This is a genomic window from Sulfitobacter sp. 1A13496, assembly GCF_043557225.1.
GTDB classification, from domain to species: Bacteria; Pseudomonadota; Alphaproteobacteria; order Rhodobacterales; family Rhodobacteraceae; genus Sulfitobacter; species Sulfitobacter faviae.
Map to the genome: position 1 here is coordinate 55,870 of NZ_JBIFFP010000007.1, position 114,636 is coordinate 170,505.

Consider the following 114,636-nt stretch of genomic DNA (forward strand, 5'->3'; position numbering starts at 1 on the left):
ACCTCAAGCGCAAGAAACAGCTCAACATGGGCAAGCCACCGGTCTATGACCGCGCCGCGCTGAACCTGTCGGACGAAGAGAAAGCCGCCCTGCGGGCCGAACGCGGCGATGGGGTCTGGCGCTTCAAGCTGGATCACGCGCGGATCGAATGGGATGATGGCATCCTCGGCGATATCTCCATCGACGCGGCCTCGGTCAGTGACCCGGTGCTCATCCGCGGCGACGGGCAGATCCTTTATACATTGGCGAGCGTTGTGGATGACACCGAGATGGGCGTGACCCATGTGGTGCGCGGCTCGGACCATGTGACCAACACCGCCACGCAAATCCAGATCATGGAGGCGCTTGGGCAGGGTGCTGTCCCCTCCTTCGCGCATCACTCGCTGTTGACCGGCCCGCAGGGCGAGGCGTTGAGCAAGCGTTTGGGCACGTTGGCGCTGCGCGATCTGCGCGAGCAGGGGGTGCAGCCCTTCGCGCTTCTGAGCCTGATGGCACGGCTCGGGTCCTCCGATCCGGTGGAACTGCGCACGGATATGGCAGAGCTGATCGACGGCTTTGACATCAACCGCTTCGGCTCCGCCCCGACGAAATTCGACGTGGCTGACCTCTTCCCGCTGACTGGGCGCTACTTGCAGCAATTGCCGCTGGAGGCCGTGAAAGACGACATCACAGCGCTTGGCGTGCCGGAAGGCAAGGCCGCGCAGTTCTGGGCCGTGACGCGCGAGAATGTCTCGACCTTGAAAGACCTCGGCCCCTGGTGGGCCATGTTCCGCGACGGGGCGGAGCCGGTGATTGCCGAGGAAGACCGCGAATTCGTGGCGCAGGCCATGCTGCTGCTGCCCGAAATGCCCTTCGATGAGACCACTTGGTCCAGCTGGACCGCAGCGGTCAAGGAAGCCACGGGCCGCAAGGGGCGCGGGCTGTTCCGGCCATTGCGTCTGGCGCTGACGGGGCAGGAGCATGGGCCGGAGATGGCGCAGGTGATGCCGCTGTTGCAGGTGGTGAAGGCGCGCGGCTGATTGGCGGGCTTGGGGGCTTGAGGCAGCCTTCCGGGGGCGCTGCCCCCGGACCCCCGAGGGTATTTGAGAAAGGATGAAGGAAGTTTTGGGGGGCGTGTTTTGGCCCTTAGAAGTTCCTTGCGGCGAAGGTTGTTTCGGCGCGTTCTTTGATCTGCACTGATAGGCGTTCCATGTGGTGGTCGACCACGGCGGTTTCCGCCTCTGTCAGCGTTTGGTGGCGCGGGTAGAGGGGGGCTGCGCGGTCGTCGAGGATGGGCGTGTCCCAGCCGTCGGTCGTGTCGAAAAAGCGTGCCGCGCCCTCGGTGCCGAATTCGCGCAGGAAGCCTTGGACCACCACATCGAGATAGCTGAGCAGGATGACGTGATCGCCGTGGGTCACCGCGATGTCGGCGGGGATGGCGTAATGGGCGATGTCGGGGGCGGGGGTCAGGTCATGCACCACTGCACCGCCTGAAGCATGGCGTTCGTAGCTGTATTCGCGTTTGTCCAGCGCTGCCCAATCCGCGCCCGGCACGGCGGCGATCAGCCCGTCGATCCGGGTGGCGGGGTGCTGCACCACGGAAAGATAGACGATATCGCGGCCTTCGGTGCGGACCCATTGGCGGCGCCAACCGTCGAGCTGCGCCGGGCGGGCGTCGGGGTAGCTATGGGTGTTGCGGTTCACGAGGCTGCCGTAGCCAAAGAAATAGGGGGTCATGCGGGGTGCTTTCCATCTGCCGTGTTGCCGGTAAGAAAACATGTGTCGCATCCGCTCACAAGCATGCTTGACGCAGAGGTATGCCCCAGCATACGAAAGGCCCAATCGTCACGGGAGAATCGGTTAACACCGATGCCGAAGGAGCAACCGCCCCGGAAACTCTCAGGCCCCAGGACCGTGATGTGACCAAGACTCTGGAGAGGGGCGCGGATGCGCACGCCGAAGGGATAACGATCTCAGGCGGAAGGACAGAGGGGGCATCAGGCGCAGCATTTGCGGCGCCGAGGTGCCGGCATGGTCAAAAGGTCATCCGGAAGCGACAGGAAAGGCGAACCGGATGAGCGATCTCAAGCAGACGGCATTGCATGATTTGCATGTGGAACTGGGGGCCAAGATGGTGCCCTTCGCGGGCTATTCCATGCCCGTGCAATACCCCCTTGGCGTGATGAAAGAGCACCTGCACACCCGCGCCGCCGCCGGGTTGTTTGATGTGGGCCACATGGGGCAGGTCGTCGTTCGGGCGAAGTCTGGCAGCTATGAGGATGCGGCTTTGGCGATGGAGCGGCTCGTGCCGGTTGATGTGCTGGGCCTTGGGGAGATGCGCCAGCGCTATGCCATGTTTACTGATCCCAATGGCGGTATTCTGGATGACCTGATGTTGGCCAATCTGGGCGACCATCTGTTTGTCGTGGTGAATGCCGGGTGCAAGGATGATGACATCGCCTTGATGCGCGAGGCCCTGTCGGACAGTTGCGAGATCGAGGTGCCGGAGGACCGCGCGCTGCTGGCGTTGCAGGGGCCGCAGGCCGAGGCCGCCTTGGCGCGGTTGCAGCCCTCGGTCGCGGATATGAGATTCATGGATGTGGCGCGGGACGTCGATCTTGATGGGATCACCGTCACCCTGTCGCGCTCGGGCTACACCGGGGAGGATGGCTACGAGATTTCCGTCGCCAATGGTGACGCGATGGCGCTGGCGCAGAAGCTTTTGGCGATGGAGGAGGTCGAACCGATCGGCCTTGGCGCGCGGGACAGTCTGCGGCTGGAAGGCGGGCTTTGCCTTTATGGCCACGACATCGACACCACCACCACGCCGGTTGAGGCGGCGCTGAACTGGGCGATCCAGAAGGTGCGGCGCGAGGACGGCGACCGCGCGGGCGGTTTCCCGGGCGCGGGGGTGATCTTGCAACAACTGGCCGACGGCGCGCCGCGCAAGCGCGTGGGTTTGCTGCCCGAGGGGCGCGCGCCGATGCGCGAGGGGGTCGCCATTTATGATGCCGCCGAGGGTGGCAATGAGGTTGGCCGCGTGACCTCGGGCGGCTTTGGTCCGACGGTTGGCGGCCCGGTTGCCATGGGATATGTCAGCGCCGAGCATGCGAAGGTCGACACTGCGCTTTGGGGCGAGGTGCGCGGCAAGCGCTTGCCACTGACTGTCACGAAAATGCCGTTCGTCGCGGCGAACTTCAAACGCTGAATCTACACAGGGAACTCCATTATGAAATTTACCGAAGAGCATGAATGGCTGCGCGTCGAGGGTGACGAAGTGGTCGTGGGCATCACCACGCACGCCGCGGAGCAGCTGGGCGATGTCGTATTCGTGGAACTGCCCGACGAAGGCACCACCGTCAGCAAGGATGACGAGGTCGTGGTCATCGAATCCGTGAAGGCGGCGTCGGACATCCTTGCCCCCATCGACGGTGAAATCACGGAAGTGAACGGCGCGCTGACCGACAACCCCAGCATGGTCAACGACGACCCGCAGGGCGAGGCGTGGTTCTTCAAGATGAAGGTCTCTGACGCCAGCCAGATGGACGACTTCATGGACGAAGCCGCCTATCAGAAATTCATCGGCTAAAACCGCCGCGCGCGCCGGGGGACCGGCGATGCTGATCACCTGCGTCGCCCCATGGGCGGCGCGCCACAAACAGGGGGCGCCCTGCCGCGCCGTGACGAGGAACCCGACATGAGCTTCAAGCCCACCGATTATCTGCCCTATGATTTCGCCAACCGGCGTCACATTGGCCCGTCCCCTTCCGAGATGTCTCAGATGCTCGACACCGTGGGCGCTGAGAGCCTTGATGCGCTGATCGACGACACGTTGCCGAAAGCAATCCGCGCGAAAGAGCCGCTCGACTTCGGCAAGGCGATGAGCGAGCGCGAAGTGCTTGAGCACATGCGCCGCGTCGCGGGCAAGAACAAGGTGCTCACCAGCCTGATCGGCCAAGGCTACCACGGCACCGTCACGCCCCCGGCGATCCAGCGCAACATCCTCGAGAACCCGGCGTGGTACACCGCCTATACGCCCTACCAGCCCGAGATTTCGCAGGGCCGCCTCGAAGCGCTGCTGAACTTCCAGACCATGGTGAGCGACCTCACCGGGCTGGAGATCGCCAACGCCTCGCTGCTCGACGAGGCCACGGCCTGCGCCGAGGCGATGACCATGGCGCAGCGCAGTTCGAAATCGAAGGCCAAGGGTTTCTTCATCGACGCCAACTGCCACCCGCAGAACATCGCGGTGATGAAGACCCGCGCTGAGCCTCTGGGCATCGAGGTCATCATTGGTGAACCCGAGGAGATGGAGGCCGAGAAGGTCTTTGGCGCGATCTTCCAGTACCCCGGCACCTATGGCCATATGCGCGACTTCACCGATCACTTGGCCGCGCTGCACGAGGTCAAGGCCGTGGGCATCGTCACCGCCGACCCACTGTCGCTGACCTTGCTGAAAGAGCCGGGCGCGATGGGCGCGGATATCGCTGTGGGCAGCACGCAGCGCTTTGGCGTGCCCGAGGGTTATGGCGGCCCGCATGCCGCATACATGGCCTGCAAGGATTCCATGAAGCGTGCCATGCCGGGCCGGATCGTCGGGGTTTCCATCGACGCCCATGGCAACCGCGCTTACCGCCTCTCGCTGCAAACCCGCGAGCAGCATATCCGGCGTGAGAAGGCGACGTCCAACGTCTGCACCGCGCAGGCGCTGCTGGCTGTGATGGCCTCGATGTATGCCGTGTTCCACGGGCCGGAAGGCTTGAAAGCCATCGCGCAGCGCATCCACCGCAAGACAGTGCGTCTGGCCAAGGGGCTGGAGGCCGCGGGCTTCGAGGTGCAGCCGGATGCCTATTTCGACACGATCACCGTCGAGGTCGGCCCGCTGCAGGCCGCGGTGATGAAATCCGCCGTGGACGAGGGCATTAACCTGCGCCGCGTGGGCGAGACCCGCGTCGGCATTACGCTCGACGAGCGCACCCGCCCTGACACGATCGAGGCGGTCTGGCGCGCCTTCGGCATCCGTCAGGCGGATGATGATTTCACGCCCGAGTACCGTCTGCCCGAGGGGCTGCTGCGCACGAGCGATTACCTCACGCACCCGATCTTCCACATGAACCGGGCCGAGACCGAGATGATGCGCTACATGCGTCGCCTCGCGGACCGCGACCTCGCGCTCGACCGGGCGATGATCCCCTTGGGCTCCTGCACGATGAAGCTGAACTCCGCGGCCGAGATGATGCCGGTGACATGGCGCGAGTTCTCGCTCATTCACCCCTTCGTGCCCGCCGATCAGGCGCTTGGCTATCAGGAAATGATCGACGATCTCTCGGAGAAGCTCTGCGAGATCACCGGCTATGACGCGATTTCCATGCAGCCGAACTCCGGCGCGCAGGGCGAATACGCGGGCCTTCTGACCATTGCCGCCTATCACCGCGCCAAGGGCGAGGGGCACCGCAACATCTGCCTCATCCCGATGAGCGCCCACGGCACCAACCCAGCCTCGGCCCAGATGGTGGGCTGGAAGGTCGTGGTGATCAAGACCGCCTCCAACGGCGACATCGACCTTGAGGATTTCCGCGCCAAGGCCGAGCAGCACAGCGAGAACCTCGCCGGCTGCATGATCACCTATCCCTCGACCCACGGCGTTTTCGAGGAGACCGTGCACGAGGTGACCAAGATCACCCATGACCACGGCGGGCAGGTCTATATCGACGGGGCCAACATGAACGCCATGGTGGGCCTGTCCCGCCCCGGCGATCTGGGCGGCGACGTGAGCCACCTGAACCTGCACAAGACCTTCTGCATCCCGCATGGCGGCGGCGGCCCCGGCATGGGCCCCATCGGCGTGAAATCGCACCTGATCGCGCATCTGCCGGGCCACCCGAACGAGGAAGGTGCCGCTGTTTCCGCCGCGCCCTACGGCTCGCCCTCACTGCTGCCGATCTCTTGGTCTTACTGCCTGATGATGGGCGGGGACGGGCTGACGCAGGCGACCCGGGCGGCGATCCTCAACGCCAACTACATCGCCAAGCGGCTCGAAGGGGCTTACGACGTGCTCTACAAAGGCCCCTCTGGCCGGGTGGCGCATGAATGTATCATTGACGTGCGCCCCTATGAAGAGACGGCGGGGATCACCAACGAGGATGTCGCCAAGCGTCTGGTCGACTGCGGCTTCCACGCGCCGACCATGTCTTGGCCGGTGGCGGGCACGCTGATGGTGGAGCCGACCGAGTCCGAGACCAAGGCCGAGCTGGACCGTTTCTGCGATGCCATGCTGGCGATCCGCGAAGAGATCCGCGAGATCGAGGAAGGCCGCATGGACCGCGCCAACAACCCGCTTAAGAACGCGCCGCATACGGTGGAAGATCTGGTGGTGGAATGGGGCGACCGGCCCTACAGCCGCGAGCAGGGCTGCTTCCCGCCCGGTGCCTTCCGCGTCGACAAATACTGGCCCCCGGTCAACCGCGTCGACAACGTGCATGGCGACCGGAACCTGATCTGCACCTGCCCGCCGCTGGAGGATTACGCCGAAGCGGCGGAGTAAGGCTCAGACCCAGAAACCACCTAAGGGCGCGGGATCATTCCTGCGCCCTTAGCATATCCGCGGGCCGCGCGTTCAGTGCCTTCAGCGCAAAGCCCAGACCGGCCAGCACCGTGGCCAAGACGCCGCCCGCGATGATCAGAAGCGCATTGGGCCAGACCACGGCGAAATCAGTCTCCATAACAAAATGGCTCACGGCCCAGCCACCGGTGATCCCGGCCAGCAGCGCCACCGCCCCGGCAAAGAGACCGAGCAGCGCGGCGCGCAGCACAAAGCTGGTGGCGATGGCGCGGCGCGAGGCGCCCATGGTTTTCAGCAGCGCCGCCTCATAGCTGCGCGCGCCGGTGCCTGCGGCGGCGGCCCCGATCAGCACCATGAACCCCGTCGCCAGCGTGGCCAAGGCGCCAAAGGAAATGGCAGAGGCGAGCCCGGCCAGCACGGCCGCGACGCGGTCGATCGCATCGCGCACGCGGATGGCTGTGATGTTCGGGTATTCGCTGGCAAGATCGCGCAGGATCGCGGCCTCCGCCTTGGGTTCGGCATAGACGGCCGAGATGAAACTATGCGGCGCGCCTGCAAGGGCGGCGGGGTTCATCGTCAGCACGAAACCGATCCCGGCGGTCGAGAAATCGACCTCGCGAAAGCTGGTGATCGTGCCGGTGATGTCGCGGCCAAGGATGTTGACGCTGAGCGTATCGCCCAGTTCCAGCCCGATCTCTGCGGCCTCTTCGGCGGCAAAGCTGATTTGCGGATCGCCGCTGTAATCCTGCGCCCACCATTCCCCCGCCGTGATGCGCGTGTCTTCGCCCGGCTGCGCGGCATAGGTCACCCCGCGGTCGCCGCGCACGACCCAGTGATCGCCCGCGACCTCACGCGCGGGACGTCCGTTGATCTGGGTGATCACGCCGCGCAGCATCGGGGCGCTTTCGATGCGCGACACGGCCGGATCGCCCTCAAGCCGCGCGGTATAGCCGGGCATCTGGTCTTTCTGGATGTCGACGAAAAAGTAGGAGGGTGCCACGTCGGGCAGGTTGCCCGAGATTGCCCGGCGCAGGTTGCCGTCGATCTGCCCCACGGCAGCCAGTACCGAGAGGCCAAGGCCAAGCGCCAACACCACCGCCGTCGCCCCTTCGCCGGGGCCGCCGATGGCCGCCAGGGCCCACCGCAGGCGCGGATGGCCCCGCGCCCGGCGGGCCGCAGCACGGGCCAGCAGACGCAAGAGTGCCGCCGCCAGCGCCAGCACCACCAGCGTCAGGGCCAAGCCGCCCAGTGTCCAAAGCGTGAGCGACCACGAGCCGTTAAACCAACCCGCCAGCGCAAGCAGAGCGGCCAGCAGCAGCGCCATCGCGACGAGGTAGGGCGCGGCGGGCCAAGGCGATTGCCGTTGCCAATCGTCGCGGAACAGGGTCGCGGCGCGAACATCGGCGCTGCGCGCGAGCGGCCAGAGGGTGAAGAGTGCAGCGGTCAGCAGCCCGTAGAGTGCGGCCTCAATCAATGGGGCGGGGTAGATGGTGAAACGCGCGGGCAGGGGCAGGCTTGCCTCAATCAGCGGCGAGAGCAGCAAGGGCAGCCCCGCCCCGATCAGCAGGCCAAGGGCGACCCCGACCATGGCCAGAATGCCGACTTGGATGAAATAGGTCTGAAAGATCGTTGCGCGGGATGTCCCCATGGCGCGGAAGGTGGCGATGACGGCGGTTTTGCGTTGCAGATAGGCCCGCACCGCTGCTGCCACGCCGACCCCGCCGACGGCAAGGCCCGAGAGCCCGACGAGCACCAGAAAGGCGCTCAGCCGTTCGACGAAACGCGCCACGCCCGGCGCGCCGTTGCGCGCGTCGGTCCAGCGCATCCCGGCATCGGCAAAACGCGCCTTGGCCTCGGCTTCGAGCGGGGCGAGGGCGGTGCCCTGGGGCAATTCGAGACGGTATTTGCTGTTGAAGAGCGTGCCGGGGGCAAGCAGGCCGGAGCCTTCGAGTGCCGCGCGTTTGACCAGTGTGCGGGGCCCAAGGGAAAATCCGCTGGCGGCGGAATCCGGTTCGCGTGTGATCAGCGCGGTCAGGGTGAACTCCGCCTCGCCAAGGGCGAAAGTGTCACCGGGGGAGAGGGCCAGCCGATCCGCCAGTGCCCGTTCCATCACCGCGCCGGGCAGGGCGGTGGCGGGCGCGAGGGCTTCTTCCAACGGCAGGGCGGGGTCCAGAACCATCTCGCCGATCAGCGGATAGAGGTCATCGACCGCCTTGACCTGCGTGAGCGCGCGTTCTGAGGTCTCGCCCGCGCCGGTGACGGCCATGGAGCGGAACTCGACGATCTCGGAGACGCGCGTGGCGCGTTCGGCCATCCAGTCGCGCTCTTCGGGGGTGGCGAAACGGTAGGTGAAATCAAGCTCGGCATCTCCGCCCAGAAGGGCCGCGCCCTCGGCCTCCAACCCGGCTTCGATCGCTGCGCGGACGGTCCCGACAGCGGCCAGCGCGGCCACGCCGAGCGCAAGACAGGCCAGTAGCAGGCGAAAGCCGCGCAGGCCGCCGCGCATTTCCCGGCGGGCGAAACGGGCGGCAAGGCGCAGGCTCATGCGAGGCGCCCGTCGCGAAGTTCCACCACCCGGTCGCAGCGCTGCGCCAGATCATCGGCATGGGTAACCAGCACCAGCGTCGCGCCATGGCGGTCGCGCAGTTCAAACAGCAGGTCCATGATCGCGGCCCCGTTGCGGCTGTCGAGACTGCCTGTCGGCTCATCCGCCAAAAGGATCGCGGGGCGGGGTGCTGCGGCGCGCGCGAGTGCCACGCGCTGTTGCTCGCCGCCCGACATCTGCGCGGGATATTGGTTGATCCGGTGGCCCAGTCCGACGGCCTCAAGCTCGGCCCGGGCGCGGTCAAAGGCGTCATCGGCACCGGAAAGCTCCAGCGGGGTGGCGACATTCTCAAGCGCGGTCATGGTGGGGATGAGGTGGAAAGACTGAAAGACGATCCCCATGCGCCCCTGCCGGAACCGGGCCAACCCGTCTTCGCGCAGCGCGCTCAGGTCGTGACCGAGGGCGGTGACCTTGCCGCCCGTGGCGCGCTCCAGCCCGCCCATGACCATCAGAAGCGAGGATTTCCCCGACCCGGAGGCGCCGGTCAGCGCGATGCTCTCGCCCTGCTGGACCTGCAGCGAAATGCGGCGCAGAATATCGAGGGGGCCGGCATTGCCCTTGAGGCTCAGCGTGACATCTTGAAGGTCATAGACAGGGTCGCTCATCGGGCCGCCTTTGTTCTGGGTATCAGTTGGATATGGAGGTCCGCGAAGGATGCGCAAGGTATTGATCTGTTTTGCCTTTGTTTTAGGCAGCGCGGCGCAGGCCGAGGAGGTGGTGATCGCAGCCCTCGGCGACAGCCTGACCCAAGGCTACGGGCTGCCCGCCGAGGAAGGGTTCGTGCCGCAATTGCAAGACTGGCTGGATGCCGAGGGGGTCGAGGCCAAGATCCTCAACGCGGGCGTGTCGGGCGATACCACCGCTGGCGGGCTGGCGCGGGTCGACTGGACGCTGACGCCCGAAGTGGACGCGATGATCGTGACGCTGGGCGGCAACGACATGCTGCGTGGGTTGGACCCGGCGCAGGCGCGCGGCAACATCGACGGCATCCTCGCGGCGGCGGAGAAGACGGATGTGGAGGTGCTTTTGGTCGGCATGTCGGCACCCGGCAACTACGGGGCGGGGTATAAGGCGGATTTCGAAGCGCTCTACCCCGATCTGGCCGAGGCTTACGGCACGCTGTTTTACCCGGACTTTTTTACCGGCCTGCTGGCCGAGGAAAAGAATGCCGCCGGCGCGCGGAGCGAGACGGTGCAGCGCTATTTCCAAGGCGACGGCATCCACCCCAATGCCGAAGGCGTGGCGCTAATTGTGGAAGACATCGGCCCGGCGGTGGCAGAGCTTGCCGCCCGCGCCGCCGAGCGCCGCTAACAAAAACGGACGCCGCAGCGTCCGTTTCGATCATCATCATGTGGCCCGTTCAGGCCAGTGCGATGTTGCTCGCGCTTTCGCGGCCATCGCGGCCCGCTTCGACGTCAAAAGTGACCTTTTGGTTGTCGGCCAGGCCGGTCAGGCCCGCGCGTTCCACTGCGGAAATGTGGACAAAGATGTCCTTGCCGCCCGCATCCGGTGCGATGAAGCCGTAGCCTTTTGTCGTGTTGAACCATTTTACGGTGCCAGTAGCCATGCCCCGTGTCTCCCTTTCTCTGATCTGCCCGCAACATGCGGCAGCGCGGCTCGGTCGAATTCGTGATCGCTGGAGCCTTAGGGCAGCCGGGTCGAAAAGTCTTCGCGTCGCAGTTGTGATATTGGAATCTCTATTTTTAAAATCAAGGATTTTTACGGGGCGAGGGGCCGCAAGCAAGGAAGCGCCCATGAAATATAACCTGCCTGTTACAAAACTGGCAGGCATCTCGGGATTTTTCGGAAGGCGCGTCTTTAAAAAATTTACCAGTTGATAAAAAAATGATTCCGTGAGAGCGTTTTCAAAACACCAAGAAAACGACAGGGATTTTGATATGGCACGAGATGTGTTTGAGCCGGGGATCGTTCCGGGGCGGTTAGAACCGCAGAGCTATGCCGAGGGGTTTTCGGATCTTCATCCGCCCTTGGATGAACATGAGGCGCTGGTCGCGGCGGACCGCTGTTACTTTTGCCACGACGCGCCCTGCATGACGGCCTGCCCGACCGACATCGACATTCCACTGTTCATCCGGCAGATCGCCACCGGCACGCCCGATGCGGCGGCCAAGACGATCCTGAGCCAGAACATCCTTGGCGGCATGTGCGCCCGGGTCTGCCCGACAGAGACGCTCTGCGAAGAGGTCTGCGTGCGCGAGGTGGCCGAGGGCAAGCCGGTGTTGATCGGCCAGTTGCAGCGATATGCGACGGATCATTTGATGGCGCAGGGCGTGCATCCCTTCGAGCGGGCCGCAGCCACGGGCAAGCGCATCGCAGTGGTGGGCGCGGGGCCTGCGGGTCTGTCCTGCGCGCACCGTCTGGCGATGCTGGGCCATGATGTCGAGATCATCGATGCGCGGCCCAAGCCGGGTGGGCTCAACGAATACGGCATCGCGGCCTACAAGACCCCCAATGGCTTCGCGCAGGCCGAGGTCGATTGGCTGATGCAGATCGGTGGGATCACCTTCCGGCACGAGGTTGCCGTGGGCCGGGATGTCACGCTCGAAGAGCTGAAGGCCGACTACGATGCGGTGTTCCTCGGCATGGGGCTGGTGGGCGTCAATGCCCTCGGGGCCGAGGGCGAGGATAAGGCCGGGGTTGCCAATGCGGTCGATTTCATCGCCGAACTGCGGCAGGCCAGCGATATCTCCGGCGTGCCGATTGGCCGCGATGTGGTGGTGATCGGCGGCGGGATGACGGCGGTGGACGCGGCGGTGCAGGCGAAACTGCTGGGCGCGCTCAATGTGACGCTGGTCTATCGCCGCGGGCGCGACCGGATGAACGCAAGTGTGTTTGAGCAAGACCTCGCCGCCTCCAAGGGCGTGCGGATCGTGACCCATGCGGTGCCGATTGCCGTCCATGGCAACGGGTCGGTGCGCGAGATCGAGTTTGAATATGTCGATGAGGCGATGAAGGGCACCGGCCAAACCCTGCGCCTGCAAGCGGATCAGGTGTTCAAGGCCATTGGCCAGACGCTGTTGGGCGATGGGCTACCCGACCTCGACGGGCGCAAGATCAAGGTGGACGGCACCGGGCGCACCAGCCTCGACGGGGTCTGGGCCGGGGGCGACTGCGCCAGCGGCGGCGATGACCTGACGGTGACCGCCGTGGCCGAGGGCCGCGACGCGGCGATGGACATTCACACCACATTGATGGGGGCGGCGGGCTGAGGCCGCGCCGAGAGGGAGACATAACATGGCTGATCTGAGAAGCGATTTCATCGGGATCAAATCCCCCAACCCGTTCTGGCTGGCCTCCGCCCCGCCGACGGACAAGGAATACAACGTGCGCCGCGCCTATGAGGCCGGCTGGGGCGGGGTGGTCTGGAAGACCCTTGGCTCCGAAGGGCCGCCGGTGGTCAACGTCAATGGCCCACGCTACGGCGCGATCTGGGGCGCGGATCGGCGGCTGCTGGGCCTCAACAACATCGAGCTCATCACCGACCGCCCGCTGGAAGTGAACCTGCGCGAGATGAAGGCGGTGAAACGTGACTATCCCGACCGCGCGCTCATCGCCTCGATCATGGTGCCTTGTGAGGAGGAGGCGTGGAAAGCGATCCTGCCGCATGTGGAGGAGACCGGCGCCGACGGGATCGAGCTGAACTTCGGTTGCCCGCATGGCATGGCTGAGCGCGGCATGGGCTCTGCCGTGGGGCAGGTGCCGGAATATATCGAAATGGTCACCCGCTGGTGCAAGATGTATACCCGCATGCCGGTGATCGTGAAGCTGACGCCGAACATCACAAACGTGATTTATCCCGCCGAGGCCGCCAAGCGCGGCGGCGCGGATGCGGTGAGCCTGATCAACACGATCAACTCGATCACCTCGGTCGATCTCGACCTCTTCGCGCCCGAGCCCACGATCGACGGCAAGGGCACCCACGGCGGCTATTGCGGCCCGGCGGTCAAGCCCATCGCGCTCAACATGGTGGCCGAGATCGCCCGCAACCCCGAGACCCACGGTCTGCCGATCAGCGGCATCGGCGGCGTCACCACATGGCGCGACGCGGCGGAGTTCCTTGCCCTTGGCGCGGGCAATGTGCAGGTCTGCACGGCGGCAATGACCTATGGCTTTAAGGTGGTGCAAGAGATGATCTCGGGCCTGTCGGAATATATGGACGAGAAGGGGCTGACCTCGGTCGACCAACTGGTGGGCCGCGCGGTGCCGAACGTGACCGACTGGAACCAGTTGAACCTGAACTACGTCGCCAAGGCGAAAATCGACCAAGACCTGTGCATCTCTTGTGGCCGCTGCTTTGCCGCTTGCGAGGATACCAGCCACCAAGCCATCGCCATGTCCGAAGACCGCACCTTTACGGTGATCGAAGAGGAATGCGTGGCCTGCAACCTCTGCGTCAATGTCTGCCCGGTCGAAGACTGCATCTCGATGGAGGAACTGGCGGCGGGTGCCACCGACCTGCGCACGGGCAAGACGGTGACGCCGGACTATGCCAACTGGACGACGCACCCCAATAACCCCTCCGTCCACGCGGTCGAACCGGCAGAGTAAGACAAGAGCCACCGCGCCCCGCGTTCAGGACTTTCTGCGGGACGGGGTGGCGGTATCGGCAGCGGGGGGCGGTATCTCTGCCACCTCCCGCCGCGCCACAATCAGCGCCATTGCCGCATCCCGGGCCATCTCTTCGCGGGTGACGGGCGGTGCGCCCGCTGGTTCATCGGACGCTGCCGGATTTGCGCACTTCGCATCCCGCGCAGCCCCTGCGCCCTTTATATCGCCTACATTCATCACTGCCCCTTTACCTTGGAAGGAGCCCGCACCCGCCAGTCAGACTGGCGGGCATGTGTTAACGGGGGATTAAACGCAGGGCGCCACTGGCCGCTATGGTTAACCGTTTGGCGCTGGCGCGGGCTGGTCCAAAAGCGCGCCGAACATCGCCTGAAGATGGGCCTGCGCGCGGGGGCGGGGGTCGGTCTCGGGACCGAGCAGGATTTGCGCCTGCGCCTCGAAATCCGCGTAGTGCTGGGTCGTCGCCCAGATCGAGAATATCAGGTGCTGCGGGTCCAGCGCGGGCAGTTTGCCAGCCGCCACCCAGCCCGCGATCACGGCGCATTTCTCATCAAACAGGGGTTTGAGATGGCTGTGCAATTCCGGCTCGATCCGCGGGGCACCTTGCAGGATTTCATTGGCGAAAAGACGGCTTTCGCGCGGCAGTTCGCGCGACATGGTCAGCTTGCGTTCGACATAGTCCAAAATCTCGCGCCGGGGGTCGCCTTCGGGGTCCAGTTCCACCAGCGGGTCGAGCCATGTTTCCATCAGCTGCGACAGCAAAGTGACGTGAATGTCTTCTTTGCCATTGAAGTAATAGAGAATATTCGGTTTGCTCAGCCCAGCTTCGGCGGCGATCTGATCCAGCGTGGCACCCCGGTAGCCGTGTTTGGAAAAGACTTCGAGCGCGGCATCCAGAATCACCCGGCGGTTGCGTCGTTGGATGCGGCTGGGTTTCTTGGCGGTGCTTTCGGGCAAGGCAATGATCCTTGGTGCTGCTAAAAAAGGCGTTTGCCGGATCGGCGGCGGGTTGTTTCAAACCAGTTCTTGACAGAGCCTAACCTAATCGCAATCGTGGATTTACCAAATGGTAAAAAAACAACACGGCCCAAGCCGATGACAGAGGAGTGACCTATGCCCGCGCCCGGAGAGAACCTCAAGATTGATCCCGACCGTCTGTGGGATTCCTTGATGGAAATGGCCAAGATCGGCCCCGGCGTGGCGGGGGGCAACAACCGCCAGACGCTGACGGACGAAGACGCGGAAGGCCGTGCCTTGTTCCAAAAGTGGTGCGAAGCGGCGGGCTGCACCATGGGGCTCGACCAGATGGGCAATATGTTCGCCCAGCGGGAGGGCACCGACCCCGATGCGCTGCCGGTCTATGTAGGCAGCCACCTCGACACCCAGCCGACGGGCGGGAAATACGATGGCATCCTTGGCGTGCTCGGCGGGTTGGAGATCATCCGCACGATGAACGATCTGGGGATCAAGACCAAACACCCGATCGTCGTGACCAACTTCACCAACGAAGAAGGCACCCGTTACGCCCCCGCGATGCTGTCGTCGGGGGTTTTTGCTGGCATCCACACGCAAGACTGGGCTTATGCGCGTACCGATGCCGAGGGCAAAAGCTTTGGTGACGAGTTGCAGCGCATCGGCTGGCGCGGCGAGGAGGAAGTCGGCGCGCGCAAGATGCATGCCTTCTTTGAGTTGCACATTGAACAGGGCCCGATTCTGGAGGCCGAGGGCAAGGATATTGGCGTTGTCACCCACGGGCAGGGCCTGAGCTGGACGCAGGTGACGATCACCGGCAAGGACAGCCACACCGGCTCCACCCCCATGCCGATGCGCCGCGATGCGGGGCTGGGCATGGCGCGGGTGTTGGAGAAGGTGAACGAGATCGCGCTCAGCCATGCGCCTCATGCGGTCGGCGCGGCGGGCCATATCGAGGTCTATCCCAATTCGCGCAATGTGATCCCCGGCAAGACGGTCTTTACCGTCGATTTCCGGTCGCCCGAACTGTCGGTCATCGAGGATATGGAGGCCCGTCTGCGCGAAGAGGGCCAAAAGATCGCCGACGATATGGATGTGAAGATCGAATTTGAAAAGGTCGGCGGCTTTGATCCCGTGGCCTTTGACGAGGGTTGCGTGACGGCTGTGCGCAACGCTGCCGAACGGCTGGGCTACAGCCATATGAACCTGATCTCTGGCGCGGGCCACGATGCCTGCTGGATCAACCGCGTGGCCCCCACGGCGATGGTGATGTGCCCCTGTGTCGATGGTCTAAGCCATAACGAGGCCGAAGAGATCACCAAGGATTGGGCCAAGGCGGGGGCGGATGTGCTGCTCCATGCGGTGCTGGAGACAGCGGAAATAGAAGGCTGAACACTCGGGCGGAGGTCGGGGGTGCTGCCCCGGCCCCCCGATGTGAACAGCCAGAAAGATGGGGAGAGAAAGATGAGCAAGGTAATCAAGGGTGGTATGGTCTGCACGGCGGACCGGACGTGGAAGGCCGACGTGCTGATCGAGGGAGAGAAGATCAAGCGCATCGGCGAAGACCTCACGGGTGACGAATACATCGACGCGGAGGGCGCCTATGTAATCCCCGGCGGGATCGACCCGCATACGCATTTGGAGATGCCCTTCATGGGCACCACGGCGGCTGAGACTTTTGAGTCCGGCACATGGGCCGCGGCGGTGGGTGGCACCACGATGGTGGTCGACTTCTGCCTGCCCGGCGCGGACGGCAGCATCAAGAACGCGATCAACGAATGGCACCGCAAGTCAGCGCCGCAGATTTGCAGCGACATCGGCTATCACATGGCCGTCACCGGCTGGGACGAAAACGTCTTTAACGAGATGAAAGACGCGGTCGACATGGGGGTGAACAGCTTCAAGCACTTCATGGCCTACAAGGGGGCCTTGATGATCGAGGATGACGAGATGTTCGCCTCCTTCAAGCGCTGTGCCGAGCTGGGTGCGTTGCCGATGGTCCATGCCGAGAACGGCGATCTGGTGGCCGAGTTGCAGCAGAAGTATTTCGATCAGGGCATCACCGGGCCGGAGGGCCACGCCTATTCCCGCCCGCCCGAGCTTGAGGGCGAGGCCGCGAACCGCGCCATCACCATCGCCGACACGGCGGGTGTGCCGCTTTATATCGTGCATGTGTCTTGCGAGCAGACCCATGAGGCGATCCGGCGCGCACGGCAGAAGGGGATGCGGGTTTATGGCGAGCCGCTGATCCAGTTCTTGACGCTGGACGAGTCTGAGTATTTCAACACCGATTGGGACCATGCCGCGCGCCGCGTCATGTCGCCGCCGTTCCGCTCGAAAGACCATCAGGACAGCCTCTGGGCCGGTTTGCAATCGGGCAGCCTGCAGGTGGTGGCGACCGACCATGCGGCCTTCTCGACCGAGCAGAAACGCGCGGGCCGCGATGATTTCCGGATCATTCCCAACGGCTCGAACGGGCTGGAGGAGCGTCTGGCGGTGCTCTGGACCGAAGGGGTGGAGACGGGCCGCCTGACACCGAATGAGTTCGTCGCCGCGACATCGACCAATATCGCCAAGATCCTCAACATCTATCCGCAGAAGGGTGCCATCGTCGAAGGGGCGGATGCCGATATCGTGGTTTGGGATCCGAAGATCACCAAGACGATCAGCCCCGCGAACCATCATTCGGTGCTGGATTACAACGTCTTCGAAGGCTTCGAAGTCAAGGCGCAGAGCCGCTATACCCTGAGCCGTGGCGAGGTGATCTGGGCTTGGGGGCAGAACAGCCAGCCGCAGCCCGGCCGGGGCCGTTTCGTGCCGCGCCCGGCCTTCCCGAGCGCCAACGTCGCCCTCAGCAAATGGAAGGAACTCAACAGCCCCAAGATGATCAAGCGCGACCCGCTGAACATCCCGGCGGGGATCTGAGCCATGTAGAACCGCCACGACAACCGGGTAAAGTGCCGCGCTAAAAGCGGCCGACCAACAGGGAAGTAAAATACGTGAATGACAGCCAGAGCGTGATCAGCGCCAGCAATCTTGACCTGACCTTTCAAACCAATGACGGGCCGGTCCATGCGTTGAAAGACGTGAACCTCGAGATCCACAAAGGGGATTTCGTCAGCTTCATCGGCCCCTCGGGCTGCGGTAAGACGACCTTTCTGAGGGTCATGGCCGACCTTGAGCAACCCACGGGCGGCAGCGTGACCATCAACGGCGTCTCGCCCGAGGAGGCGCGTAAATCGCGGGCCTATGGCTATGTTTTCCAAGCGGCAGGCCTCTATCCATGGCGCACCATCGGCGGCAACATCCGCTTGCCGCTGGAGATCATGGGCGTGCCCCGGGCCGAGCAGGACCAGCGGGTGAAACGGGTGCTCGACCTCGTGGAGCTTTCGGGGTTTGAGAAGAAGTTTCCTTGGCAGCTTTCGGGCGGGATGCAGCAGCGCGCCTCGATCGCGCGGGCGCTGTCTTTCGACGCCGACATCCTGCTGATGGACGAGCCTTTCGGCGCGCTGGACGAGATCGTGCGCGACCACCTCAACGAGCAGCTATTGAAGCTCTGGGCGCGGACCGAAAAGACCATCGCCTTCGTCACCCATTCGATCCCCGAAGCGGTGTATCTTTCCACCAAGATCGTGGTGATGAGCCCGCGCCCGGGCCGGATCGCCGATGTGATCGAAAGCCCGTTGCCGCGCGAACGCCCGCTGGAGATCCGTGAGACGCCCGAGTTTCTGGAAATCGCGCACCGCGTGCGCGAGGGGCTGCGCGCCGGGCATGGGGACGATTGATGCGTAACATTATCCCCGTTCTCACGGTCGTGGGTCTGTTGATCGTCGTCTGGTATGGCGCGGCTGTCGCGCTCAACGCGCAATGGGCGCGGGATGTGGCGGCACGGGCCGACAAAACGCTGACATTCTCGGAATTGGTGGCCGACACATGGTCGCAGGAGAAACCGAAACTTCCCGCGCCGCATCAGGTTGGCGCGGAACTGTGGAAGACCACGGTGGAGAAGAAGGTCACCTCGAAACGCTCGCTGATCTATCACACATGGGTCACCTTCAGTGCGACCTTTCTGGGCTTCGTCATGGGCACCGCGCTCGGCACGCTTTTGGCGGTGGGGATCGTCTTCAACCGCACGATGGACATGAGCGTGATGCCTTGGGTGATCGCCAGCCAGACGATTCCGATCCTCGCCATCGCACCGATGATCATCGTGGTCTTGAATGCGGTGGGCCTGTCGGGCCTGCTGCCCAAAGCGATCATCAGCATGTATCTGTCGTTCTTCCCGGTGGTCGTGGGCATGGTGAAGGGGCTGCGCAGCCCCGACCAGATGCAGCTTGATCAGATGCGCACATGGAACGCGAGCGGCTGGCAGACCTTCTGGAAACTGCGGCTGCCGTCCTCGATGCCTTATTTCTTTACTTCGCTGAAGGTCGGTGTCGCGGCCTCTCTCGTCGGGGCCATCGTGGGTGAGATGCCGACGGGTGCCGTGGCGGGCCTCGGCGCGCGGCTGCTCGCGGGCAGCTACTACGGCCAGACCGTGCAGATCTGGAGCGCGCTTCTCATGGCGGCGGCGCTTGCGGCGGCCATGGTGGGGCTTATCGGGCTGGTGCAGCGGCTGACCTTGAAACGGATGGGGATGGCATGATGGGCTGGGTTCTTTTTGCCATCGTCGCATGGGTCGCCGGCCTGTCGCTCAACGTTTGGCTGGCGCGGCAGCGGCCCTCGCGCGGCGCGTCGCTGGCGGCACCGCTGGTCTTTGGCATCACGCTGATCGCCGTCTGGGAGGGCGTGGTGCGCGGGTTCGAGATCAACCAAGTGCTGCTGCCTGCGCCCTCGGTGATCGCAGCGCGCATGGCTTCTTCGCTCGATATCCTGTGGATTGACTTCGTGCAGACCGTCATCAAGGGGGCGCTGAGCGGCTACATCATCGGCTGCGGCGCGGCCTTCTTGACGGCGCTGGCGATTGACCGCTTTCCCTTCCTGCAGCGCGGGCTTTTGCCGGTGGGCAACTTCGTCGCGGCGCTGCCCATTATCGGCATGGCGCCGATCATGGTGATGTGGTTCGGCTTTGGCTGGCAGTCAAAGGCGGCGATTGTCGTGGTCATGGTGTTCTTCCCGATGCTGGTGAACACGGTGCAGGGGCTGCAGGCCAGCGACGCGATGCAGCGCGACCTGATGCGCACCTATGCGGCGGGATACTGGCGCACGCTTCTGAAGCTGCGGCTGCCCGCGGCGATGCCCTTTGTCTTCAACGGGTTGAAGATCGGCACGACCCTTGCCCTCATTGGCGCCATCGTTGCTGAATTCTTCGGCTCTCCGGTGCTGGGGATGGGCTTTCGCATCTCCACCTCGGTGGGTCAGCTTGCGCTTGATCTGGTCTGGGCCGAGATTGTTGTCGCGGCAATAGCCGGATCGGCGTTCTATGGTATCATGGCCCTTATCGAAGGACGGGTGACCTTCTGGCACCCCAGCCAAAGGAACTAGAGACGACCAACCAACAGGGAGATAAAAATGAAAACCATCACGAAGATCGCTGCCGGGGCGGCCTTGGGCCTCTGGGGGGGCGTGGCGCAGGCCGCCGACGACCTGACGCTACAGCTCAAATGGGTCACGCAGGCGCAGTTCGCGGGCTATTACGTGGCCAAGGACAAGGGGTTCTACGAAGAAGAGGGGCTGGACGTCACGATCAAGCCCGGCGGCCCGGACATCGCGCCGGTGCAGGTGCTCTTGGGCGGCGGGGCCGACGTGATGGTGGACTGGCTGCCCTCGGCGCTGGCCGCGCGGGAGAAGGGCGCGCCGATCGTGAACATCGCACAGCCTTTCGCGAAGTCGGGCTTGATGCTGACCTGCCTCAAGGAACATGGCATCGAAAGCCCCGAGGACTTCCCCGGCAACACGCTGGGCACTTGGTTCTTTGGCAATGAAATTCCGCTGATGAGCTGGATGGGCAAGCTGGGCTATCCGACCGATGGCTCCGAGGGCGGCGTGACGATCCAGAAGATCAACTTCAACGTCGATCCCCTGCTGCAAAAGCAGGTCGAATGCGCCACCACCATGACCTACAACGAATATTGGCAGGTAATCGACGCAGGGCTGACGCCCGAGGATCTGGTGGTTTTCAAATATGAGGACGAGGGCATCTCCACGCTGGAGGACGGTCTTTATACCACCGAAGAGAACCTCGAAGACCCCGAGATGGTCGACAAACTGGCGCGCTTCGTCCGGGCCTCCATGAAAGGCTGGAAATACGCCGAGGAGAATGTCGAGGAAGCCGCCGACATCGTGCTGGAAAATGACCAGACCGGCGCGCAGACCGAAAAGCACCAGACCCGCATGATGGGCGAGATCGCCAAGCTGACCGAGGGCAGCGATGGACGGCTGGACGAGGCGGCTTTTGATCGGAGTGCGGAGATCACCATGGAAGGTGGTATGATCACCAAGGCGCCTGAGGGCGCTTGGACACATGACGTGACGGATAAGGCGCTTCAGTAAGCTTTGGCGTCTATGATGAGGGGAGGGGCCGGCGCTGCGCTGGCCCTTTTTCTTGGTGGGAAGGGCCAGCGCCTGCACGCGGGTCGGCGATCCGACGGAGCCTCGTGCCGCTTTATGGCTTAGCCGTGACGCGCCTTTGCAAGGTCGCACCCAGCCTCACCAAATCGCCTACCCGTCCGGGCGGGCAGGCGATGGCCCGGCGCCTGCGGCTTGATTCCGGGCCGGGTGTTGTCGAAAGGGGCCTTAGAGTACCGTAACCTTCGTCCCAATCGGCACCCGCTGGTACAGGTCGATCACATGCTCGTTCAGCATCCGGATACAGCCGTTCGACACGGACCGCCCGATGGAGTTCGGCTGTGTGGTGCCGTGAATGCGGAAATAAGTGTCCCGCCCGTTTTGGAACAGATAGAGCGCCCGCGCGCCCAAGGGGTTGCCGGGGCCGCCGGGCTGGGCGTCGGTGTTGCCGATGAAACGTTTGTAGGCCTGCGGGTCGCGTTCGATCATCTCATTGGTTGGCCGCCATGTGGGCCATTCCTTTTTCACGTCGATGGTCGCGGTGCCGGTGAACTCCAGCCCCGCTTTGCCGACGCCCACGCCATAGCGCATCGCTTGGCCCGGCGACGTCACGAAATAGAGGTAATGGCTCCGCGGCAGGATCAGCAGTTGCCCGGGCGCATATTGCGCCTTGACCGGGACCATCTGCGGGGCGGGGTCATAGGCGGCGGTGCGCGCCTGCGCCAACAGGGGTAGGGCGGCTGCGGCCACGGTGCTGGTCAAAAAGGTACGGCGGCGCATGGCAGGCTCCATCAAAATAATGCGTTTCGCCCGCATTTTGCCATGGGAGGCCATTTTAGCAAGGCCGGACATAAAAAAACCGACCTGCCGGTGTCAGCAGGTCGGTTCGAATTCTTGCATCAGGGCCGAAGCCCCCGGGCCTTAGGCCAGCGCGAGGTTGGTCGCGGATTCACGGCCGTCACGGCCAGCTTCGATGTCGAAGGTCACTTTCTGGTTGTCGGCCAGGCCGGTCAGGCCAGCGCGCTCAACAGCGGAAATGTGCACGAAAACGTCTTTGCTGCCGCCGTCGGGTGCGATGAAGCCGAAGCCTTTAGTTGTGTTGAACCATTTTACGGTGCCAGTGGCCATATCCGTATTCTCCATATTGATGCCATCCGCGTTGGTGCGATGGCCCGGCGTGGTTGGTCTGGATCGATAGACTGAGCGCCGTATGAGGGAGACAGTGGGTCGAAAAAGATAACGTCTGCACGGTCTATATTGCACTCGGGGGGGATTCGTTCAAGGGGCATCGCATTTTGGCGGGTTTCGGCGGGTCCGGGAGCGCGGATTTCGGCAAATTCCCGCCACGAAGTTTCGCGATCCCCATATTTTGCGGGAAACACGCCAAATTGCACCGTCCCGAGTTTGCCGCAAACCGGTCTCATTACTGCCCGGCGTAGGTGGTTTTTTGCCAGAAAGCCCCAAGTGCGCCTGCCAGCGCCCCCCATGTGGAGTAACGAGACATGATGCGTATCCTTGCCGTAGACGATGACCCGGTCATCCTTGATCTGCTCACAGGTTGCCTGACCGAGAATGACAATTACGAGCTGACCTGCTGCGAAAGCTCGGAAGAAGCGCTGGAGATCATGCAGGAGTCGAACCGGCCCTTCGATTCCTTCCTGCTTGATATCATGATGCCGGGCATCAACGGGATCAGCCTGTGTGAGATGATCCGCGATGTGCCCTTTTACCGCGCCGTGCCGATCATCATGATCACCGCAAGCAAAGAGCCTGCGATGATGCAGCGGGCCTTTGACGCGGGTGCCACCGATTTCCTTTGCAAACCGTTGGATGGTGTCGAACTCAGCGCGCGGATCAATGCCGCCAGCATGCTGAACGCCTCATTGCTGCGCGAGCGCGAGGCGCAGCATACGCTGGCCGAGTTGACGCAGATGATGCAGATCCGCTTTGACGAGGATTTCGACCTCGATGTGTCGGCCTGTAGCAATGTCTCCGCGCTTGAGAATTACCTGCTGCGCCTGCCGAGCGGCTGTTTCTCGATGAGCCTGTTTTCGATCTCGGTCGAGGGGGCACGCGGCATCTATCGCGCGGTCAAGGCGCCGGCGTTCCGCCGCCAGATGGAGCAGGTGGCCCGCGCTTCGGTACATTCGCTGGAGGGCATGCGGTTTCATCTGGCCTATGCGGGCAGCGGGCGTTTCATCGGCGTGGTGATGAGCCGCGCGCGGTTGAACACGGCCTCTATGGCCGAGCGGATGCGCGAGCATCTGGAGAAGAACTGGGACGGCAAGGGCATGAATGGCGGGCTGCCCCCGTCCTTGCAGGTGCATTCGGTGACCGAACAGCGCCTCTGGTCGGGTCTGTCGGCCAGCAATAAGCTGCGCGAATATCTGCAAAGCTGGGATCCGCTGCACGGTCTGGTGCGGCATGATGAGGATAACCTCTTTGCGCAGCTGGAAACGGCGATCGACGACGAACGCTAAGGGCAGGAGCCTTTGAAGGGATAGACCCGTCCGCATTGCGGGCGGGTTTTTGCGTTGGAGATAAGCGGTAAGGGCATCGCCCTCCCTGGGGGGCGATCCGCTACCGCGCTGTTTGGCAGGGCGCTGCAAGATGTGGAGGTCTGGCAAGCTGTTGCAGCGTTGCAAAATCGCCCTCCGGGGGGAGGGAGGGCGATGCCCGGTGTGCCACCGGGCGGGGCTGTTGCGGCGTTGCGCAAAAGAAAAAGGGCGCCGGAAATCCGACGCCCTTTAGATCGCTAAGTCGCAATCCTTACCGCGCGAACTTCTTGTGCTTCAGGCGCTTGGGCTCCAGCGCATCGGCACCCAGACGGCGCTTCTTGTCTTCTTCGTAGTCTTCGAAGTTGCCCTCGAACCACTCGACATGCGCTTCGCCCTCGAAGGCGAGGATGTGGGTACAAATCCGGTCGAGGAAGAAACGGTCGTGCGAGATGACCACGGCGCAGCCGGCGAAATCCACCAGCGCATCTTCGAGCGCGCGGAGTGTTTCGACGTCCAGATCGTTGGTCGGCTCATCGAGCAGCAGCACGTTGCCGCCCTCTTTCAGCAGCCGCGCCATGTGCACGCGGTTGCGCTCACCGCCCGACAGGAGGCCCACTTTCTTCTGTTGGTCGCCGCCCTTGAAGTTGAAGGACGAGCAATAGGCGCGGGAGTTCACCTCGGCATCGCCGAGCTTGATCAGTTCCGCCCCGCCTGAGATCGCCTGCCAGACGGTGTCCTCTGGGTTCAGGTCGTCGCGGCTCTGGTCAACGTAGGACAGCTCAACCGTGTCGCCGTATTCGATGCTGCCCTCGTCGGGTTTCTCGTGCCCGGTCAGCATCTTGAAGAGCGTCGATTTACCCGCGCCGTTGGGGCCGATCACACCAACGATGCCACCCGGCGGCAGCGAGAAGTCGAGCCCGTCGATCAACTGCTTATCGCCCATGTGCTTCTTCAGACCTTCGACCTCGATCACCTTGTTGCCGAGGCGCGGACCGTTGGGGATGACGATCTGGGCGCGGGAAAGCTTTTCGCGCTCAGATTGTTCTGCCATCTCGTTATAGGCCGCGATACGGGCCTTGGATTTCGCCTGACGCGCCTTGGCGCCTTGGCGCATCCACTCGAGTTCGCGCTCCAGCGTCTTTTGCTTGGATTTGTCTTCGCGGGCTTCCTGCGCCAGCCGCTTGGCCTTCTGCTCCAGCCAGTCTGAGTAGTTGCCCTCGTAAGGAATGCCGCGGCCACGGTCGAGTTCGAGGATCCAGCCGGTGATGTCGTCGAGGAAGTAACGGTCGTGGGTGACGCAGAGGATGGTGCCCTTGTAGTCGATCAGGTGCTGCTGCAGCCAGGCGATGGTCTCGGCGTCGAGGTGGTTGGTCGGCTCATCGAGCAGCAGCATGTCGGGCGCTTCCAGCAGCAGCTTGCAGAGCGCCACCCGGCGCGCCTCACCGCCCGAGAGGTTTTCCGGCATCGCGTCGTCTGGCGGGCAGCGCAGCGCTTCCATCGAGACGTCGATCTGGCTGTCGAGGTCCCAGAGGTTCTGCGCGTCGATGTCGTCTTGCAGCTTGGCCATCTCCTCGGCGGTCTCATCCGAGTAGTTCATCGCCAATTCGTTGTAGCGGTCGAGGATGGCCTTCTTCTCGGCCACGCCTTCCATGACGTTTTCGCGCACGGTTTTTTCGGGGTCGAGTTTCGGCTCCTGCGGCAGGTAGCCGACTTTCGCGCCCTCGGCGGCCCATGCCTCGCCCGAGAAATCCTTGTCGAGCCCGGCCATGATCTTGAGCAGGGTGGATTTACCCGCGCCGTTGACGCCGACGACACCGATCTTCACGCCGGGGAGGAAGTTCAGGTGGATGTTTTCGAATGTCTTCTTGCCCCCGGGGTAGGTCTTGGAGACGCCGGACATGTGATAGACGTATTGATAGGCGGCCATTGGAGAATCCTTGCAACGCGTTTTGGGGTTTGCAGTGCAATATCGCCCGGGCGGGGCAATATCAAACACTCTGTACCGCACAGGCACCTTGCCCGGCGGCGGTTTGCGTGGCGCGCCCGTGGCGCGCGCAGGCGGCATGGCTGGGCAGGCTATTGGATGGTTTTGCAAGGGTTTGACAGGCGATCCGCGCAGTCGATCAGTGAAATTCGGTCGACTTTTCTGCCGTTTTCGCGCTAGATTTATTCAATCTGCGGTTGGACGGTAAAAACCGCCTACCGCAGAGTAGGGAGGTTGAAGGCGGTTCTCACCGTTCGCGGTGCGCCGGTTTCAGCGCAACAACAGGGAAATACTCATGACAAAATCCACCATCGTTGTGGGTCTGGACGGGTCGGAGGCCGGCGCGCGAGCCTTGGCGTTTGCCCAGTCACAGGCCAAACAGATCGGGGATTGTTCGATCACCGTTTGCTTTGTGATCGAATGGTCGCCTTTCACCTTTCAGACCAAGGAAGAGAACGAGCAGCGCCACAAGCGGCGCGAGCAGGAGTTGCAGCGCGCCCATGACGTGGTGCTCGACCCTGCCGTGGCCGAGGCCAAGGCCGCCGGTGTCGAGGTCGAGGGAATCGTGCGGCATGGCGATGTGGCCGATATCCTCGAAGCGGTGGCCAAAAAGCGCGGCGCGGTTCAGATCGTCGTCGGGCGGGTTGGTGAACGGGGCCTCAAGCGGCTCTTTGGTGGGGTGACGGGCCGGTTGGTCGCAGGCTCCAGCGTGCCGGTCACGATCATTCCCTGAAAGGAAACGCCATGAATAAGTTACTGACCTTTGCGATGGCAGCCTTTGCGTCATTGCTGCCGGGCCTTGCCGCCGCGCAAGAGGCTGCGGGCATCGACCAACGTATCAACCAGATCTTTGCCGATTACACCGGCTGGTATGTGTCATTCATCTTTGCCCCGCTGCCGGGCACGAATTTCTCTTGGATCGCGCTTTGGCTCGTTGTGGGCGCCGTGGTATTTACCGTCTATTTCGGGGCCATCCAGCTAAAAGGGTTCTGGCATTCGATCCAGCTTGTGAAGGGGGATTACTCCGATCCCGACGACGCGGGCGAGGTGAGCCACTTTCAGGCGCTGGCGACGGCGCTGTCGGGCACCGTGGGTCTGGGCAACATCGCGGGCGTCGCGGTGGCGGTCAGCATCGGCGGGCCGGGGGCGACCTTTTGGATGGTGATCGCGGGCCTGTTCGGCATGGCGACCAAGTTCACCGAATGTACGCTCGGGGTGAAATACCGCAATGAATTCCCCGACGGCCATGTCTCGGGCGGGCCGATGTATTACATCGTCAAAGGCTTCTCCGAGCGGGGCCTGCCGCTGGGTGGCTTCATGGCGGTGCTCTTTTCGATCTTCACCATCCTCGGCGCGCTTGGCGGCGGCAATATGTTTCAAGCCAACCAAGCCCATGCCCAGCTTGCGGGTGTCTTGGGGGACTATCCGGGCTGGATCACTGGGGTTGTTCTTGCGGGCGTGACCTTTGCGGTGATCGCGGGCGGTTTGAAATCCATCGCGCGGGTGACTGAAAAGATCGTGCCTTTCATGGGCATCTTCTATGTGCTGGTCTCGATCCTGATCCTGATCATTAACTGGGATATGATCGGCTGGGCCTTTGGCCAAATCTTCATGGGCGCCTTCACCGGCCTTGGCGTGGTCGGCGGGTTTACCGGCGCGTTGATCCAAGGCTTCCGCCGTGCGGCGTTTTCCAACGAAGCGGGCATCGGTTCGGCGGCCATCGCCCACTCGGCGGTGCGCACCAAGGAGCCGGTGACCGAAGGCTATGTCGCCCTTTTGGAGCCCTTCATCGACACGGTGGTGATCTGCACCATGACCGCGCTGGTCATCGTGATCAGCGGCGTGCTCAACCAAGACCCGGAAACCGGTCTCTACATCTGGAACGCCGAGGCGGGCCGGATCGCGACCGAGGGCGACGTGAGCGGCGTGGCGCTGACCTCGGCGGCCTATGCGCGGGCCTTCTCGTGGTTCCCGGTGCTCTTGATGGTGGCGGTGGTGCTCTTTGCCTTCTCGACCATGATCAGCTGGTCCTACTACGGGCTCAAGGCATGGACCTATCTCTTTGGCGAGGGGGCGGCGAAGGAGCTGACCTTCAAGGTGATCTTCTGCCTCTTCATCGTGATCGGCGCGGCGGCGAGCCTTGGGCCGGTGATCGACTTCAGCGATGCGATGCTCTTTTCCATGGCGATCGTGAACATCATCGCGCTCTATTTCCTGATGCCGATCGTGAAGCGCGAGTTGAACAGCTATGTCGCGCGGCTGCGTTCGGGCGAGATCGTGAAGCACAAGTAAGGGCTTCGCATTGACAAAGGGCTGCAATGCCCCTCCTTTGGCCCCTGATTTCGGATCGGGGGCCATTTTCTTGCGCAATACCATGCCATTCGCCACCAAAGGGCAGGTCGTGGGCCTGTTGGGCGGGTCCTTTGACCCGGCGCATGAGGGGCATGCGCATATCACCCGCGAGGCGTTGAAACGGTTCGGGCTGGATCGGGTCTGGTGGCTGCTGAGCCCCGGCAACCCGTTGAAAGAGCATGGCCCGGCGCCCAAGGCGCAGCGGATGGCGCGGGCGCAGTCGGTGATGGATCACCCGCGGGTTGAGATTACGGGGATCGAAGCACAGTTGGGCACCCGTTACACGGCTGAGACGCTGGCCGCGCTGCGGCGGCATTATCCCGGCGTTCGGTTCGTCTGGCTGATGGGGGCCGACAACCTTGCGCAGTTCCATCTGTGGCAAGACTGGCGGCAGATCATGGAGACGGTGCCGGTGGGCGTGCTGGCCCGGCCCGGGCAGCGTATCTCGGCCCGGATGAGCCGGGCGGCGGCGCTTTATGCGCCCTACCGGATCGCAGGGCGGAACAGCCAGTTGCTGGGCCGCGCCACGGCGCCGGCGTGGTGTTTCGTCAATGTGCCGATGGTCGATGTCTCTTCCACCGCATTGCGCGCGGCGGGGGGCTGGCGCTCAGCGTAGCCGGGCCGAGGTGATGCCCGCGGTGATGATCACCGCAAGCCCCGCCCAAGTCAGCGCATCGGGCAGGGTGCTGAACAGGAACAACCCCAGCAGCACCGCGGCGATCAGTTGGAAATAGACCAACGGCGCCAGCCGCGTGGCGGGGGCACGGCGGTAGGCATAGAGCAGCAGCAGATTGCCCAGCATCGAAAACAGCGCGCTCGCGGTGGCCAGCCCCGCGACGGGCAGGGTGGCTGCGGGTAGGTTCATCAGACCCAGTGGCAGCAGCATCACCGCGCTCATCGCCAGTTGGGTGAAAGTCAGCGCAAGGGGCGGGGCGAGGTCAGACAGCCAGCGCGACATGGTGAGAAAGACGCCGTAGAACAGCCCCGCCGCCACGGCAAAGAGCAGCCCCGGCCCGCCCGTGCCGCCACCCAGCCCCGGGCGCACCACCAGCAGCACGCCGCAAAAACCCAGCAGGATCAACGCGCTGCGCAGCAGGCTAATGCGTTCGCGCAGAAAGATCGCGGCCAGCAGGTAGCTGATCATCGGCCCGATAAAGAAGGCGGCGAAGACATTGGCAATCGCCTCGGTCCTGAGCGCGGTTTGAATGCAGGTGATCCCCAAGGCCAAGGTGCCCGCCCGCAGCCAGAGCCGCCAATCGCGCATCAGCCCCCATGTGCCCTGGGGCAGGAACGGCAGCACCATCAGCGCCCCGATGGCAAAGCGCGACCATGCCACGAAGACCGGCGCCACCCCCATGCCTGAGGTCAGGATTTTACCCGCGCTGTCCCCTGCGGGGATCAGTGACATGGCGATGAACATGATCGGAATAGCGCGTTGCATGACGTTGGGTTAGCAGGTCGGCGGTTTTGTGCAACCGCGAAAGCTCCACCCTTGTCAGACCGGTTGTGGCCGAACGCCGCTTGGGGTTTATATCAAGCCCATGAGCCAGAGTTTTTCACGACGTTTCACACGCCGCATTTTCCTTGGGACGGCTGCCGCTGCACTGGCGGCGGCCTCTGCTTGGGCCGAGCCGCCGACCACTTCGTTGCGCCCCGTGGGGCGCGATGCCGACCTGTATAAACAGGCCATTCCCAATGTGTCCGAGATCATCGCCGACAGCGGGATCACCGGCACGGTGGCCTTTGCCGTGGTCGATGTTGACACCGGTATCTGGCTGGAGGCGTCCAACGCCACCGATGGCATCCCGCCCGCCAGCAGCATCAAGGCGATCACCGCGCTTTATGCGCTGGATCAACTGGGGCCGGATCATGTGTTCGAGACGCGCCTTTTGGCGACCGGCGGTGTCGTCGATGGTGAGGTGCAGGGCGATCTGATCCTCGTCGGTGGGGGGGATCCGACCCTCGACAGTGACAATCTGGGACAGATGGCCGAAGACCTGAAAGAGGCGGGCATTATCGGCGTCAAAGGCGGTTTCAAGGTCTATGAAGGCGCCTTGCCTGCGACCTTAGCGATTGACCCCGAACAGCCCGACCATGTCGGCTATAACCCCGGGGTTTCGGGGATCGCGCTGAACTACAATCGGGTGCATTTTGAATGGAAGCGCACGGGCAACGGCTATGACGTGACCATGGAAGGCCGCGCGGCGCGCTATGCGCCCGCTGTGCGCGTGGCCACGATGGAGGTCGTGGACCGTAGCGGGCCGGTCTATACCTACGAAAACCGGCCTGAGCGCGATGTTTGGACGGTCGCGAAAGGGGCCCTGGGCTCGGGCGGTGCGCGTTGGCTGCCGATCCGGCGGCCCGGTGTCTATGCGGGCGATATCTTTGCCACCATCGCCCGGAGCCATGGCATCAAACTGGGCGATGCGGAGCTGATCGAGACGCTGCCAGAGGGCGAGACCCTCGTTACCCACCACAGCACCAAGCTGCGGCCCATCCTCAAGGACATGCTGAAATACTCCACCAACCTCACCGCCGAGATGGTCGGCATGGCTGCCAGCGCCAAACGGTTGGGTGCGGTGCCGAGTCTGCGGGCCTCTGCCGCCGAGATGAACAAATGGGCGATTGAGGAACTGGGCATGGAAAACCCGGCGATGATTGACCATTCGGGTCTTGGCGACGACAGCAAGATGACCGTGCATGACATGGCCGGGGGGCTGGCGCGCATTCACGGCACGGGGCTGCGGCCGATCTTGAAACCGGTCTATCTGCGCGATGATCGGGGCCGCCCCGAGCGCGACAATCCGATTGAGATCGACGCGAAGACCGGCACGCTGAACTTCGTCTCGGCGCTGGCCGGGTTCCTGACCACGCCCGAGGACCGGGTGCTGGCCTTTGCGATCCTGACCGCGAATATCGAGGAACGGGCCAAGATCAGCCGGGCCGAGCGAGAGCGTCCGCCGGGGGCGCGGGCTTGGAACGCGCGGGCCAAACGTGTGCAACGTGGGCTGCTGGAGCGGTGGGGCCTATTGTATAACGTCGCCGTGAAGCCCGAGCCGGAGGGCGAAGCCGCGCCTAAGACGCCAGCGGCGCCCGACCCTGATGCCGAAGCCGAGGTCGGGGCCGAGCCGGAAGTCGCGCTGGAAGAGTCCTAACCCGCGCTCAGGTCAGGTGCCGCGCCCGCGCGCCGCGTTCGATCGCGGCGGCGTGGAGCCGGTCGATGTTAAGCTCATAGCGGATTTCTTCGAGCAGCCGCAGCTCGGCCTCGTCCAGCGTGCCATCGGCGGCGGCCACGTCGCAGGCCAGCGCATAGGCCGTTTCATGCAAACGCTCCGGCAGGGCCTCGCGGATCAGGCCAAAGAGGGCATCCAACCCGTCCTCCTGTTCGAACAGGTCAAAGACCGTTTTGCCAATCGTCGAGACGCGGTCATTGTCATAGCCCGAGAAGACCGGCAGCAGGTTCAGCGCCGATTCGATTTTGACCAGTTCGGCGGTGCGGATGTCCTCATCCGAGGCCGAGACCGCGATCATCAGCGCGACAAGACTGTCTTGGGCGCTGAGTGAGAGGGAAGATGTGTCGGGCATCGCGGTATCCTTTGCACAGGTATGTTGCGGTGCAGAATATTGACCCTCAGGGAGTGAAGCAATAGGAACGGGCGACCCCGTGCGCATTGGGCGCAGGGACGCCAAAAGATGGATGATCTGACATGTCCGAGACCCGAGACGCGGCACTCAGCAGCAAAGCATGGCCCTTTGAAGAAGCGCGCCGGGTGCTCAAACGCTATGCCAAGAAGCCGCCAGAGAAGGGTTACGTCCTGTTCGAGACGGGCTATGGCCCCTCGGGCCTGCCGCATATCGGCACCTTTGGCGAGGTGCTGCGCACCACGATGATCAAGCGCGCCTTTGAAGAGATCAGCGACATCCCGACTAAGCTGGTGTGTTTCTCGGATGACCTCGATGGCATGCGCAAGGTGCCGGGCAACGTGCCCCAGCGGGAGATGCTGGAAGAGCATATGCACAAGCCGCTGACCTCCGTGCCAGACCCTTTCGGCACGCATGAGAGCTTTGGCCATCACAACAACGCCATGCTGCGCCGGTTCCTCGACACCTTCGGCTTCGAGTATGAGTTCTATTCCGCGCGCGAATTCTACCGCTCGGGCCAGTTCGATGAGGTGCTGCTGCGCGCTTGCGAGAAGTACGACGAGATCATGGCGGTGATGCTGAAGTCGCTGCGCGAAGAGCGCGCGCAGACCTATTCGATCTTCCTGCCGATCCACCCCGAAACGGGCCGCGTGATGTATGTGCCGATGAAGGAGGTCAACGCCAAGGACGGCACGATCACCTTCGACGACGAGGACGGCAACGAGATGACGCTGCCGGTCACCGGCGGCAACGTGAAGCTGCAGTGGAAGCCCGATTTCGGCGCCCGCTGGGCCGCGCTCGACGTGGATTTCGAGATGTATGGCAAGGAACACGCCACCAACACGGCGATCTACGACCGCATCTGCGAGATCCTCGGCGGCAAGAAGCCCGAGCATTTCAGCTATGAGCTGTTCCTCGACGAGAACGGGCAGAAGATCTCCAAGTCTTCCGGCAACGGCATCTCGATCGACCAGTGGCTGACCTATGCCAGCACCGAAAGCCTGTCGTATTTCATGTTCCTCAAGCCCAAGACGGCCAAGCGCATGTATTTCGACGTGATCCCCAAGGCGGTCGACGAATACCACCAGCAGCTCCGCGCCTATGAGACGCAGGACGTGAAGGCGCGGCTGAATAACCCCGTCTGGCACATCCATGGCGGTGATGTGCCGAAGTCGGACATGGTGGTGCCCTTCTCGATGCTCTTGAACCTCGCCTCCGTGTCGAGCGCCGAGGACAAGTCGCAGCTTTGGGGTTTCATCCAGCGCTACGCGCCCGAGGCCACGCCCGAGACCAACCCCGGCATGGATGCCGCGGCGGGCCACGCGGTGCGCTATTTCAACGACTTCGTGAAGCCCACGAAGGTGTTCCGCGCGCCCACCGAGTTGGAACGCGAGGCGCTGGAAGACCTGCGCGACCGGCTGAAGGTCTGGGACGGCGGGCTGGATGCCGAGGCGCTGCAGAGCATGGTCTTCGCCGTCGGCAAGGAGCGTTTCGACCCGCTGCGCGACTGGTTCAAGGCGCTGTACCAGGTGCTTCTGGGCGCCGATCAGGGGCCGCGGTTTGGTGGCTTCATCGCGCTTTACGGCGTGGAAGAGACCGTCGCGCTGATCGACGACGCGCTGGCGGGCAAGCTGACCGGCGCGTGAAACTTTTGCCTCTGCCCTTGCGTGACTTAGATCATTCAGCAAGGGCAAGGGGGAAAGACAATGCGCAAAGGGATGTTCACGTTTTTCGGAGGGCTGGTGCTATCAGCCCTCCTGAGCTTTGGCGCGATGGCGCAGCAGGCAGAGATCGAAGAGACGATCAACAGCCAGTTCGACGCTTTTCGCGCGGATGATTTCGCCGCCGCATTAGAATTCGCCACGCCGAATTTGCAGCGTTTTTTCCAAACCCCTGAGAATTTCCGCAGCATGGTGAGCAATGGCTACCCGATGGTGCAGAACCCGGCGGAGGTGCGGTTCCTTGACCGGCGCGCGGATGGGGCGCGTTTTTATCAGGTAGTGCAGGTGGTTGATCCTCAGGGGTTCACGCATCTGTTGGGCTATCTGATGGAACGGACGGAGGCGGGCTGGCGCATCGGCGCGGTGCAAATCCTCGACGCGCCGGGGGCCAATGTCTGACCATTGTTGCGCGGCTCCCGCGCGGCGGGGCAAATGCGGGTTAATACATCGTTGATACTTCCCTGACCTCGCGGTTCGGCCCTCGCCGAGCCTGAGCAGTTGAGCGGCGCGCCCCGGTGGGAGGTGCGGACCGGGGAAAGGAAAAGCGATGAACAAGGCGATTACCGATGGCGTGGTGTTGATGCCCACCCCCTTTGCGGCGGGGCTGGATGTCTGGTCGAGCGGCGATGGCACGCCGGGGTCGGACACCTATGAGAACGCGGCAAATGCCGCTTTTGTCCCCGCGGATCAGGACTTTGGCGGGGCGTTGGAACTGCTGAAGACGCAAGCCACGCAACGGCTGCGCTACATGGGGCAGATCCCGCTGCTGCCGGGCTGCTATCTGCGGGTCACGGCGCGGGTGAAGGCGGTGAGTGGCAACCTGCCGACGGTGCGGATCGCGGGCTATCCGGCGCAGGCGGGCGGGGGCCGGGTGAGCGGCGTGACGGAGGCCGGGCCGTCGGTCACGCTGACGGCCTATGGCGAGGTGGTCGAGGTCAGCGCGATCATCGGCAGCGGCGACCGCGGCGGGGTCGATATGGTCTGGGGCACCGGTGCGGTCTATGGGCATTTCGGGCTGGACCTGACCGGGCCGACGGGCGGCGTGGTGCGGATCGACGATATCGTGATCGAGGATGTCACCTCGGTCTTTCTGCGGGACATGCTGGCGCAGGTCGATGTGCGCGACTTTGGTGCGGTGGGCAACGGGGTGAGCGACGACACCGCCGCCTTCGAGGCTGCAAATGCCGCCGCGGCGGGGCGCACGGTGCTGGTGCCTGCGGGGAACTACCTGTTGAACGGGGATGTGACCTTTGACACGCCGGTCAAATTCGAGGGCCATGTGACCATGCCGGTGGGGGCGGTGCTGCTGCTGCGCCGCAATTTCGATCTGCCCAGCTATATCGAAGCCTTCGAGAACGAAGAGACCGCTTTTCTGAAAGCCTTTCAGGCGCTTCTGAACAACGCGGATCACGACTCGCTCGATATGGGGGGGCGCAAGGTGAATGTGACCGGGCCGCTCGACATGCAGGCGGCGGTGCCAGACAAGACCAGCTATGCCACCCGTCGGGTGATCCGCAACGGCCAGCTTGAGGCCGCGTCGAGCAGCGCTTGGGACACGGTGGTGGTGACGTCGCAGGCGCGCTACGCGGCCTCGGACGCGCGCAAGCTAACCAATGTGACCAATATCGCCAATGTGCCGGTGGGCGCGCTGGTCGAAGGGACCGGGGTGGGGCGCGAGATTTATGTGCGGTCCAAGAATGTCGCCACGCAGGAGATCACGCTCAACGCGCCGCTTTACGATGCGGAGGGGACGCAGAGTTTCACCTTCCGCAAGTTCCAGTACATAGTGGATTTCAGCGGCTTCGCCTCGCTGTCGAAATTCGTGCTCGATGATATCGAGTTCCAGTGCAACAACCGCTGCAGCGCGATCAACCTTGCGCCTTCGGGGCTGATCTTTCACCTGCGCGACTGTTTCGTCAGCCGCCCGAAAGACCGTGGTGTTACCTCGATCGGCGGGGGCTGTCAGGGCATGTTGATCGACCGCTGTCAGTTCCTGTCGGCAGAGGATGCGCTGACGGTGCCGAACCGGACCTCCATCGCGCTTAACACCAACGCCAACGACGTGAAGCTGCGCGACTGCCGCGCCACCAAGTTCCGTCATTTCGCGCTGCTGGCGGGGGGCAACAGCATCGTGACGGGCAATCACTTTTTTCAGGGGGATGCGGTCGACAACGGTGTGCGCTCGGCGGGGCTGATCCTTGCTTCGGCCCATACCAGCGCGGTGGTGACCGGGAATTACGTCGACAATTGCTTTATCGAATGGACGAATGAGCAGGACCCGACCCCGGCCTTCACCACGGGCTATTCGTTCAGCGCGCTCAGCATCAGCGACAATATCTTTCTGTCCGGGGAGGTGGCCCCGTGGTTCAGCTATATCGTGGTAAAACCTCATGGTGCGGGGCATTTCCTGAGCGGGGTGACCATCACCGGCAACCGGTTCCGCAGCCTTAACGGCAGCATCGACCGCGCCGAGCGGGTGGATACGACCTTTGCCGATCTTGACCTGTCGCGATGCAAGAACGTGGTGATGAAGGGCAATTCCTTCCATGCGGTGACCACGCAGGCCGAGAATATGGCCGAGATCGAGTTCACCCAGTCGACCCCGTCAGAGACTTGGGTGATTGATACCGCTGGGCATCTGCCTTTCGAGGGGCAAGCGCTCAATAGCGACGCGGTGGTGGCCCATGGGGCGATCCGCAACGGCAACAACGTGGCGCAGTTCGACATGCCTTATGTGAAACACGCCGAAGGGCCGGACCGGGATCAGCTGCATGTGGTTTGGCCGACGCCGGTGAAGGGCAAGGTCTCTGTCATGGTGCGGATGGACAACCGCTAACCGTGGCGCTGCGCTGAGCTGTGAAGTGGCCCTGCCGGAGATCGGCGGGGCCATTTGTCTTAGAACTCCCGCCAGAGGCTGAGAGTGAGGGCCGAATTCTCTGGCGCGTCGAAGGGGATTTCGCTGCCCAGTTGCAGGCGGTATTTGGTGAAGCTGGGCGACAGAACGATGGAGGGGGCGAATTTGGCATAGGTCTCACCCCCGGTGTAGGTGAGAAAGACCTGCGCCATTCCGGTGGTCACGGGGGTGAAGTCGAGCCCCACGGTGCTGTCGATCTTAATGACTTCTTGCGAAAAGCCGAACTCCCACCTTGCGGAGGCATCGACGGTCAGCCAGCCATTCCGTTCGCCCAAGGTGAAGCCGCGGCCCCAAGACAGCCCGGCCCTGAGGTGGGGGGAGATGAATTCCCCCGACCAGCTTGCCCCGGCGCCAATGTCATAGGCCCAGCGGCCCGTGTCACTCGGCTCTCCCAAGGGGAAGCGCAGGAAGACGGTGGCATGGCCGCTTTGCAGGCCAAAACGGCTTTGCGCGGTGTTGAGGTCGAAGCCGAGGGTGAGCCGCTCGCGCAGCCCGTATTCGATATAGGTGCTTTGGGAGAGGTCGTAGAAGTAAGTCGCCGAGAAGGAGCTTGAGATGAAGGTCGTGCCTTCCTCGCGCAGCCACGGCCCGGCGTGGGCGGCGGTGGGGCTGAACTGGCAGGCCAGTAGGGTAAGGCAAAGGGCAGATCGCATAGCAGGCTCCTGCTGCGATCTTGGTTAATGGCGGTTAACAAATCGTTGCTTGCCGGGAGGAAGGTGAAAACCCGGTGCCGAGGGCACCGGGTTTTGCAGTTGCAATGTCAGGGTCGCCCGACGTGGGCTCAGACGTGGGCCTTGTTGCCGCGGGGGCCTGCGATGAGCCAGACGATGAAGCCCAGCACCGGCAGGATGATAATGCCCAAGACCCATGCGATCTTGGCCGCGCCCGAGGCGTTGGAGGTGACGACCTGATAGATGGCGTAGATGTCGGCGATGAGGATGATGAGCCCTAAAAGTCCATATTCCATTGTTTGATCCCTCTTGAATGCGTGCGTGTCTATTGAGTGATCAACCCAAGGGCGCGCCCAATTGTTCCCGGACCACGCCGCGCCGGGGCTAAGCCGATCCCCGCCAGTCTGCCCGTATTGCGGGAACCGGCGCCGCCTGCCTTGGGTTCTGTTGGTACAGCAATCATGAGAGGAACAAGCCATGACTGACACGACAGCACCCGCATCGCTGGTTTCTTCGGACAACGTGAACGGCACCGCCGTTTTCGGCGCAGATGGGACCGAAATCGGCCATATCGACCACCTGATGATCGACAAGAAATCCGGCAAGGTCGCCTATGCCGTGATGGGCTTCGGCGGCTTTCTGGGGCTCGGGGAAGAGCATTACCCGGTGCCGTGGAACGCGCTGAACTATGACCCCTCGCGCGATGGTTTCATGACCAACATCGACGAGGCAACGGTCAAAGGCGCGCCGGAACGGACCGAGCAGTGGCACAGCGACCGCGCGTGGCAAGAGCGGACGTTCGATCACTATGGCGTGCCTTATTACTGGATTTGATAGGCGCTCTAGATGGTTAAGGGAGGCGATGACGCCTCCCTTTCGCTGTGGCGATAGTTTGCGCAGCCCATTGTTTTCGCACAGTGGATCGGGTCTGATGAGAGTGCGGCTGGTTTGGCCGTGATTGGAAAGGAACCCCGATGCGCCGAATGATCGCTCTCGGCCTGCTGCTGACCCTTGGGGCATGCGGCGTGCCATTCGTACCCTTCATTTGATTTAGGAGAACCCTTCGATGGAAGCCTTTCTTGATACTCTTGGCGCGGTGGCGTTGATCGCGCTCGTGGTGGTCGGGCTTGCCGCCGGGGCCATTGCCGGGGCCGTGGCGGGCCGGAACCGAGTTCTTTACCTTGTTCTGGGGGTTGTCGGCGCCGTGGCGCTGCCCTTCATCCTTGCCGCGCTGGGCGTGACGGTGGTGGCCGCGGGGGGCTTGCTTTTGCTACTGGTCGTTGCCGCAATCGGAGCGGCGCTGGTGTTGGCCTTGGTGGCGGCGCTGCGACGGTAGCTGCGGCGTTTTAGGGTTGGATTGTGGAAGGGCCACCCCGAGTGGGGTGGCCCTTTTTCTTTAGCGTTTACGGCGTTTTGCATTGCCGCCGCGCATTCCGCCGCGGCCTGAGGTGCTGCGGCCTGAGGCTTGCTGCGCGGCATCGACGGCGCGGTCGACTGCCTGCTGGCGCGCCATCGGATCATCGGCGACGGCAAGGTCCACGGCCTCCAGCCGTTTGACCTCGTCACGCAGGCGCGCGGCTTCCTCGAACTCGAGGTTCTCGGCGGCCTTGCGCATATCGGCGCGCAGCCCGTCGAGCACGGCTTGCAGGTTGCCGCCCGCCATCGGCTTGTCGACCTTGGCGGTGACGCGGTTCATGTCCACGTCGCCTTTGTAGAGTCCGGCGAGGATGTCCTCGACGTTCTTTTTCACCGTGGCGGGGGTGATGCCGTGTTCCTCGTTATAGGCGATCTGCTTGGCGCGGCGGCGCTCGGTCTCGCCCATTGCGCGCTCCATCGAGCCGGTGATGCGGTCGGCATACATGATCACCCGGCCTTCGGCGTTGCGCGCGGCGCGGCCGATGGTCTGGATGAGTGAGGTTTCCGAGCGCAGGAAGCCTTCCTTGTCGGCGTCGAGGATGGCGACCAACCCGCATTCGGGAATGTCGAGCCCCTCACGCAGGAGGTTGATCCCGATCAGCACGTCGAAGGCGCCGAGGCGCAGGTCGCGCAAGATCTCGATCCGCTCGATCGTGTCGATGTCGGAGTGCATGTAGCGCACGCGGATGCCCTGTTCGTGCATGTATTCGGTGAGGTCTTCGGCCATGCGCTTGGTCAGCACGGTGCAGAGCGTGCGGTAACCGTCGGCGGCCACCTTGCGCACCTCATCGAGCAGATCGTCGACCTGCATCTCCACGGGCCGGATCTCCACCTTGGGGTCCAAAAGGCCGGTGGGGCGGATGACCTGTTCGGTGAAGACACCGCCCGATTGCTCGATCTCCCATGCCGCCGGGGTGGCGGAGACAAAGACCGATTGCGGGCGCATGGCGTCCCATTCCTCGAACTTGAGGGGTCGGTTGTCCATGCAGGACGGCAGGCGGAAGCCGTGTTCCGCCAGCGTGAACTTGCGGCGGTAGTCGCCTTTGTACATGCCGCCGATCTGCGGGACCGAGACGTGGCTTTCATCGGCGAAGACGATGGCATTGTCGGGGATGAACTCGAAGAGGGTGGGGGGCGGCTCGCCCGGGGCGCGCCCCGTCAGATAGCGCGAGTAGTTCTCGATCCCGTTGCAGACGCCGGTGGCCTCCAACATCTCGATATCGAAATTGGTGCGCTGCTCCAGCCGCTGCGCCTCCAGCAGCTTGCCGTCGGCGACAAGCTGGTCGAGCCGGGTGCGCAACTCTTTCTTGATGCCCTGAATGGCCTGCTGCATCGTCGGCTTCGGCGTCACGTAGTGGCTGTTGGCATAGACGCGGATCTGGTCGAACGTGTCGGTCTTCTCACCTGTGAGCGGGTCGAACTCGGTGATGCTCTCCAACTCCTCGCCAAAGAAAGACAGCCGCCACGCGCGGTCATCAAGGTGGGCGGGGAAGATTTCAAGACTGTCGCCGCGCACTCGGAAAGAGCCGCGCTGAAAGGCCGCGTCGTTGCGCTTGTACTGCTGGGCCACCAGATCGGCGATGACCTTGCGCTGGTCGTACATGCTGCCCGCTTTCAGGTCTTGGGTCATCGCGCCATAGGTCTCGACGCTACCGATGCCGTAGATGCAGGAGACCGAGGCCACGATGATCACGTCGTCACGCTCCAAAAGCGCGCGGGTGGCGGAGTGGCGCATCCGGTCGATCTGCTCGTTGATCTGGCTCTCCTTCTCAATGAAGGTGTCGGAGCGCGCGACATAGGCCTCTGGCTGGTAGTAGTCGTAGTAGGAGACGAAATATTCCACCGCGTTGTCGGGGAAAAAGCCCTTGAACTCGCCGTAGAGCTGCGCGGCCAGCGTCTTGTTGGGGGCGAGGATGATGGCGGGGCGCTGCGTCTCTTCGATAACCTTGGCCATGGTGAAGGTCTTGCCCGTGCCGGTGGCGCCCAGAAGCACCTGATCGCGCTCGCCCGAGTTCACCCCTTCGGTCAGTTCCTTGATCGCCGTGGGCTGGTCGCCCGCCGGGTCGAATTCGGTGACCAGTTTGAACTTATGGCCGCCCTCCAGCTTGGGGCGGTTGCGCACGTCTGGGGCGGGGTTTGCCAGCATCGGCATCCCCTCGGTCTTGTCGGAATGGGCATAGGGCATCGCGGGTATCCTTCGTCAAGCTTCCCATAGGTGCCCTCTTTCACGCGGGGTTCAAGGGGCAGGGGGCCGCGAAGGGCGCTTTTGCCGCTACTTCATCAGCCGTTTGCGATTCTGTCGCACCTTGCGGGCCAGAGGGGCGAGCGAGGCGTCGATGATCTGATCGGGGCGTTTGCCCAGCATCATGGCCTGCGTCCCGGCGGTGAAGGCTTTGACCATGGCCGGGCCTTTCTCGGCCACCATGCGGTTGTTCTCGCCGGGGCGGGCGGGCAGCGCGCCTGCCATGCCCAAGAGGCGCAGCGACATCACGATCTGGGTTTCCACCGCGAGGGCGGCGATCTGGCTTTGCAGGGCGAAGAGGGCGAAGGGGGTCATATGGAACACTCCAATGGGGTGGTCTTGATGTAGTCTCTGCACCGCAGCATGGTAGGGTTTATTTGCGGGGGGCTGCATTCCCTTGCCCCTTGGCACGGAATATTAGATAAAGCCCGAGGTTATTGAAGCGAGAGTCCCGAAATGCGCGCACGTATCTACCAACCCGCCCGTACAGCGATGTCCTCCGGCACGGCCAAGACCCGTGTCTGGCTGCTTGAGTTTTCGCCCGCGGAAGCGCGCAGGGTCGATCCGCTGATGGGTTGGACTTCGTCAGATGATACGCAAAGCCAAGTGCGCTTGCAGTTCGACACCCGCGAAGCCGCCGAAGAATACGCACGCGATCATGGCATCGACGCGCAGGTGCAACTGCCCAACAAGCGCAAGCCCAACGTCCGCCCCGGCGGCTATGGCGAGAATTTCGCGACCGGCCGCCGTGGGGCGTGGACGCACTGAGGGTGTGAAGGTGGTCGCTTGCTTGCGCGGGCCATGCGCCCGCCCTTCGGCCTGCGCCACTATTCATCTGACCGCGTAGCAGGTAACACCCCATTTTCGCGCGGTGGCGTGTAGCCCCGCGACGATCGATACTGACGCCCGCCGGGCGTTTTCATTTCGGTTTAAAGCTTTCCCTTGTCTGCCGACGCGTTAGTTGTTGAACATGCAAACGAGGGGGACAAGAATATGACCGCAATCGTCGATTTCCTGAACACCGTCTTATGGGGCTACGTCCTCGTATATGGCCTGCTGGCTGTCGGGCTTTACTTCACCTGGCGCACTGGTTTCTTGCAATTCCGGCATTTCGCCGAGTTCTTTCGCGTGGTCAGATCCTCGCGTGACACTTCCGCCGCGGGCATTTCGCCATTTCAAGCGCTGACGATCTCTCTCGCCAGCCGGGTCGGTACGGGCAACCTCGCCGGGGTGGCCGTGGCGATCTATCTCGGCGGGCCGGGGGCTGTGTTCTGGATGTGGGTTGTGGCGCTCGTCGGCATGGCGACGGCCTATGCGGAATCGACCTTGGCGCAGCTTTACAAGGTTCGGAACGCGGATGGGCAATACCGTGGTGGGCCGGCCTTCTACATGTCCCGGGGCATCGGGTCGAACGCCATGGGCTATGTCTTTTCGGTCTGCCTTATCATCAGCTTCGGCCTGATCTTCTCGGCGGTGCAGGCAAACTCGATCTCCGTCGCGATGGAGGAAGCCTTTGCCATTCCCAAACTCGTCACCGGCCTTGTCGTCGGCGGTTTTGCGGGCATCGTCATCTTCGGCGGGATCAAATCCATCGCGCGGGTCGCGGAAAAGATCGTTCCTGCCATGGCCGGGCTCTATATCGTCGTGGCGTTGCTCGTCGTGGTTCTGAACATCGCCGATGTGCCCGCCATGCTGGCCTTGATCGTCAAATCGGCCTTTGGTTTCGAAGCGGCGGCAGGCGGCTTTACGGGGGGCTTCATGGTGGCCCTGCTTAACGGTGTGAAGCGCGGTCTGTTCTCGAATGAGGCGGGCATGGGCTCGGCCCCGAACATCGCCGCCGTCGCGGTGCCCGATCCGCACCATCCGTCCAGTCAAGGGCTGGTGCAGGGGCTTGGCGTCTTTATAGATACGCTGGTGATCTGCACGGCCACGGCGCTGATGATCCTGCTCTCGGGCGTGGTCGACTATTCCGAAGGTGCGGCGACCGGCATGGCGCTGACCCAGATCGCTTTGGAGCAGCATATCGGCGCATTCGGCCCGATCTTCATCGGGATCGCCATCCTGTTCTTCGCCTTTACCTCGATCATCGGGAATTATTCCTATGCCGAGAACGCGATGGAGTTCCTTGGGATGGGCAAGCGGATCCCGCTTCTCGTGCTGAAGGCGCTGGTGATCGCGATGGTGGTCTGGGGCTCGTTGCAGGCGGTCACGACCGTGTTCAACTTCGCCGATGCCTCCATGGCGCTGATGGCGACGGTCAACCTGATCGCCATCCTGATCCTGTCCAAGACCGTCGCCAAACTCACGCGGGACTATTTCGCGCAGCGTAAGGCGGGGAAAGAGCCGATGTTCAGGATCGCCGAATATGCCGAGCTTGGCGATGGCGTCGATCACACGATCTGGAACAGCAATGTTGCCCGTGAAACGGAAGGCGCCAAGCCCGAATAAACACGACAGAAGGCGAGGGGGTGGCCCTTCGCCTTTACTGTTCCGCGCGTGAATTTCGTTATTCTACGAGAAGATGCGACAGGTCGCAGCGGGCGAGGGCCGCATTCAGTTCTCCCGCAGCGGCGTTGAGTATGCTGCCTTCGTCCAGTGCCGTTTCGCGGTCTCTCATGCGGACTTCCCCATTTACGATGACCGTATGCACATCCGCTGCATTGGCGAATTGCGCGACCGTGGTCAGGGGCATCATCGGCGGGTAGAGATGCGGTTTGCGGCGGTCGAGCATGACGATATCCGCCTTCTTGCCCGGTTCGAGCGAGCCGAGGTCGGCTTCCATCCCAATCGCCTTGGCGGCGTCGATGGTGCACATTTCCAGCACATCACGCGGCATCATCACCTCCGGGTCGCGGAAGTGGCGGCGGTGGTAGTGCAGGCATTGGGCCATGTGGCGGAACATGTCATAGCCCCGGTCCGGCGCCGCGGCGTCCGAGCCGAGGGCCACGTTCACCCCCATCTCGCGCAGTTCGGGCGCGGGGCAGCGGCCCAGAACCGACATGATGGCCGAGGGGTTGTGAACGATCGACGCGCCGCTGCGTTTGGCCGCGTCCATATCCTCGGGGGTGAGGTCGACCGAATGGGACAGATAGGCCCATGGGCCGAGAATGTCGAGGTTTTCGGCCAGCGCGATGGAGCCGGACCGGTGCCCATCCTGAGTGAACAGTAGCCCATGTTTTTCGCGCAGGTCCATCGCGGCGCGGCACATCGCGCGGATGTCATCGGGGGCCTGCGCAAAGTCCTCGGGCGAATAGACCGGCATGATGAGGCAGACCCCCGTGCCATCGTTCAAGAAATCCCCGTTGGTTTGCGCGAGTTCAGCGCAGACCTCTAGCTGATCCTCGAAGGACAGGCTGACCTCCTGGTCAAGGTCCAGACTGCGGTAGGTCTTGGGGAAGGGGCGGCGGTTCAGGCCCGCGGCGAGCATCGTTCGGATGCCAATCTCGCGCGTGGCCTCGCAATGCAGATTGCCGGCTTCGACCGTATCGGTGCGGTAATGATCCGCCCCGCCGCCAAGCAGCATCGTGCAGGTGGTGATCCCCGCCTTTAGCCGCTCAAGCCCCGAAAGCCGGGCTTCGGCCTGCCAGAATGCGGGGGTGGAGCCGCGGGTGTAGATCGTCTCGCAGGCCTGAAACCACGCATCGCCATCGCCGCCGCCAAGGTTACGCGTCAGCCCGTGGCCCGCGTGGGCATGGCTGTCGATCAGCCCCGGCAGGGTGATCATATCGCGCCCGTCGATCACCTCGGCGGTCTCGGGGAGGGGCACATCGCCTGCAAGGCCGACGGCGGTGATACGGTCGTTTTCGAACAGGATCGTCGCATCGTCGATAACACGTCGCTCCGCGTCCATCGTGATCGCGGTGGTGTGGGTGATCGCATGGCTGGTCATTACAGGTCCTCGCTCAACGCGGCCCCGAGGACATCGTCCTGCGCCGCAGCGCCGTCTTGCGAGGCTTCGAGTTTCAAAGTGCGCTCCGCTTCCAGAAGGTGGGCCTCCATCTCTGTCATCGCGGTTTCGAAATCCCCGGCGGCGAGGGCCGCGACAATGGCGGCATGTTCGTCCGGGCCGCATTGCGTATCGCATTTCGGTTTGAACACAGCCGTGACCAAGGTGCTTTTTGAAACGAGGTCGCGCAGGATATCGGCCAAAAGGGGAGAGGCGGCGAGTTCGGCCAACAGCATATGAAAGGCGCCCGAGAGCCGGATGATACGCGCCGTGTCCCCTGCCGCCAGCGCTTCGCGTTCTTCGGCGATATGGGCTTCCAAGGCGGCCAGTTTTTCTTGCGCGCCGTGTTTCTTCAGCGCTTCGATCACGCCGCGTTCCACGACGCGGCGGGTGAAAAAGACATCGCGGGCTTCGTCGACCGATGGTGTGGTGACAAAGGCGCCGCGGTTCGGGATGTGGCTGACCAGCCCGTCATGGGTCAGTTGGTCCAACGCCCGGCGAATGCGCGGACGGCTGGCGCCAAAGATTTCGCACAGCCGTTCCTCTTTCAATCGCGTGCCGGGCGGCAAGCGACGTTCGGCGATGGATTTCCAGATCCGTTCATAGATCTGCTTCTCCGTGAGCTTTGCTCCTGTCACCTACCGGCCCCCCTCAAATCTTTATTTACTAAATTTGCCTCAATAGTCGTCGAAACGCCCGATAAAGTGCAAGCAATTAATGTCAGCACAGATTGTTAACAATAATTGTAGACAGAAAAATGGAATCGTGCCAGCCTAGCTTTAGTCGCTGTGATGCAGGTCCGCTGTGCTCGCAGGGCGGCACGAACAGGGAGATAACAATGACACCGCGCAAATTTCTATTCACCTCGGCTCTGGCGCTCAGCTGTGCCAGCATGGCGCAGGGCGAGACCTTCCGCCTTGGCACCAATGGCGACCTCTACGGTCTCGACCCGCATTCGATGACCGACAGTTTCACCGTCTCTTTCTTGAACCACGTCTATGAGGCGCTGGTCCGCTACGACGCCGATCTCAAGATCGAACCGGCGCTCGCCACCAGTTGGGAGCAGATCGACGAGACCACCGTGCGCTACAAACTGCGCGAGGGGATCAAGTTCCACGACGGGCAGGATTTCTCAGCCGAAGATGTGGTGGCCTCGGTCAAGCGGGCCGCACATGAAGATTCCCCCATTCGCGGCAATATCGCCGGTCTGGTCGATGCCAAGATGGTCGATGAGATGACCGTCGATCTCATGCTCGACGGCCCGAACCCCCTTTTGAATAACTTCCTGACCAATGTGCTGATCTTCGACAGCGGCTGGCTTGAGGAACATGATGCGCTTGACCCGATCGACGCGCAGAAGGGCGAGGAAGGCTACACCACCTCCAACGCCAATGGCACCGGCCCCTTCCGCTTTGAATCCCGTACCCCGGACGCGCAGACCGTGCTGACCGTGAACGAGGATTGGTGGGACGAGCCGCAGCACAACCTGACCCGGATCGAGTTAAACCCGATCAACTCCGATGCGACCCGCGTGGCGGCGATGCTCTCGGGCGAGCTGGACATGATCGTGCCCTCGCCCTTGCAAGACGCCAAGCGGATCGAGGCGACTGAGGGCATGCATGTGCTGGAGGCGCCGGGCCTGCGCGCGATCATGATGGGCATCAACATGTCCGACACGTCGAACAACCCCAACCAAGACGACAACCCGCTGCAAAAGGTCGAGGTCCGTCAGGCGCTGGTTCATGCCATCAGCTATGACCTGCTGCGCGACAAGATCATGCGCGGCAAATCCCGCAACCTCGGCGGTTTGCTGGCCCCCCAGGTGCCGGGCTTTGACGAAGGGGTCGATGAAATCCCCGCCTATGATCCCGAAAAGGCCAAGCAGATGCTGGCCGATGCCGGATACCCCGAAGGCTTCAGCCTGAACATGAACTGCCCCAATGACCGCTACGTCAACGACGCGGCGATCTGTCAGGCGCTGGCGGCGATGTTTGCCCGCGTCGGCGTCAAGGCAGACCTCACGGCAGAGACCAAGGCGATTCACTTCGAGCGCGCCCGCGCCAATGAGACCGACATGTTCATGCTGGGCTGGGCCACGCTGCCGATGCTCGACGGCTATTCGGTGCTCTCGGCGATGCTGCACACGCCCGAGGGGCAGATGGGCACATGGAACCCCGGCGGCTATTCCAACGCCGAGGTCGACCGTCTGACCAAGGCCGTGGCCACCGAGTTGGATGCCGAGAAGCGGATGGAGATGATGGTCGAAGCCTTCCGCATCGCCGATCAAGAGGTGGCATGGTTGCCGCTGCACGCCCAGCCCTTGTCGTGGGCCGCGCGTGATGCGGTGAAGATCCCCCAGACCGCGGATGACAAACCGCGCCTCTGGCTCGCCCGGATCGAGTAACCTGCCCCCGGGCGGGCGCCCCTCCCCACGCCCGCCCACCGATAACCTTGCCAGCCGGAGGCCAGCATGTTCGCCTTTCTTATCCGCCGCATCATACAGGCCGCGCTGGTGATGCTCGTCGTCGCCTCGATCGCCTTTCTGATGTTCCGCTTTCTGGGTGACCCGATTTCCAACCTTCTGCCCGAAGACGCCACCGTGCAGGACCGCGCCGAAATGCGCGAGAAGCTGGGGCTCAACGACCCCGTTCTGGTGCAATACGGGCGTTTCATCGCAGATGCGGCGCAGGGCGACTTTGGTCAGTCCTATCGCAACAACCGCCCCGTCTCGGACCTTCTGGCCGAACGCTTTCCCGCCACCGCCGAACTGGTGCTGGTCGCCGCCGGTCTGGCGCTGGCGCTTGGGGTGCCCTTGGGCATCTATACCGCCCTCAACCCGCGCGGCTGGCTGAGCCAAGGGTTGCAGGTGATCTCGCTCTTAGGGATCTCGGTGCCCACCTTCGTCACCGGCATTCTGCTGATCCTCGTCTTCTCGGTCTCGCTGGGATGGCTGCCAAGCTTCGGGCGCGGCAAGGTGGTCGATCTCGGCTGGTGGACCACGGGGTTCCTGACAGTATCCGGCCTTAAGGCGCTGATCCTGCCCGCGATCATGCTGGCGCTGTTCCAGATGACGCTGATCATGCGGCTGGTGCGGGCCGAGATGCTGGAGGTGCTGCGCGCGGATTACATCAAGTTCGCCAAGGCGCGCGGCATCCCGAACCGCATGCTGCATTTCAAATACGCGCTGAAGAACACGCTCATCCCGGTAATGACGATCTTTGGTCTGCAACTGGGCGGGCTTATCGCCTTTGCCATCATCACCGAGACGGTCTTTCAATGGCCGGGAATGGGCTTCCTGTTCATCCAAGCGGTGAACTTTACCGATGTGCCCGTGATGGCCGCCTATCTGGTGCTGGTGTCCTTCATCTTCGTCGTCATCAACACGCTGGTCGACCTTTTGTACAACGTCGCCGACCCGCGCCTGCGGGCCGAAAGAACGCCCGCGCGCGGCGTCTGAGGAGGTTTCCCTATGTCAAACTTCATGCCCATGCTCTATGCCTTCTGGGACAGCGATATCACCTACAGCTTCCGCAAGTCGCGCGTGGCGGTGATCTCGGCGCTGGTGCTGCTGGCGATGTTCCTCACGGCGATCTTCGCCCCGAGCCTTGCGCCGCAGGACCCGTTCAACATCGCCGAACTGGACCTTTTCGACAGTGAGTTGCCCCCGGCCTGGGCCGAGGGCGGTAGCGCCGCCTACCTGCTTGGCACCGACACCCAGGCCCGTGATGTTCTTTCGTCGATCATGTACGGGATGCGGATTTCCCTGCTGGTCGGTTTCGCCAGCGTGATCCTTGCCGCCGTGATGGGCGTGGCGCTTGGCCTTTTGGGCGGCTTTCTTGGCGGGATCGTCGATGCGGTGCTGATGCGGATCGCCGATGTGCTGCTAAGCTTTCCGCCGATCCTCGTGGCGCTTTTGATCAACGGCATTTTGCGCGGTGCGCTGCCCAGTTCGGCGCAGGCCGAGTCGGCGCTCATTGTGCTGATCCTGTCGATCGGGCTGACCAACTGGGTGCAATACGCCCGCACCGTGCGCGGCTCGACCATGGTGGAGCGGCGCAAGGAATATATTGAGGCGGCGCGCACCCTCGGCACCGGCAAGCTGGCGATCATGATCAAACATATCCTGCCCAATGTGCTGGGCCCCGTGCTGGTCATCGCGACGATCAACCTCGGCATGGCGGTGCTGACCGAGGCGACGTTGAGCTTTCTGGGTGTCGGCATGCCGCCCACCCAGCCGTCGCTCGGCACGCTGATCCAGATCGGCAACGAATTTCTGTTCTCGGGCATCTGGTGGGTCGTCGTCTTTCCCGCCGCGGCGCTGGCGATCCTTGTGCTGGCGGTCAACCTGCTGGGCGACTGGCTGCGCGATGCGCTCAACCCCAAACTGCGCTGAGGTAATCCCATGTCACTTCTTGAACTGGACAACATCGTTGTCGAATTCCCCACCCGGCGCGGTCCGCTGGAGGCCGTCAAGGGGCTGAGCCTCGACCTCGACGAAGGCGAAATCCTCGGGCTGGTCGGTGAATCCGGCGCTGGCAAGTCGATCACGGGGGCGGCGATCACCGGGCTGATCGAACCGCCCGGCCTGATCCGCTCGGGCGAGGTGCGGCTGCGCGGCACGCGGATCGACAACCTGCCCGCCGACAAGATGCGCCGCATCCGCGGCAAGGAGATCGGCGCGATCTTTCAAGACCCGCTGACCAGCCTCAACCCGGTCTATACCGTGGGCGAGCAACTCATCGACACGATGCGTGTGCATCTCGGGCTTGACCAGAAGACCGCCCGCCAGCGGGCCATCGACTGGCTGGCCGAAGTCGGCATCCCGGCCCCTGAGGCGCGGCTTGACCAATACCCGCACCAGTTCTCAGGCGGGATGCGGCAGCGGGTGGTGATCGCGCTGGCGCTCTGTGCCGAGCCCAAGCTCATCATCGCGGATGAGCCGACCACGGCGCTTGACGTCAGCGTGCAGGCGCAGATCCTTTCCCTGCTCAAGCGGCTCTGCCGCGAGAACGGCACGGCGGTGGTGCTGGTGACCCACGACATGGGCGTGATCGCCGAGACGGCGGACCGCGTCGCGGTGATGTATGCCGGGCGGCTGGTCGAGATCGGCGATGTGAAACAGGTCATCGAAGAACCGCTGCACCCCTATACCCGCGGCCTCATGGCCTCTATCCCGCAGATCGGCATTCGCGACCGGCGCCTCACGCAGATCGAAGGTGCCATGCCCGGGTTGCGCAACCCCGCGCCCGGCTGCGCCTTTGCACCGCGCTGCCCCCGGGCGATGGACCATTGCCACAGCATCCGCCCCGCGCCGCAGGACGCCGGCACCGGCCAAGTCGCCTGTCACCTTTACGGAGAGACGTCATGACCCCGCAGATCACCCCCGACGACATCCTCAGCGTGCAGAACATCTCGAAACGCTTCGACGTGTCCGAACCCTTCCTCAACCGGGTGCTGGAACGCCGCCCGCGCCGTATCCTCACGGCGGTGAACGACATCAGCTTCGACGTGCCGCGCGGCAAGACCTTTGCCGTGGTGGGCGAGTCGGGCTGCGGCAAGTCCACTGTGGCGCGGCTGTTGATGGGGCTGCACAGCCCGAGCGGCGGCACGATCCGCTTTGAGGGGGACGACATCACCCATATGCCTCCCGGCAAACCCGCCGCCCTGCGCCGCCGGATGCAGATGATCTTTCAAGACCCCTATGCCTCGCTCAACCCGCGCTGGCGGGTGCGCGACATCATCGGCGAGCCGCTCAAGAACTTCGGCATCTGCAAGACCCGGGCCGAGGTCACCCGCGAGGTCGAGAAACTGCTGAGCCAGGTCGGTCTGAACCCCGCCGATGCCAAGAAATTCCCGCATGAGTTCTCGGGCGGCCAACGCCAGCGCCTGTCCATCGCCCGCGCGCTCACGACACGCCCCGAACTGTTGATCTGCGACGAACCGACCTCGGCGCTGGATGTGAGTGTTCAAAGCCAGATCCTCAATCTGATGAAGGACCTGCAAGACGAGTTCAACATGAGCTACATCTTCATCAGCCACGATCTGGCGGTGGTCTGGTACATGGCCGATGTGCTGGCGGTGATGTATCTGGGCAAGATCGTCGAGGTCGGCCCGAAGGAGGAGATCTTCGGCAACCCGCAGCACCCCTATACGCGTCTGTTGATGGAAACGGTGCCGAAGCTGACCGTGGGCGGCGCCGAACGCGCGCCCGTGGCAGGAGAGGTGCCGAATCCGATCTCACCGCCGCCCGGTTGCGCCTTTCACCCGCGCTGCCCATTGGCGAACGACACCTGCCGGAGCGTGGCCCCCGCGCTCAACCTGCGCGAAGGCGGCCAGAAGTCGGCTTGCCACGCGGCGGATGAGGGGCGGCTGAAGCCGTGGCTTCGGCTGGCGGCGGAGTAGGGGGGATGGAGTTCGATTTCACCACCCTGCCAGAACGCGACCGCTACCGGCTGCTGTCGAGCTTCGTGGCACCGCGCCCCATCGCGCTGGTCACCACGTTGAGCGCCGATGGTGTGCCCAATGCCGCGCCGATGAGCTTTTTCAACGTCTTCTCGCAGGAGCCGCCGATCGTGATTCTCGGCATCCAGTGCCGTCCCGATGGCAGCATCAAAGACACGGTCACCAACATCGACCGGCGTCAGAGCTTCTGCGTCAATATGGTCGACATGGCGCTGGCCGAGGCGATGATTACCTGCGGGATCAGCTATGAGCCGGACGTGGATGAGATCGCGACCGCCGGGCTGACCATGACCCCCGCCAGCCAGATCGACGGTGGCTGGATCGCGGAAAGCCCCTGCGCAATGGAATGCGTGGTCGAAGAGACCATCCGCTATGCCCGGCGCGAGATCATTCTGGGCCGTGTCGTGCAGATGCATGTGCGCGACAACTGCCTTGACGAGGCGGGCCGCTATGTCCGGCCCGAAAATTATCAGCCCATCGCGCGGCTGCATGCCGACAATTACATCACCTCCGACCGGCAGTTCGAGCTCAAGGTTCCCGAGACGCCGCCGGTTGGCGTGACACAGAAAGCCAATTGATGAAAATTCACCTGATCAATCCAAACTCGACCGCGGGCATGACCGAGGCCATCGCCCGCACCGCCCGCGCCCAGGCCGGGCCGGGGGTCGAGGTCGTTGCCGCCACCGCGCGGGCGACACCGCCCAGCATCGAAGGCTATGCCGATGAGGCCCGCGCCGTGCCCGCCATGCTCGACGCCATTCTTGAGGCCGAAGCGGCGGGGGCCGCGGCCCATGTGATCGCCTGTTTCGACGATCCCGGTCTCGATGCCGCCCGGGCCGTGGCCAAGGGGCCGGTGATTGGTCTGTGCGAAGCCGCGCTCATTGCAGCCGGGCGGATCGCCAAACGCTTCTCGGTCGTGACCACCTTGCCCCGGGCCGTGCCGATCATCGAAGACCTTGGCGACCGTTACGGCTGTGGCCGTGCGCTTTGCGCCGTACATGCCGCCGACATCCCGGTGCTCGACCTCGAATATGCGCCGGTGCAGACCCTGCCGCTGATCGCCCGCAAGATCCGCCAGACGGTCGAGGAAGACCGGGCCGAGGCCGTGGTGCTGGGCTGCGCAGGCATGAGCGCGCATCTAGAGCAATTGGGCCGCGACGCGGGCGTGCCGGTGATCGACGGTGTGGGCTTTGCCATCCGCATGGCCGCTGGCCTCGCTGCGACCGGGCTGGTGACCGCCAAGACCGGCGCCTATGCCCTGCCGCGCCTCAAGCAATCCCCCGCACCGCAAGCGCGCATCGCCCCTCTGACACGATAGACAGGACAAGACATGACCAAGCCTTTGCTGCTCAACAACCTCCGCCTCATGGGGGCAGATGCCGCCGATGTGCTGATCGAGGGTGGGCGCATCGCGCAGATCGCGCCTGAGATCACGCCGACCGGGGAAGTCTCCGTCGAGGATTGCAGCGGCGCACTGGCGCTGCCGGGCCTCGTCGATGCGCACGCACATCTCGACAAGACGCTCTGGGGCATGCCCTGGCACCCGCATCAGCAGGGCAAAAGCCTGCAACAGATGATCGACACGGAGCGCAAGCTGCGTCACGAGTTGGACATGGACGCAGAGCGGCAATCGGCACGGCAGGTGGCGCTGGCGCTGTCCAAGGGCACCACGGCGATCCGCAGCCATGTCGATATCGACACCGAGCATGGGTTGAGCCTGCACCGGGGCGTGGCCGCCACCCGGGCGCGCTATGCGGATGTCATGCAGATCGAGACCGTCGCCTTTCCGCAATCGGGCCTGATGATCCGCCCCGGCACGCTGGAATTGATGGACGAAGCCCTGCACGAGGGCGCCGATATCGTCGGCGGGCTCGACCCCTGCGGCATCGACCGTGACCCCAAGGGGCAGCTCGACGCGGTCTTCGGGCTGGCAGAGAAACACGGCAAGCCGATCGACATTCACCTGCATGAGCCGGGGGAGATGGGGGCGTTTAGCCTTGAAATGATCCTCGACCGGACCGAGGCGCTGGCGATGCAGGGCAGGGTGACGGTCAGCCACGCCTTCTGCCTCGGCATGGGGGATCAGGCGCGGGTGGCGGAGCTGCTCGACCGGATCGGGGCGCTGGATGTCTCGCTGGCCACCACCGCGCCCGCTGCGCGTCCGGTGCCCTCAGTCGCCGCCTGCCGCGAGCGCGGCATCGCGATCTGCGCGGGCAACGACGGCATCCGAGACACTTGGACCCCTTACGGCAACGCCTGCATGTTGGAACGCGCGATGCTCGTCGGCCTGCGCAACAATTTTCGCGCGGATGTTGAGGTTGGCTGGGCGCTCGACACCTGCACCACCGAAGGCGCGAAGGTGATGGGGCTTGAGGGCTACGGCCTTGCCGAAGGCTGCCGCGCCGATCTGGTGTTGGTCGATGTCGAGGCCGTCTCGGAGGCCATCACCCAACGCCCGCCGCGTCGCTTGGTCCTGTCGGGCGGCCAGATCGTGGCCCGCAATGGCCAGACGGAGGCGACATGGCGGAGCGCTTGAAACGCAGCGCCCTGACCGCCGCTTGGGTCGTGGGGCATGAGGACGGGCAACATTGCCTTTACCGAAATGGCACCGTGGTCGTGGAAGGCGAAAAGGTGCTGCACGTCGGCCATGATTTCGCAGGCGATGTGGCCGAGACCATCGACTTTGGCGAGGCGCTGATCGGGCCGGGGTTCATCGACCTTGATGCGCTGGCCGATCTCGACACCACTGTACTTGGCTATGACAACCATCCGCCGGAGTTGAAGGGCCGCGTCTGGCCTGAGAGCTACATGGCCGCTGGCCCGCGCGAGATGTACACGCCCGAGGAACTGGCCTTTCAGAAACGCTATGCCTTCACCCGGCTGATCCGCAACGGCATCACCACGGCGCTGCCCATTGCCTCACTCTTCTACCGCGCTTGGGGCGAGACGGCAGAGGAATTCGACGCCGCGGCAGAGGCGGGGGCGGACCTCGGGCTGCGGGTCTACCTTGGCCCCGCCTATCGCAGCGGCAATCTGGTGGTGAATGAAGATCGACAAATCGGCTTTCACTATGATGAACCGCGCGGCTTTGCGGGTCTGACCGAGGCCGAAGCCTTTGTCGCGCGGCACGAGAATAGCCACGGCGGGTTGATCCGCACTATGCTGGCCCCCGACCGGATCGAGACTTGCACCCCCGAGCTTCTGCGCCGCAGCGGGGCGGCTGCCCGCGATCTGGGCGTGCCGATCCGCCTGCATTGCTGCCAGTCGCGGCTGGAATACGATCTCGTGCTACAACAGCATGGCAAGAGCCCGTTGGAACTGCTGCGTGATACCGAGTTTTTCGCCCCATCCACGATCCTGCCGCATGGGCTGTTCCTGTCGGGCCTCAACGGCATCACCCATGCCGCGCCTGATCTCGAAATCCTGACGGCCTCCGGTGCCGCCCTTGCCCATTGCCCGCTGGTGATGGCCCGTAGCGGCAAGATCATGCAGTCCTTCGCACGGTTCCGCGACCTCGGCGTCCCCATCGGTATGGGCACCGACACGCATCCCGCCGACATGATCCAGAACATGGCCTTGGGCGTGATGACCGCCCGTATCGCGGAGGGTGATCCGACCGCCGTCCGCGCCGCCGACTTCTATGATGCCGCCACCCTCGGCGGCGCAGCGGCGCTGAACCGTCCGGATCTGGGCCGGCTGGCCCCGGGAGCCGCTGCCGACCTGAACGTCATCCGGCTGGACAGCCCCGACATCGGGCAGCGCATCGACCCCATTCAGACGATCCTGCTTAACGGCTCAGGCCGCGACGTTTCGGATGTGATGATTGCAGGTCGGTTCGTCATGCGCGATGGTGTCATCCCCGGGGTCGACGGCATGGCCTATCACGCCAAAGCGCAGGCGCAGTTCGATCGGATGGTCGCGCAATATCCTGACAGGACGCTGTTTCATCCCCCGGTGGAGGAGATTTTCGCGGGCAGCTACGGGGTCAAAGACGCGTAGCCGCTGTGGACGACGCCCGCGTCCGCCTGAGTTATCTTTAGAAAATGGCCCGCCTCACAGTAGATGCGGGCCATCGGAGTCACACTTTGAGGCTAGCTCACGCCCCCCACAGTCGCGTGCAAACCGGGGCAATCTCACCTTCGATTGCCGTCATCGCGTCAACGATCAGGTCCTCGCGCCAGCGGCGGCCTGCGATTTGCACGCCGATGGGCTGCGGCCCTTGGGGCAGTTCCGCGATATGCGTGGGGATGTTGCCCGCGGGCAGGCCGGTGAAGTTTATGACGAAGGACCAAAGCCCCTTGCCCAAGACTTCGCGCACGCCTTCGGGGCCTTCGGTGTCGCGCCCGGCGGTGAAGAAGGGGGCGAACATGAAGGGGGTCAGCACGAGGGGATAGTCCTCAAGAAACAGCGACCATTCGCGCGCGTAATGGGTGCGTTTGGCCAGCATAGCAAGCTGTTCGGTGCCTTTGAAGGGCGGGTATTCGGCGTAGTAATCCTCAAAAATCGCCTTCAGATCGTCGGAACCATGGGTTCGGATGTCCTCGCCCATCAGCGCTTCGACTTCGCCCATCAGGGCGCGATAGCCGTTTTTGCCAGCTTCATAGGCAAGGGGCGGTTCCACCTCTTCGACGGCGTAGCCTGCGTTGGACAGGGCAGAGGCGGCTTTGTCGAGCGCGGTGGCAACATCCGGGTGCAGGCCAAAGCCGAAATCATCGCGGGTGAAGGCCACGCGGATCGGGCCTTCGATCGCTTCGCCGCGCCAGGGCAGAGGCACATGGAAAGGGTCGCGCGCATCTGCGGCGATCAGGCTTGGCATCGACAGATGGAGGTCCGCCGCCTTGCGCACGATCAGCCCCTGCACCGACATGGATTGCGCCAAGAGACCGCGCTCGGCCTTTTGGCTGGGGTTGTAGGCGGGCACGCGGCCCAACCCCGGCTTGACCGTCACCGCGCCATTGGCCGAGGCCGGGAAACGTAAGGAGCCGCCGATGTCGTTGCCATGGGCCAGCGCGCCGATCCCGGCCATGACAGCCGCCCCCGCCCCGCCGGACGAGCCGCCCGCCGAAAGATGCTGCCCCCAAGGGTTATGGGTGCGCCCGTAGAGCGGGTTGTCGGTATCGGCGCGAAAGGAAAACTCCGGCGTGTTGGTGCGCCCGATCACGATGGCACCCGCCTGTTTGAGGTTGCGCACCACCGGCGCATCCTCGGGCGCGATGATGTCTTTGAAGGCGGGCACGCCGTTGCTTGTGGCATGGCCCTTTTGGTCGACGTTGATCTTGATCGTGACCGGAACACCATGCAGCGGCCCTTTGGACGCGTCGCTTTTGTCTAGGGCGGCGGCCTCGGCGCGGGCCTCATCGGCGAGGGTCTCGACCACCGCGTTCAAAGCCGGATTGACCTCTTCCATGCGGGCGATCGCCGCCTCGGTCGCTTCAACCGCCGAGAGTTTTCCTGCGCGGGTCGCGCTTGCGATTTCCTGCGCGTCCCATTGCCAAAGCGGTTTACTGTCGGTCATTCCGGTTCCTTTCGTTCAGTCGTTTTCAAAGCCGCATCCGCGCCCTGATGTCGCGAACTTCGGAGAAAGAATTTAGCAACGCAAGTAAATTCGCGGCGAAACCCTTTGCCGAAGGCGGGGGTGGCTATATTCGAGGCTTTGGGCGGTCACCCGGCCATGATGGCGCTGGCGGCCTCTATGGCGAGGGGGGCAGCCTTGGCGACAAATTCCTCCGGCGTGTATTCTGAGAGGGAGCCTGCGAGATGTATCGCGCTGAGAGGCGCGCCGTTCCGGTCGGTGATGGCAACGCCCACCGCCACTTCGCCCAAGGCATATTCATCGCAGACCACGGCAAAGCGGTTTTCGCGGGCGATGCTAAGCTCGGCCATGATCGCTTCGGGATCGGTCTTGGTGCTGGCGGTGAAGGGGTGCAAGGGCGCGCGGGTAAGGATTTCGCGCGCCGCGTCATCGGAAAGCTGAGCCAGCGCGGCACGCCCGCCCGCGGTGCAAAAGGTCGGCACGCTATGGCCCACGAGGGTGGCGAAAAAGGTCTCGCGTTTGCTTTGCATGCGCAGGGCATAGATCAGGCGCGTCTCGTCATAGAGGCTGAGATCGACCCGTTCGCGCAGGGATTTGCGCAGTTCCAGCAGGACCGGCGTGGCTTTCTGCACCACGGGGTCGAGCCGCAGCAGATCAAGCGTGTGATCGAGCAGGCGGATCCCCGGCAGGTAGCCCCGGTCATCCCCGCTGCGCCGGATATAGCCGAGTTTGGTGAGCGTATGGACCAGCCGTTGCGCCGCGGATCGGTCGATGCCTGCGGTCTTGGCGATGTCGGAAAGGGTCATCGGCCCGGTCGCGTTGTGAAAGGCGCCCAGCACCTGCATTGCGCGATCTGCCGCCCGGACGAACAAACGGTCGTCCTCTGCCTGATTCTGCGCCGCCTGCGGGGCGTCTTCACGGAAAAATCTACTCATAAATGGCCTGTAGTTGACGAATCGTTAAAGCGCCGCTTACGCTTGCTGTGCACTATAGATGTATTGCAATGCGATACACAATGGGCGTGGTCCCGCGGATGACGGGGCCGAGAAGGCGAAGGAGACAGGTTTGGAAAGCGGTTCTGGAATGCGCGTGGCTGTTGCGGGCTTTCTGCACGAGACAAACACATTCGCCCCCAATCCGGCGGATATGCAGGCTTTCCAACTGGGCGGCGGCTATGTCCCCATGGTGCGCGGCGCGGCGGTGTTGCCCGCCTTCGAAGAGGTTAACCTTGGCATGGCGGGCGCGCTGCGGGTGGGCCAGGCGCAGGGTTGGGACATCGTGCCGATCCTCTGGGCGGGGGCGATCCCTTCGGCCCATGTCAGCCGCGACGCCTATGAGACTATTGCGGGTGAGATCATCGAAGGCATTCAGGACGCCGGGCCGCTCGACGGGGTCTTTCTGGACCTGCACGGCGCCATGGTGGCGGAGCATCTCGATGACGGGGAAGGGGAGCTTGTCCGCCGTCTGCGTGCGGTCGTGGGGCCGGAGGTGCCCATCGCCACGGCGCTGGATCTGCACGGCAATATCTCTGAAGATTTCGTTGCGAATGTCGATGTGCTTGTCGGTTTTCGCACCTATCCGCATGTGGACATGGCAGATACCGGCGCTGCCGCGGCCCGCCAGCTTGACCGGATCATGACCACCGGGCAGCGTCCGGCCAAAGCCTTTCGCCAGATGTCATATCTGGTGCCGATCCCGTTTCAATCGACCGAAATGTCGCCGGGGCGTGAACTTTATGAGGGGGTCGCCGCCTGCGAAGCCGCGGGGGCGCTCTCGGCCAGCCTGTTCATGGGCTTCCCGGCGGCGGATATTCCCGATTGCGGCCCCGTGGCCGTCGCCTATGGCGCGACGCAGACTGCAGCAGACGCCGCCGCCGACAGGCTTGCCGCAGCCTATGAGGCGGCAGCGCCCGCCTTTTTGGAAAATGAGGCCTATGATCCCGACAGGGCGGTGGCCGAAGCGCTGTCGCGTGCCGCAGGGCCGGGGCGCGGGCCTGTGGTCATCGCTGACACTCAAGACAACCCCGGCGCGGGCGGCGTATCGGCCACCACGGGCATGTTGCGCGCGCTCGTCAAGGCCGAGGCCCAGAACGCGGCCATCGGGTTGATCGTCGACCCCGCCGCCGCCGAAGCGGCGCATCAGGCCGGGGTCGGTGCCGAGGTTAACCTGCGCCTTGGCGGACATGCCGACATCACGGATGACGCGCCGTTTGAAACGGTGGCGACGGTTCAGCATCTTTGCGACGGAACCCTGCGCGCGACCGGCCCCTATTATGGCGGCACGGCGCTGAACCTCGGCCCTTCGGCCTGTCTGCGCATCGGCGGGGTCCATGTCGTCGTGACCAGCCGCATCGCCCAGATGGCCGACCGCGAGATGTTCCGCTTTGTCGGCATCCAACCTGAAGAGATGGATCTCTTGGTGGTCAAAAGCTCTACCCATTTCCGGGCAGACTTTGCCCCCATCGCGCGCGACATCCTTGTCGCCTGTGCGCCGGGGCCGATGCCCCTCAATCCAGCCGATTTGCCCTTCACGCGCCTGCGTGCGGGGCTTCGGCTGTCTCCGAATGGCCCCCGGTTCGGGGCCAAGGGTGCCCAAAGCGCACCACCTGACCAGGGCGGCAAGACCGCCGTGGCCCAATAAAAACCAAAAGATCACTCAACAAGGGAAAACCACATGATACCTCTACGATCGGCACTGAAACAGTCGCGCGGACTTGCCGCCGCCTTTGCCGCGACCACGGCGCTTTTGGCACCCGGCTCTCTGGCGGCGCAGGATGGCGAAACGACCATCACCGCGGTCATGCACTCGGGCCTGCGGGTTCTCGATCCGGTCATCACCACCGCGCATATCACCCGCAACCACGGTTATATGGTCTATGATGTGCTGACCGCCGTGGACGAAAACTTTGAGCCGCAGCCCCAGATGGCCAGCTGGGACGTCTCGGATGACGGGCTCGTCTATACTTTCACCCTGCGCGATGGGCTGATGTTCCATGACGGCGCGCCGGTGACTGGCGAAGATGTCGTGGCCTCGCTCAAACGCTGGGGCAAGCGTGACGGCGGCGGGCAGTTGATCTTTGACGTGACCGAGAGCCTTGAAGCCAGCGACGAGAAGACTGTCGTCTGGACCCTGACCGAGCCTTTCGGCCCGCTCTTGTCGGTGATCTCCAAACAATCCGCCGTGCCGCCTTTCATCATGCCCAAGCGTGTGGCCGAAACCTCGGCGGATGAGACGATCACGGAATATATCGGCTCCGGCCCCTTCGTCTTTAACCAAGATGAATACGAGCCTGGCGTGAACGTCACCTATGAGAAGTTCGACGACTACGTCCCGCGTGACGAGGAAGCCTCGTGGATGGCGGGTGGCAAGGTGGTCAATGTCGACCGTGTGGTCTGGACCACGATGCCCGACGCGCTCACTGCGATCAACGCGCTTTCGGCGGGGGAGATTGACTATCTTGAACAGGTGCAGATCGACCTGCTGCCGATCCTCGACGCCAGCCCCGAGGTCACGGTCGAGACCCGCGATGACCTTGGCTATGTCACCATCGGTCGGCCCAACCACCTGCACCCGCCCTTTGACAACAAGCTAGTCCGTCAGGCGGCGATGGCGGCGCTGGACCAAGAATCCATGCTGCAAACGATGCAGGGCGACCCCGCCTATTACAACGTCTGCGGCGCGATCTTTGGCTGTTCGACCCCTCTGGGCGACGAAGCGGATGCTGAGATCGTGACCGGCGGCGCGGATCCGGAAAAGGCGAAGGCCCTGCTCGAAGAGGCGGGCTATGATGGCACGCCCATCGTGCTGATGGCGCCGACGGATGTGATCAGCCTGATCAACCAGCCGGTGGTGGCCGCCCAAGCCCTGCGCGAAGCAGGTTTCGAAGTCGACATGCAGTCGATGGACTGGCAATCGGTCGTTCAGCGCCGCGCCCAGCAAAGCCCTGTCTCTGAGGGCGGCTGGAACATGTTCTTCACCAACTGGATGGTGCCCGAGATTTCGGACCCGCTGACCAATGTGATGGTCAGTGGCCGTGGCGATGAGGCGTGGTTCGGATGGCCCGACGACCCCAAGGTCGAAGAGCTGCGCGCGAAGTTCATGAAGGCCGAAGGGCCCGAGGCGCAAAAGGAAGTGGCCGTCGAGATCCAGAAACACGTCATGGATAACGTCAACTACATCATGATGGGTGAATATCTGATCCCGCAGGCGCGTCGCAACACGATCCAGAACATGCTGCCATCGCCCGTGCCGGTGTTTTGGAACATGACCAAAGAGGCGGAGTAATCCAGCCTTTCGGAGGGCGCGGCCGCCGCGCTCTCCACCGTCATCTCTGCCCGCAGGCAGCGCCCCCGCTTCCGGGTCTGCCTTCTTTCCGCCGAAAGGGACCTTCCGGAAAATGCTCGTCTATATCCTGAAGCGCGTCTTGGCCACGATCCCGGTCATGCTGATCGTCGCCATCTTCGTCTTCCTCCTGCTGCGTCTCACCCCCGGTGATCCGGCAGCCATTCTCGCCGGCGATGCCGCCACCCCTGCACAGCTTGAACGGATCCGTGACCGTCTGGGTCTGAACGATCCGCTGCTGACACAGTTCTTCACATGGATCGGGCAATTGCTGCGCGGCGATCTGGGCGTATCGCTTTTGTCGAACACCTCCGTGGCGGGCATGTTGGGCGACCGGCTGGGGCCGACCATCAACATCGCGCTGATGACCATCACCATCTCTGTCCTGCTGGCGGTGCCGATGGGCGTGATCGCCGCATGGCGTCACCGCACTTGGGTCGACTTTCTGGTAATGTCCTTCTCGGTGCTGGGCTTTTCGGTGCCGGTCTTCGTGATCGGCTATATCCTGATCCAAGTCTTCGCGATCGAACTGCGTTGGGTGCCGGTGCAGGGCTACAAGGCGCCCTCGGAGGGCATCGGGCCGTTCTTCTCGCGCGCCATTCTGCCCTCGCTCACGCTGGCCACCATCTATGTGGCGCTCATCGCGCGGATGACGCGGGCCTCCATGCTCGAAGTGCTGGGCGAAGATTACATCCGCACCGCGCGGGCCAAGGGCGTGCGCGAGAATGTCGTGCTGTTTCGCCATGCGCTGCGCAATGCCGCCGTGCCGATCTTGACGATCATCGGCACCGGTTTCGCGCTGCTGATCTCGGGCGTGGTGGTGACGGAAAGCGTCTTTAACATCCCCGGCATCGGGCGGCTTACGGTCGATGCAATCCTCGCGCGCGACTACCCCGTCATTCAGGCGATGATCCTGCTGACGGCGGGCATCTACGTCTTCGTGAACCTCTTGGTTGACGTCTCCTATTCATTCTTCGACCCAAGGATCCGGTACTGACATGATCGAGCAACCCCAATCCCGTCACAGCGCCTTTCAGGTGCTGACCGGACTGCTTTCCCTGCCTGCGGGCGCAAGGGTCGGTATCGGCCCGCTACTGGCGGCGCTTATCCTCGTGGCCATCGTGCTCGCGTCGATCTTGGCGCCGCTCTACGTGCCCTATGACCCGCTGGCGATGAACTCCGCCGCGCGGCTCAAGCCGCCTTCCGAAGAGTATCTTCTGGGCACCGATCCCTATGGCCGCGACACCTTCTCGCGGGTGATGACCGGCGGGCGCGTGTCGCTGCTGATCGGGGTCGGGGCGGCTTTGGTCAGCGTTGCTATCGGCTTGGCCATCGGCCTTGTGGCTGGCTTCTTTCGTATGGCCGACAGCATCATCATGCGGATCATGGACAGTCTCATGGCGATCCCCGCGATCCTGCTGGCGATTGCCTTGGTGGCGCTGAACGGGCCAAGCCTCGGCTCGGTCATCATCGCCATCACCGTGCCCGAGGTGCCGCGCGTGGTCAGGCTCGTGCGCTCGGTCGTGCTTTCGGCGCGAGAGGAGCCTTATGTCGAGGCCGCTATCGCGCTCGGCTCGTCCATGCCCAAAATCTTGATCCAGCACCTGATGCCCAACACCATGGCGCCGCTGATCGTGCAGGGCACTTATATCTGCGCCTCGGCAATCCTGATCGAGGCGATTCTGAGCTTTCTGGGCGCGGGCGTCAGCACCGAGATCCCCACGTGGGGCAACATCATGGCCGAGGGGCGGACCTATTTCCAGATCAAGCCGGGGCTGATCTTCTGGCCGGGGCTGCTGCTGTCGCTTTGCATCCTGTCGATCAACCTTTTGGGCGACACCGCGCGCGATCTGCTCGACCCGCGCATGAAGAAACGGGAGGGCTGAGAGATGCAGTTCAAGACCAAAGACTTCTCCGACGCGCGTGAGGTGCTCAAAGTGCGCGACCTGCGCATCGGGCTTGCCGGGCGGCCACAGGCGAAACCGGTGATCGACGGGATCGACCTCACCATCCGCGCGGGCGAGACGCATTGCTTGGTGGGTGAATCTGGCTCAGGCAAATCCGTGACCTCGCTGGCGGCTATGGGGCTGCTGCCGAAATCGGCGCTGGAGGTGCAAAGCGGCAGCATCACGTTGGACGATTTCGAGATCACCAGCGCCAGCCACGCGCAAATGCGCCAGCTGCGCGCGCGGCGGATCGCGATGATCTTCCAAGAGCCGATGACCGCGCTGAACCCCGTGCTGCGGGTGGGCGAGCAGATCATGGAAGTGCTCAACATGCATAGCGATCTGAGCCAATCCGAGGCCAAGAAACGCACGCTCGACATGATGGATCAGGTGCATCTGCCGGATGTGAACCGCATCTTCAGCGCCTTCCCGCACCAGCTTTCCGGCGGGCAGCGCCAGCGCATCATGATCGCCATGGCGCTGATCCTCGACCCCGATCTGCTGATCGCGGATGAGCCGACGACGGCGCTGGACGTGACCACGCAGTTGCAGATCCTCAAGCTCATCGCCGAGATGCAAGAGCGCCACGGCACCGCCGTGCTTTTCATCACCCATGACATGGGCGTGGTGGCCGAGATCGCGGATACCGTGACGGTGATGCAGCAGGGCAAGATCGTCGAACGCGCGCCGATTGAAAAGCTGCTGACCAAGCCGGAGAAGGAATATACCCGCACCCTGCTGACCGCTGTGCCCAACCTCACCCCGCGGCCCGCAAGGGCGGCGGCATCGCAAAGCGAAGTGGTGCGTGTGGCCGGGCTCGACATGACTTATGGCGGCGGCGGTTTCCTGCGCCGCAGCGAGGGTGTGAAAGCCGCGCAGGAGGTCAGCTTTACCATCAAACCGGGGCGGACGCTGGGCATCGTGGGGGAGTCCGGTTCGGGCAAATCCACCGTGGCGCGGGCCATCATGCGACTGATCGACCCGACAGCGGGGAGCGTGAATGTCGCGGGGACCGAGATCGCCAAACTCTCCCGCCGTCAGCTGCGCGACCACCGCAAACATCTGCAAATCGTGTTCCAAGACCCTTACCGTTCGCTCAACCCGCGTTGGACCGTGGCGCGCAGCCTTTGCGAAGGGCCGATCAACTTCGGCACCCCGCGCGAAGAGGCGATGCGCCATGCGGCTGAACTGATGGAATTGGTGGACCTGCCGCGCGATGCACTCGACCGCTATCCGCATCAATTCTCAGGCGGGCAGCGCCAGCGTATCGCCATCGCGCGGGCGGTGGCGATGAAGCCCGATCTGCTGGTCGCGGATGAGGCCGTCTCGGCCCTTGATGTGAGCGTGCAGGCGCAGGTGCTCGACCTTTTGGATGACATCCAAGAGAAGTTCGGCGTGGCCATGCTTTTCATCACCCATGACCTGCGGGTCGCCGCGCAGATTTGTGACGAGGTCTTGGTCATGCAGCGCGGGCAGGTCGTTGAATACGGCCCTGCGGGCGATGTGCTGGCCAACCCGCATCACGACTACACACGCAACCTGATCGAAGCGGCCCCGGGCCGCCATTGGGATTTTGCTAACTACCGCGCGCTCGGCAGCGCCACCATGACGACAGGAGCCACCGCATGACCGTCCTTCCCAAGATCGAAGCCTTTGCCGCCGATCTCACCGCCATCCGCCAAGATATCCACGCCCATCCCGAACTGGGGTTCGAAGAGGTCCGCACCGCGGGCATCGTGGCCGAAAAGCTGCGCGCCTATGGCGTGGACGAGGTGCATGAAGGGCTGGGCGGCACCGGGGTTGTCGGCATCATCAAGGGCGCGGGCGGTGGCAACCGCCGTGTCGGGCTACGCGCGGATATGGACGCGCTGCCGATTGTCGAAGATTCCGGCGTGCCCTATGCCTCGACCAACCCCGGGCGGATGCATGCCTGTGGCCATGACGGCCACACCACCATGCTCTTGGGCGCAGCGCGCTATCTGGCGGAAACCCGTGATTTCGACGGCACCGTGGTGCTGATCTTTCAACCTGCCGAGGAAGGCTTGGGCGGCGCGCGCCGGATGCTGGAGGAGGGGCTCTTCGAGAAATTCCCTTGCGACGAAATCTACGGCATGCACAACGATCCGAATGCAGAGCCGGGCGTGGTCAATGTCACCCCCGGTGCGGCGATGGCGGGGGCGGCCTTTTTCGATATCACAGTCAAAGGCACCGGCAGCCACGCCGCCATGCCGCATCAGTCGCGCGATCCCATCGTCATCGGCACGGCGCTGGTGCAGCAGTTGCAATCGGTCGTCAGCCGCAACACCCCGCCGACCAAGCCGATCGTGCTTTCGGTGACCAAATTCAACGCGGGCTCGGCCTATAACGTGGTGCCAGATACCGCCAGTATTGCGGGCACGATCCGGTACTTCCACCAAGACGTGATCGAGATGGCCGAGGCCCGGATGCGCGAACTCTGCGCCGGTATGGCCAGCGCCTATGGGATCGAGATCGAAGTCGACATCCGTAACGTCTTTGACGTGTTGATGAACGACCCTGAACTGACCACCGCCTATGTCGAAGCAGCGGCCAGCGTGGTGGGCGGCGAGAACGCCCATGTCTCGACCGAACAGGCCAGCGGGTCGGAGGATTTTGCCGATATGCTGAAGGTCGTGCCGGGGGCCTATTGCCGCGTGGGCCATGCGGGCAGCGTGCCTTTGCACAACCCCGGCTTCGTGCTGGACGACGCCATTTTGCCTGTCGGTGCCTCGATCTACGCGCGGATTGTCGAGACGCGCCTGCCAAAGGTCGGCGGCTAGGCCCTTGCGCCAATCATTTAATTTAAGCCAACCGCCCGCTGTCGCGCGGCGGAGGAAAGGATATTGAACATGACCAACCCGCTCGATCTGCCTTTTGATACCGAAGAGATGCTCACCGGGCTGCGCCCATGGATCGAAACTGAAAGCCCCACATTCGACGGGGCGGCGGTGAACCGGATGATGGATGTGGCGCAGCACGATCTGGCGGTCTTGGGCGCACGGACAGAGCGTATCCCAAGCCCCATGGGGCTGGGCGACAGCCTGCGCGCTGAAATGCCCCATCCCCGCGCGGGCGAGGGGGGCATCCTGCTTTTGGGTCATATGGACACGGTTCACCCGCTCGGCACCTTGGCGAGCCTGCCTTACAAACGCGAAGGCGATATCTGCTACGGCCCCGGTCTGATGGACATGAAGGGCGGCAACTACGTCTACCTCGATGCGCTGCGCAAGCTACAGGCCGCCGGGGTCGAGACGCCGCTGCCGGTGACGGTGCTTTTCACCCCGGATGAGGAGATCGGCACCCCCGCCACCCGCCGTCTGATCGAAGAAGAGGCGAAGCGCCATAAATACATCCTCGTCCCCGAACCTGCCCGCCCCGACGGCGGCGCGGTGATCGGGCGCTACGCCATCGCGCGATTCAACCTCCAGACCCGGGGGCGCCCCAGCCACGCGGGCTGGGCGCTCTCCGAAGGCCGCTCGGCCATCGCGGAGATGGCCAAGGCCGTGGGCACGATCGAAGGCATGACCACCGAGGATTGCACCTTCTCGCTTGGGGTCTTTCACGCGGGCCAATGGGTCAACTGCGTCTCCTCGGTCTGCGACGCCGAAGTGCTCACCATGGCAAAAACGCAAGAGCAGCTCGACGCAGGCGTGGAAAAGATGATGGCGCTGAACTCGGACGAAGGCGACGTGATCATGGAAATCCGCCGCGGCGTCACCCGCCCGGTTTGGGAACCCGACCAGCCCGGCACGATGGCGATGCTGAAGCTCGCGCAGGAGATTGGGGGCGAACTGGGGATCGAGATCACCGGAAGCTCTGCCGGGGGCGGATCGGACGGTAATTTCACCGGCTTTCTTGGCCTGCCGACGCTGGATTCCATCGGCGTGCGCGGCAAGGGGCTGCATACGTTGCAGGAGCATATCTATGTCGACAGCCTCACCGAACGTGCGAAACTGGCGGCGGGGCTGTTCTGTCGCTTGACGGCTTGAGGGGGGAGGGGCGGAGACCCCCTCTAAACCACCCCCGCCACTAGCTGCTGCGCGTCGCCCCATTCGCGGGGGGATTGGCCGTACATGCGTTTGAACTCTCGGCTGAATTGCGAGGCGCTGACATAGCCCACTGCCAATGCCGCTTCGCTGACCGTGGCGCCGCCTGCGATTTTCACGGCGGCATTGTTCAGGCGCATGGATTTGACGAATTGTATCGGCGACATCGTCGTTACCTGTTTGAACTTGCGGTGAAATACCGCGCGGCTCATGCCCGCGCGTTGGGCCATGGCATCGATAGAGATGGGCGCGTCGAGATGGGCCGCGACATGCGAGATGGCCCGCGCCACGGCATTGCCCGCCCCGAAGGCCCGCCGCGCAAAGAGCCCTGCCTCTCCTTTCAGGATGGCGTAGTACAGCTCCCGCAGGCGCGCTTCGGCCAGCACGGCGCGGTCGGTTTCGCTTTCGCTCAATTGCAGCAGGCGTAGCAGGGCGTCGGAGAAGGCCCCGTCCCATGCCGCGAGTTTGATCCCCTCGGCGCGCAGGTCGGCGGGGGCAGGGGGGAAGAGGCTCCCCGCGCTTTCCATTTCGAGCGAAAGCTCCGCCATCAGCCGCGCATCCAAAGCGATGTAGACGCCGAATAGCGGGGTCTGGGGCGAGGCGCTTGGCGTGCCCGCTTTGACCGGCATCGACATGGGGCAGCACATATAGCGGCTGTCGTCATAGACATAGCGCTGACCGTCAAGCACGGCCTCTTTCGCGCCGCTGACGATGGCGATGACAGAGGGTTCATAGACCGCAGGCGCGCAAGGGATCGCGCTGGTCGCCCGGAAATACTGCACGCCCTTGATGCCGGTCTCGGTCAGCCCGTCGGCATGGCTGTGCCGTTCGATGATATGGCGGATTTGGTCTTTGCTCATGCGTGGAGATTAGGACCGCATGAGCGTTTCATGCAATGGCTGTGAGAGGATCAGGCAAGTAATCGCGACAATCCGGTCTATTTCCGTAGGGGGCTGAGATTTATCTGCAGGGTCAACGGGGCGCGATGCCTCAGTAAAGCTAAGGAACGAGACCATGACAGATAAGACTTTCGGCGCGCACGGCTGGACCCCTGAGCAGATTGACGGGGTAGAGGGGAAGACCTTCGTGATCACCGGGGCCAATGCGGGGGCCGGATTTCAGGCAGCGCGGACCTTGCTGAGCAAAGGTGCCGCGGTGGTGATGCTGAACCGCAGCGCGGAACGGTCAGCAGAGGCGGTGGCCAAGCTGAATGACGAATTTGGCGCAGCGGCGCAGGTGCGTTTCGTGCAGATGGACCTTGCCGATTTGCCGTCGGTGCGCCGCGCGGCGGCAGAGGTTCTGCGCGACATTCCCCGCATTGATGCGCTGATCTGCAACGCCGCCATCGCGCAGGTGCCAAACCGCCAGTTGACCAAGGCGGGCCACGAAAGCCAGCTCGGCACCAATCACTACGGCCACTTCCTGCTCTGCGGCATGCTCTTCGACAGGATCGACGAAAGCAATGGCCGGATCGTGGTGGTGGCAAGCCTTGGTTACAAGATGGGCCTGCGCACCATCCAGTTCGACGACATGAACTGGGACAAGAATTACCGCGCCAACCCAGCCTATAGCCAAAGCAAGCTGGCGCAGATGATGTTTGCCTATGAGTTGCAGGACCGCGTCGCGCGGGCGGGGAGGAACGTGGCGGTCTATGTCTGTCACCCCGGTGCCTCGGCCACCTCTTTGATCAGCACCAGCGGCGGGCTGATGACCCGGTTCACTTGGTGGCTGATGTCGAAATTGCCGATCGTTCAAACGGCGGAGCGCGGCGCATATCCCGAGGTCATGTGCGCCACCGAGGATGGGCTGGAGCAGCGCGCGCTTTACGGCCCTACAGGCCGGATGGAGATGGTCGGCCCGGTCGGGCGCGGCAGGTTGGAGCCCTATGCCTATGACAAAGAGACGATGGTCAGGCTCTGGGAGCGGTCCGAGGCGGAAACCGGCTTTCGCTGGGCGGTTTGAGGGGCGGGCGGGGCCTGTCTCCGCCCTGCTCAGAACGCGCGATATCCGCAGGCCATCCGCGCCGAAGGAGAGTGTCGATTTTCGCAGCGTTTGCACAATAAAGTTGCACTTGAAGAGTCCCTTGCGGACTATTCTTGCCAAATGAGATCATTTGGTTAGTCTCTGATCTCGGGTCGCCCGACCAATAGCGTATTTCAAGTAAGCAAAGGGGCGGCCACTCTGGGAGGAGGAAACATGACTGAGACTAAAAAGTTCAATCGACGTTCGTTCCTGACGAAGTCCGCACTTGCTGGGGGGGCGGCGACGGGGAGCATGCTGGCCGCACCGGCGGTGCTGGCCCAAGCGCCGATCGTCATCAAGATGCAGACGTCGTGGAACGACGCGAACATCTGGCAAGACTTTGCCCGCGATTATGCGACGCGGGTCGAGGAAATGTCAGGCGGGCGTCTGAAGGTCGACGTGTTGCCCGCGGGCGCGGTCGTGGCGGCGTTTCAGGTGCTTGATGCGGTGAACGACGGTCTGATCGACGCGGCGCATTCGGTGCCCGTCTATTGGTACGGCAAGAACAAGGCCGCATCGCTCTTTGGCACCGGCCCGGTTTTCGGCGGCTCTGCCACCACGATGCTGTCGTGGTTCTATCAGGGCGGCGGTCAGGAACTCTATAACGAGCTGACGCAGGACATCATGGGCCTCGACGTTGTGGGCTACATGGGCTTCCCGATGTTCGCTCAGCCCTTCGGCTGGTTCAAGAATGAGGTCAATACCGTCGACGACCTGCAAGGCTTTAAATACCGCACCGTGGGTCTGGCGGCCGATCTGATGGCCAAGCTGGGCATGTCGGTGGCACAATTGCCGGGCGGTGAGATCGTGCCCGCGATGGAGCGTGGCGTGATCGACGCCTTTGAGTTCAACAACCCCTCGTCGGACAAGGACTTTGGCGCGCAGGACGTGGCTAAGAACTACTACCTGTCGTCCTATCACCAAGCCTCCGAGAGCTTTGAGTTCCTGTTCTCCAAGATGTTCCTCGAAGACCTCGACCCCGATCTTCAGGCAATCTTGAAATACGCGGTCGAGGCGGCCTCGACCGCGAACACGGCCAAGGCGATGGACCGCTATTCGGCGGACCTTCAGTTCCTGCAAAACGAGGCTGGCGTGACCGTGCGGCGCACGTCCAAGGAAATCTTGGATGCGCAGCTTAAAGCATGGGATGAACTGATCCCCGAGCTGGAATCCGATCCCTTCATGAAAAAGACCCTCGACAGCCAGCGCGAATGGGTCGACCGCGTGGCCTATTACGAGTTGATGAACTCGCCGGATTACGGGCTTGCTTATGAGCATTACTTCCCCGGCAAGATCAAAATGTGATCACGCATACCCGCAAGTAATGAGGCCCCCGACGCCACCATGCGCCGGGGGCTCTACGAGACATTGGGGACATCATGATATCTTTCATTCGGTTCGCCGATAACCTTTCCGCATGGTTCGGCAAGGCTTTCGCTTGGCTCATCTTGCTGATGTCCATCGGCACGGGCTACGAAGTTTTTGTGCGCTATGTGCTGAACAATCCCACGGCTTGGGCGCTGGACGTGTCCTTCATCATGTATGGCACGCTCTTTATGATGGGCGGGGCCTATACGCTTTCGCGGGGCGGCCATGTGCGGGGGGATTTCCTCTACCGGCTGTTCCAGCCGCGCACCCAAGGCATGATCGACCTCGTGCTCTATATCATCTTCTTTTTCCCCGGCGTCACCGCGCTGATCCTCGCAGGTTGGAAATATGCCGCTCGCTCGTGGTCATACGGCGAGGTGTCGGTCAACAGCCCGGCGGGGGTTCCGATCTATCAATTCAAGGCGATCATCGTGGCGGCGGGCATCCTGCTGTTCATCCAAGGCATCGCGCAGGTTTGCCGCTGTCTCATCGCCATACGTTCCAACTACTGGCTCGAAGCCGAGGAAGACGTCTTTGAGACCGAAGACCTCATGATGCGCGAAGCCAACAAGGCCGAAAAGGGCCATCTCACATGACCGATCCGCAAATCGCCCTGATGATGCTTGGGCTGTTCATCGTCTTTGTTTTCCTGGGCTTTCCGATTGCTTTCACGCTGATGGCGATGGGCATCGGCTTTGGCTACTACGCCTATTTCGACGCGCGCCGCATGTGGCGCAGTTTCGACCGGCTGGACGAGGGGGCCGGCCAATGGGAGCAATGGTCGACCTGGATAGATGGGTTCTTCAACAACCGAATATTCGACCTTTTCGTGAACCAGACCTTCACGGTCATGTCGAACGAAGTGCTCACGGCGGTGCCGCTGTTCCTCTTCATGGGCTATATCGTGGAGCGGTCGAATATCGTCGACCGGCTGTTCACCACGCTCAACATCGCCTCCAAAAACATCCCCGGCTCCATGGGCGTGGCCGCGCTGATCACCTGCGCGCTCTTCGCCACCGCCACCGGCATCGTCGGCGCGGTGGTGACGCTGATGGGGCTTCTGGCCCTGCCCGCGATGCTGAAGGCGCGCTACAACCCGTCCTTTGCCGCCGGCATCATCTGCGCGGGGGGCACGCTGGGCATCCTGATCCCGCCTTCGATCATGCTGATCGTCTATGCGGCGGCGACCAATGTTTCCATCGTGCGGCTTTATGCGGCCGCACTCCTGCCGGGGCTCACGCTCGTGGGTCTTTACCTGATCTACATCATCGGGCGCTCGCTGTTGCAGCCCTCCTCGGCCCCGCGCCCCACGGCGGATGAGGTGCCAGACATGCCGATGGGCAAGCTGTTGCTGATGATCGCCACCTCCTTCCTGCCGCTGGCCTTCCTCATTTTCGCGGTGCTCGGCTCGATCCTCTTCGGCCTCGCCACCCCGACAGAGGCGGCCTCGATCGGGGCGCTTGGCGGCATCTTCCTCGCCTTCCTTTACCGCGCGATGACATGGCAGCGGATGCGCGAAAGCGTGTATCTCACGGTGCGCACCACGGCGATGGTCTGCTGGCTCTTTGTCGGTTCCTACACTTTCTCGGCGGTATTCTCCTACCTCGGCGGGGAGCATGTGATCTCGGAGTTCGTGCAGTCGCTGAACCTGTCGCCGATCATGTTCCTGATCCTCGCGCAGCTCATCATCTTCCTGCTGGGCTGGCCGCTGGAATGGTCCGAGATTATCATCATCTTCGTGCCGATCTTCCTGCCGCTTCTGGCCGTCTTTGAGATCGACCCGCTGTTCTTCGGCATCCTCGTGGCGCTGAACTTGCAGACCTCGTTCCTAACGCCACCGATGGCCATGTCGGCCTATTACCTCAAGGGGATCGCCCCGCCCGAGTTGCGGCTGACGCAGATCTTCGCGGGCGTCATGCCCTTCCTGTTCTGCGTGATCCTGTCGATGGTGCTGATGTATGTCTTCCCTCAGATCGTCTTCTACCTACCGGAGGTGTTCTATGGGCGTTGAGGCACGGATGACCGCCCCGGCAGCCCTTGGCGTGGTCGAGCTGCGGGACCGTTTGGCGACCGGCGCATTGGATGCGCTGGCGCTGGTGGAAAGCTACATCGCGCGGATCGAAGCGCGCGAAGGGGTGGTGGGCGCTTGGGCGTGGTTCGATCCCGAGTTCGCCCGCGCGCAGGCTCGCACGCTCGACAGTTATCGCCGGGCGGGCAGGCCGCTCGGGCGCTTGCACGGGCTGCCGGTGGGGCTGAAAGACGTGATCGACACCCGCAGCATCCCGACTGAGAACGGCGCTGCGCAGGACAAGGCGCGCGTGCCGCTGCGTGATGCTTTCATCGTGGAGCGGCTTAAGTCCGAGGGCGCGATCATCATGGGCAAGACGGTCACGACCGAGCTTGCCTTCATGCACCCGAACAAGACCACCAATCCGCACAACCCTGACCATACCCCCGGCGGCTCGTCCCAAGGGTCGGCGGCGGCGGTGGCCGACGGGATGGTGCCCTTGGCCATCGGCACGCAGACCGGCGGGTCGGTGATCCGGCCTGCGTCCTTTTGCGGGGTTACCGGGTTCAAACCAACCTTCGGCGCGATCCCGCGCCGGGGGGTGCTGACGCAATCGCCCTCGCTCGACACCATTGGCGTCTTTGCCAGCGATCCCGCCGGGGCCGCGCTGATGGCCGAGGTGCTGTTCGGCCATGACCCCGAAGACCGCGCGACCGAGCTTGCCCCGGCCCCCGCGCTCTTGGCCGAGGCCACCAGCCCGCCGCCGATCCCGCCGGTCTTCGGTTTCGTCCGCCCGCCGGGATGGGAGGACGCCGATCCGCAGCTTCACGCCGCCTTCGAAGAATTGGTTGCGGCCCTTGGCGATCAGGCTTTCGAGATGCCCCTGCCGCCGGTCTTCAACGAGGCTGCCGAGGCGCGCAAACGCATCAACTTTGCCGAGATGGCCTATCACTACTACCCCTATCTGCGCGACGGGGCCGAGCTGCTCTCGCCCGTGGCGCGGGAGGCGATGGAGGCGGGCAACAAGGTGTTGGCTCGCGATTACCAATCGGCCCGTGACCTGCCCAAAGTGCTGACCGCCGCGCTGGAAGAGCTGCTGACCCGTTGCGATGTGCTGCTTTGTCCCGCGGCCACCGGCCCCGCGCCGCGCGGGTTAGAGACGACCGGCGATCCGATCTTCAACGGTCTCTGGACGCTCTGCGGTAGCCCCTGTGTGTCGCTGCCGTTGATGACCTCGGAAGAGGGGCTGCCGATGGGGGTGCAACTGGTCGGCGGTCACGGTCAAGACGGGCGTCTGATGCGCAGCGCCCAGTGGCTTTTCGACTGGGCCGATGGTGCAACTGAATGAGGATGAGACCATGAACCGCCTACTTGCCCTGCTCGCCTTTACCGCGATTGCGGTGTTTTTGCTGATCCTCGCCGTAGAGGTGCCCAGCATCGACCTGATCATCATCGTCGCGGTGACCTTGGCCTTTGTGGCCTATGACTTTTTCACCTCCAGCCGGAAAGATCGGGACTGAGCCATGAGCAAACCCGTCATCTGGATCACGCGGCAGCTCTCCGAGGCCACGCTCGACCGCGCGCGGCGGGATTACGAGGTGATCTGGGAACCCGCCGACAAGCCCGGCAGCGCCGAGGACATCATCGCGATGAGCGCGCGGGTCGATGGTATGATCCCCTGCCATTCCGAACATTTCAGCGCCGAGGTGGTGGCCCGACTTGCCCCCCGGCTCAAGATCATCGCGAACCATTCCGTGGGCGTCGATCACTGCGATCTGCCCAGCCTCAAGGCGCGGGGGATCGTGGTGACGAACACGCCCGGCGTTTTGTCGGATGCCACGGCGGAACTGGCGCTGATGTTGATGCTGGGGGCGGCCCGTCACGCGGTTGCCGGGGACCGGCTGGTGCGCAGCGGGAAGTGGCAGTCGTGGTCGCCTGCGATGCTGGTGGGAAAACAGCTTTCCGGCGCGCGGCTTGGCATCATCGGGATGGGCGGCGTGGGCCGGGCCTTTGCCCGCAAGGCGCGGGGGCTGGACATGGAAATACATTACCACAACCGCCGCCGTCTGGACCCGGAAGCGGAGGCGGGGGCCACCTATCACGCCGAATTGGACGATCTGCTGGCGGTCTCGGACTTCCTCTCGCTGCACTGCCCCGCCACGCATGAGACGGTGGGCCTGATGAACGCCGCGCGCTTAGCGCGACTGCCCAAAGGCTGTGTGATCGTCAACACCGCGCGGGGCAATCTGGTGGATGAGGCGGCGCTGCTCGACGCGCTCACCTCGGGCCATGTCGGGGCGGCGGGGTTGGATTGCTTCGTGACCGAGCCGGGCGGCAACCCGGCCTTTGCGGCCCATGACAACGTGATGATGATGCCCCATGTCGGCAGCGCCACCGTGGCCACCCGTGATGCGATGGGCTTCAAGGCGCTGGACAATCTCGACCATTTCTTCCGGGGCGAGACGCCGCCGGATCAGCTTTAGCGGCAGCGGCCCTTTAGGTGGCGCGTGGCGGCGGGGCAGGTGTGTGCCGCCGCAGCCGCCGCGGGGCGGGCAGGGTGATGATGGCCAAACAGCCGATCACCAGCGCCACGCCGACCCAACCCTGCGGGGGCAGGCGCTCGCCCACGATGACCACGGCCAGCACCGCCGCGACGACCGGCTCGAACAGTGTGATCACGGTGGCCGTGCTCGCCTCCACCCGGGCGAGGCCGTAGCCGAAGGCGATATAGCCCAGAAACATCGGTACAGCGGCCATGTAGAGCCCCACCGCGGCGTTAGTCCAAGAGGCCAGAAACGCCCCGCCCGAGACCGCCAGCACCGGCATCAGCAAGAGCCCGCCCAGCCCAAAGGTCGCCCCCATGGCCACGGCAGAGCCGGTGCCTTGCAACATCATCCGGCGCGCGCTCCATGAATAAAGTGCGTAGGTGAAGCCGCCGATCAGCCCCAGCAAAACGCCCAGAGGGACGGAAGGCGCGCTTACGGCGCTGTCATGGGCATCGCCCTCGGCCAAGCAGATCAGCCCCATGCCGATCAGCCCGACCGCCGCGCCGAAGGACCAGCGCAGGGTCAGGCGTCGGCCATCCAACAGGTATTCGATCAGCGCCGAGAGCAGCGGGGCGGAGCCGATGGTGATGACCGTGCCCACCGTTACCCCCGCCAGCCGCATCGCGCCGTAAAAGGCCAGCGGATAGACCGCCACGGCCAGCGCGCCGATGACTAGCAGGCGGCGCTGTTGCCAGAGCCGCCGCCGTTGGTTCAGGATGCCCCGCCCGGCCAAGAGGGCCTGTGCGATCCCGCCCAGCCCCATGGCAGCGGCACCGATGGCGGCGGCGCTGACCTCGGGGGCGAAGGTGGCGGCGGTGCCGGTCGTGCCCCAGACTACGGCGGCGAAAAGGATGGCGATCACGCCCCAGCGGTGGCCCTGCATCATGGAAACGTCCCTAGCATGTCATTGGTGCTGGCGCGCATCGCGCAGCAGCGTTTTGGCCAAATGCTGCGCAGCGGTCACCGCCTGCGCCCCGCGTAGCGGCCAAGTCTGTGTGAGCCCTTCGAGGATCAACAGCAACTCGGTCTCCGCCCCCGGCAGATCGGCGGCTGCGGCGGCCTTGGCCGCGACCTCGGCCTTATGGCGCGAGAGCAAGGCGTGTAGTTTTTCGCTGCCGGGGTCGGCGGCGACGGCGGCGTGGAACAGGCAGCCGTGAGAGGTTTCCGTTTCCATCCACTGCCCAACGCGCGCCAGAATTGTCTCCAGCGCCTCCGCAGGCGCATCGGGCAGATCGCCGAAGACCAGCGCGAGGTAGCGTTGTTGCCGGTTCTCTAGTGCCGCCAGCACCATTTCGGCGCGCGAGGGGGTGTATTTGTAGAGCGTGCGCAGGCTCACCCCGGCCGCATCGCGCAGGTCTTCGACGCTGGGTTCGGCAAAGCCGCGCGTGGCAAAGGCGCGTTCCAGCCCGGCGGCGATCTTGCTTTTGGTATCTATCATGCTTGACGATGTAGAGGGATCGCTCTACCTACGCAAGTAGAGCAATCATTCTACATTTGACAATCCTACCCTGAAGGAGCCCGCGCGATGACACTACCAGAGACCATGAAAGCCATGCTGCTGACCGGCCACGGCGGCTTGGACAAGCTAGAATGGCGCGAAGATGTCGCGGTGCTAAAGCCCGCCGCCGGAGAGGTTCTGGTCCGCGTCGGCGCGGCGGCGGTGAACAACACGGATGTGAACACGCGCACGGGCTGGTATTCCAAAGCGGTGCGCGGCGACACTGGTTCGGCGGCGAGCGAAGGCTACGATGGCGCGTCGGACGCCGATGGCGGCTGGTCTGGCGCTTTGAGCTTTCCGCGCATCCAAGGGGCCGATTGCTGCGGAGAGGTCGTGGCCGTGGGCGCGGGTGTCGATCAAGGCCGCATCGGCGAACGGGTTTTGATCCGGCCCATGTACAGCCCGGCGGGCGCGGGGCCGGATGATCTCGTCACCTTCGGATCGGAGCGGGACGGCGGTTTTGCGGAATATGCAACCGCCGAGGCTAGCATTGCGCTGCGGGTCGATAGCACCCTCACGGACGTTGAACTCGCCTCCTTTCCCTGCGCCTTTTCGACGGCCGAGGGGATGATACAGCGGGCCGCTTTGGGGGCTGAACGTGTGTTGATCACCGGCGCCTCGGGCGGGGTCGGCTCTGCGGCGGTGCAGCTGGCCAAACGGCGCGGCGCGCATGTGACGGCGGTGACCAGCCCCGGCAAGATGGAGGCGCTGAAGGCGCTTGGCGCGGATGAGACGTTCGACCGGGATGCGGCCCTGCCGGAGGACAGCTATGACGTGGTGCTCGACCTCGTGGGCGGGGCGGGTTGGCCCAAGCTGCTCGACGCGCTGGTGACGCGCGGTCGCTATGTGACCTCGGGCGCGATTGCCGGGCCGATCGTGGAGTTGGACCTGCGCACGCTTTACCTCAAGGACCTGACACTGTTGGGCAGCACCCGACAAGAGCCGAGCGTTTTTGCCGATCTGGTGGGCTATATCGAACGCGGGGAAATCCGGCCTGTTGTGGCGGAAACCTATGCGCTGCGCGATCTGAAGCAGGCGCAGGAGGCGTTCATCGAAAAGTCCCATATGGGGAAAATCGGGATCACTGTGGCGGATTAACCGCAAAAGCGGGCCGCTCGCTTTTGGGCGGTCGGCCCTTCATCGCGGAATAAGTCAATTGGATTGATTTAAGCGTTGACTCACTTGCTCCCATCTGGGATTTCTCCGGTGAAACGCCGCATGAACCGGGGGGAGGCCAGTTTGCAGCAGCTACAGACCGTCGCCGACCGCGCCGCGCGCGGCTCGAACCAGAGCGGGATGCGGGCCTATAACGAACGGCTCGTCCTGTCGCTCATCCGGCGCAGCGGGCCGACGTCCAAGGCCGAGATTGCCCGGCTCACGGGCCTGTCGGCGCAGACCGTCTCCGTCATCATGCGCGCCCTCGAAGCCGAGGGTCTGCTGAAGAAAGGCGCGCGGGTGCGGGGCCGGGTGGGGCAGCCATCGGTGCCGATCAGCCTGAACGCCGAGGGCGCGTTTTTTCTGGGGCTAAAGGTCGGGCGGCGCAGCGTCGAATTGATCCTGACCGATTTCGAAGGGCAGGTGACCCGCCACAGCAGCGAGACCTACGCCCATCCCACGCCCGAGGCGGTCATGGCCTTTGCCGCGCGCGCTTTGCGGGACGCGCTTGCCTCCCTCTCCGTCGAGCAGCAGGCGCGGGTGGCCGGGCTGGGCGTGGCCCTGCCGTTCGGCATGTGGGAATGGGAGGTCGCGGGCGGCGATCTGAGTGCGTGGCAGACCTTCGATATCGAAGCGGCTTTGGCGGAACTGGTCGATCTGCCGATCTATATCTGCAATGACACCTCTGCTGCCTGCGGCGCGGAACTGGTCTTTGGCGCGCAGGACAAGCCGCGCGATTTCCTCTATTTCTACATTGGCTATTTCGTCGGCGGCGGGCTGGTGCTGGACAGCAAGCTCTACACCGGCAAAAGCGGCAATGCCGGGGCGCTCGGCTCCATGCCGTTGGCCGGAGATGCGGCGCGGCAATTGGTCGATGTGGCCTCTTTGGCGACTTTAGAGGGCGCCTTGCAAGAGGCCGGAGAGACCCGCCGCGCCCCTTGGAGCGATCCGGCGGCTTGGGGCTTTGGCGATGACATTTTGCACCCATGGCTCGACAGCACGACCGAGGCATTGGCGCAGGCGATCCGGGTCGCGACATGTTTGATTGATTTCGACACGGTGATGATCGACGGGTCGGTGCCCGCAGAGGTTCGCGCCGAATTGGTCGCCCGCACCCGCCGCCACCTCGCCGCCCGGCCCCTGCCGGGCGTCACCCTTCCCGAATTGCGCGAAGGCACCGTCGGCAGCGATGCCCGCGCGCTCGGCGCGGCGAGCCTGCCGCTTTCGGACCGTTTCCTCGTCGACCGTGACGCATTTTTGAAAGGCTGACAGATGATCCTTTGCTGCGGAGAAGCCCTGATCGATATGATCCCCAGCCCGACCAAGGCGGGCCCCGATGGCTTTGTGCCCCATGCGGGCGGGGCGGTGTTCAACACGGCCATCGCATTGGGGCGGCTCGGTGCGCAGGTGGGGATGCTCTCGGGCCTGTCGTCGGACATGTTCGGGCGGCAGTTGGTCGACGGGTTGAAGGCAAGCCATGTGGATGTGTCGCATGTTGTCCTGTCCGACCGTCCGACGACGCTGGCCTTCGTGCGGCTGGTGGGCGGCCATGCGACCTATGATTTCTATGACGAAAACTCCGCCGGGCGGATGATCACGCCCGAGGATATGCCCGCACTGTCGAGCGAGGTTTCGGCGCTCTATTTCGGCGGGATCAGTCTGGCCTGCGAGCCGGGGGCGGATGCCTATGCCGAGCTATTGGCGCGCAACGCCGAGGGCCGCGCGGTAATGATCGACCCCAACATCCGCCCCGGTTTTATCCAGGATATCGAACGCTATCGCCAAAGGCTCGACCGGATGCTGGCGCTGTCAGATATCGTGAAAGTGTCGGATGAGGACCTGAACTGGATCAACCCCGCGCCGCTGTCGCTGCGCGACAAGGTGGCCGAGTTGCTGAAGAAGGGCCCATCGGTTGTCATCCTGACTCGCGGGGGCGAGGGGGCGACGGGCTATCTGGCGAATGGCGAAGAGGTGCAAGTGCCCGCCGTGAAAGCCGAAATCGTTGATACGGTCGGCGCGGGCGACACGTTCAATGCAGGCGTTCTGGCCAAGATGTCGGAGCTTGGGCAATTGCATAAATCTGCGCTTGCCACCCTTGCGCCAGAGGTGCTTTCCGAAGCGCTGGCCTATGGCGCGCGGGTTGCCGCCGTGACCGTTTCGCGGGCCGGGGCGAACCCGCCTTGGGTAGAGGAAATATGAAATGTTGAAGAACCACCTATCTTTTTCGCTCGAATATGTTAGCGCTACCAGTGGCCGCCCGGAGGAGGGCGCGAAGGGGATGGCGATGGCTTTGTCCACTCGGAAACAGGGTGCCATAGGGCGCCGACGCAGGCAGGAGGGCTGACCCCATGGTATCGCGCGTAATCCCCGTTGATCCTTTCGACCTCGTCATTTTCGGCGCGACCGGCGATCTTGCTCGGCGCAAGATTCTGCCCGGTCTGTTCCACCGCTTCACCGTCGGCCAGATGCCGGAAGCCGCGCGGATTGTCGGCGCGGCCCGTTCCGAGCTTGATGCCGACACTTTTCGAAAGTTGATCCGCGACAGCCTGCTGGAGTTCGCCCCCAAGCTGGCCCAAGAGGGTGCCGCTTTGGAGCGGTTCCTTGGCATGGTGCATTACGTGCGCGTGGATGCCTCTGGTGATGCCGGCTGGGCGGATCTCAAAGACCTGATGCGTGATGATGTCGTGCGGGCCTTCTACCTCTCGGTCTCGCCGTCGCTCTTCGGCACGATTGGTGGCAAGCTGCATGACCACGGCATCGCCACAGCCGAGAGCCGCATCGTCGTCGAAAAGCCCTTTGGCCATGATTTGGAAACCGCGCAGGCGCTGAACGCCGATCTGCGTGCCAATTTCGACGAAAGCCAGATTTACCGGATCGACCATTACCTTGGCAAAGAGACGGTGCAGAACCTCATGGCGCTGCGTTTCGCCAATGCGCTGTGGGAGCCGCTGTGGAATTCCACCCATATCGACCATGTGCAGATCACCGTGTCCGAGAGCCTCGGTGTCGAAGGGCGGGGCGAATACTACGATAAATCGGGCGCCATGCGCGACATGGTGCAGAACCATCTGATGCAACTGCTGTGTCTGACGGCGATGGAGCCGCCCTCGCGCTTTGACCCCAACGCGGTGCGGGATGAGAAGGTGAAGGTGATCGAGGCGCTTGAGCCTGTGGCACAGAAGGACATCGCCCGCGGCCAATACCGCGCCGCCAATGGCGAGGGCAGCTACCGCGACCATGCGGGCGACCCCGAAAGCCGCACCGAAAGCTTCGTCGCGATGAAGGTCAAGATCGCCAATTGGCGGTGGGCGGGCACGCCGTTCTACCTGCGCACGGGCAAAAAGCTGCGCGGGCGCAGTTCCGAGATCGCGGTGATCTTCCGTGACCCGCCGCATATGATCTTCCCCGCGACGGAAGGCCACAAGGGCAACGCGCTGATCATCCGGTTGCAACCGGATGAGGGCATCACCCTGCGCAACACCATCAAAGACCCCGGCCCCGGCGGCATGCGTCTGGCCGAAGTGGCGCTGGATATGACCTTTGCCGATGCCTTGGGCGAGCAGGGCACCCCGCAGGACGCCTATGAGCGGCTGATCATGGATGTGATCCGCGGCGATCAGACGCTCTTCATGCGCGGGGACGAGGTCGAAGCCGCTTGGGCTTGGGCCGATCCGATCATTCACGGCTGGGAAGAGACCCGGCAACCCCCGTACCCCTATGACCCCGGCAGCTCCGGCCCCGAAGAGGCGCTGATGCTGATGCACCGCGACGGCCGCCGCTGGCGCGAGATCACACGAAAGGACGAGACATGACCCTGCATTCCACGATTGACCGCGTCACCGACCGTATCATCGCCCGCAGCGAGGCGACCCGGCGGCCCTACCTCGACCGGATGGAAGCCGCCCGTGCCAAGGGTCCGGCCCGCGCGCATCTGTCCTGTAGCGGGCAGGCCCATGCCTATGCGGCGTCGGGAGAGGATAAGGACCGGCTGGCGACCACCAGCGCAGGCAACCTCGGGATCGTGACGACCTATAACGACATGCTTTCGGCGCATCAGCCGTTTGAGCGCTACCCCGATCTGATCCGCGACGCCGTGCGGGCGGCGGACGGCACTGCGCAGGTCGCGGGCGGGGTTCCCGCCATGTGCGACGGGGTGACCCAAGGCGAAGCGGGGATGGAACTGTCGCTTTTCTCGCGTGATGTGATCGCCTTGGCGGCCTCGGTGGCGCTCAGCCACAACACATTTGACGCGGCGGTCTTTCTTGGGGTCTGTGACAAGATCGTGCCCGGGCTGGTGATCGCGGCGCAGGCTTTCGGCCATCTGCCGGCCGTCTTCCTGCCTGCCGGGCCGATGGAAAGCGGGCTGTCGAATGATGAGAAGGCCAAGGTGCGTCAGCAGTTCGCCGCGGGCGAAGTCGGGCGCGACGCGCTGATGGCCGCCGAGATGGCTGCCTATCACGGGCCGGGCACCTGCACCTTTTACGGCACCGCCAACACCAACCAGATGCTGATGGAGTTCATGGGGCTGCACCTGCCGGGGGCGAGCTTTGTGCCGCCAAACGGGTCTTTGCGCGATGCGCTGACCCAGGAAGGCGCGAAACGCGCGCTGGCGCTGAGCGCTTTGGGCAATGATTATACCCCCGTCGCCTCGGTTCTGGACGAAAAGGCCTTCGTGAACGGGATCGTCGGGCTCAACGCCACGGGCGGGTCGACAAACCTGCTGATCCACCTTATCGCCATGGCGCGGGCCGGGGGGATCATTCTGGATTGGGAGGATTTCTCGGACATCTCTGACGTCACGCCGCTGCTGGCGCGGGTCTATCCCAACGGTCTGGCGGATGTGAACCATTTCCACGCCGCCGGGGGGCTGGGCTATATGATCGGCGAATTGCTCAACTCCGGCCATCTGCACCCCGACACCCAGACCGTCACCGGGCAGGGGTTGGAGCATTACACCGCCGAGCCGAAGCTGAAGGCCGAGGGGCTGGTTTGGGAGAAGGGCGCAGGCGAGAGCCTGAACGAGAAGATCCTCCGCCCCGCCAGCGATCCTTTCCAGCCCACCGGCGGGCTGCGCCGCATGGCCGGGTCGCTCGGCACCGCCTGTATGAAGGTCTCTGCGGTGGCGCCCGAACATCACGTTATCGAAGCCCCGGCGCGAGTCTTTGCAGATCAGAACGAGGTGAAGGCGGCCTTCAAGGCCGGGGAGCTGACCGGCGATCTGGTCGTCGTCGTCCGCTTCCAAGGGCCCAAGGCCAACGGCATGCCCGAGTTGCACAGCCTGACGCCGCTTCTGTCGATCCTTCAGGGGCGCGGGCAGAAGGTGGCGCTGGTCACTTATGGGCGCATGTCGGGCGCGTCGGGCAAGGTGCCTGCGGCAATCCACGTCAGCCCCGAGGCGGTCGACGGCGGCCCCATCGCGCGGGTGCAGGATGGCGATATGCTGCGGGTTGACGCCGTGGCAGGGACGCTCGACGTGCTGGCCGAAGGGTTCGATGACCGTCCCAACGTCACCGCTGATCTTTCTGCTTATCATGCCGGGACGGGGCGCGAGTTGTTCGCTATGTTCCGCGACACCGTCGGTTCTGCTACCACCGGCGCAACCATTTTTGGAGGCTGATCCATGACCCTTACTGCAAAAGACGCCAGCGGTCGCACCCGTGAAATCTGTGCGCTTGCCCCGATCGTGCCCGTGTTGGTGATCGAAGATGTCGCCGACGCCCGCCCCTTGGCCGAGGCGCTGGTCGCGGGCGGGCTGCCTGCTTTGGAGGTGACCCTGCGCACGCCTGCCGCCCTCGACGCGATTGCCGCCATGGCCGAAGTCGCGGGGGGGCATGTGGGGGCGGGCACGCTGGTTACCCCCGAAGACGTCCGCGCGGCGAAACGGGCGGGGGCGACCTTTGGCGTCTCGCCCGGTGCCACCGACGCGCTCATCGCGGCCTGCGAGGAGGAAGAGCTTCCCCTCTTGCCCGGCGCCGCCACGGCGAGCGAGGCGATGCAGTTGTTCGCGCGCGGCTATGACATGCTGAAGTTCTTCCCCGCCGAAGCTTCGGGTGGCGCGCCCGCGCTCAAGGCCATCGGCGCGCCCCTGCCGCAGATCACCTTCTGCCCGACGGGCGGTGTCAGCCCCGACAATGCGGAAAGCTACCTGAGCCTGCCAAATGTGCTTTGCGCGGGCGGCAGTTGGGTCGCGCCGAAGAAGCTGATCGATGCCGGGGACTGGGCCGGGATCGAAGCGCTGGCCCGCGCCGCGGCGCAATTGGGCAAGGCCGGTTAACCCCGGAAGAGGGCCGGGCGCGGGCTTTCCGTTGCACCCCAGAGGGCCGCGGAAAGCCTGACGCCGCCAACCCCTTGCTGGCTGGGCGAACTTATCTCTATATTGACTTTAGTTTACGCGCGCAGCGTTTCGTCAAGGGAGGGTTAAGATGGGCCAGCAGAAGATCCGCAATATGGAGGAGTTTGCCGCCGTGAGCGGCATTTCGCGGCCCACCCTGTCGAAATACTTTAACGATGCCGACAGCGTGCGGCGCTCGACCCGGGAGCGGATCGAAGCCGCGCTGAGCCAGTATGACTATCGCCCGAACGTCTATGCGGTGAACCAGAACCGCCGCAAAACCCGCAACATCGGCGTGGTCGTGCCCAACCTCGCCGACCCGTTCTTTTCCGAGATCGGCCGCGAGGTGGAACTGGCCTGTCTGGCCGAGGGCTATAGCCCGATCTTGCTCAGCTCGCACGGCAACCCGGAGCAGGAGCGGGCCAATCTCGACTCGCTTCGGGCGCTGAAACCGGCGGGCGTGCTGCTGGCGCCCTTCGGCAAAGCCTCGGACCGTGACGAGATCGCGCGCTTTTGCAAGGATGTACCGGTGGTGGCCTTTGACGCCAATGTCGAAGGGGTTTGCGAGGCTTTCGTCGGCACCGACAACTTCCAAAGCGTTGATTTGATCGTCGAATACCTTTGTCGCAGCGGTGAGCCGCCCTGTTTTTTCGAGATGAAGACGCCCAGCAACCCCAACGCCAATAAGCGCCGCCAAGCCTATCTGGAAGCGATGGAGCGGCACGGCTTTGCGCCGCATATCCATCAGGTACCGGGGGAGGGCTGGAACTTTGAAGAGATCGGCGCGACCGAGGGCGGCAAGCTGATCTCAGCGGGGGCGTTCGAGACGGATACCGTGCTATGCTCGAACGACCGTCTTGCCATCGGGATGCTTTCGGCGGCCTATGAAATGGGGCTGCGGGTAGGGCATGGCAAGGATTGCGCCATGCGGATCGCGGGGCAGGACGACCACCCGTTCTCGCGCTATACTTGCCCGCCGCTGACCACCATCGCGCAGGATTACGGGGCCATCGCGAATCGTGCCGCCAGTACCCTGTTTCGCATCATCGAAAGCGAAACCCGGCTGACCGAGCGCGAAGAAACGCTATTTGACGGCAAGCTGGTGATGCGTGCCTCTGCCTAAGTCATTGAGTTCGCAAGTTGCTCAGAAAATAGTTATCGCGCGTAAAATTTAATTTGACTGCGCGTTGCGTAGGTCGTTAGTCTCGGTTCATCATCTATAGAGGGAGGAACTATCGATGTTCTGCGATAAATCACTTTACGCCGCGACGGCCTTGGGCCTGATCATGGGCGGCGGCGCGGTTGCCGAGACGATCACCATCGCCACCGTGAACAACGGCGACATGATCCGCATGCAAGGCTATACCGACAAATTCACCGAAGAGACCGGCCACGAAGTGGAGTGGGTCACCTTGGAAGAGAACGTGCTGCGCCAGCGCGTCACCACCGACATCTCGACCAAGGGTGGCTCTTTCGACATCATGACCATCGGCATGTATGAGACGCCGATCTGGGGTGCGAACGGCTGGCTGGTGCCGCTGGACGACCTCAGCGAAGAATACGACGCAGACGATATCCTGCCCGCCATGGCCGGCGGCTTGAGCCACGACGGCACGCTTTATGCGGCACCGTTCTACGGCGAAAGCTCCATGATCATGTACCGCACCGATCTGATGGAAAAAGCCGGCATGGAAATGCCGAAAGACCCGACATGGGAATTCATCCGCGAAGCCGCCGCCGCCATGACCGACCGTGAGAACGACATCAACGGCATCTGCCTGCGCGGCAAGGCCGGTTGGGGCGAGGGCGGTGCGCTGATCACGGCGATGTCCAACTCCTTTGGCGCGCGCTGGTTCGATGAAGACTGGAACGCCCAGTTCGACACCGAGGCATGGGCCAATACGATCAACTTCTACAAAGACCTAATGGATGAAAGCGGCCCGGCGGGCTATGCCTCCAACGGCTTCAACGAGAACCTCTCGCTGTTCCAGCAGGGAAAATGCGGCATGTGGATCGACGCCACTGTGGCGGCCTCCTTCGTGACCAACCCTGAGGATTCCACCGTGGCCGACAAGGTTGGCTTTGCGCTGGCACCGGACACGGGCCTTGGCAAACGCTCCAACTGGCTCTGGGCATGGGCGCTGGCAATCCCGGCGGGCACCCAGAAAGAAGATGCCGCGAAAGAGTTCATCGAATGGGCCACCTCGAAAGACTATATCGAGATGGTCGCCGAGAACGAAGGCTGGGCGAACGTTCCTCCCGGTGCGCGCAAGTCGCTTTACGAGAACCCCGAGTACCAGAAAGTGCCCTTCGCGCAGATGACGCTCGACTCGATCCTCTCGGCCGATCCTGAGAACTCCACCGTCGATCCGACTCCTTACGTCGGTGTGCAATTCGCCGCGATCCCCGAGTTTGCAGGCATCGCGACCGACGTGAGCCAAGAGTTCTCTGCCGCCTATGCCGGTCAACAGACCGTCGAAGAGGCGCTTGAGAAGGCCCAAGACCTGACCAACGACGCAATGGAAGCCGCAGGCTACCGTTAAGCCGCCGCTTCACAGGCTAAAGGGCGGCGAACACCGCCGCCCTTTTCCGCCCCACCACCCGATATGATACCCTTCACCTAAACGCGGCATTCGCCGCCGGCAGAGGAGATGTGCCCGATGGCTACCCAACATTCCCGATCAGCGGCACGCCTGATGATGGCCCCGGCGGTGGTCTTGCTGCTTGGATGGATGCTCATCCCGCTGACCATGACGCTCTACTTCTCTTTCAAGAAATACCTGCCGATGCGCGGCGGTGATCTGGGTTGGGTCGGCTTCGACAACTATGTGCGCTTCGTCACCTCCAGCTCTTTCTGGCCCTCGGTGATGACCACGCTGATCATCGTCGGTGGTGTGCTGGCGATCACGGTCTGCCTCGGCATCCTGCTTGCCCTTCTGTTGAACCAGCCGATGTGGGGGCAGGGATTTGTCCGCATCCTTGTCATCGCGCCCTTCTTCGTCATGCCCACCGTGTCGGCGCTGGTGTGGAAGAACATGTTCATGGACCCGAACTATGGTCTCTTCGCGCATCTGTGGGAGTTCTTTGGCGCCACCCCGGTGCAATGGATGAGCCAAGCCTCGCTGTCGTCGATCATCATCATCGTATCCTGGCAATGGCTGCCCTTCGCGACGCTGATCCTGCTCACCGCGATCCAGTCGCTTGACCGCGAGCAGCTGGACGCCGCCGAGATGGACGGCGCGCCGGTGACCAAACGTTTCGCTTATATCACCCTGCCGCATCTGGGCCGCGCGATCACCGTGGTGATCCTGATCCAGACGATCTTTCTCTTGTCGATTTTCGCGGAGATTTTCGTGACCACGGGCGGGGCCTTTGGCACCAAAACACTGACCTATCTCATCTTCCAGCGCGTGCTGGAGAGCCAGAACATCGGCCTCGGATCGGCGGGCGGTGTCTATGCAATCATTCTCGCCAATATCGTTGCCATCTTCCTGATGCGCATCGTCGGCAAGAACCTGGACGCCTGAGGAGGAGACATCATGGCACGCGCAGTCACAAGGCAACGCAAGATCGTCAACACGGCCCTCGCTTGGGGCATCGGTTTCCTGATCTTCTTCCCCATCCTTTGGACCATCCTCACCAGCTTCAAGACCGAAGCACAGGCCATCGCCGATCCGCCGATCTTCCTCGGCTTCGACTGGACGCTGGCGAACTACGAGGCGGTTCTGGAGCGGTCGAACTACGGGCGCTTCCTGTGGAACTCCATCGTCATCGCGGGCGGCTCGACCATCCTTGGCATCATGATCGCGGTGCCTGCCGCATGGTCGATGGCCTTCGTTCCCGGCAAGCGGACCAAGGACATTCTGCTCTGGATGCTCTCGACCAAGATGCTGCCCGCGGTGGGCGTGCTCTACCCGATCTATCTGCTCTGCATCCAGTTCGGCGTGCTCGACAGCAAGATCGCACTGGTCATCATCCTGATGCTCATCAACCTGCCGATCATCGTCTGGATGCTCTACACCTACTTCCGCGAAATCCCCGGTGAGATCTTGGAAGCGGCACGGATGGATGGGGCAAGCCTGCGCGAAGAGGTGCTTTACGTCCTCACCCCCATGGCGGTGCCGGGCATTGCTTCCACGCTGCTCTTGAACTTCATCCTCGCATGGAACGAAGCCTTCTGGACGCTCAACCTCACTGCGGCCAAGGCCGCGCCACTCACCGCCTTCATCGCGAGCTATTCCAGCCCCGAGGGCCTCTTCTACGCCAAGCTCAGCGCGGCCTCCACCATGGCCATCGCGCCAATCCTCATCCTCGGCTGGTTCAGCCAGAAACAACTCGTCAGCGGCCTGACTTTCGGCGCGGTCAAGTAAGCAAGGGACAGTCACATGGGACAAATCAAACTCAATCAGGTTTCCAAAAGCTTCGGCGATGTGGAAGTCATTCCGCCCCTTGATCTGACCATCGAAGATGGCGAGTTCACGGTCTTCGTCGGCCCTTCGGGCTGCGGTAAATCAACCCTGTTGCGGCTGATCGCGGGCCTGGAGGACATCACCTCGGGCCATATCGAGATCGACGGCGCTGATGCGACCCATGTGCCGCCCGCGAAACGGGGCTTGGCGATGGTGTTCCAATCCTACGCGCTTTATCCGCATATGTCGGTGCGCAAGAACATCGCCTTTCCGATGAAAATGGCGGGCGTTCCGGCGGAGGAACAGCAGCGCCGGATCGAAGCTGCTGCCAAGGCGCTGAACCTCACCGACTATCTTGACCGCCGTCCGGGCCAACTCTCGGGCGGTCAGCGCCAGCGGGTTGCCATTGGCCGTGCCATCGTGCGCGAACCTTCGGCTTTCCTTTTCGACGAGCCGCTGTCGAACCTCGACGCCGCGCTACGGGTGGGCATGCGGCTTGAGATCAGCGAGCTGCACAAGCGGCTGACCACGACGATGATCTACGTCACCCACGATCAGGTCGAAGCGATGACCATGGCCGACAAGATCGTCGTGCTGCGGGCGGGCCATATCGAACAGGTCGGCTCCCCGCTTGAGCTTTACTACAAGCCGCGCAACGAATTTGTCGCGGGCTTCATCGGCTCGCCCAAGATGAACCTGATCAAGGGCGCCGAAGCCGAAGCGCGCGGCGCGCCGACCATCGGCATCCGGCCCGAGCATTTCGACGTCTCCACCACCGAAGGCGCATGGGAGGGCACCATCGGCGTGGCCGAGCATCTGGGCTCCGACACCTTCTTGCACGTCCATGGCGTGGCGGGCTGCGACCCGATGACCGTGCGCGTGGATGGCGAATTGTCGGTCCGACATGGGGACCGGATTTTCCTGACCCCACAGGCGGACAAGCTGCACCGGTTCGACGCGCAGGGCCTTCGGGTCGAGTAATGCAAGCGGCAGGAATGACAGGCCGACCCCCGCACCCTTTCCCCGGTGCGCGGCCCTTTAAGGATGTGGATCATGGATAAACTGGTAGACCTCTCGAACGCGACGCTGGGTGATCTCGACATCGCCCACCCCAGCTATGACCGCAGCGCCCTGACCGCCGGTATCGTGCATATCGGCGTAGGCAATTTCCACCGCGCGCATCAAGCGTGGTATCTGCACCGTCTGATGCAGTCCGGCCAAGCGCATGACTGGGCCATCCTCGGCGCGGGCGTGCGCCCCTATGATGCGGCCATGCGCCAGAAGCTCTTGGCGCAGGACTGTCTGACGACGCTGATCGAACTCGACCCCGCGCAGACCTCGGCCGAGGTTGTGGGTTCGATGATCGACTACCTGCCGATCGAAGAGGGCAACGGTGCCCTGATCCGCGCCATGGCCGATCCGGCCATTCGCATCGTCGGGCTGACCGTTACCGAGAGCGGCTATTACATCGACCCGGTGAGCAAGGGGTTCGACGCGACCCATGCCGATATCGTCCATGACGCGGCGCACCCTGATACCCCGCGCACCGCCTTTGGGGCCATCGTCGCGGCCCTGCGGCTGCGCCGCGATGCGGGGCAGGGGCCGTTCACCGGGCTGAGCTGTGACAATCTGCAAGGCAATGGCGATATCCTGCGCCAAGCGGTCGTGTCGCTGGCGCGCATGTCCGACCCGGCGCTGGCCGATTGGATCGAGGTGAACGGCAGTTTCCCCAACTCCATGGTCGATTGCATCGCCCCGGCCACCGGCGCCGCCGAGATCGCACAGGCGCGGGAGTTCGGCGTGAACGACGCCGCCCCGGTCACCCATGAAGCCTTCCGCCAATGGGTGATCGAAGATGACTTCTGCGCGGGCCGCCCGGATTGGGATCAGGTGGGGGCGACCTTCTCGGACGAGGTGCACGCCTATGAGAAAATGAAGATCCGCATCCTCAACGCGGGCCATCAAGTCTTGGCCAATGTCGGTGAGGTGCTGGGGATCGAGACGATTTCCGGCACCATGGCGCATCCGGCGATCCGCGCGATGTTCCACCGTGTGCAGGCCGAAGAGATCACCCAGACGGTCGCCCCGGTGCCGGGCATGACGCCACTGGCCTATCTCGACCTGATCGAACAGCGCTTCTCGAACCCGCGCATCGTCGACACCACCCGCCGCGTCGCCTTTGACGGCTCGGCGCGGCACACGGGCTTTGTCCTGCCAATCCTACGGGATCAGCTGGCGGCGGGGCGCTCGGTTACTGGTTTGGCCTTGGTCGAAGCGCTTTGGGCGCGGATGTGTGCGGGCACGCGGGAAGATGGCAGCGAAATCGTGGCCAACGATCCGATCTGGGACGCGCTGAAAGCCGTGGCGCAGGCCGCGCGGGAACGGCCCGAGGCCTGGCTTGCGCAAGAGCGCCTCTACGGTGATCTGGCGCAGGCCGAGGCGTTCCGCGATGCCTTTGTCGCTTGGCTCTCGCTTATCTGGGACGCAGGCGCAGTCGCGGCGATGAACGCCTATACGCAGGCCGATGAAAGCAACGGTCGCGCCAGCAAGGTGGGCTGAGGGCTAACTCTGGTCGGGTTTCAAGAACCCGACCAGCAGCGCCGACAGGGCCACCATGATCGCCGCCGCGCCCAGCATCAGGGGCAGGCCGCCGATCTGATAGCTTAGCCCCGACATCAGCGTGCCCAAGAGCCGCCCGGCGGCATTGGCCATGTAGTAAAACCCCACATCCATCGTCACCCGCTCAGCCTTGGTGAAAGAGAGGATGAGGTAGGAATGCAGCGATGAGTTCACCGCAAAGACCGCGCCAAAGGCCAAGAGGCCGATCACAAGCGTCACGGTGAGCCAGCCCTGCGGCCCGTCGCTGAACAGCGCCGCCAGCGTCAGCGCCGCGGGCACGGCGGCAAGCGACCATGCCCAGCCCTTCGCGGCTGAGATCAGGTCTCCTGCAGGGCGGGATTTCGCGCGGAGCAGGCGTGGGGCGTAGATCTGCACCAACCCGTAGAGGATCACCCAGACCGCCATAAAGGTGCCGATCATGAAAAAGGCCGCGCGGTTGCTTTCCTCCGTGCCATCCGAGAGGACTGCGTAGAAATAGATCGGGATGCCCACCACGAACCACACGTCCCGCGCGCCGAAGAGGAACACCCGCGCCGCGCTGAGCCAGTTCACATTGGCGGATTTTGAGAAGACCTCGGAGAACTTCGCCCCCTTGCGCCCTTTGGGCAAGCCGGGCGGCATAGCAGTCAGTACGGCGATCAGGATCAGCGCGAGGATCGCGGCCATTCCCAGCACCGCCCAGACAAAGCCGAGCGTCGCCAGCAAGGCCGCGCCGAGCAGAAAGCCCAGACCCTTAACCATGTTCTTTGAGCCGGTCAGCAGCGCCACCCAGCGGAACAACCCGCCATCCTCAGCCGGGGCCAACAGTTTGACGGCGGATTTCGACGACATCTTGGCCAAATCCTTTGCAACCCCGCTGGCACCCTGCACCAGCATGACGAAAACGACGGACGCCCCAACCGCCCAAGACGGATCAAGCTGCGCGAGCGCCAGCAGCGCCACGATCTGCAAGCCCAGCCCCGCATAAAGCGTCGAGGCCAGCCCAAACCGCGCCGCGATCCAGCCTGCGCAGAGGTTGGTAATGACGCCCGCGATCTCATACAACACAAAGAGATAGGCCAGTTGCACCGGCGAAAAGCCCAGCCGGTGGAAATGCAGCAACACCAACATGCGCAACGCGCCATCGGTCAGCATGAAGGCCCAATAGGCCGCCGTGACCGCGATATAGGCCGAAAGCCCCTCAGGGCGGGTCGCGCTCTGGCTCACAGGCTTGCCCCGACCATCAACGCCACATCGACCAGACGGTGGGCATAGCCCATTTCATTGTCGTACCACGCATAGATTTTTACCTGCGTCCCGTTCACCACCATGGTTGAGGGCGCATCGACGATGCTGGACCGCGTATCATTGGTGTAATCGGTCGAGACCAGCGGGCGCTCCTCATAGCCAAGGATGTCTTTCAACTCTCCTTCGGCGGCAGCTTTGAACAGGGCGTTCACCTCTTCCACGGTCGTCTCCCGCTCCACCTCAAAGACACAGTCAGTCAGCGAGGCGTTCAGCAGCGGCACCCGCACCGCATGGCCGTTCAACCGGCCTTTAAGCTCGGGGTAGATCAGGGTGATCGCCGTGGCGCTGCCCGTGGTCGTCGGGATCAGGGAGTTCAGGGCCGAACGGGCGCGGCGCAGGTCTTTGGCAGGGCGGTCAACGATGGTCTGCGTATTGGTCACGTCATGGATCGTGGTGATGGAGCCGTGTTTGATCCGCAGCGCCTCGTGGATGACCTTCACCACCGGGGCGAGGCAGTTGGTCGTGCAGCTTGCCGCCGTGACGATCCGGTGCCGTGCGGGATCATAGACATCGTCATTGACGCCATAGACGATATTGGCCGCATCCCCGTCTTTTACGGGGGCCGAGATCACCACCTTCTTCACCCCCGCTTCGAAATAGGGGGCGAGCTTCGCCTCTGTCTTGAAGACGCCGGTGCAATCTATCACAACATCCACCCCGTCGAGCGGCAGCGCGCCAAGGTCGCGGGTGCCAATGAAGGGCAGGCGGGTGCCGTTGATGCTCACGCTGTCGGCGTCATGGGCGAAATCGGCCTGCCAGCGCCCGTGCACCGTGTCGAACTCCAGCAGATGGGCATGCATTTCGGGATCGCCCACCGCGTCGTTGATCCATGCAATCTCGGCCCCTTGGTCCAGCAGCGGTTTCAGGGCGAGCTTGCCGATACGGCCAAGGCCGTTGATCGCGTAGGTGGTCATGCGGAAGTTCCTTCTTTGTCGGTTTGGCCAGCGTCATCCAGCGCCTTTTGCAGCGAGATACGGTCGAGCGAGGTAAGCGGCAGGCTGGTAAAGCCCAGCATCCGGTTGCGCAGGGTGCCATAGGCCTGCTGGAAGGCGAGGCTCTTTTCCGCGTCGGAGCCTTCGACCTTGACCGGATCGGGCAGCCCCCAATGCGCGGTGATCGGCTGGCCCGGCCATGTGGGGCATTCCTCATTGGCGGCCTGATTGCAGACGGTGAAGACGAAGTCGAAACCGGGCGCATCCTTGGCCTGAAACTCAGAGATATGTTTCGACCGCAGATGGGTCACGTCATGGCCCTTTTGCTTGAGCACTTTGACGGCAAAAGGGTTCAGCTCAGACTGCGGGCGGGTGCCTGCGGAATAGACGTTGAACCGGTCCCCCGCGAGGTCGCGCAGGATGCTTTCGGCAAAGATCGACCGGGCGGAATTGCCGGTGCAGATGAACAGGACGTTGAACTTGTCGTCGGTCACGGGGGCGTTTCCATCTGAAGAGGTGAGGGGGAGGCAAATTTCGGGGCGGCCACGGCAGCAGTCGTTCAGCAGGTAGCCGATGGTGTCCCGCGCGGCTTCGATATCGATCGCATAGCGCAGGGATGTGCCCTGCCGTTCTTGGCTCACCAACCCCGCTTGCATCAGCGCGCCGATATAGGTCGACAGGGTGTTGGGCTTGAGGCCGAGCGCCTGCGCCAGTTCGGTCGCGGGCACCCTGTCAGGGTAGCGGCGCATGAGCAGCCGAAACAGCGCGAGGCGCTGCGGATGGCCGAGGGTGGCAAGGCGGTTGGGGATCACTTGTTCCATAATTCATGAATTACAGAATTATTCGGCTTTACGCCAGTGAAGTTTTTGTAACAGTGCCAAATCGGCTGCGCCCGTATCGCCCCTATCCGTGGCGATTCATCGAAACCTATAAATATTACCAGCTTTACAGATGCGCCCCGGCGCGCGCAGTCAAGATGCGCCGGAAATTTAATCAAACTATAACAAATGCTTGAAGAACGACGGGGCGAATCTTGCTATCCGAGTTTGCGGCTGTGCTGAATGGCCGTCAGACATAAGATGCGCGCTCAGGCTGACGCGACCTTTTGACAGGGCCTGCCATTTGGCTCTGTTTCGGTCCCCGCTTTCGGAAGCTGCGCCCTTGTCCGCTGTGTTGGACGACCGTGTTTTTGTAAGGGGCGCATTGGTTTTCGGGCGGGGGCCGCTTTATGCTCTGCACCGCTTCGTGGGCAGGCGGACGTGCCGACCTTTCGTCGGGCGGCCCTTTTGCTTGACCCTTGGTCATCGGGGCAAAATTGCAACGTTTTGGCACGTTTCCCCTATTCCGAGAAATCATTCGACGGCGGGCATGTTCCCTCACTGGTTGAGGTGCCCTAACTGAATGCTCAGTTTTTAATCACATGAGCTTTTGAACGCCGCCCTATGGTGACACCGCTTTCCGACCGCTACCTCCTATTGAAAGAACATCGCCCCGACATCAAACCCGCCGAGATGTTGCAGGTCTTGGCGCAGGATATGGGGCTGAACAACCTGTCCTATCTGGGATTTCACAAGACTGGCGCCAGCGGCAGTGATCCGGTCATTCACTCGACCTATGATCCCGCTTGGCTGACGCGCTACCAAGAGGAAAACTACCATCTGATCGACCCGGTGGTCGACAAATCCCTCGAAGGCACCCTGCCGGTGGATTGGAGCGAGCTGCCCAAGGTCGACCGGACCACGCGCAATTTCTTTGGCGAGGCGATGGAGTTCGGCGTGCGCCAGAACGGTGTGTCGATCCCCATTCGGGACCACGCACATGGCAAAGCGGTGCTGACGCTGAACTCTGACCTGCGCATTCACGAATGGCGCAAGTACAAGCGCGGGATCATCGCCGATGCGATCTATCTGGGCTGTCTGATCCAAAGCGATATGGTGGCGGATATTGCCCCCGCCGCGCCGGGGCCACGGCTGAGCAACCGTGAAAAGGAAGTGCTGAAATGGGCCGCGGTGGGCAAAACGGCATGGGAGACGGCGCAGATCATGACGGTGGCGGCCAGCACGGTGAACCATCATCTGTATAACGCCTGTGCCAAGCTGGACGTGACCAACAAGACCCATGCGGTGGCCAAGGCGATCCGGGCGCAGATCATCACGATCTGACCGGGCGGGGCAGGGCTTGGCGCTGGCTTCGCCGCGCGGTAAGCCGCCTGCAACATAGGAGAGCGATATGGAACTGCGCGACAAACGTATTTTGGTCACCGGCGGCAGCGACGGGATCGGGCGCCACATCTGTCTGAAACTGGCAGAGACGGGTGCGCGGCTGGCCATTCTGGGCCGGGATGAGACACGTCTTCAGGCCGTGGCAGAAGCCTGCGAAGCCGCCGGCGCGGCGGAGGCGGTGGGGCTGACCTGCGATCTGCAAGACCCTTCGGCGATCGACCAGACCGCCGCGCAGGTGGTGGACCGTTTTGGCGGCTTGGACATCCTGATCAACAACGCAGGGATCTGGCACAAGGCAGGGCCGCTCGACACGATCGCGCCCGAAATGCTGCAGGCCACGGTGCAGACCAATCTGACCGGCCTGATGCAGATGACACAGGCCACGCTGCCCGCGCTGCGCGACAATGACGAGGCGATCATCCTAAACGTCGTCTCAAAATCCGGCGTCGTGGCTCAGGCGGGGCAGTCGGTCTATACGGCCACGAAATACGGCGTGCGCGGCTTTACGGAGGTGCTGAAGGCGGATGAGGAAAGCACCGGCGTGCGGGTGGGCGGGCTGTATCAGTCGGGCACCAATACCGGCATGTTCGCCAAAGCCGGAGAGGACGTGCCGAACCATATCTTCACCGAACCGGATGATCTGGCCGATGTGGTGGTCTTTGTCCTGTCCCGTCCGCCGAAACTGTGGATCCACGATATCCGTATCGAACTTTAAGCGCGGGCGCGGCGCTCAGTCGGTGCTTTGCAACGCGCTTGGGGCGGCTTGCGGGGTGGTCTCTGCCCCGGCGCCGATGCCGAATTCGACATGGAAGGTCGATCCGACGCCGACTTCGCTTTCGTAAAACAGATCACCCGCCATCTGCCGCGCCAGTTGGCGGGAGATATGCAGGCCAAGACCGGAGCCTTGGGTCGATTTCTGCCCGTCGTCGTCAAGCTGCCCGAAACGGCCAAAGACCTTTTCCTCCATCCCCTCGGGAATGCCGCGCCCATGATCGCGGATCGAGACCCGCACACGGCCGTTGTTGGTGGTCAGCGTGCCCTCCACAGTATCCCCCACATTCGAGAATTTCACCGCGTTCGAGATCAGGTTGTCGACCACCTGCCGGATGGCAAAGGCATCGCCCAAGACCACGGCGGGCTGGCCGACACTGCCGATATCCAGCCGCACGCCGCGCTCATGGGCATACATGCGGTTTTCCTCGATACTCTCGCGCAGCAGAGCGGGCAGATCGACGGGCAGCCATTCAAGTGACAGGGCCTGCACCTCAAGTTTCTGCACCAGCAGGATATTGTCGACCAGCCGCGACAGGCGCACCCCATTGCGGTGGGCAATGTCGAGCGAGGAACGCAGCGGGCCTTTGATCTCTCCCAGCTTGCCACTGAGAGCCAGAGCCAAGCCGCCTTTCAGAGAGGTCAGCGGCGTGCGCAGCTCATGGCTGACGACTGAGATGAATTCATCTTTGGCGCGGTTCGCCTCATCCGCCTCTTTCAACGCGCGCTCTAGCGCCGTGGTGGTGGCGATCCGGTCGGTGACATCGACGAAGGTGACGCTCCAGCCGATGGCGGGGCCTGCGGGGGCGAGGGGGTTCTCGATGGGTTGAACACGCGGCTCATACAGCCGTTCGTTACAGGTGATATGGGCCGAGCCGTTCTGCGCCATTTGCGCTTCGATCCCCGCGATCAGATCGTCGCCCAATGTCGGATCGGACAGAAGCCCGCTGCGCTTGGCCGCGGCGTTCGAGCGGATGACGCGACGCCGCGCGTCCAAAAGGATCAGCGGTTCGCTCATCGTGTCAAACAGGGTCGATTGCCCGACCGAGGGCATGTCCATCGTCTTGTTCGTGACCAGCAACCACGAAAAGGCGAAGATGCCCAAGGTGAACATGAAGGCGGTCGGATCAAGCCCGACGACGGTAAAACCAAGCAGCGCATAGGCCGCGTTCGCGCCCAATGGGATCAGCGTGATCACCACCAGCATCGTCAGCAGCGGCCAAGCGGCCCGTTTCGCGCGAAAGAACGCCCGGCCCAGCCAGATGAGCGTCGCCATCACGAAGCAATAGAGCACCGCAAGAACGAGGAAATACCCCGGCCCATGTTCAAAGGTGATCTGATCGTCGCCCGGCTGAAGCGCGGTCTCGGCGGTATAGATCAGATGATGCCAATCGTTCGTCGCGGCAAGGCCGAAGGCCGCGAGTGGCACAGTGATCAGGGCCAGAAGGCTGACCCAGCCCCGCGACCGGCTGGATGGGCCGACATATTCGAAGATAAAGAACGACCAAGCCACCGGCACCAGCCCGTGGCCCAACCACGCCAGCTGGGCCTGTTGCATCTGGCAGGCATAGGCGGGCGTTGCGGCTTCGGCCCCGACCATCATCAGGGTCCAGATCATCCCCAAGAAGGTCAGCGCATAGTAAATCTTGCCATGGAACTCTTGAAACTTGAGCGTCCAGAAGGCGACAGCTGCGGCGATCGTGCTGACGGCGAGCACGGTCCAATAGACCGGGTCGAGCATCAGCCCTTGGAAACACGTTAGCATGGTGGAAATACCTATGATCAAAAATGAATGTGCGCAGACCAGCATTAAAATACGGCGCAAGTTTGGCGCTGTAGTGGCGTATTATGGCCAGCAAGTGCAACCCTTGGATGTGAATCGCTCTTTTTAGTACCGCCATCCCCGCGGTTTGCTCGCTGTGATTCCCCGCCCGGGCCGGGGCGAAAGGGCGCTTAGAACGGGGATCGCGGCGCCCTCAACGGCAGGGGAGGGCAGCGGTTTATCGGCTGGCGTGCCGCCTGCGCCCTTTGGGCCGGGCTGGAGTTTCATCAGATGAAATTACCGCCAAAAAGAACGCACTCGAACAATGTTTCGACGCAATCCTTGCGCAACACTGGCCTCATTATCTTGAGGTTTAATAATGCTGACAGTGGCTCACTCTATGCACTCCGACCACGATATGACGCTGGTCTTGCTTGCCGCGCTTTTGTGCGCATTCGGCAGCTGGGTGATCGCAAACCTTTACCGGCACGCGCTTAAACAAACGCCGCGACAGGCGTTGTTGTGGTATTTTCTGACCGCCGTGACCTCGGGCATCGCCATCTGGTGCACGCATTTCATCGCCATGCTGGCCTATCAGCCCGACGCGCCGGTCAGCTTTGATTTCGGGCTAACCTTCGTGTCGCTGTTGATCGCGATTATCGGCTCTACGGTGGGCATTCTGATCGCCGGGATGTTCCGCAGGCGGGTCACCACCGTGATTGGCGGGGTGATCTTGGGGCTGTCGATCTCGGCCATGCATTACACCGGGATGGTCGCCTATCGGATCGAGGGGGTCATCTTTTGGGACAAGACCTATCTCGTCGCCTCGGTTCTGCTGGCCATGGTACTGTCGACCGTGGCTCTGTTCTTTGGGGCGCAAAGGGGAAAATACGCCACGGAGAAGATGACGGGCAGCTTTGCCTTGGCGATCATCGGGCTGCATTTTACCGGCATGGCTGCCTTTCATGTGACGCCGACCTGTCTGACCGGCCATAGCAACCCTGATGAGTTCAGGTTGCTGGCGATGGTCATCGCGGGAACGGCTGCGATGATCGTGATGGGCGGGCTTTTCACCTATTTCATCGAAAACCGCACCCGGATGGAGAACATCGTCGAGCTGCGCCAAGCGCGGGATGAAGCCCGCGACGCGAGCCGCGCCAAGTCGGAGTTCATGAGCGTTCTAAGCCATGAGTTGCGCACGCCGCTGACGATCATTAACGGCTACGCCAGCTTCCTGACGAACCTCAAAGGCCATACCATGGCCAAGCTGAAGCCGAACGAGCCGATCACCAAAGTGCATTTCGATGAGTTGGGCGATCAGACAGAGCGTTACGGCGGGCGTATCAAATCGGCGGGCGACCATCTGTTGACGATCATTAACGAACTTCTCGACTATACGAGCATTGAATTGAATTCCGTGAAGCTCAACAGAACCTCTTTTGCGGCGGGCGATTTGCTGGCCGAATTGGCAGAGCAATTTCAGGGGCTGGCCAAGGAAAAACAGGCGGTGCTGGAAATCGAATATGATGAATTCGACGTCTTCGCCGACCGCGGGCGCTGCAAACAGATCCTGATCAATCTCTTGGGCAACGCGCTGAAGTTCTCTTCGGCCTCCAGCATTCGCATGCGCGCCAAGCGGGTCGGCGATACATGCCGACTTGAGGTCGAAGACAACGGTTGCGGGATGCCGGCAGAGGATTTGCAGCGGATTTTCCAAGCCTTCATTCAAGCGGAAACAGCCAGCAAAAGCGCTGATGGCGGCACTGGTCTTGGCCTTGCGATCAGCAAAAAACTCGCCGCTGCACATGAGGGGGACATCCGCGTAGAGAGCACCGTTGGCATTGGGACGAAGTTCACCGTCGATCTGCCCCTCTGCGCCTCGGAAATCGCAGCAGAGGAAGCGCTTGTGGCCGCGTGATCGGCCCTTTCCCAATTCGGGGCGGGGCCTCTCCCTCTGAATACGCCCGTCGAGTAAGCGAATGCGCGCAGTCTTAATTCAATTGGCACGCCTCAGGGTGCTGCGGCTTGAATAGAGGCGCAAAAGCGCCAATCGTAAAAAGACGCGCCATTTATGCGCGTCATTCATTCCCTGAGTTCTTAGCTTGCCGAATAATTGAGCAGGCCATCATTTGCTGCGGCGCGCCGCCATATCGCTGCTTAACTTATATCAAGGAGGCTGAGCTTTTCTGTTCAAAGTTAAGGGGATATGGTGGCCAGAGAGATTGAAGGAAGTTTATAGGGAAGAATATGGGTGGTGAAAGATCGGCGAACGGTAGCGTGTCGAGATCTGCAATTTTTGCGGCATCCCCCCACGGGTATCTCGTTCTAGATACCGATTTGAAGATTATCGACGTGAATGACCGGTACCTATTCATCACCGGGTCAAAAGCGGAGGACCTCGTAGGGAAACATCTGTTCGACGCTTTTCCGGATGACCCTTCCGACGCGACGGCAGATGGCACCAATAATCTGGGCAAGTCGCTTGAGATCGTCGCCCCCACGGGCAAACAGCACCGCATGGCCGTGCAGAAGTACAATATTCCCATTCGCGACAGCGCCGACGGGGCCTTTGAAGAGAAATATTGGCAACCGTTGAACACGCCCGTGTTCGAAGATGGCAAGCTGATCGCGCTGATCCACCATGTCGAGGATGTCACCTCGGAATTTATCGGTCGCCGTGATCAGGCGATACGGCTCAATCTGGCTAAGCAGGTGTCGGGGATCGGCTATGGCGAGTTGGACCTTCAGACGGGGACCGCGAATATCTCGCAGGAATTGGCCAATCTGTTCGGCTATGCCGATACCGAGGGGACAATCCCCATGGCCAAGCTGTTCCGGCGTATCCATCCCGATGATCTGGCGCATGTGAACCAAAGCTTGGGCGAAACGATGGCCAATGATGCCACGGTGAACGCCGATTATCGGATCGTCTTGCCCAATGGGGAAACCCGGTGGCTGAACACGCGTGGTGAAGTTCTTTTCGAACATGACAAGCCCGCGCGGTTCATCGGTGCCACCCTCGATCTGACCCATTCCAAGAAGCGCGAAGAGATCTTGCAGAAGACCCTGACCGAGCGTGACAAGCTTCTTAAGCAGAAGGAAACACTGCTTGGCGATGTGAACCACCGGATCAAGAACAGCCTGCATCTGGTGTCGAGCATTCTGCGTCTTGAGGCTGCGTCGGTGGACGATGCGTCTGTCAAACACAGCCTGCAACAGGCCTCGCTCCGGGTGCATGCGGTAAGCTCGGTCCATGAACTTATCTATAAATCGCATAACGTTACCCATGTGGATGTCGGTGAATACATCCCGCAGCTTGTCGATTTCCTTTCAGCCAGTACCGAGACCGATAGCAAGCAGATCGAGACTGTCGTCGACGCGCCGTCGGTCATCGTGCCGACCGATTTGGCCATCAACCTTGCACTGCTGATCAATGAGCTTGTGACCAACGCGCATAAACATGCCTTCGTCGCGCGGGAACAGGGCAGGGTTGATGTTCGTTTGCATCAAGAGGGAGACCTCTTGACGTTAGCGGTGTCGGACGATGGGATCGGCAACGCCGAGAGTGTAGGTAGGGTCGGTCTCGGTTCGAAGATCGTGGCGGGCATTGTCGGCCAGCTTGGGGCGACGATGGATAAGAGGGCAGCAGAGCATGGTTATTGCGTTGAAATTGAGGTTCCCATGCCCGCCGGGTGATGCCCGGTGAATATTCTGATTGTCGAAGACGAATTCTTGATTGCCTTGGACCTTCAGATGCAGCTCGAACAGCTTCAGCATTCCGTCCTTGGCCCGGTCAAGGATTTCGCGACTTGCCGGGAGGTGGTGGCGCAGACCCGGCCCGATCTGGCCTTCATGGACCTGCGGCTCGCCAATGGCGATTCCGGTGAAGAGGTGGCGCAGTGGCTGCTGGCAGAACACAACATCCGCTGCGTCTTCATGAGCGGCAATCTGGACGATCTCACCCAGCAACGGCTAAGCGCGCTTGAGCCTGTCGCCATGCTTGGCAAACCGACCTTCCCGCATCTGATCGCCGCGGCGATCGAGGATTTTTCGCGCGCGTAGGTGTAGAGGGCCTAGGTGCAGGAAAAAGTGGCGCTCCCTGAAGGATTCGAACTCTTATCTTACCCACATCGCCTTCGTGTGTGTGTAAAAAGAGAGAAAAAACGCTTGTAAAGCTGGCTGCTCTTACCAATTAGCGACAAGGTTTTAATGCGTATTGGAATACACATTAAAGAGGCGGTCTCGAGGGTTCGGCGTGCAAGTGCTTCGCGAGGGGGCGAACACGCATGATTTAGGGTGTTTTGCGCTTCAGAGTATTGGCTTAGTTGAAAATCTACTTCAGTCTTCTCGCTAAAGGGCAGAAGAAAGTGCACACATGAAGATCGAATCTCAGGACCAGACAGTAGAGGCGTTGCTAAAAGGCACGGTATTTGTAATCCCAAGTTTTCAGCGCCCATACTCTTGGGAAGAGGTGGCCCGATAGATCTGAACAGTTGAGTTAGGTGGATTTTCTGCTCCCAATCCGGCAGCTTTGCCGGGACGAAGGAGCGAAAATGACCAGACGACCCAGACGGAATCACAGTCCTGCTTTCAAGGCGAAGGTCGCATTGGCGGCCTTGAAAGGCGACAGAACGATGAGCGAGCTTGCGACGCAGTTCGATCTACATCCGAACCAGATCAAGCAGTGGAAGGATCAACTTCTGGACGGCGTGTCGGATGTGTTTGATGACAAGCCGAAAGCGTCGAGGGAGCCGGAGATCGACATCAAATCCCTACATGCAAAAATTGGCCAGCTGGCGCTGGAAAATGATTTTTTAGAGGGAGCGCTCGACAAGGCAGGTCTGTTGCCGAGCGCAAGGAAATGACGGACCCGAACCACAGGCTGAGCCTGACACGGCAAGCCCGGCTTCTCGGGATCAGCCGGGGCAGCCTATATTACGCGCCGCGTCCGGCCAGTGTAGCGGACCTCAAGCTGATGCGCCGGATCGATGAGTTGCACATGGAATACCCCTTTGCAGGCAGCCGGATGATGAAGGGTCTGCTGAGGCAGGAAGGGTTTGCCGCCGGACGGCTTCATGTTGCGACCTGCATGAAAACGATGGGCATCGAGGCGCTCTATCGTAAGCCAAACACGTCCAAACCCGCGCCGGGGCACAAGATCTACCCATACCTGTTACGTAAACTGGCTGTGACGCGACCCAATCAGGTTTGGGCCACAGACATTACCTACATCCCCATGGCCCGAGGGTTCGTTTATCTGGTCGCCGTTCTGGACTGGTTTAGCCGGAAGGTGCTGGCCTGGCGGCTCTCGATCACGCTGGAAACGGCGCCCTGCCTGGAGGCGCTGGACGAGGCGATCCGCCGTTTCGGCAAGCCGGAGATCATGAACTCGGACCAGGGCAGCCAGTTCACGTCCATCGACTTCATCAAGGCGCTGAGGGACGCAGGGATCCAGATCAGCATGGACGGCAAAGGGGCCTGGCGCGACAACGTCTTCGTCGAGCGCCTGTGGCGGAGCATCAAATACGAAGAGGTTTACCTGCATGCCTACGACACCGTGCCGGCCGCACGCAGCGGCATCGCCCGCTATCTGACATTCTACAACACAAGGAGACCACATTCATCACTGGACGGGCGAACGCCCGATCAGGCATATCATATCAAGCCGCTACCAACCCCGGTCGCGGCGTAGCCGAGCAGGAAATCCACTTAAGAAACGGCTCGAAACTGTTCAAACAAGCCGAGCCACCTCTGGAGATAGATCACATCAACAAGTTTTGGGACGACATCCTCGAGAACATTGATGATACATATTTCATTGGCTCAATGGTGGTCTACAAGGGTGATCGTTCGAAAGTGTTTGTCGTAGACGGTCAACAACGTCTCACTACAATTGCGATCTTGCTTTGCGCCCTGAGAGAGGGCTTCAAGAGCATTGGTGCGACGGATCTCGCAGAGGGCATACAAACATACATCCAGCAACGAGATCGGGATGCACGAACTGTCTACGTCTTGAAGACTGAGACGAGTTTTCCTTACCTTCAGGAAGAGGTTCTCAAAGATGGCCCGGCCACTATCACGACCCGGTTCGGCGATGAGGAGAGGGCTATCGAAAGAGCTTTTTCCGAGTTCAAGAAAAAGATCGCCGAAGGAGCAGACGCTATCTTCGGCAACCTTGAGAGAACACCTGAGGAAAACAAGTCTGAAGTCAAACGCTGGCTTACTGATATTAGAGATACGGTTTTAGACCTTAATGTAATAGTGGTGACGCTCGACAATGAAAGCGATGCTTACACAATTTTTGAAACATTAAATACAAGAGGTAAGGATCTCGCACTTACGGACCTACTTCGCAATCATTTCAAGAGAATGATCGACGAAGGAACAGAAGTTGATCATGCAACGTTAAAGTGGCGGAGCGTCATAGAAACCATCAGGGGTGCGCCAAGTAACTTAGATCCGGATGAGTTTGTAGTGCATTCTTGGCAATCCAGATACGATTTTGTTACAAAAGCGAAGGCGTTCGCGAAAGCGAAGGAACGTATCGTTGACGCTAACGCAGAGGAGCATCTAAACCGGTTTCTAAGCGACGCGGAGCACTGGCGGTCAATTTTCGATCCGGACTTCAGTTGGAATGGTTCTGAAAAAGAAGTAGTAAAATCACTCCGAGCACTTCGGATCTTCAAAGTAAAGCAGTCGGCACCTGGGGTGCTTTCACTGATCCGGGCATACCGTGACGGCATCATCCGCTACCGGAAATTGCGCGATGCTATTAAAATGATCGAAAAGTTTCACTTTACTTTCAATGCAGTAACATCATCTCGTTCTTCGGGTGGCATTTCAGGGATGTTTGCTTCATTTGGAAAGCAAGTTTTTAATTGTCGCGATGCGGAAGCCGTGGATCAAGTGTTGCGCGATTTGAAGGTTAAGCTTCGGAGTAGGGTTGCTGATCCTGACGAATTCGATGCGAACTTTCGACAAATAACCTTTACCCGGGGCCAAACGTCTCAGAAAGAACTCATCAGATACATTTTGAAAAAGGTCCAGAAGGAAGAAGGAAGCCCAACGGTGGGCGAGAGTGATGATCTCACAATAGAACACCTTTTGCCGCAGTCATCTGATAGAGATGCATCCACAGTTGGCCAAATTGGGAATTTAATTCTGGTCGACAAGGAAACAAACGACCGACTGGCAGATAAAGATTTCAATGAAAAGAAGCTCATTTTGGCTGGGAAAGGTTATCGTCTCCCGGAGATGCTGACCGAAGTCGTCGACCTTACAGATGAAGTAATCGAGAAAAATACGCTACGCATTTCTGAACTGTCACGCTCTCGGGTCTGGAGGATATAAGTTGTGATAAGAAGTCTGCATGGCGATTGATAGCCAGTGACTGCGAGGCCCCCAAATTATTTCATGGGCTTTATGTTGCCGATCGAGATCGACGCGGCGATTGCCGGCTATCCGCGCCTGTGAGCTCCATTAGAGACTTAAACTCAGCGAGGAAGCGGCCGGTGAAATTCCCCCGGGCAACTGTGGTCCACTTCACAAAAATTTGCGTGATGATAGTGCCTTAGGCGCCTTCGACCTTAATCCCCGAAACAAAGGAGATATGTCGCGCGATGCTTCTGCACCCGAACAGAAAGATCCGGCAGCGCCACGAGGAGTTGCGTCGCGCCCCTTGTCAGGAGTGAGTTCATTTTTCCTACTGCCAAGGCGGATCGAGCCACGTCTCGCTGGTTGATAGTAGCGGTGAGTGCGCTGGCCTTAAAAGCATCCTGGGCCGCAAGGCGGTCCAGGATGCGTGATGGAGATCACAGGAACTCGAGAACGCGCACTTCTTTGACGTAGGCGCCCGCGAGGTATTCAGCCGTTTCACCGACCTCTTTGTCGAGCAAAGCCTCTCCCAAGGGGGTGTGGGCGCCGATGTTGCCACTACTGGGATCGTGATCGCGCTCACTTACGATTGTGACGACCATCTTACCGTTGCCCTTTTCAAGCTTTTCGAGTCGCACTTTGGTGCCGATTTGAACCGTCGGCTTCTCGACGGTAGTGTCAGTTTCGGACTCAGAGAATTTGGGTGGCCGCGGCGAGAAGAGATCCCCTTCAAGCGGAAGGTCGGATCGTAGGATCGGTTTGCTATCTGGCTCAGTCTGTTTTGGTGCGTCGGATGGGGAACTCGCCGTGTTGTCTTTTGACGCTTGTTGATCAGAAGGATCTACGGCGTCTTCCGTTGCTGCATCGACCTCGGCGGGCTCTTCTTGTGTTGTTTCCAGACCAACGGTTGGATCTTCAGACGGCTGGTCGAGCTCATCGCATTCCTCATTACATTCGTTAAGGAGATCCAATTCATCTGACTGCCAATCCTCATTTGGATAGACCGTAATGCTCTCTGTGAACCGTTCATCAATAGCGGCAGCGCCGATGGGCTCGATGTCAAGAAGCGCAAGGGTCTGGCGCAGATTGCTCCACCAATAGTCTTTATTGGTAGCCCACTGGCTACCAAAGACCCTCCAAAATACCCAGCCCGCACGCTCAAGGGCAGCCTGGCGCTGCATGTCCTGATCCCAAACATCGGGTCCGTGGTAGATGTCACCATCAAGCTCAATGGCAAGTCGGCGGTCTTCTGCACCTTCAACAACGAGATCGATGAAGAACTTGCCAGCAGACACCTGCGGTCGGACGCGGTAGTTGGCCTCCATCAGGCGGCCGAGAACTTCACGCTCGAAACCGCTCTCACAGAGAGATATGAGGTCATTACTCTCGCCTTTGGTAATCGCACGACCATCGGGCATCGGGTCAGCAAAGTGCTGGATCACCTTACTCTTGATGTCGTTCGATTTGAGGTCTTCTAATTCTACCGAGCGGACAAGATACAGTCGATCCTTGGCGCGGCTCATCGCAACGTTGAAACGCTGTTGGTCGGCCTTACTGGTCTGAGCACGCGCGGTATCTGATGTGGCGACCATCGAAAGAAAGACAATCGATCTTTCCTGACCCTGCATGGTGCGTGCATCGCCGTAGATGATGCGTCGTTCTTTGATCTTTTCGGTGCCAACGCGCGGATCATCGATCAGCATCCGCCCAATCATCTCAGCCTGCTTGGACCCAATAAGGGAAATGACGCCGATGTCTCGACCAGCGTGTTCAGGCTCAGCAATGATGCGCGCGATTTCATCGACGATCCACTTAGCCTCAGAGGAGTTCGTCTGACCATCACGCTCTGCATCAGGGATAAACACATCAACCAGAGGCGGGTCGAAGCGCTCAGATGCTTTGGGGACTCGAAGGGGCACGAGGGCATTGTTATAAAAGCGCGTGGAAAAATTGATGATTGGTGCAACGCAACGGAAGTGCTCACGTAGCATAACGTGGCTTTCTGGGTGCATGCGTTTGGTCATCTCAAAAATGGAGGTGTTTTCATCTATCAGGTCGGCGCTCGGAATGCCTTCGAGGTATTCTGCACGCAACGCGTTTACCTTTTCGGCCTCAACACCCACGACCGAGGGGCTTACCTGCTCTTCGTCTCCGACAACGAGGATCTTCTTGCCGCGCGCAAGGGCGGAGATTGCCGTGATGTCGCTTTGAGAAGCCTCATCGAGGACCACCAAATCAAAGTCACCGAACTTTGCCGGAAGCTGCTCGGGGATCTTGTATTCAGGCATGATCCATACTGGTGCGGCGCTTGACGCCTTTTGGGCTGCTTCCTGTGCGGCTCTGATGAACCGTGGAGCCTTCTTGCCCTTGCCTGTGCCGATCTTGCCGACCGCTTGGGTGAAGGCTTCCATTGCCTGGCGGATTGAGGGGGACATGCGCGCCTTCAAGCCAATCAGGGTTCTAACTCTGATGAGTTTTTCGAGAGCCTTGGAGCGTCGCTTCATCGCATCGGCTCTAAGCTTGCGCAGGTCGTCACCGTTGCCCATTGCAACGATGCGATCAACGCGTCCTTTCATTAGCCCCCAGCTCCATGAGGCACGCCAGTTATCAGGGATGAGTTCTGCAGTCCTCTCGGGGCCCTCACGCAGCCGCTCAACCCATTCAGGGGCGCCGCAGTCAGAGAGCGCTTCAAGGTCGACACCAAGCCGCTCTAAGTGGGTAGAGACCTCTGAAAGGCGTGCGAGCTCGCGAGTGATGGCGCCGCGCGCCTGAACGATGTCATTCGGACTTGTGTCAGCCTTGCCAATAGCGTCTGCGAGATCGCCAATTGCATCAAGCACCGGCAGCCCGCGATCTCCTGCGCAGGTGCGTAGTGTTGCAAGCGCTTTGGGCTCTTCATACTGATCTGGCAGGTTTGCACGAAGAGCATGGATCGCCGGATCGCAATCGAGCGTCCCACATAACGCGTCAAGATCAAGACCCACGGGGAAGAGAGGCGTGAGCGCTGTAACGATCGGCTGCACTCTGGATGCCACCTTCAAAGCTTGCTCGAGTTCAGTATCGCGGGCGAGCAGATAGTCAGCAATCTCCCAAGGCTTTGAGGGAGGTGCTGCGAATAGCTCTTTCTCAATGAAAGGGCTGAGGGTTTTAGTGATGACATCTGTCTCTTCGGTGAGACGATAGGTGTCGAGAACATGCTTCCAGTCTGACAGTCTTTCAGGCGCTGCGCCGTTGATTTCAATGCTGGCCACGGCCGACTTCAAAGGCTTGTTGAATAAACTGAATCCGACCGGGCTTTGTCCAGCAAGACCTCTTTGTGCGGCATTTTTGAAGTCGGCAGGGCGGCAGTCGCCTAAGTCAAAACGCACCTCTTTGGCTTCTGGAAGACCTTCGAAGCGACCAATATAGCTTCGGGTCGTTTGGACGTTCAGCTTAGTGAAGGGCTCATCTGTTTTGAGGATAAAGCTCGCAAGGCGCTGAACTGTATGAGGTGCCTCGCACAGCTCTTGCTTCAACTCGTTTAGTTCGCGCAACACGGCGCGCCCCTGTTCCTCAGAGCCGGTGCCATCATAGGCCATCGTAGGAGCAGAGCTATAGTCTACCGTTTCGCGCTGGTTCCATGTGAGGTCGGACTGATGGGCCAATACGATAGCAGAGGTGGTTGGAAGGCTGTCGTTTTCTGGCAGGGTGGCGCCTGCATAAACGATGTCTGGCGCGAGCTTGGGGAGCGCTTCACGCAGCCGCGCAAGGGTCTCGTCAAGTTGCGCCGGCGGTTGTTTGGTTGGACGGTCGGTGAACCACCCATGCGTGGCCTGTTCGGCAAGCAGCAGTTCAACAATTTCCATTGGCGACCGCTTGCTGTCATTCCATTCCATCTGGTCGAGGTTAGCGCGCGCAATTTGAGCGAGATCAATGTCGGCCTGTTGAATCTCAGCGTCACAATCGATGATTTTTTGCTCAAGTTTGGCGCGATCACGATTAGCGTCATCGACATCCAGACCAACAACTTCATTGGAGAGCTCAGTAACGGCTTCTTGCAGCTGCTGGGCGCTGTCGCGGTCGGTCCCAACCGAGGCGATGACCAAAGAGCGCAGACTTTTGGGGAGCTTTTCGCGAACAGCAGCGATTGCCTCCGGTGTTCGGGCTGTAACCAGAACGCGATTACCCAAAGCCATCTGGTGGCTGATGATGTTAGCAATAGAGTGGGATTTGCCGGTTCCGGGAGGGCCTGAGACGCATACAACATCAATCGATCGATCATCAATCATGTCCGAAATCTTGCCCTGCTCCTCATTGAAGGGGAGAGGGAAGAAGTGAACGCGGGAAGAACCCTTCTTTGCTCCGCCGCCCGAAGATCCGGTCTCTCGTGGTGAGGCGCCGACATCGCCACTGGCAGATGGCTCCCAAGTGTTTATTGCCACACCGGTCAGAACTGCTTGATCGACACCGAACGCGGATGTCTCACTGGGCGCTTCTTCCTTGGCAGCTTCGGTAAAGCCGCGAATGGGCGGTGGAACAGGCGACCCTTCGTCAGCAACAGCTATGCGAAGCTTTTGAATGTCCTGGATGCGGTATTCAATGGAGCGCGGACGACCGAAGATGGCCCAACTTGATGTGATCCTGAGTTGATCACTCGCGGATTCAACCTTCTCGCCATCGTCCAAGGCTTCACGGGTGATGTGAACGGCGTCACTGGCGATGTTGCTGGCAGCTGTATCGAGGAGAGGCTCCCAAACGCTGGTGAAGGGCGTGAACTCAGCATCCCCACGCAAGAACATATCCAAGTTGTCCTGCAGCTCTCTTTGGAGCTTTGAGACACCATCGATGCCGAGTTGGATGTAGGGTTTGAGGGAAAGGCTTGGCGGTGTGGATCGGGGCCTAATGGCGATCACACCCTCATCTTCGAGCTCGATGTCGAGGCCTTGCTCGATGATCGGCATATCGACATTGGCGCCGCGGGTCTTCCAGCGCCCAATACCGGTCCCCCAGACCAGTTCAGGCGGGGTGCCCTCAGAGGTGTGAATCACAGAGTGGATGTTGAAGAAGTCCTTGTAGACGCTGATAGCGCGTCTGGTTGGCTTTTCATGATGTGCCCAGTCTGACCAAGGGCCTTTGAGATAGGTTTCAAACTCACGGCGCATTTCCGAACAGTTCGACGCATGCAGGATGACTTTGACCCGGTTTTCAATTTCGACTTCGTTTTCAACGATGACCCGAACATCGTCGGGCATCAGGAGTCCCATCTCGATGAGGTCGGATGCTTCTTCGATGGTCACCTCGACTGAAATCGCCGGCTTGATCGATGGCGCTTTGTTGGGGTCGGTAGGTTTCTGATCGAAAAACTGGGAGACGTGGTCTGCCGGCTCAGGCGGCCGTGTTTCACTCAAACGCTTTAAGCGGAGCCAGGCGCCGTCATCACAGTTGAGTTCGATGCCCGGTAGGTCAACAAAATCTTTCTCGTGGAAGACCCCGAGGCCGCTTTGCATGACCATCTGCACCTGAGCGCGCGCATTCAGAAGCTCGCCGGCAAATCCAAGAAGATCTGAGATGCGTTCACGTTCCTCAGGTGTGGCGGCCTCGCGGTGGGCAAATGTATCGTGGGGCATCTCTAAAATCTGCTTTCGTTCAAAACGGCACTAACGTTGACGACAACCGCAGGAGTTTAAGCACGCGCTGACGTGAAAGTGCAACCTGTGGTTCACTTCTCGTATTAGCTCAAACTCCTTAGCAGATGTGCTGAAAGATAAAGTATAATCCCGAATGCAATATGGAACGCACCTTGGCTGAAAGGTTTTTGGTTCTACTTCGAGCCGCTTTTAACGATCAGCGCGGGATTTCCTTCAAGGGAAGCGAGGCATGCTTTCGCAACTGGTCCAGTGGATCGACTGAAAGCGCGTAGGCCCACGCGCAATACTCCAAGACGTCAAGACGCCGCTCACACAACTCGACTTTTGCCACAAAGGAAGGTGGGCGTCTGAGGGCGGTCGCAAGCGCTGCTTGGGACAGGCCTATAGCGGTCCGTTCGGCGATCAGTGCCAAGATTAGTATCTTGTATTCTTTTGTGTGAAGCGTGCCAGCCATCGCGTTATCCAGAGTATAGACACGCCGCAATACCTTCGTGTATCGATACTCCCAAATTGGGAGTATGAGCATGCAAGATGACTACATTTGGGTTGACCGTCGTTGGCAGGAAGCAAACTGGCTTGACGTCTTTAGAATGCGCCTATTTGGCTGGCTACCATCCGATCTTGCAGCCAAAGCAATCGAGAATGGGCTAATCCTTCCGGTGAGCCCCGGTGAGCATGGAAAAGGGACACTGACTCATAAAGCCCACAAGCTAACGGATCTCACCGCAGGTATCGGGGAGAGCCAACCTAACTGTTTGCTGCTCGCGAACGTGCTGATCGTAAAAGGTTTCGAGAGCAGCTGGCTGAGCGACAGTGGGCATGCATGTGGCATGTTTCTCAAGGAAGAACTGGTCTTCTCTGAAAGTTTCCGAGACAACATCTTACTTGAGCTGGCATCATTGGATCGGTTCTGAAGAGTCTGTTCCGTCTCTGACAAAAGAGCATGCAGCGCGACAATATGTGATAGATTGCTCTTGGTCATGGTCGTTCTCCTCGGTCAAAGTTAGGTCCGCAAACCGAACCTTAGCCGAAGAACAACCATAGCCGCGAAGTGACCCGCACGGGCCTCGCTTCGCTATGCGAAGGCTCCGCTCAGCCCGCGCTACCAGCGGAAGTTACACCAACTGTTGGTGAACTGCTGGCCTCTTGGCGGTTTCGTTTGACGATGTCGGAGACGGTGTTTTTCGAGATTCCGAGATCTCGGGCAATCCAGCGGTATGACCGGCCCTCTTTGATGGCTTGAAGCACTTTCGGCGCGAGCAATCGGTTGCGCGCGGTGCGATTAACGCTGGCCCCGGAGGCCGTTTCTTTGAAGACGCCGACGACATCGTAACCGCCGCGTTCGGCGAAGGCTATCAGTTCGGGGACCTGTCGCTCGCACGACTGGTCCGAGGTCGAAACCCTCACATAGATTGCGGCGCGCTGTCCCAGTTGAACCCACCTTGGATTTTGACCTCGTAAGCCGTTGATTTTGCTGGCACGAGTTTTGTCTACAACAGACTACTGACTAATAAGGACAATTCGTGTTTGTCTTCCGCGGCAATTGAGCGTCAAAGGGTGTTAGTGAGCCCAAGGACGAACTGTCCGACTAATCAGGGCCCAACAATCAACCTACCCACTACCTGTCGAAAGCCGTCATGACGGGGGTGTTACGTCTCTGGTCAACTCTATTACGAATACACTTGGCGTGGGAAATGGCGTGTTAGTCGGACATAAAGTCAAACCGAGCTTTGGAGTAAATCCTAAATCATTGATTTTATTTGGTTCCTACAGGAACCGGATAAAATTAGCTCATTATACGGCCGCCAAAGGGCCGCTTTGGAGCATATCATCCATCTTCTTCATCTAACGGACTGTGCATCACAGCACGCGGGCAATAGGGTATGCCCACACTGTCAAAATCCTGTTCTGGAAGCCCGGATTCAGCATGCCGCAGAACTTCTGGCTCTCCTGATCTTCGACACTTGCGTGGACGCGCACGAGGGACGCTGGGCTTTGCAGAAGGCGGTGCCGCAGCGCGAATATTGGCGGTTTGATGGCGAGGGTGTATCTCGTCCGGCACCGCTTTTAATAATAGGTAAGGATGACCACCATCAGCGATGAACTGTTCTCACCCGGCATCACCCACATTGAGGTTCGATGCTGGGAGTGTGGTCATACGGTGAACCGCAGGCCCGGCGAGGTGCCTGAGGGTATTACTCAGCAGGAATTCGAGCGCCGGTCTGTCTGCAAGTGCGGCACAGGCTGGCCGCAGGTGTCGCGATTTCCTCGAAAGAAATCGACATCGATGTGATAAGCTTACTTGAGGGAGACAACATGAAACCAAAGGTGCCCAGATTTTCATTCCGAGAACGCGCAGCTGAGAAAGCCGCCGCGCGCGAACGCGATGAAGAACTACTTCGCTCTGGTCAGGTTTCACACGCTGATATGGCGCGCGCTAACGGCGGCTCAATCCGAGGAGGGCGTTACAAGGGCCCAGCAAAGCGCATTCAGGCACTCGCTGCGTCCCTGCCGCCAGAGGACGACAGCGCCTGACCTGTGGTGTCATGACGATGAAGAGGAAGATGCCGAGCTTAATACGCTCTGCCATGCGCGGCACGGCGAAATGCCGATCGAGGTCAATAATATCTGAAGGATCACCGGCACGAGGATTGTCAATTCACTACTGCGCCAACTTGGGCCAGCCCTTTTGCATTTCGTGGTGCAACTCGTGGCCGGCCTCGTGGACACGACGCTATGTCTAACCAAGGCTGGAGGTCGGCTTGGCGGACTTTCCTGCCATTCGCTGCGGCCGCTCAGTTTGCACTGCGGTTGCGAAGGTCTTTGGGATGAAGGGTGGGTTGCGGGTGTTCGCTGCATAATGCTCGAACGGCCGCTTTCATTTTTTGATGATTGAAATTTTCCAATGGTCGAAACGTTCAAGTTTTGCGATCTTAGCTCATAAATAAGTCCCTGCGCGTGAGGGTGGCCGTGAAAATGGGTCGACATGACGTTCGGACCGAACTCATCAGACACTGTTCTGTTTCCAAGCCTCGCTCGCGGCACATCAGGACAAGGCTACAAGAACCGCGCCGAGCCCTATCAAACCGACGCCGCTCCATCCGGTCGTTGATAACTTCTCTCCCAGAAGAACCGCAGCGATAATGGCGGCGAGCACAACGCTCAACTTGTCGATAGGTGCTACCTGCGAGACCTTGCCGAGCTGGAGCGCGCGAAAATAACACAACCATGACGCGCCAGTCGCGAGGCCGGACAGCACCAGAAAGAATCCCGTCTTCGGGGAGATTGTGGATAGCGACTGCACCTCGCCCGTCAACCAGACCAGCAGGCCCAATGCGAAAACGACGACGATGGTGCGCAGAAAAGTCGCAAAGTTGGAGTTGACGCCCGACACTCCGACCTTCGCAAAGATCGCGGTGAGCGCGGCAAATATGGCGGCGAGAATGGCCCAAAAGAGCCAGGATTCCGAAACGGAATGCATGATTTGTCCTCTTTTTAGATTGAGCGTTTAAGCGAGGTGAAGGTTTTCTTCGTCGTTTAGATCAGGCACATAATAGAGAAGTGCAATTTTCGCGTCACGGCCCCAACGGAGCACGACTACGCTGTTCGCGCACAGTGATGTAGATGACCGTTAGATCAATCGCAGTCAGAATCAGCAAAGCTACGCTGCCAACAGTGAGCCATTCGAAGAGTTGATAGATCACAAACACCCAAAGCACGAAAACCGCCGCGCGATGCGCCCATGCTGCACCGTAAAGCAG

The 114,636-nt window shown here is 62.1% G+C and carries 97 protein-coding genes and 1 riboswitch (2 of these 98 cut by a window edge); of the genes, 68 read left to right on the forward strand and 29 right to left on the reverse strand.

All coding sequences use genetic code 11. From position 1 onward, the window contains the following. A protein-coding gene (gene gltX / locus ACGYLX_RS15105; protein WP_394450474.1) for a glutamate--tRNA ligase crosses the window boundary here: on the forward strand, nt 1-1,019 show its 3' portion. Its footprint begins 319 nt before the window's first position; the window shows 1,019 of its 1,338 coding nt (coding positions 320-1,338); its start codon lies off the left edge, out of view; its stop codon occupies nt 1,017-1,019. Nucleotides 1,020-1,125: 106 nt separating this feature from the next. Here gltX and ACGYLX_RS15110 read toward each other — a convergent pair whose 3' ends face one another. After that, a complete protein-coding gene (locus tag ACGYLX_RS15110) occupies nt 1,126-1,716 on the reverse strand; it encodes a gamma-glutamylcyclotransferase family protein (protein WP_067265272.1) in 591 nt (196 codons plus the stop codon). Nucleotides 1,717-1,817: 101 nt separating this feature from the next. Beyond that, nucleotides 1,818-1,904: riboswitch (glycine riboswitch) on the forward strand. 149 nt (nt 1,905-2,053) lie between these two features. Here ACGYLX_RS15110 and gcvT point away from each other — a divergent pair. The 3 genes from gcvT to gcvP all read left to right on the forward strand — a co-directional run bounded on the left by gcvT (nt 2,054) and on the right by gcvP (nt 6,523). Further along, the gene (gene gcvT, locus ACGYLX_RS15115; protein ID WP_394450476.1) at nt 2,054-3,187 is read left to right on the forward strand and encodes a glycine cleavage system aminomethyltransferase GcvT; all 1,134 of its coding nucleotides are present in this window, start codon (nt 2,054-2,056) and stop codon (nt 3,185-3,187) included. Nucleotides 3,188-3,208: 21 nt separating this feature from the next. Next, nucleotides 3,209-3,568: a glycine cleavage system protein GcvH gene (gcvH, locus tag ACGYLX_RS15120; RefSeq protein WP_271692338.1), complete on the forward strand. Its 360-nt coding sequence runs from the start codon at nt 3,209-3,211 to the stop codon at nt 3,566-3,568. 108 nt (nt 3,569-3,676) lie between these two features. Beyond that, nucleotides 3,677-6,523 carry an aminomethyl-transferring glycine dehydrogenase gene (gene gcvP / locus ACGYLX_RS15125; RefSeq protein WP_394450478.1) on the forward strand — a complete coding sequence of 949 codons (2,847 nt, stop codon included), beginning with the start codon at nt 3,677-3,679 and terminating at the stop codon, nt 6,521-6,523. A 34-nt stretch (nt 6,524-6,557) separates the two neighbouring features. Here the strand turns inward: gcvP and ACGYLX_RS15130 are convergent, their stop codons facing one another. After that, nucleotides 6,558-9,086 carry an ABC transporter permease gene (locus ACGYLX_RS15130; protein WP_394450481.1) on the reverse strand — a complete coding sequence of 843 codons (2,529 nt, stop codon included), beginning with the start codon at nt 9,084-9,086 and terminating at the stop codon, nt 6,558-6,560. Continuing rightward, complete coding sequence (locus ACGYLX_RS15135; protein WP_394450483.1) at nt 9,083-9,751, reverse strand: ABC transporter ATP-binding protein; 669 nt, start codon at nt 9,749-9,751, stop codon at nt 9,083-9,085. Before ACGYLX_RS15135 ends, ACGYLX_RS15130 begins: the two co-directional genes overlap by 4 nt. 49 nt (nt 9,752-9,800) lie before the next feature. Here ACGYLX_RS15135 and ACGYLX_RS15140 point away from each other — a divergent pair, with 49 nt between their 5' ends. Beyond that, nucleotides 9,801-10,457 carry an arylesterase gene (locus tag ACGYLX_RS15140; protein ID WP_394450485.1) on the forward strand — a complete coding sequence of 219 codons (657 nt, stop codon included), beginning with the start codon at nt 9,801-9,803 and terminating at the stop codon, nt 10,455-10,457. Between the two features lie 49 nt (nt 10,458-10,506). Here ACGYLX_RS15140 and ACGYLX_RS15145 read toward each other — a convergent pair whose 3' ends face one another. Further along, nucleotides 10,507-10,713, reverse strand: a complete 207-nt coding sequence (locus ACGYLX_RS15145) for a cold-shock protein (RefSeq protein WP_209217039.1) — start codon at nt 10,711-10,713, stop codon at nt 10,507-10,509. Between the two features lie 331 nt (nt 10,714-11,044). Between ACGYLX_RS15145 and ACGYLX_RS15150 the strand changes: the two genes are divergently transcribed. Both ACGYLX_RS15150 and preA read left to right on the forward strand, forming a co-directional pair. Then, the gene (locus ACGYLX_RS15150; RefSeq protein ID WP_394450487.1) at nt 11,045-12,376 is read left to right on the forward strand and encodes an NAD(P)-dependent oxidoreductase; all 1,332 of its coding nucleotides are present in this window, start codon (nt 11,045-11,047) and stop codon (nt 12,374-12,376) included. A 25-nt stretch (nt 12,377-12,401) separates the two neighbouring features. Further along, nucleotides 12,402-13,715 (forward strand): NAD-dependent dihydropyrimidine dehydrogenase subunit PreA, encoded by a 1,314-nt coding sequence (preA, locus tag ACGYLX_RS15155; protein WP_394450488.1) that lies wholly within the window; start codon nt 12,402-12,404, stop codon nt 13,713-13,715. 336 nt (nt 13,716-14,051) lie between these two features. Here preA and ACGYLX_RS15160 read toward each other — a convergent pair whose 3' ends face one another. Further along, entirely contained in the window at nt 14,052-14,690 is a 639-nt protein-coding gene (locus ACGYLX_RS15160) for a TetR family transcriptional regulator C-terminal domain-containing protein (RefSeq protein WP_394450490.1), read from the reverse strand. Between the two features lie 156 nt (nt 14,691-14,846). Between ACGYLX_RS15160 and ACGYLX_RS15165 the strand changes: the two genes are divergently transcribed. The 6 genes from ACGYLX_RS15165 to ACGYLX_RS15190 all read left to right on the forward strand — a co-directional run bounded on the left by ACGYLX_RS15165 (nt 14,847) and on the right by ACGYLX_RS15190 (nt 21,197). Then, nucleotides 14,847-16,097 (forward strand): Zn-dependent hydrolase, encoded by a 1,251-nt coding sequence (locus ACGYLX_RS15165; RefSeq protein WP_394450493.1) that lies wholly within the window; start codon nt 14,847-14,849, stop codon nt 16,095-16,097. Between the two features lie 72 nt (nt 16,098-16,169). After that, nucleotides 16,170-17,630: a dihydropyrimidinase gene (gene hydA / locus ACGYLX_RS15170; RefSeq protein WP_394450495.1), complete on the forward strand. Its 1,461-nt coding sequence runs from the start codon at nt 16,170-16,172 to the stop codon at nt 17,628-17,630. A 74-nt stretch (nt 17,631-17,704) separates the two neighbouring features. Beyond that, nucleotides 17,705-18,490 carry an ABC transporter ATP-binding protein gene (locus tag ACGYLX_RS15175; RefSeq protein WP_067265237.1) on the forward strand — a complete coding sequence of 262 codons (786 nt, stop codon included), beginning with the start codon at nt 17,705-17,707 and terminating at the stop codon, nt 18,488-18,490. Further along, a complete protein-coding gene (locus tag ACGYLX_RS15180; RefSeq protein WP_209217047.1) occupies nt 18,490-19,350 on the forward strand; it encodes an ABC transporter permease in 861 nt (286 codons plus the stop codon). Before ACGYLX_RS15175 ends, ACGYLX_RS15180 begins: the two co-directional genes overlap by 1 nt. Then, nucleotides 19,350-20,189, forward strand: a complete 840-nt coding sequence (locus ACGYLX_RS15185) for an ABC transporter permease (RefSeq protein WP_394419950.1) — start codon at nt 19,350-19,352, stop codon at nt 20,187-20,189. The genes ACGYLX_RS15180 and ACGYLX_RS15185 overlap by 1 nt, the downstream gene beginning before the upstream one ends. Before the next feature lie 27 nt (nt 20,190-20,216). After that, nucleotides 20,217-21,197: an ABC transporter substrate-binding protein gene (locus ACGYLX_RS15190; protein ID WP_394450496.1), complete on the forward strand. Its 981-nt coding sequence runs from the start codon at nt 20,217-20,219 to the stop codon at nt 21,195-21,197. A gap of 243 nt (nt 21,198-21,440) precedes the next feature. On the opposite strand, the gene ACGYLX_RS15195 is transcribed toward ACGYLX_RS15190, so the two are convergent. Together ACGYLX_RS15195 and ACGYLX_RS15200 are read right to left on the reverse strand one after the other, a co-directional pair. Further along, complete coding sequence (locus ACGYLX_RS15195; protein ID WP_394450499.1) at nt 21,441-21,992, reverse strand: L,D-transpeptidase; 552 nt, start codon at nt 21,990-21,992, stop codon at nt 21,441-21,443. Between the two features lie 141 nt (nt 21,993-22,133). Next, nucleotides 22,134-22,340, reverse strand: a complete 207-nt coding sequence (locus tag ACGYLX_RS15200) for a cold-shock protein (protein WP_067265226.1) — start codon at nt 22,338-22,340, stop codon at nt 22,134-22,136. A gap of 374 nt (nt 22,341-22,714) precedes the next feature. On the opposite strand from ACGYLX_RS15200, the gene ACGYLX_RS15205 reads away from it, so the two are divergent. After that, a complete protein-coding gene (locus ACGYLX_RS15205; RefSeq protein WP_271688979.1) occupies nt 22,715-23,692 on the forward strand; it encodes a response regulator in 978 nt (325 codons plus the stop codon). A gap of 289 nt (nt 23,693-23,981) precedes the next feature. On the opposite strand, the gene ettA is transcribed toward ACGYLX_RS15205, so the two are convergent. Then, on the reverse strand, nt 23,982-25,637 hold the full coding sequence (ettA, locus tag ACGYLX_RS15210) for an energy-dependent translational throttle protein EttA (RefSeq protein ID WP_067265222.1): 1,656 nt from the start codon (nt 25,635-25,637) through the stop codon (nt 23,982-23,984). Between the two features lie 352 nt (nt 25,638-25,989). On the opposite strand from ettA, the gene ACGYLX_RS15215 reads away from it, so the two are divergent. The 3 genes from ACGYLX_RS15215 (at nt 25,990) to ACGYLX_RS15225 (ending at nt 28,662) form a co-directional block, all read left to right on the forward strand. Then, the gene (locus tag ACGYLX_RS15215; RefSeq protein ID WP_168612985.1) at nt 25,990-26,427 is read left to right on the forward strand and encodes a universal stress protein; all 438 of its coding nucleotides are present in this window, start codon (nt 25,990-25,992) and stop codon (nt 26,425-26,427) included. Nucleotides 26,428-26,438: 11 nt separating this feature from the next. Further along, the gene (locus tag ACGYLX_RS15220; RefSeq protein WP_209217050.1) at nt 26,439-27,986 is read left to right on the forward strand and encodes a sodium:alanine symporter family protein; all 1,548 of its coding nucleotides are present in this window, start codon (nt 26,439-26,441) and stop codon (nt 27,984-27,986) included. Nucleotides 27,987-28,068: 82 nt separating this feature from the next. Further along, the gene (locus ACGYLX_RS15225) at nt 28,069-28,662 is read left to right on the forward strand and encodes a nicotinate-nucleotide adenylyltransferase (RefSeq protein WP_394450501.1); all 594 of its coding nucleotides are present in this window, start codon (nt 28,069-28,071) and stop codon (nt 28,660-28,662) included. On the opposite strand, the gene ACGYLX_RS15230 is transcribed toward ACGYLX_RS15225, so the two are convergent. Further along, nucleotides 28,654-29,487 (reverse strand): DMT family transporter, encoded by an 834-nt coding sequence (locus tag ACGYLX_RS15230; RefSeq protein WP_394450503.1) that lies wholly within the window; start codon nt 29,485-29,487, stop codon nt 28,654-28,656. The genes ACGYLX_RS15225 and ACGYLX_RS15230 overlap by 9 nt on opposite strands. Nucleotides 29,488-29,587: 100 nt before the next feature. On the opposite strand from ACGYLX_RS15230, the gene dacB reads away from it, so the two are divergent. Then, the gene (dacB, locus tag ACGYLX_RS15235; protein ID WP_394450506.1) at nt 29,588-31,201 is read left to right on the forward strand and encodes a D-alanyl-D-alanine carboxypeptidase/D-alanyl-D-alanine-endopeptidase; all 1,614 of its coding nucleotides are present in this window, start codon (nt 29,588-29,590) and stop codon (nt 31,199-31,201) included. 7 nt (nt 31,202-31,208) lie between these two features. Here the strand turns inward: dacB and ACGYLX_RS15240 are convergent, their stop codons facing one another. Next, nucleotides 31,209-31,631: a tellurite resistance TerB family protein gene (locus ACGYLX_RS15240; RefSeq protein ID WP_067268129.1), complete on the reverse strand. Its 423-nt coding sequence runs from the start codon at nt 31,629-31,631 to the stop codon at nt 31,209-31,211. 122 nt (nt 31,632-31,753) lie between these two features. On the opposite strand from ACGYLX_RS15240, the gene ACGYLX_RS15245 reads away from it, so the two are divergent. From ACGYLX_RS15245 to ACGYLX_RS15255, 3 genes are all read left to right on the forward strand, one after another. Next, nucleotides 31,754-33,334, forward strand: coding sequence for a lysine--tRNA ligase (locus ACGYLX_RS15245; RefSeq protein WP_394402420.1), 1,581 nt, complete (start codon nt 31,754-31,756; stop codon nt 33,332-33,334). Nucleotides 33,335-33,394: 60 nt separating this feature from the next. After that, a complete protein-coding gene (locus tag ACGYLX_RS15250) occupies nt 33,395-33,808 on the forward strand; it encodes a DUF4864 domain-containing protein (protein WP_271692313.1) in 414 nt (137 codons plus the stop codon). A gap of 148 nt (nt 33,809-33,956) precedes the next feature. Continuing rightward, a complete protein-coding gene (locus ACGYLX_RS15255; RefSeq protein ID WP_394450508.1) occupies nt 33,957-36,245 on the forward strand; it encodes a glycosyl hydrolase family 28-related protein in 2,289 nt (762 codons plus the stop codon). A gap of 59 nt (nt 36,246-36,304) precedes the next feature. Here ACGYLX_RS15255 and ACGYLX_RS15260 read toward each other — a convergent pair whose 3' ends face one another. Both ACGYLX_RS15260 and ACGYLX_RS15265 read right to left on the reverse strand, forming a co-directional pair. Continuing rightward, nucleotides 36,305-36,976, reverse strand: coding sequence for a hypothetical protein (locus ACGYLX_RS15260; RefSeq protein ID WP_271688988.1), 672 nt, complete (start codon nt 36,974-36,976; stop codon nt 36,305-36,307). 128 nt (nt 36,977-37,104) lie between these two features. Continuing rightward, on the reverse strand, nt 37,105-37,290 hold the full coding sequence (locus tag ACGYLX_RS15265; protein ID WP_394412483.1) for a PLDc N-terminal domain-containing protein: 186 nt from the start codon (nt 37,288-37,290) through the stop codon (nt 37,105-37,107). A 181-nt stretch (nt 37,291-37,471) separates the two neighbouring features. Between ACGYLX_RS15265 and ACGYLX_RS15270 the strand changes: the two genes are divergently transcribed. Both ACGYLX_RS15270 and ACGYLX_RS15275 read left to right on the forward strand, forming a co-directional pair. Then, complete coding sequence (locus ACGYLX_RS15270; RefSeq protein WP_067268120.1) at nt 37,472-37,828, forward strand: PRC-barrel domain-containing protein; 357 nt, start codon at nt 37,472-37,474, stop codon at nt 37,826-37,828. Nucleotides 37,829-38,060: 232 nt separating this feature from the next. Beyond that, nucleotides 38,061-38,330, forward strand: coding sequence for a GlsB/YeaQ/YmgE family stress response membrane protein (locus ACGYLX_RS15275; RefSeq protein ID WP_394419957.1), 270 nt, complete (start codon nt 38,061-38,063; stop codon nt 38,328-38,330). Nucleotides 38,331-38,390: 60 nt separating this feature from the next. Here the strand turns inward: ACGYLX_RS15275 and uvrB are convergent, their stop codons facing one another. Both uvrB and ACGYLX_RS15285 read right to left on the reverse strand, forming a co-directional pair. After that, entirely contained in the window at nt 38,391-40,595 is a 2,205-nt protein-coding gene (gene uvrB / locus ACGYLX_RS15280) for an excinuclease ABC subunit UvrB (RefSeq protein WP_394450510.1), read from the reverse strand. Between the two features lie 87 nt (nt 40,596-40,682). Continuing rightward, nucleotides 40,683-40,967 carry an antifreeze protein gene (locus tag ACGYLX_RS15285; protein WP_067268115.1) on the reverse strand — a complete coding sequence of 95 codons (285 nt, stop codon included), beginning with the start codon at nt 40,965-40,967 and terminating at the stop codon, nt 40,683-40,685. A gap of 141 nt (nt 40,968-41,108) precedes the next feature. On the opposite strand from ACGYLX_RS15285, the gene ACGYLX_RS15290 reads away from it, so the two are divergent. Next, the gene (locus tag ACGYLX_RS15290; RefSeq protein ID WP_067268114.1) at nt 41,109-41,420 is read left to right on the forward strand and encodes an ETC complex I subunit; all 312 of its coding nucleotides are present in this window, start codon (nt 41,109-41,111) and stop codon (nt 41,418-41,420) included. A 225-nt stretch (nt 41,421-41,645) separates the two neighbouring features. Then, on the forward strand, nt 41,646-43,100 hold the full coding sequence (locus ACGYLX_RS15295; protein WP_394412476.1) for an alanine/glycine:cation symporter family protein: 1,455 nt from the start codon (nt 41,646-41,648) through the stop codon (nt 43,098-43,100). A 58-nt stretch (nt 43,101-43,158) separates the two neighbouring features. On the opposite strand, the gene ACGYLX_RS15300 is transcribed toward ACGYLX_RS15295, so the two are convergent. Together ACGYLX_RS15300 and ACGYLX_RS15305 are read right to left on the reverse strand one after the other, a co-directional pair. Further along, complete coding sequence (locus ACGYLX_RS15300; RefSeq protein ID WP_394450512.1) at nt 43,159-44,541, reverse strand: amidohydrolase family protein; 1,383 nt, start codon at nt 44,539-44,541, stop codon at nt 43,159-43,161. Next, nucleotides 44,541-45,236 carry a GntR family transcriptional regulator gene (locus ACGYLX_RS15305; protein ID WP_394450514.1) on the reverse strand — a complete coding sequence of 232 codons (696 nt, stop codon included), beginning with the start codon at nt 45,234-45,236 and terminating at the stop codon, nt 44,541-44,543. The genes ACGYLX_RS15300 and ACGYLX_RS15305 overlap by 1 nt, the downstream gene beginning before the upstream one ends. 200 nt (nt 45,237-45,436) lie before the next feature. Between ACGYLX_RS15305 and ACGYLX_RS15310 the strand changes: the two genes are divergently transcribed. From ACGYLX_RS15310 to ACGYLX_RS15350, 9 genes are all read left to right on the forward strand, one after another. Further along, a complete protein-coding gene (locus tag ACGYLX_RS15310; protein WP_394450516.1) occupies nt 45,437-47,002 on the forward strand; it encodes an ABC transporter substrate-binding protein in 1,566 nt (521 codons plus the stop codon). Between the two features lie 66 nt (nt 47,003-47,068). After that, nucleotides 47,069-48,055 carry an ABC transporter permease gene (locus ACGYLX_RS15315; RefSeq protein WP_168613039.1) on the forward strand — a complete coding sequence of 329 codons (987 nt, stop codon included), beginning with the start codon at nt 47,069-47,071 and terminating at the stop codon, nt 48,053-48,055. 12 nt (nt 48,056-48,067) lie between these two features. Beyond that, nucleotides 48,068-48,991, forward strand: a complete 924-nt coding sequence (locus tag ACGYLX_RS15320) for an ABC transporter permease (protein ID WP_168613040.1) — start codon at nt 48,068-48,070, stop codon at nt 48,989-48,991. Nucleotides 48,992-49,000: 9 nt separating this feature from the next. Continuing rightward, nucleotides 49,001-49,966 (forward strand): ABC transporter ATP-binding protein, encoded by a 966-nt coding sequence (locus tag ACGYLX_RS15325; protein WP_394450518.1) that lies wholly within the window; start codon nt 49,001-49,003, stop codon nt 49,964-49,966. Next, nucleotides 49,963-51,000 (forward strand): ABC transporter ATP-binding protein, encoded by a 1,038-nt coding sequence (locus ACGYLX_RS15330; protein WP_394450519.1) that lies wholly within the window; start codon nt 49,963-49,965, stop codon nt 50,998-51,000. The genes ACGYLX_RS15325 and ACGYLX_RS15330 overlap by 4 nt, the downstream gene beginning before the upstream one ends. Nucleotides 51,001-51,005: 5 nt before the next feature. Further along, entirely contained in the window at nt 51,006-51,638 is a 633-nt protein-coding gene (locus ACGYLX_RS15335; protein ID WP_271688998.1) for a flavin reductase family protein, read from the forward strand. Further along, nucleotides 51,638-52,378, forward strand: a complete 741-nt coding sequence (locus tag ACGYLX_RS15340) for an aspartate/glutamate racemase family protein (RefSeq protein ID WP_394450520.1) — start codon at nt 51,638-51,640, stop codon at nt 52,376-52,378. Before ACGYLX_RS15335 ends, ACGYLX_RS15340 begins: the two co-directional genes overlap by 1 nt. 12 nt (nt 52,379-52,390) lie before the next feature. Then, entirely contained in the window at nt 52,391-53,596 is a 1,206-nt protein-coding gene (locus tag ACGYLX_RS15345; RefSeq protein ID WP_394450521.1) for an amidohydrolase family protein, read from the forward strand. Beyond that, nucleotides 53,581-55,059 carry a chlorohydrolase family protein gene (locus ACGYLX_RS15350; RefSeq protein ID WP_394450522.1) on the forward strand — a complete coding sequence of 493 codons (1,479 nt, stop codon included), beginning with the start codon at nt 53,581-53,583 and terminating at the stop codon, nt 55,057-55,059. Before ACGYLX_RS15345 ends, ACGYLX_RS15350 begins: the two co-directional genes overlap by 16 nt. 97 nt (nt 55,060-55,156) lie before the next feature. Here the strand turns inward: ACGYLX_RS15350 and ACGYLX_RS15355 are convergent, their stop codons facing one another. Both ACGYLX_RS15355 and ACGYLX_RS15360 read right to left on the reverse strand, forming a co-directional pair. Next, a complete protein-coding gene (locus tag ACGYLX_RS15355) occupies nt 55,157-56,575 on the reverse strand; it encodes an amidase (protein ID WP_394418941.1) in 1,419 nt (472 codons plus the stop codon). Between the two features lie 146 nt (nt 56,576-56,721). After that, on the reverse strand, nt 56,722-57,528 hold the full coding sequence (locus tag ACGYLX_RS15360; protein WP_322329014.1) for an IclR family transcriptional regulator: 807 nt from the start codon (nt 57,526-57,528) through the stop codon (nt 56,722-56,724). 148 nt (nt 57,529-57,676) lie between these two features. Here ACGYLX_RS15360 and ACGYLX_RS15365 point away from each other — a divergent pair, with 148 nt between their 5' ends. From ACGYLX_RS15365 to ACGYLX_RS15395, 7 genes are all read left to right on the forward strand, one after another. Further along, nucleotides 57,677-59,233, forward strand: coding sequence for a M81 family metallopeptidase (locus ACGYLX_RS15365; protein WP_394450524.1), 1,557 nt, complete (start codon nt 57,677-57,679; stop codon nt 59,231-59,233). A 33-nt stretch (nt 59,234-59,266) separates the two neighbouring features. Beyond that, a complete protein-coding gene (locus ACGYLX_RS15370) occupies nt 59,267-60,877 on the forward strand; it encodes an ABC transporter substrate-binding protein (protein WP_067266946.1) in 1,611 nt (536 codons plus the stop codon). 112 nt (nt 60,878-60,989) lie between these two features. Beyond that, on the forward strand, nt 60,990-61,931 hold the full coding sequence (locus ACGYLX_RS15375) for an ABC transporter permease (protein ID WP_394450526.1): 942 nt from the start codon (nt 60,990-60,992) through the stop codon (nt 61,929-61,931). A gap of 1 nt (nt 61,932) precedes the next feature. Then, nucleotides 61,933-62,820, forward strand: coding sequence for an ABC transporter permease (locus ACGYLX_RS15380; RefSeq protein ID WP_394450528.1), 888 nt, complete (start codon nt 61,933-61,935; stop codon nt 62,818-62,820). A gap of 3 nt (nt 62,821-62,823) precedes the next feature. Further along, complete coding sequence (locus ACGYLX_RS15385; RefSeq protein WP_394450530.1) at nt 62,824-64,509, forward strand: ABC transporter ATP-binding protein; 1,686 nt, start codon at nt 62,824-62,826, stop codon at nt 64,507-64,509. Further along, entirely contained in the window at nt 64,506-65,678 is a 1,173-nt protein-coding gene (locus ACGYLX_RS15390) for a M20 aminoacylase family protein (RefSeq protein WP_394450533.1), read from the forward strand. Before ACGYLX_RS15385 ends, ACGYLX_RS15390 begins: the two co-directional genes overlap by 4 nt. Before the next feature lie 69 nt (nt 65,679-65,747). Further along, nucleotides 65,748-66,887: a M20/M25/M40 family metallo-hydrolase gene (locus ACGYLX_RS15395; RefSeq protein ID WP_209217115.1), complete on the forward strand. Its 1,140-nt coding sequence runs from the start codon at nt 65,748-65,750 to the stop codon at nt 66,885-66,887. Between the two features lie 23 nt (nt 66,888-66,910). On the opposite strand, the gene ACGYLX_RS15400 is transcribed toward ACGYLX_RS15395, so the two are convergent. After that, nucleotides 66,911-67,804, reverse strand: a complete 894-nt coding sequence (locus ACGYLX_RS15400) for an AraC family transcriptional regulator N-terminal domain-containing protein (RefSeq protein ID WP_394450535.1) — start codon at nt 67,802-67,804, stop codon at nt 66,911-66,913. Nucleotides 67,805-67,958: 154 nt separating this feature from the next. On the opposite strand from ACGYLX_RS15400, the gene ACGYLX_RS15405 reads away from it, so the two are divergent. The 7 genes from ACGYLX_RS15405 to ACGYLX_RS15435 all read left to right on the forward strand — a co-directional run bounded on the left by ACGYLX_RS15405 (nt 67,959) and on the right by ACGYLX_RS15435 (nt 74,825). After that, nucleotides 67,959-68,906 (forward strand): SDR family oxidoreductase, encoded by a 948-nt coding sequence (locus ACGYLX_RS15405; protein ID WP_394450537.1) that lies wholly within the window; start codon nt 67,959-67,961, stop codon nt 68,904-68,906. Between the two features lie 234 nt (nt 68,907-69,140). Then, on the forward strand, nt 69,141-70,271 hold the full coding sequence (locus ACGYLX_RS15410) for a TRAP transporter substrate-binding protein (RefSeq protein WP_394413657.1): 1,131 nt from the start codon (nt 69,141-69,143) through the stop codon (nt 70,269-70,271). A gap of 74 nt (nt 70,272-70,345) precedes the next feature. Beyond that, nucleotides 70,346-70,930, forward strand: a complete 585-nt coding sequence (locus tag ACGYLX_RS15415; RefSeq protein ID WP_093928097.1) for a TRAP transporter small permease subunit — start codon at nt 70,346-70,348, stop codon at nt 70,928-70,930. Beyond that, nucleotides 70,927-72,345 carry a TRAP transporter large permease subunit gene (locus ACGYLX_RS15420; protein ID WP_168613426.1) on the forward strand — a complete coding sequence of 473 codons (1,419 nt, stop codon included), beginning with the start codon at nt 70,927-70,929 and terminating at the stop codon, nt 72,343-72,345. The genes ACGYLX_RS15415 and ACGYLX_RS15420 overlap by 4 nt, the downstream gene beginning before the upstream one ends. Next, nucleotides 72,335-73,690 carry an amidase gene (locus ACGYLX_RS15425; RefSeq protein ID WP_394450539.1) on the forward strand — a complete coding sequence of 452 codons (1,356 nt, stop codon included), beginning with the start codon at nt 72,335-72,337 and terminating at the stop codon, nt 73,688-73,690. The genes ACGYLX_RS15420 and ACGYLX_RS15425 overlap by 11 nt, the downstream gene beginning before the upstream one ends. A gap of 10 nt (nt 73,691-73,700) precedes the next feature. After that, on the forward strand, nt 73,701-73,862 hold the full coding sequence (locus tag ACGYLX_RS15430; protein ID WP_209217120.1) for a hypothetical protein: 162 nt from the start codon (nt 73,701-73,703) through the stop codon (nt 73,860-73,862). A 3-nt stretch (nt 73,863-73,865) separates the two neighbouring features. After that, complete coding sequence (locus tag ACGYLX_RS15435) at nt 73,866-74,825, forward strand: 2-hydroxyacid dehydrogenase (protein ID WP_394450541.1); 960 nt, start codon at nt 73,866-73,868, stop codon at nt 74,823-74,825. A gap of 13 nt (nt 74,826-74,838) precedes the next feature. Here ACGYLX_RS15435 and ACGYLX_RS15440 read toward each other — a convergent pair whose 3' ends face one another. Together ACGYLX_RS15440 and ACGYLX_RS15445 are read right to left on the reverse strand one after the other, a co-directional pair. After that, the gene (locus ACGYLX_RS15440) at nt 74,839-75,774 is read right to left on the reverse strand and encodes a DMT family transporter (protein WP_394450543.1); all 936 of its coding nucleotides are present in this window, start codon (nt 75,772-75,774) and stop codon (nt 74,839-74,841) included. Between the two features lie 18 nt (nt 75,775-75,792). Next, nucleotides 75,793-76,326, reverse strand: coding sequence for a TetR/AcrR family transcriptional regulator (locus ACGYLX_RS15445; protein ID WP_394450545.1), 534 nt, complete (start codon nt 76,324-76,326; stop codon nt 75,793-75,795). Between the two features lie 87 nt (nt 76,327-76,413). On the opposite strand from ACGYLX_RS15445, the gene ACGYLX_RS15450 reads away from it, so the two are divergent. The 12 genes from ACGYLX_RS15450 to ACGYLX_RS15505 all read left to right on the forward strand — a co-directional run bounded on the left by ACGYLX_RS15450 (nt 76,414) and on the right by ACGYLX_RS15505 (nt 90,840). Continuing rightward, nucleotides 76,414-77,484 carry an alcohol dehydrogenase family protein gene (locus ACGYLX_RS15450; RefSeq protein WP_394450547.1) on the forward strand — a complete coding sequence of 357 codons (1,071 nt, stop codon included), beginning with the start codon at nt 76,414-76,416 and terminating at the stop codon, nt 77,482-77,484. A gap of 198 nt (nt 77,485-77,682) precedes the next feature. Continuing rightward, entirely contained in the window at nt 77,683-78,810 is a 1,128-nt protein-coding gene (locus ACGYLX_RS15455; RefSeq protein ID WP_394450629.1) for an ROK family transcriptional regulator, read from the forward strand. Between the two features lie 3 nt (nt 78,811-78,813). Further along, complete coding sequence (locus tag ACGYLX_RS15460; protein ID WP_394450549.1) at nt 78,814-79,740, forward strand: carbohydrate kinase; 927 nt, start codon at nt 78,814-78,816, stop codon at nt 79,738-79,740. A 149-nt stretch (nt 79,741-79,889) separates the two neighbouring features. After that, nucleotides 79,890-81,353 (forward strand): glucose-6-phosphate dehydrogenase, encoded by a 1,464-nt coding sequence (gene zwf, locus ACGYLX_RS15465; protein WP_394450551.1) that lies wholly within the window; start codon nt 79,890-79,892, stop codon nt 81,351-81,353. Then, nucleotides 81,350-83,158 carry a phosphogluconate dehydratase gene (gene edd, locus ACGYLX_RS15470; protein ID WP_394450553.1) on the forward strand — a complete coding sequence of 603 codons (1,809 nt, stop codon included), beginning with the start codon at nt 81,350-81,352 and terminating at the stop codon, nt 83,156-83,158. The genes zwf and edd overlap by 4 nt, the downstream gene beginning before the upstream one ends. Before the next feature lie 3 nt (nt 83,159-83,161). After that, entirely contained in the window at nt 83,162-83,815 is a 654-nt protein-coding gene (gene eda, locus ACGYLX_RS15475; RefSeq protein WP_394450556.1) for a bifunctional 4-hydroxy-2-oxoglutarate aldolase/2-dehydro-3-deoxy-phosphogluconate aldolase, read from the forward strand. 148 nt (nt 83,816-83,963) lie between these two features. After that, nucleotides 83,964-84,995: a LacI family DNA-binding transcriptional regulator gene (locus ACGYLX_RS15480; protein WP_394450558.1), complete on the forward strand. Its 1,032-nt coding sequence runs from the start codon at nt 83,964-83,966 to the stop codon at nt 84,993-84,995. Nucleotides 84,996-85,110: 115 nt separating this feature from the next. Further along, complete coding sequence (locus ACGYLX_RS15485; RefSeq protein WP_394450559.1) at nt 85,111-86,415, forward strand: ABC transporter substrate-binding protein; 1,305 nt, start codon at nt 85,111-85,113, stop codon at nt 86,413-86,415. A gap of 117 nt (nt 86,416-86,532) precedes the next feature. Continuing rightward, nucleotides 86,533-87,399, forward strand: coding sequence for a carbohydrate ABC transporter permease (locus ACGYLX_RS15490; protein ID WP_136720472.1), 867 nt, complete (start codon nt 86,533-86,535; stop codon nt 87,397-87,399). 12 nt (nt 87,400-87,411) lie between these two features. Next, on the forward strand, nt 87,412-88,242 hold the full coding sequence (locus ACGYLX_RS15495) for a carbohydrate ABC transporter permease (protein WP_136720471.1): 831 nt from the start codon (nt 87,412-87,414) through the stop codon (nt 88,240-88,242). Nucleotides 88,243-88,257: 15 nt separating this feature from the next. Continuing rightward, on the forward strand, nt 88,258-89,262 hold the full coding sequence (locus ACGYLX_RS15500) for an ABC transporter ATP-binding protein (protein WP_394450561.1): 1,005 nt from the start codon (nt 88,258-88,260) through the stop codon (nt 89,260-89,262). 72 nt (nt 89,263-89,334) lie between these two features. Beyond that, the gene (locus ACGYLX_RS15505; protein ID WP_394450564.1) at nt 89,335-90,840 is read left to right on the forward strand and encodes a mannitol dehydrogenase family protein; all 1,506 of its coding nucleotides are present in this window, start codon (nt 89,335-89,337) and stop codon (nt 90,838-90,840) included. A 3-nt stretch (nt 90,841-90,843) separates the two neighbouring features. On the opposite strand, the gene arsJ is transcribed toward ACGYLX_RS15505, so the two are convergent. From arsJ to ACGYLX_RS15520, 3 genes are read right to left on the reverse strand one after another with little or no spacing between them, the layout of a single operon-like run. Further along, nucleotides 90,844-92,106, reverse strand: coding sequence for an organoarsenical effux MFS transporter ArsJ (gene arsJ / locus ACGYLX_RS15510; protein ID WP_394450566.1), 1,263 nt, complete (start codon nt 92,104-92,106; stop codon nt 90,844-90,846). After that, nucleotides 92,103-93,101, reverse strand: a complete 999-nt coding sequence (locus tag ACGYLX_RS15515; RefSeq protein ID WP_394450568.1) for an ArsJ-associated glyceraldehyde-3-phosphate dehydrogenase — start codon at nt 93,099-93,101, stop codon at nt 92,103-92,105. The genes arsJ and ACGYLX_RS15515 overlap by 4 nt, the downstream gene beginning before the upstream one ends. Beyond that, complete coding sequence (locus ACGYLX_RS15520) at nt 93,098-93,940, reverse strand: helix-turn-helix domain-containing protein (RefSeq protein WP_394450570.1); 843 nt, start codon at nt 93,938-93,940, stop codon at nt 93,098-93,100. The genes ACGYLX_RS15515 and ACGYLX_RS15520 overlap by 4 nt, the downstream gene beginning before the upstream one ends. 621 nt (nt 93,941-94,561) lie before the next feature. Between ACGYLX_RS15520 and ACGYLX_RS15525 the strand changes: the two genes are divergently transcribed. Beyond that, nucleotides 94,562-95,281 carry a LuxR family transcriptional regulator gene (locus ACGYLX_RS15525; protein ID WP_394450573.1) on the forward strand — a complete coding sequence of 240 codons (720 nt, stop codon included), beginning with the start codon at nt 94,562-94,564 and terminating at the stop codon, nt 95,279-95,281. A gap of 67 nt (nt 95,282-95,348) precedes the next feature. Continuing rightward, on the forward strand, nt 95,349-96,056 hold the full coding sequence (locus ACGYLX_RS15530) for an SDR family oxidoreductase (RefSeq protein WP_394450574.1): 708 nt from the start codon (nt 95,349-95,351) through the stop codon (nt 96,054-96,056). 15 nt (nt 96,057-96,071) lie between these two features. On the opposite strand, the gene ACGYLX_RS15535 is transcribed toward ACGYLX_RS15530, so the two are convergent. After that, a complete protein-coding gene (locus tag ACGYLX_RS15535) occupies nt 96,072-97,877 on the reverse strand; it encodes a histidine kinase N-terminal 7TM domain-containing protein (protein WP_394450576.1) in 1,806 nt (601 codons plus the stop codon). Between the two features lie 397 nt (nt 97,878-98,274). On the opposite strand from ACGYLX_RS15535, the gene ACGYLX_RS15540 reads away from it, so the two are divergent. The 5 genes from ACGYLX_RS15540 to ACGYLX_RS15560 all read left to right on the forward strand — a co-directional run bounded on the left by ACGYLX_RS15540 (nt 98,275) and on the right by ACGYLX_RS15560 (nt 105,224). Beyond that, the gene (locus tag ACGYLX_RS15540; RefSeq protein WP_394450578.1) at nt 98,275-99,792 is read left to right on the forward strand and encodes an MHYT domain-containing protein; all 1,518 of its coding nucleotides are present in this window, start codon (nt 98,275-98,277) and stop codon (nt 99,790-99,792) included. 329 nt (nt 99,793-100,121) lie between these two features. Beyond that, a complete protein-coding gene (locus ACGYLX_RS15545; RefSeq protein ID WP_394450580.1) occupies nt 100,122-101,570 on the forward strand; it encodes a histidine kinase dimerization/phosphoacceptor domain -containing protein in 1,449 nt (482 codons plus the stop codon). 6 nt (nt 101,571-101,576) lie between these two features. Then, nucleotides 101,577-101,936: a response regulator gene (locus ACGYLX_RS15550; protein WP_271692240.1), complete on the forward strand. Its 360-nt coding sequence runs from the start codon at nt 101,577-101,579 to the stop codon at nt 101,934-101,936. Between the two features lie 491 nt (nt 101,937-102,427). Continuing rightward, nucleotides 102,428-103,566 (forward strand): IS3 family transposase gene (locus ACGYLX_RS15555; RefSeq protein ID WP_394450582.1). Its coding sequence is split into 2 segments (ribosomal slippage): nt 102,428-102,692 and nt 102,692-103,566, totalling 1,140 coding nucleotides; the frame shifts between segments, so codons are not numbered across the junction. A gap of 74 nt (nt 103,567-103,640) precedes the next feature. Further along, the gene (locus ACGYLX_RS15560) at nt 103,641-105,224 is read left to right on the forward strand and encodes a DUF262 domain-containing protein (RefSeq protein ID WP_394450631.1); all 1,584 of its coding nucleotides are present in this window, start codon (nt 103,641-103,643) and stop codon (nt 105,222-105,224) included. Nucleotides 105,225-105,685: 461 nt separating this feature from the next. Here ACGYLX_RS15560 and ACGYLX_RS15565 read toward each other — a convergent pair whose 3' ends face one another. Next, nucleotides 105,686-110,854, reverse strand: a complete 5,169-nt coding sequence (locus tag ACGYLX_RS15565) for an AAA domain-containing protein (RefSeq protein ID WP_394450584.1) — start codon at nt 110,852-110,854, stop codon at nt 105,686-105,688. Between the two features lie 545 nt (nt 110,855-111,399). On the opposite strand from ACGYLX_RS15565, the gene ACGYLX_RS15570 reads away from it, so the two are divergent. Continuing rightward, on the forward strand, nt 111,400-111,789 hold the full coding sequence (locus ACGYLX_RS15570; protein WP_394450586.1) for a hypothetical protein: 390 nt from the start codon (nt 111,400-111,402) through the stop codon (nt 111,787-111,789). A gap of 178 nt (nt 111,790-111,967) precedes the next feature. Here the strand turns inward: ACGYLX_RS15570 and ACGYLX_RS15575 are convergent, their stop codons facing one another. The 3 genes from ACGYLX_RS15575 to ACGYLX_RS15585 all read right to left on the reverse strand — a co-directional run. Beyond that, entirely contained in the window at nt 111,968-112,282 is a 315-nt protein-coding gene (locus ACGYLX_RS15575; RefSeq protein WP_394450588.1) for a recombinase family protein, read from the reverse strand. 1,639 nt (nt 112,283-113,921) lie between these two features. Next, a complete protein-coding gene (locus tag ACGYLX_RS15580) occupies nt 113,922-114,356 on the reverse strand; it encodes an EamA family transporter (protein ID WP_394450590.1) in 435 nt (144 codons plus the stop codon). A 94-nt stretch (nt 114,357-114,450) separates the two neighbouring features. Further along, nucleotides 114,451-114,636, reverse strand: partial view of a DUF2127 domain-containing protein gene (locus ACGYLX_RS15585; RefSeq protein WP_394450592.1) — the end only. Its footprint extends 306 nt past the window's final position; only the last 186 of its 492 coding nucleotides appear in the window; its start codon lies off the right edge, out of view; its stop codon occupies nt 114,451-114,453.

Coding starts and splice junctions, on each gene's coding strand:
- ACGYLX_RS15135 (WP_394450483.1), bottom strand. CDS start 9,751: ATGAGCGACCCTGTCTATGACCTTCAAGATGTCACGCTGAGCCTCAAG.
- ACGYLX_RS15480 (WP_394450558.1), top strand. CDS start 83,964: ATGGGCCAGCAGAAGATCCGCAATATGGAGGAGTTTGCCGCCGTGAGC.
- preA (WP_394450488.1), top strand. CDS start 12,402: ATGGCTGATCTGAGAAGCGATTTCATCGGGATCAAATCCCCCAACCCG.
- ACGYLX_RS15435 (WP_394450541.1), top strand. CDS start 73,866: ATGAGCAAACCCGTCATCTGGATCACGCGGCAGCTCTCCGAGGCCACG.
- ACGYLX_RS15190 (WP_394450496.1), top strand. CDS start 20,217: ATGAAAACCATCACGAAGATCGCTGCCGGGGCGGCCTTGGGCCTCTGG.
- ACGYLX_RS15505 (WP_394450564.1), top strand. CDS start 89,335: ATGGATAAACTGGTAGACCTCTCGAACGCGACGCTGGGTGATCTCGAC.
- ACGYLX_RS15365 (WP_394450524.1), top strand. CDS start 57,677: ATGCGCGTGGCTGTTGCGGGCTTTCTGCACGAGACAAACACATTCGCC.
- eda (WP_394450556.1), top strand. CDS start 83,162: ATGACCCTTACTGCAAAAGACGCCAGCGGTCGCACCCGTGAAATCTGT.
- ACGYLX_RS15440 (WP_394450543.1), bottom strand. CDS start 75,774: ATGATGCAGGGCCACCGCTGGGGCGTGATCGCCATCCTTTTCGCCGCC.
- ACGYLX_RS15150 (WP_394450487.1), top strand. CDS start 11,045: ATGGCACGAGATGTGTTTGAGCCGGGGATCGTTCCGGGGCGGTTAGAA.
- ACGYLX_RS15130 (WP_394450481.1), bottom strand. CDS start 9,086: ATGAGCCTGCGCCTTGCCGCCCGTTTCGCCCGCCGGGAAATGCGCGGC.
- ACGYLX_RS15410 (WP_394413657.1), top strand. CDS start 69,141: ATGACTGAGACTAAAAAGTTCAATCGACGTTCGTTCCTGACGAAGTCC.
- ACGYLX_RS15195 (WP_394450499.1), bottom strand. CDS start 21,992: ATGCGCCGCCGTACCTTTTTGACCAGCACCGTGGCCGCAGCCGCCCTA.
- ACGYLX_RS15180 (WP_209217047.1), top strand. CDS start 18,490: ATGCGTAACATTATCCCCGTTCTCACGGTCGTGGGTCTGTTGATCGTC.
- ACGYLX_RS15290 (WP_067268114.1), top strand. CDS start 41,109: ATGCGCGCACGTATCTACCAACCCGCCCGTACAGCGATGTCCTCCGGC.
- ACGYLX_RS15545 (WP_394450580.1), top strand. CDS start 100,122: ATGGGTGGTGAAAGATCGGCGAACGGTAGCGTGTCGAGATCTGCAATT.
- ACGYLX_RS15415 (WP_093928097.1), top strand. CDS start 70,346: ATGATATCTTTCATTCGGTTCGCCGATAACCTTTCCGCATGGTTCGGC.
- ACGYLX_RS15245 (WP_394402420.1), top strand. CDS start 31,754: ATGTCCGAGACCCGAGACGCGGCACTCAGCAGCAAAGCATGGCCCTTT.
- ACGYLX_RS15450 (WP_394450547.1), top strand. CDS start 76,414: ATGACACTACCAGAGACCATGAAAGCCATGCTGCTGACCGGCCACGGC.
- ACGYLX_RS15285 (WP_067268115.1), bottom strand. CDS start 40,967: ATGACCCCCTTCGCCCTCTTCGCCCTGCAAAGCCAGATCGCCGCCCTC.
- ACGYLX_RS15270 (WP_067268120.1), top strand. CDS start 37,472: ATGACTGACACGACAGCACCCGCATCGCTGGTTTCTTCGGACAACGTG.
- ACGYLX_RS15325 (WP_394450518.1), top strand. CDS start 49,001: ATGTCACTTCTTGAACTGGACAACATCGTTGTCGAATTCCCCACCCGG.
- ACGYLX_RS15405 (WP_394450537.1), top strand. CDS start 67,959: ATGACAGATAAGACTTTCGGCGCGCACGGCTGGACCCCTGAGCAGATT.
- ACGYLX_RS15200 (WP_067265226.1), bottom strand. CDS start 22,340: ATGGCCACTGGCACCGTAAAATGGTTCAACACAACTAAAGGCTTCGGC.
- ACGYLX_RS15275 (WP_394419957.1), top strand. CDS start 38,061: ATGGAAGCCTTTCTTGATACTCTTGGCGCGGTGGCGTTGATCGCGCTC.
- gcvT (WP_394450476.1), top strand. CDS start 2,054: ATGAGCGATCTCAAGCAGACGGCATTGCATGATTTGCATGTGGAACTG.
- ACGYLX_RS15250 (WP_271692313.1), top strand. CDS start 33,395: ATGCGCAAAGGGATGTTCACGTTTTTCGGAGGGCTGGTGCTATCAGCC.
- ACGYLX_RS15350 (WP_394450522.1), top strand. CDS start 53,581: ATGGCGGAGCGCTTGAAACGCAGCGCCCTGACCGCCGCTTGGGTCGTG.
- dacB (WP_394450506.1), top strand. CDS start 29,588: ATGAGCCAGAGTTTTTCACGACGTTTCACACGCCGCATTTTCCTTGGG.
- ACGYLX_RS15310 (WP_394450516.1), top strand. CDS start 45,437: ATGACACCGCGCAAATTTCTATTCACCTCGGCTCTGGCGCTCAGCTGT.
- ACGYLX_RS15110 (WP_067265272.1), bottom strand. CDS start 1,716: ATGACCCCCTATTTCTTTGGCTACGGCAGCCTCGTGAACCGCAACACC.
- ACGYLX_RS15530 (WP_394450574.1), top strand. CDS start 95,349: ATGGAACTGCGCGACAAACGTATTTTGGTCACCGGCGGCAGCGACGGG.
- ACGYLX_RS15185 (WP_394419950.1), top strand. CDS start 19,350: ATGGGCTGGGTTCTTTTTGCCATCGTCGCATGGGTCGCCGGCCTGTCG.
- ACGYLX_RS15375 (WP_394450526.1), top strand. CDS start 60,990: ATGCTCGTCTATATCCTGAAGCGCGTCTTGGCCACGATCCCGGTCATG.
- ACGYLX_RS15455 (WP_394450629.1), top strand. CDS start 77,683: ATGCGGGCCTATAACGAACGGCTCGTCCTGTCGCTCATCCGGCGCAGC.
- ACGYLX_RS15515 (WP_394450568.1), bottom strand. CDS start 93,101: ATGACCACCTACGCGATCAACGGCCTTGGCCGTATCGGCAAGCTCGCC.
- ACGYLX_RS15165 (WP_394450493.1), top strand. CDS start 14,847: ATGCCCGCGCCCGGAGAGAACCTCAAGATTGATCCCGACCGTCTGTGG.
- ACGYLX_RS15260 (WP_271688988.1), bottom strand. CDS start 36,976: ATGCGATCTGCCCTTTGCCTTACCCTACTGGCCTGCCAGTTCAGCCCC.
- ACGYLX_RS15525 (WP_394450573.1), top strand. CDS start 94,562: ATGGTGACACCGCTTTCCGACCGCTACCTCCTATTGAAAGAACATCGC.
- ACGYLX_RS15205 (WP_271688979.1), top strand. CDS start 22,715: ATGATGCGTATCCTTGCCGTAGACGATGACCCGGTCATCCTTGATCTG.
- ACGYLX_RS15395 (WP_209217115.1), top strand. CDS start 65,748: ATGACCAACCCGCTCGATCTGCCTTTTGATACCGAAGAGATGCTCACC.
- ACGYLX_RS15145 (WP_209217039.1), bottom strand. CDS start 10,713: ATGGCTACTGGCACCGTAAAATGGTTCAACACGACAAAAGGCTACGGC.
- hydA (WP_394450495.1), top strand. CDS start 16,170: ATGAGCAAGGTAATCAAGGGTGGTATGGTCTGCACGGCGGACCGGACG.
- ACGYLX_RS15225 (WP_394450501.1), top strand. CDS start 28,069: ATGCCATTCGCCACCAAAGGGCAGGTCGTGGGCCTGTTGGGCGGGTCC.
- ACGYLX_RS15220 (WP_209217050.1), top strand. CDS start 26,439: ATGAATAAGTTACTGACCTTTGCGATGGCAGCCTTTGCGTCATTGCTG.
- ACGYLX_RS15360 (WP_322329014.1), bottom strand. CDS start 57,528: ATGAGTAGATTTTTCCGTGAAGACGCCCCGCAGGCGGCGCAGAATCAG.
- ACGYLX_RS15330 (WP_394450519.1), top strand. CDS start 49,963: ATGACCCCGCAGATCACCCCCGACGACATCCTCAGCGTGCAGAACATC.
- ACGYLX_RS15240 (WP_067268129.1), bottom strand. CDS start 31,631: ATGCCCGACACATCTTCCCTCTCACTCAGCGCCCAAGACAGTCTTGTC.
- ACGYLX_RS15385 (WP_394450530.1), top strand. CDS start 62,824: ATGCAGTTCAAGACCAAAGACTTCTCCGACGCGCGTGAGGTGCTCAAA.
- zwf (WP_394450551.1), top strand. CDS start 79,890: ATGGTATCGCGCGTAATCCCCGTTGATCCTTTCGACCTCGTCATTTTC.
- edd (WP_394450553.1), top strand. CDS start 81,350: ATGACCCTGCATTCCACGATTGACCGCGTCACCGACCGTATCATCGCC.
- ACGYLX_RS15355 (WP_394418941.1), bottom strand. CDS start 56,575: ATGACCGACAGTAAACCGCTTTGGCAATGGGACGCGCAGGAAATCGCA.
- ACGYLX_RS15255 (WP_394450508.1), top strand. CDS start 33,957: ATGAACAAGGCGATTACCGATGGCGTGGTGTTGATGCCCACCCCCTTT.
- ACGYLX_RS15390 (WP_394450533.1), top strand. CDS start 64,506: ATGACCGTCCTTCCCAAGATCGAAGCCTTTGCCGCCGATCTCACCGCC.
- ACGYLX_RS15380 (WP_394450528.1), top strand. CDS start 61,933: ATGATCGAGCAACCCCAATCCCGTCACAGCGCCTTTCAGGTGCTGACC.
- ACGYLX_RS15495 (WP_136720471.1), top strand. CDS start 87,412: ATGGCACGCGCAGTCACAAGGCAACGCAAGATCGTCAACACGGCCCTC.
- ACGYLX_RS15215 (WP_168612985.1), top strand. CDS start 25,990: ATGACAAAATCCACCATCGTTGTGGGTCTGGACGGGTCGGAGGCCGGC.
- ACGYLX_RS15580 (WP_394450590.1), bottom strand. CDS start 114,356: ATGCATTCCGTTTCGGAATCCTGGCTCTTTTGGGCCATTCTCGCCGCC.
- ACGYLX_RS15230 (WP_394450503.1), bottom strand. CDS start 29,487: ATGCAACGCGCTATTCCGATCATGTTCATCGCCATGTCACTGATCCCC.
- ACGYLX_RS15540 (WP_394450578.1), top strand. CDS start 98,275: ATGCACTCCGACCACGATATGACGCTGGTCTTGCTTGCCGCGCTTTTG.
- ACGYLX_RS15445 (WP_394450545.1), bottom strand. CDS start 76,326: ATGATAGATACCAAAAGCAAGATCGCCGCCGGGCTGGAACGCGCCTTT.
- ACGYLX_RS15430 (WP_209217120.1), top strand. CDS start 73,701: ATGAACCGCCTACTTGCCCTGCTCGCCTTTACCGCGATTGCGGTGTTT.
- ACGYLX_RS15565 (WP_394450584.1), bottom strand. CDS start 110,854: ATGCCCCACGATACATTTGCCCACCGCGAGGCCGCCACACCTGAGGAA.
- ACGYLX_RS15295 (WP_394412476.1), top strand. CDS start 41,646: ATGACCGCAATCGTCGATTTCCTGAACACCGTCTTATGGGGCTACGTC.
- ACGYLX_RS15140 (WP_394450485.1), top strand. CDS start 9,801: ATGCGCAAGGTATTGATCTGTTTTGCCTTTGTTTTAGGCAGCGCGGCG.
- ACGYLX_RS15340 (WP_394450520.1), top strand. CDS start 51,638: ATGAAAATTCACCTGATCAATCCAAACTCGACCGCGGGCATGACCGAG.
- gcvP (WP_394450478.1), top strand. CDS start 3,677: ATGAGCTTCAAGCCCACCGATTATCTGCCCTATGATTTCGCCAACCGG.
- ACGYLX_RS15425 (WP_394450539.1), top strand. CDS start 72,335: ATGGGCGTTGAGGCACGGATGACCGCCCCGGCAGCCCTTGGCGTGGTC.
- ACGYLX_RS15400 (WP_394450535.1), bottom strand. CDS start 67,804: ATGAGCAAAGACCAAATCCGCCATATCATCGAACGGCACAGCCATGCC.
- ACGYLX_RS15490 (WP_136720472.1), top strand. CDS start 86,533: ATGGCTACCCAACATTCCCGATCAGCGGCACGCCTGATGATGGCCCCG.
- ACGYLX_RS15570 (WP_394450586.1), top strand. CDS start 111,400: ATGCAAGATGACTACATTTGGGTTGACCGTCGTTGGCAGGAAGCAAAC.
- uvrB (WP_394450510.1), bottom strand. CDS start 40,595: ATGCCCTATGCCCATTCCGACAAGACCGAGGGGATGCCGATGCTGGCA.
- ACGYLX_RS15370 (WP_067266946.1), top strand. CDS start 59,267: ATGATACCTCTACGATCGGCACTGAAACAGTCGCGCGGACTTGCCGCC.
- ACGYLX_RS15420 (WP_168613426.1), top strand. CDS start 70,927: ATGACCGATCCGCAAATCGCCCTGATGATGCTTGGGCTGTTCATCGTC.
- ACGYLX_RS15335 (WP_271688998.1), top strand. CDS start 51,006: ATGGAGTTCGATTTCACCACCCTGCCAGAACGCGACCGCTACCGGCTG.
- ACGYLX_RS15315 (WP_168613039.1), top strand. CDS start 47,069: ATGTTCGCCTTTCTTATCCGCCGCATCATACAGGCCGCGCTGGTGATG.
- gcvH (WP_271692338.1), top strand. CDS start 3,209: ATGAAATTTACCGAAGAGCATGAATGGCTGCGCGTCGAGGGTGACGAA.
- ACGYLX_RS15300 (WP_394450512.1), bottom strand. CDS start 44,541: ATGACCAGCCATGCGATCACCCACACCACCGCGATCACGATGGACGCG.
- ACGYLX_RS15345 (WP_394450521.1), top strand. CDS start 52,391: ATGACCAAGCCTTTGCTGCTCAACAACCTCCGCCTCATGGGGGCAGAT.
- ACGYLX_RS15535 (WP_394450576.1), bottom strand. CDS start 97,877: ATGCTAACGTGTTTCCAAGGGCTGATGCTCGACCCGGTCTATTGGACC.
- ACGYLX_RS15500 (WP_394450561.1), top strand. CDS start 88,258: ATGGGACAAATCAAACTCAATCAGGTTTCCAAAAGCTTCGGCGATGTG.
- ACGYLX_RS15265 (WP_394412483.1), bottom strand. CDS start 37,290: ATGGAATATGGACTTTTAGGGCTCATCATCCTCATCGCCGACATCTAC.
- ACGYLX_RS15485 (WP_394450559.1), top strand. CDS start 85,111: ATGTTCTGCGATAAATCACTTTACGCCGCGACGGCCTTGGGCCTGATC.
- ACGYLX_RS15520 (WP_394450570.1), bottom strand. CDS start 93,940: ATGGAACAAGTGATCCCCAACCGCCTTGCCACCCTCGGCCATCCGCAG.
- ACGYLX_RS15460 (WP_394450549.1), top strand. CDS start 78,814: ATGATCCTTTGCTGCGGAGAAGCCCTGATCGATATGATCCCCAGCCCG.
- ettA (WP_067265222.1), bottom strand. CDS start 25,637: ATGGCCGCCTATCAATACGTCTATCACATGTCCGGCGTCTCCAAGACC.
- ACGYLX_RS15320 (WP_168613040.1), top strand. CDS start 48,068: ATGTCAAACTTCATGCCCATGCTCTATGCCTTCTGGGACAGCGATATC.